This is a genomic window from Salinispora sp. CH2A1_6 (assembly GCF_056820975.1).
Window position 1 is genome coordinate 220,001 of record NZ_JBXEDG010000001.1, and the last position, 115,343, is coordinate 335,343.

Genomic DNA, 115,343 nt, shown 5'->3' on the forward strand with positions numbered 1-115,343 from the left:
TGTGCTAAGTGGAAAAGGATGTGGGGTCGCATAGACAACCAGGAGGTTGGCTTAGAAGCAGCCATCCTTGAAAGAGTGCGTAATAGCTCACTGGTCAAGTGGTTCCGCGCCGACAATGTAGCGGGGCTCAAGCACACCGCCGAAGCTGTGGCATTCACGCGTGTACTTCGCATGGCCTTTGGGTTGTGTGTAGGTGTGTGGATGGGTAGGGGAGCGTCGTGCCGGGGGTGAAGCAGCCGAGTGATCGAGTTGTGGACGCGGTGCGAGTGAGAATGCAGGCATGAGTAGCGAAAGAAGGGTGAGAAACCCTTCCGCCGGATGACCAAGGGTTCCAGGGCCAGGTTAATCCGCCCTGGGTGAGTCGGGGCCTAAGGCGAGGCCGAGAGGCGTAGTCGATGGATAACGGGTTGATATTCCCGTACCCGCGAAGGAGCGTCCCTGATGAACCTCGTTGTGCTAACCATCCGAGCTTGGTGTGGTCTTCGGACTGTGCTGGGGGAGCGTGGGAACCTGGCGGGTAGTAGTCAAGCGATGGGGTGACGCAGGAAGGTAGCTGAGCCCGGCCGGTGGTTGTGCCGGGGTAAGCGTGTAGGCTGTGTCGTAGGTAAATCCGCGGCGCGTGTGGCTGAGACGTGATGCCGAGCCGATTCAGGTGAAGTCAGTGATCCTATGCTGTCGAGAAAAGCCTCTAGCGAGTTCCGAGCGGCCCGTACCCTAAACCGACACAGGTGGTCAGGTAGAGAATACCAAGGCGATCGGGTGAACTGTGGTTAAGGAACTCGGCAAATTGCCCCCGTAACTTTGGGAGAAGGGGGGCCGGAGACGTGAAGGCACGTGCTGCTGGAGCGTTGTATGGCCGCAGAGAGCAGGGGGAAGCGACTGTTTACTAAAAACACAGGTCCATGCGAAGAAGTAATTCGATGTATATGGACTGACGCCTGCCCGGTGCTGGAACGTTAAGGGGACCTGTTAGTCTTTCGGGGCGAAGCGGAGAACTTAAGCGCCAGTAAACGGCGGTGGTAACTATAACCATCCTAAGGTAGCGAAATTCCTTGTCGGGTAAGTTCCGACCTGCACGAATGGCGTAACGACTTCCCCACTGTCTCAACCACAGGCCCGGCGAAATTGCATTACGAGTAAAGATGCTCGTTACGCGCGGCAGGACGGAAAGACCCCGGGACCTTTACTATAGCTTGACATTGGTATCCGAATTAGCTTGTGTAGGATAGGTGGGAGCCGGTGAAGTGTGCACGCCAGTGCATGTGGAGGCAATCTTGAAATACCACTCTGGTTGGTTTGGGTATCTAACTTCGGACCGTTATCCGGTTCAGGGACAGTGTCTGGTGGGTAGTTTAACTGGGGCGGTTGCCTCCTAAAGGGTAACGGAGGCGCCCAAAGGTTCCCTCAGCCTGGTTGGCAATCAGGTGTTGAGTGTAAGTGCACAAGGGAGCTTGACTGTGAGACTGACGGGTCGAGCAGGGACGAAAGTCGGGACTAGTGATCCGGCACTGGCGAATGGAAGCGGTGTCGCTCAACGGATAAAAGGTACCCCGGGGATAACAGGCTGATCTTCCCCAAGAGTCCATATCGACGGGATGGTTTGGCACCTCGATGTCGGCTCGTCGCATCCTGGGGCTGTAGCAGGTCCCAAGGGTTGGGCTGTTCGCCCATTAAAGCGGTACGCGAGCTGGGTTTAGAACGTCGTGAGACAGTTCGGTCCCTATCCGCCGTGCGCGTAGGATACTTGAGAAGGGCTGTCCCTAGTACGAGAGGACCGGGACGGACGAACCTCTGGTGTGCCAGTTGTCCCGCCAGGGGCACGGCTGGTTAGCTACGTTCGGAAGGGATAACCGCTGAAAGCATCTAAGCGGGAAGCCTGCTTCAAGATGAGGTATCCCATCCACCTTTGGTGGGGTAAGGCCCCCAGCTAGACGACTGGGTTGATAGGCCGGAAATGTAAGCTCGGTAACGGGTTCAGTTGACCGGTACTAATAGGCCGAGGACTTGATTACTAAGTTGCTGCGCGTCCACTGTGTAACTCTTGGCAAACAAACATTGCCTGTGGTGTTGGGTGTGTTTGATATGTCGATAAGTGTTACGGCGGTCATGGCGGAGGGGAAACGCCCGGTTACATTCCGAACCCGGAAGCTAAGCCCTCCAGCGCCGATGGTACTGCACTCGGGAGGGTGTGGGAGAGTAGGACACCGCCGGGCAAAACTTCAGTTGAGGGCCGACCCTACCCGGGTCGGCCCTCAACGCATTTCCAGCCCTTCGACACCACGCCCCCAAGTTTCCCTGCGCCGCCCGCTGTCCTCTTCCAGCCCGGGCCGGTGTTGACCAGTCCGGGCCGGTGTTGATCAGTGTGACGACGGTGCGGGGCTCCCCGTCAGCGGGTGACGGCATTGTTTCGTGAGCTGCGGCAGAGCCAATCACGCTGGCTTTTCCGTCCCTGCTCTGTCTTTCCCGTCCTCTGCACTATGAGTCTGGTCAGCCCGACCGCACTGACGTGTCGACTCCGCGCATGTGGCCGTCGTGGTACGCCGAATCACTGGCTGGACCGTGGGACTGGTCGTAGCGAAGCGTGGTAGCTGTTGGCTACGACAGCTGGACGGCTGCGGGCGTCGGTAGGCCCTGCGCTGCGGTCAGTGCCCCTGCGTTGCCCTACTGTGTGCCCTGCGCTGTGGCCGCCGCTGTCCCGGCTCTGACCGGGGCTGTGCTGCTCTGACCGGGCTGTGGTCGCCGCAGACAAGACGAGGGCCCTGCCGGCGCAATGCCGACAGGGCCCCCAGGTCAGTCCAGGTGCGGGGCGGGGTTCAGGAGGGCTCCGGGCCGCAGATGAAGCGTGGCTCCGCAGCGTAGCGCCAACTGAACTTCTCCCGCTTGGTCTCCTTACCGTCCTTGTAGAACACCCGGTAGGCGTTCTGGCTGAACCCGTCGCTGCCGTTGGCGGCGATGCAGTCCGGGCCTGGCTCCAGGTAGACCGTCTTCGGTTTGGTGATGTTGCTTCGGGGGCCGTACTCCGTCTTCACCTTGTCCCAGACCTTCGTACTCCAGATCGAGACGGTGATCTTGTTCGACGTGTACGAGGTGTCGATCAGGAGCCCGTACTCGGTGTTGTTGCGGAACTTGAAATCGAGCTCTGGGTAGAAGATCGTGGACTCGATGACCGCGGGGTAGCGGCTGAAATAGTACGAGTGGGGCTTGTGCTCGACATCCTCGAGCCCCGCGTAGTAGGTGGCGTTGAAGAGCGTCGTGGTGAACTGTGAGACGCCGCCCCCGACTCCCGGTACGAGCTTGCCGTTGAGGATGACCGGCGCGTCCTGGTAGCCCTTGGCGTAGTTCCGGTCGCCGGTATGCCCGTTCAGGGAGAACGTCTCGCCGGGCAACACCAGTGTGTTGTCCACGTCCTTCGCGGCGGTGATGATGTTCTGGCTGCGGGGCGAGGAGAGCCCACCGGGGAACTGGGTCGTGAAGGTCGACACCTTCTCCTTGATGCCCAGGCCGGCCAACTTCTCCGTGGTGAGCTCTGGCTCCTTTGTCTTGAGCCTGCCCGTCACCCGGCGGTCATCCGACTGCGGTAGGACCGCGAGCAGAGCCTCCCCAAGGTGACTGGTGTCCAGCTCCTTCCCGTCCCGACTCGCGGTGATCTTCGGCTTGCCGTCGGTGAGGGTCATCTGGGCGTTCTTCGGGGTCACCTCGACCTTGGCCAGGTCGTCATCGAGCGCGGTGCGGAGCCGTTCGCCATCGACCTTCGCCGACAACGTGCCAGCCTCGTCCGCGGTGAAGAGTAGGCTCTTCGCGATCGCCGCCGGCGGAATGCTCACCGAGCCCTCGTCCGTCGTCAGGGTCACCGGAGCCGCCACGGCCGGTTTCGCCAACTCGGTCACCATCCGGTCCACCTCCTCGGCCGTGGTAACCGGGTGGGTCTCGGCCAGCGGAATGGTGACCGGCTCGCCGCTCAACCAACCCTCCCGAACTGCCTGCGCGGAGTGCTCTGGGTTGAGCTCCAGGCTGGGCTTCGGATGGGTTGCCTTCGGGGTGAGGCCACTCCAGGTGATTGCGGGCATGGTCATCTCGCGGCTCTGCTCCCCCAAGACCTCGTTGAGCGCCGCGTCGAGCCGCTCCACGTCCACCGTCACCACCGGTGGCACGGCGCGGGAGCCGACGAGGCGCTCGAAGACGTGTGCCTCCACCTGCATGGCGGCTCGCACCGTGGCCTCCACGTCAACCTGGAGACCCACCTCGGCCGGCACCAGGTCCGCAGTCTGTTCGCCGACGACCACCGGCAGGGGAGCGTTCAGCTCGGCGGTCTGTCGTTCGACCGCCGCGCGCAGCTCCGCGGCCGCGGCTACCTGGCTCTGACCGCCGAGCTCCGCGCCGAGGACCGTCGTGCCACGGGGTACGTCACCGGCGTACGCGTAGGTGCCGATGCCGATTGCGGAGGCGAGCACCGCGGTGGTGACCCCGATGGCGACCAGCAGCGAGGTGCGGTGGGCCCACCCCCCGCGAGGCGGAAGGGACCACTTGCCGCCAGATAGTAAGGACCACTTCCCGCCCGGTTGACGGTTGGTGGGTTGCTCTGTCTCCTCAACGGGCCACTGCACCGCGGCCACCTGCACGGTGGGCCGGTCGTCCGCGGGCAGCTTCTTGTCGCCGTACAGGGTCACAGTCACCTCGATCAGGGCGTCGCACCCGGGCGGCTATCACACCCGGAAGGAAACTACGGTAACCAACATGTGCTCGTTGCGGCAGGGCGCATCCTCCGTCGCGTGTCGCGCCTCCCCCCGAACCTCGCGTGTCCGTCCGGGCATGCGACGGTGGAGTCCATGCGGGAGGACGAGGCAGCCCTGGCGTACGGCGGCGGTTGGGCGGACCGGGCTGGCGCCGTACGCACCGATCCGGATCGGCTGGCGACGTTGCTGGACGCGGCAGGGACCAGAGTGCTGCCGTTGTGGCAGGACCGCTGCCTGGCCAACGGGGCGGTGCCGGTTCGACTGAGCGGCGCAGCGGCGGCGCGGGTTCGCGCTGCCGGGGCGGCGCCGGTCTTCCTCGGGTTCGTGGCGGGGCAAGCGGTCTTCGCGGTCGACCTCTCCGAGCTCACCGAGGACGCCGCTGCGGCGGCTGCCGGGGCGACTCGGGTGGTAGATGTGCGCCGGCTCGTCGGGCAGCTCAGCCCAGCCGAGGCAGCCCTCCAGGCGTACGCGCGCGGTCTGCTGCACTGGCACCGGCAGCAGCGGTACTGCGGCACGTGCGGTGGGGCGACCAGCGTTCAGGAGGCCGGGCACGCCCGGCAATGTACGGAGCCGGACTGTGCCCGGCTGTACTTTCCGCGGATCGAGCCCGCCATCATCGTGTTGGTGCAGACAGCGGGATCGCCGGGCCGTTGCCTGCTGGCCCGGCACGCCGGGGCGGCTGAGAACGCGTTTTCGACCCTCGCCGGCTTCGTCGAGGTGGGGGAGACGCTGGAAGACGCGGTCCGGCGGGAGGTGGCCGAAGAGGCGGGCGTCGTGGTGACCGACGTGGCGTACCAGGGGTCGCAGGCCTGGCCCTTTCCGGCGGGGCTGATGGTGGGGTTCCGGGCCACCGCCGAGTCCGACGAGATCCGGGTGGACGGGGTCGAGCTGCTGGAGGCGCGCTGGTTCACCCGCGCCGAGCTGCATCAGCGGGCGGCGGTGGGCCATCGGCTGGGCCGGCCGGACTCGATCGGTCACCACCTGCTCAGCAGCTGGTTGGCCGAGGGCGAAGCCACGGCGTCAGCTTCCCGCTGACGCCCGCCGCGGTGCCGGCACCCGCGTGCCGGCTCGCGCTGGGGTCGACATCCATGTTCGGAGTGTCATGACCAGGGTCGTGACCACGGCGGCTCCCAGGGTGGGCCAGAGCAGACCGGCGACGGTTCGCGGCGTGGTCCACAACGCGACCGTCGTCAGCAGGATGCTGCCCACCCACAGCGGCGCGGCGGGCCAGCGGACGCCGGTCGCTACCGCCGCGTTCAGCAGGACGAAAACGACGGCGTAGAGCGCTCCGACCGCGGCGAAGAGTGGCGCGAACGGGCCCAGGTGGGTGTAGTCCGGGCCGCCGGCGAGTTGGAAGGCCAGGGTGCCGGCGAACGTCGAGCCGAGGACCAGTAGTACGCCGCAGCCGGCGGTTACGGCGAGGGCGACGGTCCGACTGAACCGGTCGTCGCGGGCCAGCCGGGGCAAGGCGAGTACGGTGGCGACCTGTGGCGCCCACAGCGCCCCCTTGGTCAGCACGGTCCCCACCGCGTACCCGCCGGAGTCGTCGGCCGGCAGGAGCTGACGGGCGAGGAAAAGGTCCACATACGAGACGATGAGCATGGCGAGCATCGCGGCGCAGCCGGTCAGGATCTGGCCGGCATTCAGCGGCGGCGCCGTGGCGGGGGTCCTCGCGGCAGCCGGCCGGGCCAGCGCGGCGAGCCCGACCGGAGTGAGCGCGGCGGTCCCGGCACCGAGCAGCAGGGATCCGGTAAGGCCGGCGTCCAGCAGCAGACCGACCAGCACCCCGCCGTACCGGCCGGCGGCCAACAGCCCCATGGCGACGGCCAGCCGGACGAACCGTTGCCCGCCCTGAAGTTCCCCCAACGTCCGGCAGGAGAGCACGATGGCGGCCGTGGTGATCGCGGAGAGGATGAGGGCCTCGACCGGAAGTCGCAAGCTCGGGACGAGTAGTGGGGTGGCGAGGATCAGGGCGGACGCGCAGAGCGCGGCGGTCAACAGGGCTGCCCGGCGGGTGTGGGTGGGGCCGTGCTTCGCGTGGTGCACGGCGACGGCGAGCTGAAGGCCGAATCCGGGCACGCTTGCGATGGCGATCAGGCCGAGCGTGGTGGCGAGCGCGCTGAGCTCGGCCGAGTCGAGCTGGCGGGCGGCCAGCACCGGGGCGAGGTAGGCGAGGCCGTTGCCCAGCAGCCCCGCGGCGGTCACCGCTAGGCCGGCGGTGCCGAGTGCCCGGGCGCCGGTGTTCGGGGAACGCGTCTCCGAGCTGTCCGCATCGTCGGTTCGCCGGCTCACACGATCCCCGATGGGTCGGAGTCTCGCCAGGAGGTGTTCCCGGCGATGCCGCCGCGGGACCGCGTGGGTGCCTCCACGGTCGATGGCGCCGTGGCGGGGCGCTGGGGAGCGCGGTGGACAGGGCGGCGTCGAAGGCAGGTGGACAGCCAGAGGCAGCCGAGCGCGAGCACCATGAGGAGCTGCGGAAGGGCGGCGGTGTGCCGCTGCGTGGCGTCCAGGTACGTCCAGCCGGCGAGAAGGACGAGGGCGGCGGGAAGCCAGGACTCGGCGAAGCGGGGGGCGAGCCGTACCCAGCGGGGGTCGGTCGGCCGCGGCTCGCGCAGCGAACCGGGGAGGGCCAGTAGGACTCCAACGGCGACGAGTGCCCCGCCGACGAGGCCGCCGAGCAGGATCAGGGCGGTCGCGCCGACCGCCAGCAGGGGCAGGGAACGGGTGGTCCGGCGTCGTGGTCGCCGGCCCGGCCGGGCCGGCCCGCTGCCGCGGCGTTCGGGCAGCAGCGCGAGGAGGGCGACGCCCAAAAGCAGGGCGCCTCCGGTCAGGAGCGCCACCTGGTACGGGCGGTCCGGGGTGAAGCGCAGGACGACCTCGCCCGCGGCGCCGGCGGGCAGCACCCAGCCCTGCTGCCAGCCGTCAACGACCACGGGGCGCAGCGGCTCGCCGGCGAGCGTGGCCTGCCAGCCCCGGTTGGTGTTCTCCCGCACCGCGAGCACCCGTTCGGCGGCGTGCTCAGCGACCTGTACCCGCCGCTCGGTCGCCGCCCACGCGGTGACGTCGAGGGCGCTCGGGCCCAGCACACCCGTGCGCTGCTGCGGTACGAGAGCGACCCGGGTGGGTGTGGCGAACTGGCTGGCGGCGGCGACGAGACGGTGTTCGGTGGCGCCGAGCGACAACTCGGGGTCGGTGCCGCACGGCTCGGCCGGGACCTCCCGCAACTCCAGGAGGTCTCGCATCGTGCCGCGTAGGGCGGTGGTTACCGTCTCTTCGCCGATCGTCAGCGTTGGGCCGGAGCCGCAGCCCAGCGTCAAGGGTGTGTCCAGGTCTGCTCGGCTGGTGGGGGCGCCCGGAAGCACGGTGATCTCTCCGACCGCGATCGGCAGGGGCTCGGGCAGCCGAAATCCGTACGGATCGATGCTGGCGGCGGAGGGCGGGTCGAGGAACTGGATGGTGATCTCGTTGGTTTCCGCCGGCGGATCCAGGGTCAGCACTCCGTCCTCGCCGAGTAGGCCGCCGCGGATGCCATCGTCGGCGATCACCCGTACGCTGCCGAGCCGGGTGGCTGCGACGGCCGGGTCAACGGCGAACCGAAGGCCGCTGATCACCTGCGGTCTGAGCCAGGTGAGGCGCAGGATCGGGGCGTCGTCGCTGATCGCTGGTGACCAGCTGGTGGCCGGGTCCCCGTCCAACACCGCGCCGGGGCGGCGGGTCGGATGCGGGACACCGGTTGACGAGGCGCTCACCTCGGGCGCGAGGCCCAGTGCCTGGGCGGCGGTGACCGACTGGTCCAGGGCCGCGTGTAGGGCGGAGCCGTCCATCGGGCGGGCCCACAGCTGCGGGTCGTAGGTCCCGGCAGCGGGCAGGGTGAGCGTACGGTCGATTGTGCGTCCATCCTCCGAGCCGCGGATCGCGTTGGTGGAACAGTGCGGCTTTCCGTCCACCATGAAGCAGGCGGGCGTGCGGGGGTCGGCGGAGACGACGACGGCCGGTGGTTGTTCGGTGGCGGGGGCGGCCGGCAGCCGGAGGGTGCGACTGGTCTGGATGCCGGGGATGCTGATTTCGGAGATCCCCACCACCCCGGCACCGAGTGGGCGGAGGGTGAAGGTGTCGTCGATGGAGATGCGGATTCGCTGGGTGGCATGGATGCCGTCCAGGTCGAGGGTCATCCGGTCGCCGAAGCTCTCCATGGTCCGGCTCTCGTATCCGGCGGTAACGGTCACCGTGGTCGGCAACACGTCCGCCGTCAGGTCGAAACTGAGCTCCACCTTGGTGATGTTGGTCGGGTTCTCCAGCGCCACCTCGATCCACTGTTGATCACCGTGGCTGAATGGGGCGGACTGCCAGGAGGTCGTCGGGTCGCCGTCCATCGCCGCGTACGGCTGATGCTCGGAGCGGTTCCCGCCGGGGGTGCTGACCTGTGAGCGTGCCGTTGCCGCGCGGATCGAGCTGATGCCCTCAAACTCAGCCACTGTGGACCAGGTTGCGGCCCAGTCGGGTAGGTAGTCGTGCGCGGGGGCGGACGACGCGAGGGGCTCGTCGGCGGTGTGGGTGTGCGAGACGTTGTCCTGGGAGCGCCCGAAGGAGACCTCACGGCGCCGAAGCCCGTCGGTCATTGCGACGGGACCGTAGCCGCCGGCTTCCGCGTCCCCGGCTTCCGCGCCGCCGGCTTCCGCGTCCCCGGCTTCCGCGTCCCCGGCCAGGACCGTGGGGGCCGGGCTCAACAGGCCCGCCGCGGCGAGGTCGAGCAGGGATTCCGGACCACCGACGACGGTGGCGACATCCGTCCGGTCGTAGGCGACGACTGGCTCCACCCGGCGGTTGACCCGGTAGACCTCGAGTGCCCGTCCCGGTACGTCGAGCCCCTGGTCGCGAAGCTCCACCCCCTCCGGCCCACCCCGGACCGGGCCGAAGGTGGCGACCCGGGTCAGCCCCGGTGAGCGCTGCAGGGCCTGGCGAACCACGGCGGGGCGGGTCGTGTCGGAGCGACCGTGGTCGAGATCGGCACGGAACAGGACGTGGCTGATCCCGGAGCGGGCGAGGAGGTCGGCGAGGCCCGCCGAGCCGGCGCCGGAGCTGAGCGTGGCCTCGATCGCGTCCAGGAGCCGAATGGTGGTGGGCGGGGTGAAGGGGATCGAGTTACGTACCGCCCAACTGCTCTCCAACAGGGGTTGGGTGATCTCGTCGGTGGTGCTGCCCCAGTCGTAGGCGGGGCGGCGGGCTCCGGGGACGACGAGCACCCGTCCCGGTCCGGTGTTCGCGTCCAGCCAGTCGGCGGCGTCGTGCCAGTATGGGGGCACTTCCCGCGCGCTTCCGGGGGTGGCGAGTCCGCCGACGATCGCCGGGCTGGCGACCGCCGCGACCGCTGCCATGGTCACGCCGGTGGTGACCCAGGCTCGCGCGAAGGCCGGCTTGCGGCGCGCGGCGGGCGCGGTACGCGCTGCCCGCACGACCAGGCTGACCAGGTGGGCCAGTCCGAGCGCCAGTGGTAGGCGGAGCAGGACGTCGAACTTGTGGGTGTTCCGCAGTGGTGCGCCGACCCCGTCGAGGAACTGCTGCTGTCCTCCGGCGAGGAGGTTGGGGAACTCGCTGAGGTGCCCGAGCCCGACCATCGCGGCGCCGAGTACCAGGCCGGTGACGAGGAAGCGGCGGTGCGGCATCCCGCGTCGGGAAAGGCCCAGCACACCCAGGGCGGCGACGGCGAGCGTGGCGAGGATCAGCGCAAGCTCGTTGGCCAACCGGGCGCCGCCGGGGATGGCCTGCTCAACCGGGGAGGCCAGGTACGCCACCCAGTAGGACGCGCCGCGGAGCGTCGTCACGGCGTCGGTCACGCTGGTGGTGCTCTGGGCGGTTTCGATGTAGTCGAGGAACGGTGGGCTGTACCGCCCGAGAATGAGCAGTGGAGCCAGCCACCAGGCGGTGGCCAGGGCGACCGCGCCGCACCAGGCGGCGATTGCGCTGATCCGGCGGCGGATCGGTGCGATTGTGGCGAGCCAGAGCAGGGCGAGCGGCACCACCGCGAACACGGCGGTCGCATTGACCCCGCCCGCACAGGCCACGGCGAGTGCCGACCCCGCGACCGCCCGACGTAGGGGCGCACCTCGGGCGAGGCCGACCAGGGGGATGAGCACCCACGGCGCCACCGCGCTGGGCCAGGATTCGACCGAGGACCAGCCGAGTTGGGTGAGGATCCGGGGCGACAGCGCGAAGGCGATGCCAGCGATCATGCGTCCGGTGGGTGAGCCGATGCCGAGCTTGCCGGCGAGCCGCACCACACCCAGGTAGGCGACGCAGAAGAGCAGCGCCCACCACAACCGTTGGACCACCCACGGTTGCAGGCCAAGCTCCGATCCCACGAGGAAGAACGGACCCATTGGCCAGAGGTACCCGTAGGCCTGGTTCTGTAGCTGGCCGAAGGTGCCGGCGGGGTCCCAGAGATGTAGGGAGCGGAGCAGCCATCCGGCGGGATTGACGTTCAGATCGACCTTGGTGTCGGGGACGATCAGCCCGGGTGCCTGCTGGAAGGCGAGGGCGGTGAGGACGACGCAGATGGCGAGGTGCCGGAATCTCTGGTCCAGCCGTCGAGCGCGATTCGGCCGTGCTCCGGCACCACTGGTCACCTCTGCACGCATGTCGCTCCTGTTCCGCCGGGGTACGGGTACCGGCAGCCGACGACGGTCGAGCGACGTGGCCGGGACCGGGGTGGGCCGGGAGGCGGCAACGAGTGGCATGACGAATGTGGATGGATGGCCACCCCCACGGCGTGTAAGCGTGTGGCAGGCTGCCGAGCATGTCAATGCCAGAGGCTGGGGCTGTGGCGCCTGCGGAGCCCGCTGCGTCGGAGTCCGGCGGCCCGCAAACGTTCGTTCGACGGCTTCGCCCGGACCAGGTCGGGGCGGTGGCGGTAGTCCTCATTGTGGTGTCAGTCGCCTGGCGGGCCGGCCTCGCCACGCGGGGCTGGTTCTCCCAGGACGAGTTCGTCATCGCCGCCCAGGCCCTCGATGCCCGGTTGGACGCGGACTTCCTGCTGCGAACCTTCAACAACCACCTGATGCCCGGCGGCCTGTTGACAGCTTGGCTGATGGTGCGGGTAGCCGGTTTCGTCAGCTGGCCCTGGGCGCTGATGCTGGCGGTGGGGCAGGCGGCCGTTGGCGTCGCCGTCTATCGGCTGCTGCGCGACCTGCTGCGGCCGGGCTGGGGTCTGCTGGTCCCGTTGGCCCTCTTCCTGTTCAGCCCGCTGACGCTGGAGGTGTCGTCGCTGTGGCTGGTCGGGCTACTCCTGTTGCCGGTGCAGCTTGCGCTGGTCCTGGCGGTGCGGGCTCAGGTCTGGTATGTGCGCACCGGCCGCCGCCGGCACCTCGTGACGGTCGCCCTGTGGCTGCTGTTCGGCCTGCTGTTCGACCCGAAGGCGCTGCTGATAGCGCCGTTGTTGTTTCTGCTGACCCTCTTCCTGTTTACCGACGGCTCGCCGTGGCGAAGCATGGTCACGGTGGTGCGTCGGCATTGGCCGGTCTGGCTGGTGCTCACCGTGCTCTCCGGGGCCTACCTGGCGTTCTACCTGACCCGACCGGCTCGTGCGCTGGACCAGGTGACCTCGCCCGGTCAGGCTTTCACCTTCCTCGGTGACCTGGTCGGTGCGACCGTTGTGCCGGGCCTGCTCGGGGGGCCGTGGCGGTGGACGTACGCCGGTGACGGGCCGCCGTTGGTGGATCCCTATCCGGTCGCGATGTGGCTGTCGTGGCTGGTGCTGGCGGCCCTGGTTGTGGTGACCGTCCGTCGGCGCCGGTCGGCGGCGCGGGCCTGGCTGCTGCTGGCCTGCTACCTCGGCCTGGTCGCGGTGCTCTTCGCGGTGACCCGCCTCGGTGGCGTGCTCGGCCCGATGGTGGGCACGGTCCCGCGTTTCGTGGCTGATCTGGTTCCGGTCGCCGCGATCTGCGTCGGGGTAGCCCTGTTCGGGCTCCGCGATGCCGGCGAGCAGGACCGGTACGTCTCCCGGCCGCTACCGGGGGTTCCGTGGGCGCTCGACTCCGTCGCGATCGGTCGGGTGGCGATCGCCGTCCTGGTCGCGGTCGGACTCGGTACGGTGTGGAGCACCGTTCGATTCGGGGAGAACTGGAGCACCAAGCACGGCCGGGAGTATCTCGCCACGACCCAGGCCGAGCTTGCCGCCGCGCCAGCGGACACCGTCTTTCTGGACACGATCGTCCCCGATCGGGTCGTCGCCGGCTACTTCTGGCCGGACAACCTTCAGTCGCACTTCTTCCGGCCAGCCGAGCGCCGGCCGGAGTTCGTCGAGGTGGCCGAGCTGCCGGTTACCTTCGACGCGGAGGGTCGAATCCGTCCGGTCCGGATCGAGGGAGTAAAGGTTCTGCCCGGCCAGGTGCCCGACTGCGGGCACCTGGTGGAGAGCGGACGAACGGCCCGGATTCCGTTGGCAGCACCGGTTGAAAAGTGGCCGTATGTGGTGGAGTTCGGCTACCTGAGCTCCGGTGACGCTACCGCGATCATCCGCCTTGGAGAGGCCACTCAAGAGATCACGTTACGGCGTGGGCTGCATCAGCTGTACTTTCCGTTGGCCGGAGCGGGGGAGGCCGTGGAGATCACCCTTCGCACTCCGGACACCGCCCTCTGCACCAGGTTGATCACTGTCGGGCGGGTGGTGCCGGCGCCGTGAGTGGGTGACCGACCGGCCGACCGGGCCCGGGTGGTTCGAGATCGGTTTCTGTTGTACGCCGTCGCGGTGGTGGTGACGGCGGTGGTGCTCGCTCCACTCGCGGCACCGGGCTACGTGTTGCTCTACGACATGGTGTTCGTGCCCCGGCAGCCGCTGAGCTGGGATCTCGTGGCGCCGGTGCAGGGCCTGCCGCGGGCGGTACCGATGGACGCCGTGGTCTCGGTGCTCACCCAGCTTCTCCCCGGCTGGGTGGTGCAGCGGATCGCGCTGGGCGGGGCGGTTCTGCTGGCGGCGGTTGGCGCCGGGCGCCTGGTGCCGACCGAACGGACCGGGGTTCGGCTGCTCGCCGCGGTCGGCTATGCCTGGACGCCGTACCTGGCCGAGCGGCTGTTGCTCGGGCAGTGGGGGCTGCTGGTCTGCTACGCCGCCCTGCCGTGGTTGGTGCGGGCCGTGCTGGAGTTGCGCACTGGGCGGGCCGGCGCGGTGGCCCGCGTGCTGCTCGCCGCGGCACCGGCGGTGATAACCCCGACCGGTGGCCTGATCGCGTGTGGCGTGGTGTCGCTGCTCGCACCGCAGCGGCGGCGGTGGCGGGGATCGACGGTCGCGGTGGCGGGGGTCGCCCTGCTCAACGCCCCGTGGGTCACCGCTGCCCTGGTGTCCCACGCGGGCGGCACCTCCGACCCGGCGGGAGTGGCCGTCTTCGCCGCCCGGGGCGAGAACTGGGCGGGTCCACTGGCGGCGCTCGCGGGCACCGGGGGCATCTGGAGCGCGCAAGCCACTCCGGCGAGCCGAGCCCTGCCCCTGGTGCCGCTGGTGACCCTGGTGCTGTTGGCCCTGGCCGCCGCCGGGTTCGGCCTACTGCGGCGGCGGATGTCATCGGATGCGCTGACCCGGTTGGTGGTGCTGGCGGGGGCCGGTTTCCTGCTCGCCGCGCTTGGTGTGGTGCCGGGGAGCGCCGACGTGCTGCGGTGGGCGGTGGCGCAGCTACCGGGGGCCGGGCTGCTTCGGGACGGGCAGAAGTTCCTGGCGCCGTACGCGTTGCTGTTGGTGGTCTGCGTGGCGCTGGGCGCCGAACGGCTCGTGACCCGGATGGAGCGGACGAACCGGGAGGTGGCGGGGGTGGTGCTGGGTGGTGTGTTGCTACTGCCGGTCGCGGCTATGCCGGATCTTGCGTTCGGCGGCGCGGGCCGGTTGTGGCCGGTCAGCTATCCGGCGGACTGGCAGGTGGTGGCGGGGCGACTGGCGGCCGACCCCGGTGGGGAGGTCTTGGCGCTGCCGTTGAGCGGCTACCGCGCGTACTCGTGGAATGCCGGGCGGACGGTTCTGGACCCGGCCCCGCGCTACCTACCGGCGACCGTCCTGATCGACGATACGCTCCGGGTCGGTGATGTCGCGGTGACCGGCGAGAACGCGCGCCTGCGGGAGATTCGGCAGCTGCTCGGGGCGGGGCGGCCGGTGGCGGAGACGGGGGTGCGCTGGGTGCTGGTGCAGCAACACCGTCCGGACCCGGTGGATCCGGCCATCCTCACCGGCCTCGAGCTCGTGCACGAGGGGGCGTTCCTGGCCCTCTATCGCAACCCAGCCGTACCGTCGAGCCCGGTGGTGGTGTCCCCGGTTCGGTGGGCGGTGGTGGTGGCGTTGGCTGTCGCCGTCGCGGTGGTGGTCGCCGCCATGTTTCGGCACTACGTCGGTGGGCTACTGCGTGGTAACCTCCGCTCCGAGGTCCAGACATTGGAGGATTGGCATGCGTAAAGCCCTGACCTTGGCCGTAACCGGCCTGGTGGCGGCGGTGCTCGGCTTCCTGTCTCTCGCCGGGCTGGCGGCCGCGACGACCGCCACCGAGGAGGAGGCGGTCGCCAAGGCTGAAGAGCTCATCGAGAAGGCCAAGCAGGCCAACGAGCCGGACCCCTATGCACCCGAGATCTACGGCAGCAGGTAAGACGGGGCGCCCCGTGTGCGCGTCTGGCGGGGCGACTCCGCGCTCTCCAGTAGAGTCGCGAAGCGGCTTCCGGCCGCCGGCCAGGTAAAGGCCGCCGCGTGCTCCCGCGCTGCCGCGCCCAGCTGCTGTCGTAGCTCGTGGTGGTGCAGCAGGGTCTGCACCTTCGCTACGTAGTCGTCAATGTCATCGGCGAGAAGCCCTGTTTGGCCGTCCACCACCGCCTCACCCACGCCGCCCGCGCTCCGGAAGGCGACCGTCGGAGTGCCCGCCGATCCCGCCTCCACGATGGTCAGACCCCAGCCTTCCTTCAGGGACGGGGTGAGCGCCACCCAGGCCGAGGCGAGGAGGGCTGCTTTCTCCTCCTCCGTCACGAACCCCCGGAACTCCACGCGGTCGGTGATGCCGAGCTCGTTGGCGACTTCGCGGAGTCGCCCTTCCCACCAGCCCTGGCCGGCGACGACCAGCCGCAGTTGGGGTAGTTCGTCGGCGAGGGTGGCGACCGCCTGCAACGCCACCTCGACGCGCTTGTGTGGGACCAGCCGGTTGAGCGTGACCAGCAGCGGGGAGGAGGTGCGTTCCGCGTCGGTGGGCGGGAGTGGCGGAGTGCCGTTGTGCACCACGGAAATCTGTTTCGCGGGTACGCCGAGCTGGATCAGCTCCTGACGGGTAGCGTCGGAGACGGTGATGTGCTGACAGTGCCGGTAGACGAATACGGCGTAAGATGACTCCACCCACCAGCCGAACCGGGCAGCCCATGCTGGAAGCACGACCCCCCATTGTTCTCGATGAATGTGGTGGACTAGCTTGACAATCGGCCGTCGAGCCCATAGTGGTGACATGAATGGCAGGCCGTTGCAGACATCCACGATCACGTGCGGTCGGCCGCCGTGGCGGCGAGACAGGGGGCCGACGCCGAGGGCGCCGGCGAGGTAGCAGAGGGCGGCCCACAGGTAGACGGTGTGGCGTCCACCGCGTCTGACCAGCCGAATCCCATCTTTGTTGACCTCATCGGGGGGGCCCTGGCGATGTGCGGCGCAGAACAGCGTGACCCGGAAGCCGCGGGCGACCAGCTCTGCGGCAATCCGCTCGACGTATACCTCGGATCCACCGCCTTCGGGGTTCCGGGTGTCCCGCCAGTTGAGGAACAGCACATGTCCGGCGGTGGCGGAAAAGTGCTCCACGTGATCCCTACTCTCGAGTAATTTAGCGCCACACTAAAGCTCGAGGGCCGGCTAGGCAATGCCTACGTGGACTATATTGGTCAATGTGGCAAATTGACCGTCGGCGCTCTCCTCTGGGGCTGAGAGGTGGTCGGTCGAGGGTGGCGGCGGTCGGCGAGCGCCTGGATCGGGCGTTCGACGCCGTAGTAGCTCAACGCCGCGAACGCCAGCCCACCCGCCATCGTCACGGTGAAGGTCTCGAGGAGTCCGCCGGTGAACAGCGGGCGGTCTCCCACGAGGTAGAAAATTTCGATCACCAGCGGATGCCAGAGGAACAGCCCGTACGAGACGAGGCCGAGCCAACGGGCGGAGGTGCTGCCGAAGGCCTGGTGGATCCGGGTCTTCCGCTCGCCGAATGCCACCGGAATCATGATCAGAATTCCGACCGCGAGATAGAGGGTGAGCTTCACGGCGAACTCCCCGGAGGTCGGCTCGGCGAGGTCAAGCGGGCCGGCGATGGGCGTCGTCGCGATCGCCAGCAGACCCGCGGCCGCGGCCCAGCAGGCGACCGGCGCCGCGGCGAGGTCGTCGAGGACGCGCAGGGCGTCCGGACCCGTCCTGGTTTGTAGGGCGACATGCGCCACCGCCAGGACCATGCCGCCGCAGAACCAGGCCGCGTACGAGGGGAGCCACATGGTGTGGACGGTGGTGTCGACCACGTCAAGTCCCATCAGGGTCAGCCACCCCGCAGTCACCAGGACGCCCCCGGCGGCGAGCACCAGGGTGCGGACCGGGCGCCAGGTACGGCCTACGGCGAACACCGCGACCAGTGGCAGGACCAGGTAGAACACGACCTCGGTGGCGAGGCTCCAGGTCTGACTGAGGCCGGCGCGAAGCTGATTGGGTTGATAGATCTGGGTAAAGGTCAGGTGGCGGAGCCAGTCGCCGGCCGAGGCGGGCCGATTCTGCGGCAGAACGATCAGACAGACCAGCACCGTCAGCCAGTAGGCCGGCAGGATCCGCAGGGCGCGCCGCCAGAGGTACCGGCGAACCCGGGGGCGGGGAAGCCCGGCGGCGGCACTCGATACCCAGGGCCGAAAGAGCAGGAATCCGGAGAGGACGAAGAAGATGGCGACACCGACGTCCATCCGCGCTAACCAGGCGCCCCACTGGCTGTTCAGGCTCACACCGGTGTGGAACCCGACGTGGTGGGCGACGACGGCTACCGAGCCGATCGCGCGGAGCGCATCCAGGGCGGGCAGGCGGCCGGTGATCGAAGGAGGTGCCGGGCTCGGGGTAACGGTTGCGGACATCTGGACATCCAGGGGGTTCGCTTTAATGTTGACTGGGGAGTAACCTCCCGCCATGTTATGGATCGATTGCCCTGGGCGACAGGCCGTGGGGCGGCAGGCGTTACAGGAGGAAGAGTGAAGCTTCGGGTTAGTGCCGCGCTCTTCGGGCTCGGTATCTTGCTGTTGGTCCTCGCGGTCGGGTTGCCGCTCTATGTCGCCCCCGCCGTAACCAAGCTCCCCTACGACCTGGAGCCGACGACGTCGGTCGCGGAGGCGACGAACGCCCGGTTCTTGCAGATCACGGCCGAGGCGGAAGTGGTCACGATCGAGGTCCCACGAGCGGATCTACGCTCCACCATCGAGGTTCTTCCCCAGCCCGGCCTCACCAGGGACGAGCTGCCGGAAAAGCTCAAGGGCGACGCGGTGGTCTGGGACGTCTACCAAACGGTGCGGCGGACCGACAACGACCGGGATATCACCGCGTACAGCACGCAACTGGCCCTCTTCCGGGTCTCCGGCACCGCCGCCCCCTGGGAAGGTCAGTGGCTCAAGCAGGACGACAGCGACGAGACCCCGCGGGGCAACGTCGAATACACGGGGCTGACCTACAAATTCCCGTTCGGTGCGGAGAAGAAGGACTATCCGCTCTTCGACCGCGACGTCAAGAAGGCGTTCCCGGCGGCCTTCGTCGGCACCGAGACCGTCGAGGGTATCGAGGTGTACCGCTACGAGCAGCGGATCGAGGAGGAGGAGCTGTACACGCCGGAGGAGAGCCTGCAGGCGCTGCTGGGCGCCTTCGCCCCGGAGGCCACCACCGGTAAGGTCATCTACAGCAACACCCGGACGTACTGGGTTGATCCGGTTACTGGCGTCTGGATTGACGCACGGGACCAGCCGCGCAAGGAGCTGCGTCCGGACGTCGGGCCCACCACCGTCCTGCTCGACGCTGACTTCAACTACACGGAAGACACCATCAGCAGCACTGTCGAGTCGGTTATGAAAAACCGGTTCCAGATCAGCCTGGTCGGCCTCTGGGCCCCGATCGCCGCGGCCGTCCTCGGCCTGATCGCCCTGGCCCTCGGCCTCCGGCTGTTCTTCCAGGCCGGGGGTGGCGCAGGTCGGCACTCCGCCCGCGCGTCCGTCGCCGGTGGTCCCGCAGCCACCACAGTGGATCAGGATCCGAGCTAGCGGCATGGATGGTCGGCCCCGGGGGTAGGGGCGGGTCGTACCCGCCCCTACCCGGGCTCCTGCCCCGCCGAGCCAGCCGTCCTATCCGGACTGATCGCCACCCTCGCACCGGCCGCTCGGTGGCACCGGATCGGGGCGGTCAGCGTCCGCCCTCAGATCCGGGCGAGCGCCCGACGTAGCGGGTCCAGGCCGAGGGAGCCCAGGTCGAGCGCCTGCCGATGGAACTCCCGAAGGTCGAAATCCGCCCCCTTGCGAGCCTTGGCATCGGCCCGAGCCTGCAGCCAGATTCGCTCACCAACCTTGTAGGACGGTGCCTGCCCGGGCCAGCCCAGGTAACGGTTCAGCTCGAACCGCAGGACCTCATCCGGAACCCGGCAGTGCGCCCGCATGAACTCCCAGCCCAACTCCGGCGTCCAGCGTTCGCCCGGGTGGAAGCCGAACGGGTTGTCGGCCGGGATCTCCAACTCCAGGTGCATCCCGATGTCGACGATCACCCGAGCGGCGCGGAGCGCCTGGCCGTCGAGCATGCCCAGCCGCTCGCCCGGGTCCTCGAGGTAGCCCAACTCCTCCATCAGTCGTTCGGCGTAGAGGGCCCACCCCTCGCCGTGCCCGGAAACCCAGCAGAGCAGGCGCTGCCAGCGGTTGAGGGTATCCGCCCGAAGCACGGTCTGGGCAACCTGAAGGTGGTGGCCCGGAACGCCCTCGTGGTAGACGGTGGTGACCTCGCGCCAGGTGGAGAAGTCGTCGATGCCCTGCGGCACGGCCCACCACATCCGGCCGGGACGGGAGAAGTCCTCACTGGGGCCGGTGTAGTAGATCGCGCCGTCACTCGTCGGTGCCAGGCAACACTCGATCTGGTGGACCTGTTCCGGGATGTCGAAGTGAGTGCCGTGCAGCTCGCTGACCGCCTCGTCGGCGAGGTTCTGCATCCAGTCCCGGAACGCCTCCTTGCCCCGGATAGTCCGCGCCGGGTCCGCGTCCAGCGCGGCCACCGCCTCGTCGACCGTGGCGCCGGGGCCGGCGATCCGCGCGGCGACCGCTTCCATCTCCCGCTCGAGTCGGGCCAGCTCCGCGAACCCCCAGGCGTACGTCTCGTCCAGATCGACCCGGGCGCCGAGAAAGTACTGCGAGGCCAGCTCGTAGTGCTCTCGGCCGGCGGCCTGTTTCGCCCTGCCCCGCGGGGCCAGTTCGGTCCGGAGGAAGCGGCCGAACTCGGCGGTCGCCGCAGTGGCGGTCGTGGCACCCCGGCGCAGCTCGGCACCGAGTGCGCCACCCGCGCCCAGCCGTTCGACGAGCCCGTGGAAGAAGTTGTCCCCGTCCGGGTCCACCCAGGTGTCACACTGTTTGGCTACCTCGAGCAGCTGGGCTCGCGCGCTGGAATGGCCGGCCGCGGCCTCCTCGCGCAGCGTGGTCTGGTACTGCTCGAGTGCTCCGGCGAAGTGGTGGAGCCGCGCGGCGATGTTGGCCTGGGCCTCCTCGCCATCGGTCGGCATCAGGTCGAACACGGAGCGGAGCTCGTGCAGCCCGCTGGTGATGACGTTGACTCCCCGGCCGACCTCTCCCGCCGCATGGCGGGCGAGCTCCAGGCCGAGCCGCTCCTGCATGGCCTCCTTCGCGGTCTGCTCCGGCAGCGACTGAGGCTCCACGCCGTCGAGGTCGGCGAGGACTCGGCGGGTCAGGTCGGCGCGGGCGGCGTAGCCGTCCGGCGAGAGGTCGTCGAGGCGGTCGTCGTGGCCGGTGATGCCGACGTAGGTGGCGCCGGTCGGGCTCAGCGCGGCCCACTCCGCCACGTACCGGTTCGCAATATCGTCGATTCGTCCCACGAGCTCGACCCTACGTGATCGTGCAGTCGGGGTGCGCCCGTGAGGTCGCCGGTTTCGGGGTGCCCCCGGGACCTGTGGTCACCGGCCGGACAGCTCTTGTGACGGCCAACACGGCGTCGGAAAATCACCAGACTTTCCCGTGTACGGCCGGCAGAGTGTCAGGGGTGACAGTCGAGTCCGCCCCTGACCGGGCTGCGCTGCGGAGCTGGCTGCCCGGGTACCTCGCGTTGGCCGCGATCTGGGGTTCCAGCTTTCTGTTCATCAAGATCGGGGTACGGGAGCTGCACCCGGTGCACCTGACCCTCTACCGGGTCGGTGCCGGCGCGGCGACGCTGCTGATCCTGCTCGCGGTGCTGCGCGACCGGCTGCCCCGCGAGCCGCGGGTCTGGGCCCACCTGGTCGTCACCGGGGGAATCGGTGTGGCGCTTCCGTTCACCCTGTTCGGCTACGGCGGGGAGCGGGTCGAGTCCATGCTCTCCGGGATCTGGAACGCCACCACGCCGCTGGTGGTGCTCCCCATGGCGGTGCTGGTCTTCCGCACCGAACGGCTGACCGTCGCCCGGGCCGTCGGACTCGGGCTGGGCTTCCTCGGCGTACTGGTGGTGCTCGGGGTGTGGCAGGGGGCTGGCGGTGCGCACTTCGTCGGCCAGCTGATGTGTTTCGGCGCCGCGGCCTGCTACGGGGTGACCATCCCGTACCAGAAGAAGTTCGTCGCGGGCCGCTCCCACTCCGGGCTGGCCCTGTCGGCGGCGCAGCTGTTGATGGCGCTGGCGCTGCTCACCGTCGTCACCCCGTTCGTGGCGGGCGCCCCGCCGGTGCCGACGGCCCTCTCCGGCTCGGTCCTGGCCAGCATGGTCGCGCTCGGCGCACTCGGTACCGGACTGGCCTTCCTGATTCACTTCCGTAACATCCGGGTCGCCGGCGCGAGTACCGCGGCGACGGTGACCTACGTGATCCCGGTCTTCGCGGTGCTGGCCGGTGCGCTGGTGCTCGACGAGCGGCTGACCTGGCACCAGCCGGTCGGTGCGGTGGTGGTCCTGCTCGGTGTCGCCGTTGCCCAGGGCCTGATCGGCCCCCGCCGCCGACCGCGCGACACCGCGCTACCGGCCGCCACAACCGGAACCTCGACCTCGGCGGGGGGAGCCTCAACCCCGGCGGCGGGAGCACCGGCCACCGTCGGTCAGGAGCTGCTTGCGGCCCACGCCACCAGCCGTTCCGCCGGCCAGGTGTTGACCACCCGGTCAGCGGGGACGCCGCAGCGGGCGGCGCGTTCGCAGCCGAACCGTTGCCAGTCGAGCTGACCTGGGGCGTGCGCGTCGGTATTGATCGCGAAGTGGCAGCCGGCCTCCAGCGCCCGCCGAATCAGCCGTTTCGGCGGGTCCTGCCGCTCCGGCCGGGAGTTGACCTCGACCGCGACGCCTCGCTCCGCGCAGGCCGCGAAGACGGCGTCCGCGTCGAAGTCGCTCTCCCCCCGGGTACGCCGCCGGTGCCCCCGGTCGCCCGGCCCGGTCACGCCCGCCGGTCGGCTGGAGACCATCCGGCCGGTGCAGTGCCCGAGGATGTCCAGGTGCGGGTTCGCGATCGCGGTGAGCATCCGGCGAGTCATCCGCCCCCGCTCGTCGGAGAGATTGCTGTGCACCGAGCCCACCACCACGTCGAGTTGGGCGAGCAGCTCCTCGTCCTGGTCCAGCGTGCCGTCGGCGAGGATGTCCACCTCGATGCCGGTGAGGATCCGGAACCCCGTCGGCAACGCCTCGTTCAACTGCCCCACCTGCTCCAGCTGGCGGCGCAGCCGGTCGGCGGTCAACCCGCGCGCCACCTTCAGCCGAGGTGAGTGGTCGGTGAGCACCAGGTACTCGTGGCCCAGCTCGACCGCCGCCAACGCCATCTCCTCGATTGAGGAGCCGCCGTCGGACCAGTCCGAATGGGTGTGGCAGTCGCCGCGTAACGCTGTCCGGAGCGCTGTCGCCTCAGCGTCCAGGTCGGTGCCCTCGGTCGCCGCCAACCGACGCAGGTAAACCGGCTCCTCGCCCGCCAGCGACTCGGCCACGCAGCGGGCGGTGACCGTGCCCACCCCGGACAGGTCGGTGAGCTTGCCGGCACGGGCCAGCTCGGCGACCTCCGCGGTCGGCAGGGCGGCCACGGCCTTCGCCGCCGACCGGAACGCGCGCACCCGATAGGTGGCTTCGTTGGCCCGTTCCAGCAGGAAAGCTATCCGGCGTAGGTCAGCGATGGGATCCCGGGCGGTCATTCCTGCAACCTAGCGGCTGCGGCCAGGACACTCACGGCTCCTTCGGGCAACCGTGTCGGCGCTGCCAGTCCGCCACCGCCACGGCGGGCGACCGGTTGACCCCACGCCGCCACGCGTCCAGGTAGGGCGCGGGCCACACCACCCCCCGCCGGATCCACCAGCCGTCCTTCCCCGGACACGGCGGTGAGATGCCGAAGTGCAGGTGACACACGTTGTTCGCGTTGCCGGTCCGGCCGACGGTGCCGAGTTGCTGCCCGGCGACGACGCGTACGCCCGGCTCGAGGCCCGCCGCGACCTCGGTCAGGTGTGAGCCGTAGTAGCGCACCCCGTCATCGCCCAGCACCGCCACCGACAGGCCGCCGTTGAACGGACCGCGGGGTCCGCCCGGGTCGAAGCGGTCCACGCGGCTCACCTCCAGCACCGAACCGTCCGTCACCGCCACCACCGGCGCACCGCAGTCGGCGAAGATGTCCGTGGCGGGGTACACCGAGTGCGTCGGATGGTAGGAGGCGTTGCTGGCCCGTACCGGGAAGACGTGCCGGAGCCCGGCGGGCGGTGCCTGCGGTGGGGTCGCCGACGGGGTGGCGGGGGCCGGCTCCGTGGCGGCCGGGCGAGTGGCTGTGCCGCTGTCCACCCCGGGGCGGGTGGTCGCGCAGCCTGCGGTGAGCATCGCGGCGAGCAGGAGCAGCAGGGGGTACGCCGGGCGGCGTCCGGCCAACGGCGCAGGCATCCGGCCATCCTGACAGACCAGTACGGTGGGAGGGAAAAGCCGGGGAGGAGGCGGTCGTGACCGACCCGTACGACGGGGGTCGTCCCCGAAACCCGTCGGGGCTCTTTCCCGCCGGGCCGCCGACGCGGCCCACCTACCGCGAGCCCCACCCGATCGATGGTGCCGCGGTGCTCCTCGGCGGTGTGGTCGCCACCACCTGGCTGATGCTCTTCGGGCTGCTCGGCGCCGGCGTACGGGGATACGTCTGGTGGACGGTGTTCGCCGGTGGCATCGCCTGGCTGGCGGCCCTGCTGTTGGTGCGTCACGGCGACCGGGGAGTCGCCACCGGGGTCGCGATCGTTGTCGGTGGTGGGTGGAGTATCGCGGCGGCAGTCGTTGCGAGTCGCTGGATGGTCAGCGGAGACTGGCCTCTCTGGTAGGCAAGCCGGCAACCGCTCCACCCGTGCCCGCGGCGGCTTCGATCAGCGTGGCGGCGTTGATTGACCGCGCGTCGGGGCGTTGGCCGGTCGCCCGCCGATCCCACCGGCTAACGTGCACGCGTAAGACCATCCGCGCGTCCTGGCGAGTGAGCAGGTGGAGCTGGTGGGCTGGTCACGCCGCAGATGAGCTGCGGTCGGTGGCCGGGTCAACCACCGACGGTTGCGAAGCCGCGGACGGTCGAAGGATTTCGGGCTACGTCGAGGAAGTTTTGGGGGAACCGTGTCGTACTTTGCTGCGGCCGTCGTGCGGGACGAGAGCGGCTGGACCGCCGCCGAGGTGAACCTCCGTGGTGCCGTTGACGTGGACGGGGTCGCCGACCGGTTGCGCGACGTCGACCCGGGTGCCGACCTGTCGCTGCTCTTCGTCGAGGCCGAGGAGGAGTACCTGGTGATCCTGCGTCTCGATGAGGGTGAGGATCTGCGGGTCTTCGGCTCGGATTCGGCGTACGCCGAGGAGACCCAGCTGGGCGCGCTGCTGGTCGGGGACCTCAAGGCGTCGGTACCGGGGTTCGACGAGCCCGAGGAACCCCGCGCCACCACCGGTGACCCGGAGAGCGAACAACCCGCCGCGGATCCGGAGGCGGACCCGGTCGGGGACGCGGACCTCCTCGCCGACCTGGGGGTGTCCGGGACAAAGCTGATCGCGCTCTGTGGTCACGAGGGGATGCTGCCGGCGGATGTCACCACCGAGGCGTGCACGGTGTTGGGCTGCGCCGACGAGGTCGAGGAACTGCGTGAGGTGTGAGCCCGTCGGCATGGTTGCGGGCCGGAGCGGCGTGGGCGGTGCCGACCGTCGGCGGCGCCACGAAGAGTGGATGCGCCGGGCGTTGGAGGTCGCGGTCGCCGGGGCGGTGACCACGGCCACCGCCCCTGACGACACTCCGATCCCCGCCGTGGATGACATTCCGGTCGGTGCGGTGCTACTCGGGCCGGACGGGGCCGAGTTGGCCACCGGCCGCAACGAGCGGGAGCTGACCGGGGACCCGACCGCGCACGCCGAGGTGCTGGCGCTACGCCGAGCAGCTGGCCGGCTCGGCCGCTGGCGGCTTGACGGGTGCACCCTGGTGGTAACCCTGGAGCCGTGCACGATGTGCGCCGGGGCGCTGGTGCTGGCCCGGGTTTCCACGGTGGTGTTCGGCGCGTGGGAGCCGAAGACCGGCGCGGCCGGCTCGCTCTGGGACGTGCTGCGCGACCGCCGACTGAACCACCGCCCCGAGGTCTACGGCGGTATCCTGGAAACGGAGACGGCGGCGGTCCTGCGCGCCTTCTTCCGGTAGGGTCGGCGTCCGGCTCGTCGCGGATCGCGGGCTCCGGGCGAGCGTGTGTCGATCAGGCGACGATGGTGTCCAGGGCGATCTCCACCATCTGGCTGAACGTCTGCTCCCGCTCCTGTGAGGTGGTCTTCTCCCCGGTGCGGATGTGGTCACTGACCGTCAGGATGGTCAGCGCGCGTGCCTTGAACCGGGCGGCGATGGTGTAGAGCGCGGCTGACTCCATCTCGACCGCCAGCACGCCGTAGTCGGCGAGCGAGTCGTAGAGGTCCGGCCGGTCGGTGTAGAAGGCGTCCGCCGCCAGAACCGGCCCGACCCGCATGGTGACGCCGCGCTGCTCGGCCACCTCCACCGAGGTACGCAGCAGCCCGAAGTCGGCGACTGGGGCGTAGTCGACCAGCCCGTCGAAGCGTACGCGGTTCATGTTCGAGTCGGTGGAGGAACCGATGGCGGCCACCACGTCGCGGAGCTGAAGGTCCTCGGTCAGGGCGCCGCAGGAGCCAACCCGGATCAGTGACCGGACACCGTACTCGTTGATCAGCTCATGCGCGTAGATCGAGGCGGACGGCATGCCCATGCCGGAGCCCTGGATCGACACGTCGACCCCGTTCCAACGGCCGGTGAAGCCGAACATCCCGCGGACGGTCGAGTAGCACTCCGCGCCCTCGAGGTAGGTCTCCGCGATCCACTTGGCCCGCAGCGGGTCACCTGGCATCAGGACCCGCTCGGCGATCTCTCCCGGCTTCGCGCCGATGTGCGTACTCATGGCAGGGATTCTGCCAGCCCACCCCTGGCGCCGTACCGGTTGGGCCTTCCGTCGGGGGGTCCTGTAGCCTACTCGGCGGTGGTGTGTCCGAGTGGCCTAAGGAGCACGCCTCGAAAGCGTGTGAGGGTTTACGCCCTCCGCGGGTTCAAATCCCGCCACCACCGCCACTGAACAGGCGAAACGCCCGGTCGGTCCGGTAGGACCAGCCGGGCGTTTCGTTATCTTGAGATCGCTGGGCTCGGTTGTGGTCTCAGTCAGGGCCGGCGAGCCACCACCGCGCCGTTCGCGCCGGGCGCGTCGAAGGCCACGACCCGGGCGTCCACGAAGCCGGCGTCGCCGAGCCAGGTGACGTATTCGGCGCCGGAGTAGTTCTTGCCGCCCTCGGTTTCGACGAGCATATTCATCCCCATCAGGGCGGCCTCCGGCGGGCCGGTGCGTTCGTCGTTGAGGAGCAGCTCGGAGATGATGATCGCGCCACCGGAGGGGAGCGCGGCGTGGCACCGGGCCAGCAGTGCCCGGTTGGTCGCTTCGTCCCAGTCGTGCAGGATCATGCTGAGCAGGATCACGTCGTGCCCGTCCGGCAGGGACGGGTCGGCGAGGAAGTCGCCGGGGACCGCGCCGATTCGACCGGTCAGGCCCGCTTCGGCGATCCGCTCCTCGGCCCGGGCGCAGACGTGCGGTAGGTCCAGGATCGTCGCCTGGAGCTGTGGCAGTCGCTGGCAGAGCTCGATTGGGAAGGCCCCGGCGCCGCCGCCGACGTCGAGCAGTCGGCGGTGGGTACCGAAGTCGTACGCGTCGGCCAGCGCCCGGGCGGTGAAGCGGGAGGTGGAGAACATGGCGTCCCAGAACTCCGCCAGCATTTTCGGGTCGGTGGTGTCGAACATGGACTCTTGCTGCTGCGGGTCCCAGGTCAGTGGGTGGTTGCCACGCAGTGCCTCGCCGATTCGGTGCCAGGGCAGGTAGGTGCGCAGGTCGGAGTAGCGGATCTGGGCGCCGAAGTAGTACGGCTGCCCCTCGACCAGGAACTGCTCGGCCAGCTCGGAGTTGCGGTAGCCGGCACCGGCTTTCTCCAGTAGCCCCAGGGAGGCGCTTGCGGCCAGTAACAGGTCGGCCGGGCGTTCGTCCATCCCGAACTCGGCGGCGGCCTCGGTAACGGTGATGGTCCGTCCGCCGGCCAGGCGGGTGAATAGTCCGAACTCGACACCAACGGCGAGGGTCTTGAAACCCCAGACGCCGGCTACGAGTTGCATCAGCGGAGTGGGAGTGATCATGAGTAGATAAGACCACGAAGTGGTTCATGGACCTGGGTCGGTGCCGAGGCGGTGCGCGCGGCTGGCGAGGTGGCGGACGTGCGTCACGCTGGGAGCATGATTCGATTCGTCCTGAACGTGCTGTGGCTCATCTTCGGCGGCGGACTCGTGCTGGCCTTCGGCTACTTCGTCGCCGCGTTGATCTGTTTCGTCCTCGTCATCACCATCCCGTTCGGGGTCGCCTCGCTGCGGCTGGCGTCATACTCGCTGTGGCCCTTCGGCCGCACCCTGGTCACCAAGCCGGGGGCTGGTGTCGCCTCCGGGCTGGCGAACGTGCTCTGGGTGCTGTTGGCCGGCTGGTGGTTGGCGCTGTCGCATCTGGTCGCCGGGGTGTCCCTCTGTGTCACGATCATCGGCATTCCGTTCGGCATCGCCAACGTCAAACTCGTACCGGCGGCATTCTGGCCACTCGGCCAGGAAGTCATCGAGGTCCGCTGAGCCGAAACCCGCCGGAATCGCTGAACCGAAGCCCGCCTGGCGCGGGGTGCTGGCTGGCCTCGGCTTCGCGCCGCTCCCACTCCTCGACCAACTCGTCCCAGTAGTCGGCTCCCAACCCCCGACGCCCGTGCGCCAGCCAGCCGGCGGTGTTCCGCTCCACGTGCAGGCCGAGCTCGGCGAAGAGATCAATCCACGGGCCCGGCTCCACCCCCACCTCGACCAGGGCGGCGTTGATTGGCCACTGCCCACGCGGCCCATCGAACACCGAGTCGAGGCGCGGCCCCCAGGACCGCTGACCCCCGAGCCACACCGCCGCTGCCTGGTGGCCGATGCCACCGGTGAACTCCGCCTCGAGGTAGGCCACCGGCCCGCGCCGCGACCAGTCGGCCAGGACTCCGGTCAGCGCGGTGGAGAGAACCAGCGTGAACGGGCGCTGCGGGGTGGGCTCCTCGACGGCGTAGTCCGGCGGCGTCCCGGTCAGCTCCTCGACCAGTTGCGAGGTCACCGGCAGTAGGGCGAAATCCTGACGTAGGTTGCCGAGGACCGCGTGATCCAGCCCGCGGGTCTCCCCGTGCAGCAACCCGACGTCCGCGATGATCGCGCTGAGCTGGTAACTCATGCGTCCACAGGCTGTGGATAAAACATGTGTACGAAGAGCCTCGTCAGCCTCGTCTCCGTTGGTTGCCCGCTCCGCTGCACGCCCTCAGTATCCCAGCTCGGGCGGGATGGCGACGAGTTCCACCTCGAAGCCGTCGATGTCCTCGAGGCAGGCGGCGTAGTGGTTGGGGCCCCCGGCGTAGGGGTGGCGGTCGGAGAGCAGGAGGCGCCAACCGTACTGGGTGGCCTCTTCGCAGAGCGTGTCGACGAGTTGGGTGCTTTCGACGTGAAAGGCAAGGTGATTGAGCGCCCGGCATCTACGCTCCCTTGCCGCGGCCGCCACCAACGGTGGGCTTGTGGGTCAGGGCCGGGACACGATCCACCAGGCGGTGGTTGCCAGGACCGCGACCAGGCCGCTGAAGGTGAAGGGTGCTTCGATCCCGATTGTCGCGGTGAGGATACCGCCGAGCAGCGCGCCCGCGGCGGCGGCGCTGAAGCTCAGGGTGCGACCGGCCGCAACCGTACGGCCGAGTAGTTCCCGTGGCACCAGCCGTTGCCGTAGCGACACGACCGTAACGTTGAGCACCGCGAACGATCCGCTCGTGACCACGATGACGAGGATCGCCGCCCACAACTGGGTGGTCACGGCGAGTGTCGCCGGGATGCCGGCGGTGATCGCGAGTGAGCAGGTGAGAATCAGGCGGTGCCGGCGGCCCGCGACGAGTCGGTCAACGATGAACGAGCCGAGCAGGCCACCGAGGGCGCCAGCGGCGAGCAGGATGCCGAAGCCGGTCGCGCCGATGCCGAGGGGGCCCTCCGCGTACAGGACCAGGATCGCAAACCAGGCGCTGTCGGCGGCGGCGACCGCGGCGGTGACCAACGCGAGTGTGCGCAGCACCCGCTGACCTGCCAGCCAGCGCAGACCCGCCATCACGCCCGGGCTGGCCTGCCTCGGCGCGTCGTGCGGTGGCCGGGCGGCGATGCTGATCGGCAGAGTCAGCAGGAGCATCACGGCCAGGGCGAGGGACGCCCCGTTCGCCGCGAAGGGCAGCGCGGCGCCGGCCACGAAGAGCGCGGCGCCGACCGGCGGGCCGACGAACTCGTTGCCGACGATCTCGCCGGCGACCAGTCTTCCGTTGGCGCGCTCGAGTAGCCGTTCGGGTACCAGGCCGGGAAGTGCCGTCTGCGCGGCCGTGTCGCGTACCGTCTCCCCGACCCCGAGCAGGAAGCTGGCCAGCAGGACCAGCGGCAGCGACGCCCAGCCCATCGCCACGGCCACCACCAGGACGCTCAGGACGACCACCCGGGCGATGTCCGCCTGGGCGAGCAGGGCGCGAGCGCCGCGGCGGTCGGCCAGCGACCCGGCGAGGAGGCCGGTCACCAGCCACGGCAGGGACTGGGCCGCGGTTACCGCGGCCACCGCGATCGGGTTGGCGGTCAGCGACGCGGCGAGTAGGGGGAAAGCTGCCAGTCGGATGCCGTCACCGACGTTGGCGAGGATCGAGGCGCTCCAGAACGTCCAGAAGGGCCGGCCCAACGGAACGGAACTGGTCACCATGACGGGCATCATTGCACTGTTAGCGCCTCCGTTGGGGGGCGCTGGATCGGCTCCGCCGTCCTCATCGTGGCGGTGAACTGCGCACCGCGGCGGTGAGGCGACGGAGGGCGGCGTGCGCGGGCGGACCCCAGGAGGGCTTGCCGCCGGGGCGGCCGTGGACGCCGTTGTCGCCGATGATGAGGCAACCGAGGGCGCGTGTCGCCGCCCAGCCGCGGGCGCGGCGCCGGGTGGCGGGGTCGGGGGCCGGCTCGTATGCCGCGTGGAAGTGGTCGATGCCCTCGGGCAGTAGCAGCCACCCGGCGGCGAGGTCATAGGCGGGATCACCGGTGCAGAGGTCGCCGAAGTCGATCACTCCGCAGAGGGTGCCGTCGGCGGTGAGAACGTTGGCCGGGTGCAGGTCGGCGTGGAGCCAGAGCGGTGGGCCGGTCCACGGCGGAGCGGCAACCGCGTCCTGCCAGATGGCGCGAAGCGCGTCCGGCTCGTCGATCAGCCCACGTTCGGTGGCGACGGCGAGCGCCTCGGCGAACTGCTCGGACTGGTCCACCAGCGGCCCGCCCCGGCCCCAGCCGGCAGGTGCCCCGCTGGGGGCGGGTTGGTGCAGCGCTGTCAGGAAGGTGGCCAGCGACCTGGCCGCGTCGAGGGGGCGCGTGACCGGGGCCTGGTCGGCGGGGGCGCCCGGAATCCAGGTGGTGATGAGCCACGACCGAGGAAACCGTTCGGAGGGTACGCCGAGTCGTTGTGGGACGGGAACCGGCAACGGTAGACGTGGGGCCAGGGTGGGTACATAGGCGTGTTCCTTGTGCAGCAGTGCGTCCGCGAACACCGTGGCCCACGGAAGCCGGACGGCCAGGTCGTCACCGAGCCGCCACAACTGGTTGTCCCACCCCCGCGCGCCGAGCCGGATCGGGCGTTCGGCGAGGTCGGGGTGCTGGTCGCGGACCAGCTCCCGGACCAGCTCCGCGGTGATCTCATGATCGACGGTGGTCATGCGGAGCAATGTATCCGCTGCCGGGCCCTCTCGCGGGCCCGGCAGTACTCGACTACTAACCGGCGCAGCCGGGAACCTCGACGCAGTTGTTCGGTCGATTCTTGACCACGACGGTGCCGGTGGCGGTGTTCAGGTTCACCGTGCCGCCCGCCTCGTTGTAGATGCCACCGCCATCCTCGCCGGCGATATTTTTGGTGACCTTGGTGGTGAAGAGGGTCACGGTTCCGATGTCTTCGTTGTAGATGCCACCGCCCTGGCTTCCGGCCTGGTTGCCGAAGACCTTCGTGTTTCGAAGTACCAGATCGGAGATGTTGTAGATACCGCCGCCTTCGACGCTGGCGTTGTTGTTCTTGATAACACTGTCGTCGACGACGACGGAGGCGCCGTCGTCCACCCCCAGGCCGCCGGCGATTGTGGTCAGGGACACATTGTCGGCGATGGTGACCGAACGGAGCGTTACCTCTGTGCGGAGGCCCGCGAGGATGCCGCCGACGACCATGGTGGAGCTATTGTTCAGAACGCTACTTTCCGTGACTGTGGCGGTGCCGCTTTCGACAAAAAGACCCCCGCTGGATTCCTGGGCGCGATTTTTGGAGATGCTGCTGTGTGCGATCAGAACAGTTCCCGTACTGGTGGCTCCGGCTCCCACCGGAGCGGTATTGGCGTGGATGCCGGACTTGCTGATATTGAGTAGGCCGGAATTCAGGATGCCTCCCCCAGTGGAGCCGGCGGTATTGCGGCTGACCTTGGAGGACTGGAGGTGGGTGGTGCCGTTGTTGGCGATGCCGCCACCCGCGTCGCTGGCGATGTTGCGGGTGATGGTGCTGTGTTTGGTGGTCAACGCCCCACCCGCGTCCACCAGGATGCCAGCGCCATCAGCACCAGCGCCGGTGGTCTGGCCGCCGGTGATCGTCAGCTGGTTGAGGGTGAGGTCACCGCCGGTGCCGACGTTGAGAATGCGGAACTGGTCGGCAGCGGCGGCACGTTCGATGGTGGTGCTCTTACTCCCGTTGAGGGTGATCGGGCTGGTGATGGCGGGCAGGCCAGCGCCGTCGATGTTCGCCGTCAGCAGGTAGGTGCAGTCCCGGGCCAGATCGAGCGCACCCCCACCGCGGGCGTTGGCCAGGGTGATCGCAGCGATCAGGGCATCCGCGTCGCAGGGGACCGGCACGCCCGGTGACTTCCCGCCTTTCTTTCCCGGGTCGCCCCTGCCGTGGTCGTTGGGTTTGCCGCCGTCGACTTCGCCGCGGTGTTCGTCGGTGGCGGGCCGGTCGGCGACAGTGGTGCGGGTGCGTCCGACCGCATCGGCGGCCGGGGTGGCGGTGACACCGACGGTGGTGAGGGCCAGGCCGGTCACTCCGGCAGCCCACCACCGAGACCTCGCCCGGCATCCACCAGATCGAGCCGGGTCGGGCTTGTGGGTGTGCTCCTGAAGGCTCATCGTGATCTCGGCGTCCTTCCCCGTCATGGACGAGAAGCCACCACACCCGGGGGCTGGCCGGGGTGACGCTCCTCGGCTACCAGGCCGGCGGTAGCAGCCACCTCTGAGTTAAACCCGGCGCGGACCCCATGAGGACATGAATGCGAAAAATATGTCCAAACTACCCAAAAGCGCCATGGTGTAGCGCGTCGCCGAGTGTCCCCGCGGGGCGGGTGGCGCCGGCTGGGGGCGCTACCGCCCCGGGGTAGCTCTTCGCAGGTCCGCTCCAGCGGGGCCAGCCAATGGCGCACCTGCCAGCCCTTACTCCAGGTCTTGTCGACAACGCGCACGTCGAAGTAGCTGCCACCGTGCCGAAGCCAGTCACCGGTGGGGTGCAGCCGGGACAGCACGAGCGCGCCGTCCGGCCGCAACACCCGCCGCAACTCCCGCAGCGTCGAGGTCCGGTCATCGACATACTCCAGCCCGAGCGCGAACAGGACCAGGTCCACCGAGGCGTCCGGCAGCCAGTGCAGCCGGTCAGCAAGATCGTGTACGTGGAAGACGCCGGCGGGGACGCGCTCTCGACACAGCTCGACCATGCGCGGACTCTGGTCCAGCCCGATCACCCGGGCACCCCGGGCGGCCAGTTCCTCGGCGTAGAGCCCGGGACCGCAGGCCACCCAGCACCGTGCTCCCCGCGACCGCACCGAGCAGCCGCAGGCAGGTTGGCCGGTCGTAGTGAGCGTTGTAGAGGCCCTCGCGTGCGTGCTCCAAGAACTCGTCGGCAAACGCGTCGTACTGCGGTCCCGGTCCCACGGCGTCGGTCATGTCGCCGGTTCTACGCGCAGCAGCGCCGGGCTGGCTATGGGGTTTCACCGCTCATAGGCGAGGTTGATGGTGAGCGCGGCGAGAGAGAGCGCGAAGAAGAGTGCCCAGGCGCCGAGCCGAAAGTTGCCGGCCCGCACGTGTACGCCCAGCGCACCGAGGAAGTACAGGACCAGACCGGCCGCCGCGAGGGTGCCCAGGACTGGCACGACGATCCCGGCCAGCAGGCCAAGCGCACCGGCGCCGAGGAGCACCCCCAGGGGCCGTACCCACGACCGGGGAACCCGGTTGCGGTCCGCCTCCATCCTCGGATACTCGTGCCCGATCAGGTTGGCGACGGCGGCCGAGCCGGTGAGGGTCGAGGCGAGCAGGGTCACGACAAGATGGATTGCGAACATCTTCGCCTCCGGTGCGGGACAGGGATGTTGGTCAGTCGTTCACGGACGAGACGGCGACCCGAGTTGTGACGTGGCCCCGAGTGAGCTGGGTCACCCGGTTGTCCCGGTCAGCTTCTGCGGGTTGCTGACCGCCTGGATGGTCTGGACCAGGCCCCCCGCCAGGTGCAGGGTCATCACGAGCACGGTCTCTCCGTCGCAGCGGACCACCACCCCGGGGCCGCCGTTGACGGGTAGCACCCCGACCGTCGAACCGACCGGCTGTTGCCGGGAGAGCACGACGATGGCGCGGGCCACGCGGTCCGAACCGTGAATCGGCTTGCGCGGCGCACCCGTGAAGCCGCCGCCGTCGCTGACCATCGTCACGTCTGGGGCCAGCACGCCGATCAGCGCGGTGATGTCACCACCGGAACAGGCGGCCAGGAAGCGCTCGGTCACCTGCTGCCGGGTCGCCGGGTCGCTGTCATAGCGGCGATGGCGGTTCTCCACCGCCTTTCGGGCCCGGTGCGCAAGCTGGCGTACCGCCGGCTCGCCGCGTCCCAGAAACCGCGCGATCTCGGCGTACGGGTATCCGAAGGCCTCCTTCAACACAAACACCGCACGTTCCAGCGGGGACAGCGCCTCCAGGACGAGTAGCAGTGCGGTGGAGACGGAATCGGCGAGGACCACGTCATCCGCGATGTCCGGTCGAGTGAGGACGGGCTCCGGCAGCCACGGACCGACGTACGCCTCCCGCCGTACCCGGGCGCTGCGTAGTTCGTCGATCGCCAGCCGGATGGTCACCCGAACCAGGAACGCCTCGGGGTCCACGACGGTGGCCGGATCGACCCGACTCCACCGCAGCCAGGTCTCCTGCACCACGTCCTCGGCCTCCTTGGTGCTGCCGAGCGTGCGGTACGCGACCGCGTACAACAGGCCACGGTGCTGCACGAAGGACGACTCGTGCGGCGCTCCTGCCACTTCCTCAGCCACCCGACCAATGGTCGGTTGTTGGCCCGAATCTCGCCAGCGCGGTCTCCTCGTTCGGAGGAGGGCCTCCTTCCTCCGAACGCCTCTACTCCTTTCACCCCACGCCCGGAAGACCGAGGCACCAGCCCCGGCGTACGGGAAGCAGAAGAGTCGGAGTGCGCCGGACTCGTCCGGCCGGGAATCGGCCGGATACAGCTCTGGGCGGTCTGTGGCGGCGCCGAGTGCATGGGTTCCGCTCCTACTGTCGAAGGGGTCAAAGGCGATGGGGCGCGCCTCAAGCGCCGTGCCAGGACTTCCACAGTGCGGCATAGCCTCCGCCGGCCGCCAACAGCTCCTGGTGGGTGCCGAGTTCGGTCACCTGGCCGTTTTCCATGACCACCACCCGGTCAGCGTCGTGGGCTGTCTGCAGGCGGTGGGCGATGGCGATGACGGTGCGTCCCGTGAGCACGGCCGCCAGCGCGCGCTCAGTGTGCCGGGCCCTGGTGGGATCGAGCAGCGATGTCGCCTCGTCCAGGATCAGCGTGTGCGGATCAGCTAAGACAACCCGAGCCAGAGCAAGTTGCTGGGCCTGCTGGGCGTTCAAGCGATGCCCCCCTGGGCCGAGCTCGGTATCCAGCCCGTCCGGCAGCTCGTCCACCCAGTCGATGTCAACGGCGGCCAGTACCGCGAGCAAACTCTGGTCAATCGCGTCGGGCGCGGCGATCAGGAGGTTGTCCCTGACGGTGCCGAGAAAGACGTGATGCTCCTGTGAGACGAGGACGACGTGCCGACGGAGCTGCGCCGGGGCGAGCTCGGTGACGGGCACCTGTCCCACGGTCACCCGTCCCGTGCGGGGGGGCTCCGCCCCGGCCAGCAGCCGGCCCAGGGTGGACTTTCCGGCTCCGGATGGGCCGACGACCGCCAGCCGCTCGCCCGGGCGGACGGTGAGGTCGACACCGTGCAGGACATCCCGCTCGCCTTGGTAGGCGTACCGGACATCGACCACGTCGATCCGGTCGTCTTCGGGCTGCCCGCCGCCGGTCACGGCCCGGGCATCCACCTGACCGATGCCCTCGACACGGGCAAAGGAGGCGTTGCTGCGCTGGAGTTGGTCGAGCCAGAGCAGAACTTTATCCAGCGGTTCGGACAGCTTCCAGAAGTAGAGAGCGCAGGCGACCACCGACCCGGTGGTGACCGCGCCGGTGTCCCGCAGGGCGGTCCCGAGCAGCAGGATGCCGGCGACCGGGGCGATGTACGAGAACTCGACTATAGGAAAGAGCACCGTGCGCAGGTTGAGGGTGTGGGTACGGGTGGCCCGGCAGTGCTCGACCGCCTCAGCGGTGGCGGTGATCCGGCGTTCCTGGAGGCCCAGTGCCTCGACGGTGCGGGCCCCCGCCGCGGTGGAGGTGAGGATCTCGACAAGCGCGGAGTGGGCGGCGCCCTCGGCGAGGTAGCCCGCGTGGGCACGACGAAGGTACCAGCGGGTGGCAAACCAGATTCCGGCGAGGCAGAGCACCCCGCAGATGCCAAGGAACGGGTTGACCGCGAGCATGGCGACAAGGATCAGGAAGACCTGGACGAGCGCCACGGAGACCTCCGGCCCAGCGTCGCGCAGAGTGGTGCCGACTGCGGCGACATCGGCTGTGCCGCGTGTCAGCAGGTCGCCAGCTCCCGCGCGTTCGACTACCGCGGCCGGCAGGGCAAGAGAGCGATCGACGAACCGCTCGCGAACCCGCGCAAGGGTTCGCTCGCCGAAGCGGTGGGTAGCGTAGCGGGCGAAGCGGCCGAGGATCAGCTGCGCGACCGCGAAGCAGAGGATCCCGAGGGCGAGCCGGTCCACGTGCCCGACCGCGGCACCACCCCGGACGTCGTCGATGATTCGGCCGACCAGCCAGGGACCGCCCAGGCCAGCGGCCGCGGCCAGTCCGCTGAGGGTCAGCATCATGGCGAACGCACGGCCGTCCTGTCCAATCAGGCGTACGACAGCTCTGCGGACCTCGGCGGGACCAGCGATCGGGAGATGCCCAAGGACGGTCTCGTTCTGAACGGTCATCGGAAAGCCTCCTCGGCGGGCGTGGAATCGGTGACGGATTCGTGGATCCCGCGGGCCACCAGGGCGCGGTAGCCGGGTGCCGAGGCGAGCAACTCCCGGTGTGGGCCAGCCGCCACCAGACGGCCGTTGACGAGGTAGCAGACGGTGTCGGCTTGTTCAAGCAGGACGGGAGAGGTCGACGTGACGATGGTGGTGCGCCCAGCCCGCGCCCGGCCCAGTCCGGCGGCCATGGCAGCCTCGGTGTGGGCGTCCACAGCGGAGGTGGGCTCAACCAGCAGGAGTACCTCCGGGTCCGCCAGCAGGGCACGGACCAGCCGCAGCCGTTGGCGTTGGCCGCCGGAGAGATTGCTGCCCTGTGCCTGGATCGGGGTGTCGAGACCGTCGGGCAGGGCCCGCACGATGTCCTCCGCCGCGGCGTCCTGGAGGGCCTGTGCCACGGACCGACCGGTGTGCTCGGACCGGCCCCCGACCACAGTACGAAGCGTGCCGGAGAAGAAGTCGGCGTCATTGTCCGCCACCATGATCCGGCTGCGGATCTCGGCCAGGGCAATCTCGGCGAGCGGCACGCCGCCCCAGGTGGCTGCGGATGCGCTATACCGGCCGAGCCGGTCGACCATGGCCGCGGACTCGGCCGGGCGGACGCTCACGATCGCGGTCAGCCGACCTGGGGACAGCTCCACGCCGGTGTCGACGTCGTGCAGGGTTGCCGGTGCGGCAGGGGCCGGCCGGAGCTTCGTGACATCCTCGACTGAGGGCTTCAGGCCGAGTACCCGGACCACCCGTCGGGCGGCCACCAGGCCCCTGGTGAGGTCGTATCCACCCTCGATGAAGTAGGAAACCGGTACCACCAGCACGGCCACATAGCCGTAGACAGCGACCAGTGTGCCGATGGTGATGGTGCCCTCGGCGGCCATCCGGGCGGCCAGCCAGGTCACCAGCGCGAGGAACAGGGCGGGCAGGCCGACCGAGAGCGACTGTATCCAGCTGGTCACGGCACCGACCCGGTAACCCTCGGCCTGCAGGGCCTTCGATCCACGTAGGTAACGGCCGGCCAGCATCTCCTTGCCGCCGATGCCGTTGAGCACGCGGATGCCGCCGACGATGTCCCCGAGCTGGGCGGTCAGCGCACCCTGCTGCCCACGGTACTTGTTCTCCGCGCCCTGCAGGCGCCCCAGCAACGGCCCCACCACCGCCACAAGCAACGGCACCCCCAGCAGGACCACCACTGCGAGCGGGACAGAAACCGACAGCAGCACCGCAGCCGCCACCAGGTACGCAACAACCGAGCCGACGCCGGGGCCAGTGATCGTCAGCGTCTGGCTCATCTGCGCGACATCGCCCGCCCCGATATTGGCGACCTCGCCGACCGACACCTTCCTGGGCAGTTCCGCCCCCAGTCGAGTGGAGTGCACGACCACGACCTCGATGGTCCGGAAGGTCGCGTCCATCCGGACCCGGGTCATGATGCGGTGGCGCATGATGCCCAGCCACGCGTTGAGCAGCGCGACGCCGACGAGTGCGCCCACCCATGCGACCAGAACTCCGGTTTCCCCCGGCTGGAGCCCGTCGTCGATCGCGCGCTGCATGAGGTACGGCGGCAGCATCAGGCAGACCATCCAGAGAGTGCCGATGACCGCGCCGCCCGCCACCCGCCGACGCTGACTAATGGTCAGCCACCATAGGTAATGCGCGGCACTCCGGTGGTCCGGAGTTTCCGGGCCGGAATACGAATCCGTCATGAGCGACACCCTGACCCTCTTTCCTGGTCCATACCAAGATCTTGCCACCTGCCGGCCTCGGGTGGCTATGGTCACCCACGAACTAAGGAGGCGTTATCATGAAGTGTTATCATGAGGAAGCGGCTTCGTGGAAGCTGCGCAGGCTTCTGGAAACTGACCTCGACCCAATTGGGAACAGACGGCGTGTGGGGGAGGGGGAAGCACTTCCCCCACATTCTGCTGCCCCCTCAAAAAAGCCGCCCCAGGCTATGCAGCGAAACCTCGGCTAGGAACTCTCGAAGCCCTGGGAGATATTAATCAGACCGGCCTCGAACGAGGCCGCGAGAACAGCCGGGAGATTCCCTTCGAGGTGGTCACGGCTGGCACCCACACCAATGAGAAGACCTTCCCGGTAGTCACTGCCAGGTGAAGGTTCGGTCCCGACCTCTGGGTGGACAGGCGCCACTCGATCCCGGTGCGCAGGGCGGACGTGGGTGCTGGCTCGGCATCCACCTCGCCGGGGAAAATGTGGTACGGAACCGCATCAGGGGTTGTCGGCGTTACCTGGGCGAAGGCCGTCGATCAGCTCGCTGAAGCGGCAGGTGAAGCGTTCCGTCAGCCTCCCGACCACGCGATCATCACCAGCGTCCCCGGCTGTCGGATGTGACCGGCGCCCGCGTCCTGGCCGAGATCGGCGACGATCGCAGCAGGTTCGCCGATGCCCGCGCGTCGCCCGGCGCTCTCCGAGCGTCGACACCACGGCCCGGTAAAGTGCAGCGGTCGTGCTCGAGCCGTCCCCGGCTGGTCCGTCGGCGGTGTCCGTCACGAGGCAGTTGACCAAGAGAATCATACCTGTGTATATGAAAATGTATTCTCGTTGCTGCGACATTCGTCCGCGGCGAGAGTGGTGACTGGTGCATGAAGTCGCCGATCGGGGTGAAGGCCGCACCCTCGCGCACCGCCGGCTTCGCCCGCACCTGGGGAGCGGCGGGCTTGGCCAGCAAGAGCGCCCTCGGTGCGGGATCCACCCGTTCAACAAGGTGGCATGGCCAGTTCGGACCTCAAGGGGCGGCCGGCCGTCCCCCTCCAAATCAGTAGCGGCGAGGAGTTGGCACACTGTAGAGACGCCCCGAAAAGTTACCCTCTACCCGTATTGATCAATGAGAGCTGTAGTGGTGTTACCGCCAGTGTTATGCCAGTTGGACTATAGGTGGCAAAGATGCTAGTTGCATTAGCCCCGGCTGGGTGCTGGTTGCCCCCAGGGGGAAGGCTGGCTCTGCTTTCGGAGTGCGTTCGAGAGCGGGGATGGATATCGCGACTTGAGATGTGGGCTGATTGTGTGGAACTATGTCGGCACTAGCTACGACGGGGGCGGGCGGGTAGATTCGCCCCCCAATTGGGGGAAGTTCGCGTGAAGAGTGTGACCAGATCACCGGGTCGTATGCTGTTGGCGGCTAGTTCGGCTTTCGCTGTCGCTCTGGGTTTCCCGGGCGCTGCCCAAGCCGATGTCGTTGCCCAGCAAAATCAAAATGACGTCAGCGTCCAGTCGCAGGATGTGTGGGTGGAGTACTGGGAAGGCGCCAACCTGATCGGCATCGGTAAATTCAATTCGGATCCGGTCGGCGAGGTTACGGGGGATTCGATCCAGGCGTGCGACTACTTCCCTGACGGCTGGGGGGTGGAGGTTCGAATGGACGTCAATCCTACCGAAACCTGGGAGACTGATCGGGCTTCTACGACCTATGGTAAACCTGCTCCCTACTGCACTCCGTGGAATTTCGAAGACTTGGCGGAGGGGACTCCGGTCTCGGTGAAGGTCTGTAAGGTTAAAGGTGTCGAGGAGGATTGCAAGGATCCTGTCCTTGGTGCGGCGTAGAAGGCCCATGGAAGGTATTCCCTTCATTTGATAGCGCCTGCTGCGGTGACCTTCGCTACCGGGGTCGCCGCAGTATCGGCGTGCATCGTTTAGATTAGGGAAGAGTTCTTTCCAGCCCTTTGCCGCGCAGGAACCGCACCCATGGCAACACGGTGAGCAGCGTCTCTCGAGTCGATTCGGAGTCCTGACGTGCCAGCAGTCGAGCGGTCCGGTCGACCGCCTCACCTAGTGCCTCGTCTTTGAGCGTTGGTCGGGTAATGCGTCGGTTCTGAGGATGGATCAGGCAAGCTGTCTCCCAGTGTTCGTGTGGGAGGTGGTGGCCGGTGGGTAGAAGGCCGGAAGTGTTCGTCCGGCAGGTGTCGATGGCCGAGGGCCACCGGCGCCGGACATCGCTGACCTGCTCAGGGCCAGTGAGGACTACGTCCGTGAGGTGATCCACGGGTTCGACGAACGGGGGTTGCCCGCGCTGAGCCCACAATGTGGCGGGGGCGCACCGAAACGGATCGATGAGCAGACCCGCGATTGGATCTGCGTCATCGTCACCGGCTACGTCACCACGATCAGTGTCGAGACCGTGCGCCGTGTCCTGCACGAACGTGGTGTGTCATGGCAGGCCACCACGACCCGCTGGGCGGGCGTGTGCTGTGCGTAGACGAGTTCGGGCCGCTGAAGCTGCAACCCCGCCCCGGCCGGGCCTGGCGACCCCCGGGCTGGTGTTCCTACCGACGTACGCGTCCTGGCTGAACTGGACCGAAGCCGAGTTCGCCGCCGTGCGCTACTTCGCCCTGGGCGGCATCGACCACCGCACCCACACCGAGCAGGACACCGCGATCGGCGCCTACATCCGCTGGCGCAACCAACACGCGAAGCCGAAAACCTCATTCGCCACCGGCTCCAAAATCCGCCACTCCGACTACCTGTTCAAGGCCGCATGACGAGGCACTAGCCGCTCATCGTCCACACACTTACTCCTAAATCTTGTCCACTCTCAATCCCGTCTTGCAGGGTCGTGCAGCAAACCGGGATTGGGCCGCTGCACACTCCACCCAGGATCAATTCCTTAGGATGAGTGATTACGGTTCACAAAGTAATGCTGATGGTCAGGTCGGGAGTAGGGGCGCGTGGTTGCGGCGTCGCAGGAAATCCCTCGTTGTCCGCCCGTTGTCACCGCACCACCGCATACTGACAGTAAGTGAAGCGATCCATCAACCTGATCGATTTCGCAGTTCCATGCAGGATGGTGTGGCCAGTTGGTGATCATGGTGTTGCGAAGACAACCGTGATCGAGAGCAGGACCGCACCCGCTGATGTCATCAGCACTGACCGAGATCGTGCCGCCGCAGCGCACCCGGACGTGCCGGGCCCGAGTGCGGTCACCGGTGGTGATCGCCTGAGCCCTGTTCATGGCGTTGGAAGCGGTGCAGGATCCGCGGTATCCGCTGGTTAGCATCCCGGCGGCGGTGTGCGCGGTGACTGCCGGAGCGTGAACCTTCGCCGCGGTCACGGACTGGGTGCGTTTTTCGGACCGCACGGTGTGGCAGCGACTCGGTTCACCGGCCGGGTGCCCGCCGCGACGACGGTGCGGCGACTGTTGATCCGTATCGTGCCGAGGTGTTGTCGCAGCTCCTGGCCTGTCGGTTACGGGGGCGGGCGAATCCGGGGGTCTATGCAGGAGTGGATCCAGGAAGCAGTTAAGAATCCAGCCATCTGGCTCCGCCCCCAGAGATATCGTCGTTACTCATTCGTTATCAGGGCTTCCGGTGCCCTTAAGCTCCCCCGGACCAGACTCTGTTCGATCCAGAAAAAGAACGGAATTTTGGAGGGCGAAAACACCCGTGAAGCATGCAAAGAAACGCAAAAACACGCGAAGAAAGACCCTGATCGCTGGCGTTATCGTGACGGTGCAGGCTGCTGCGGCAATCACTGCCCTCGGGTACACGTCTGCTAGCGAGCCGCCGGAGCTGGACGCGATCGAACGCCTGGCGGTCAGCACTGCCGCCGCCGATCAACATGTCTCCGGTACCTCCACCGGGTTTGTGAAAGGTGAGGACGAGAAGTACAGCCGTCAGCAGGCGACCCCAGCCTCTCGCGGCCTGACGTACGTCACCTATTCCCGGGCCTACAAGGGCCTGCCGGTATTCGTCGGGGGCGAGGCCGTGGTGGTGACCGACAGCAAAGGCACCGTCCGGAGCAGCACCGCTGGCTCCGGGCCGCTGCAGGTCTCCACGTCGGCAAAGGTGAGCGCCAAGAAGGCCGAGGCGGTGGCGTTGGGCAAGCACCCGGGCACCGTACGGGGCGAGCCGAAGCTGGGTGTGATCGCCGAAGGTGATGGCCAGCTCGTCTGGGAGGTCGTCGTGAGCGGCGACGGCGAGCACGGGCCGAGTGTGGCCCACGCATTCGTGGATGGGCAGACCGGCGCCTACGTTGGCTCCTGGGACGAGGTCGCGGGAGGAACGGGCAACGGACACTACAGCGGGCAGGTTCACCTCGACACCACCGGCAGCACCGGTCGGTTCGAACTGCGTGATCCGACCCGTGGCAATATGCGAACGCTGAACGACGCCGCGTCCGGCAGTCCTTTCACTGACGCCGACGACGTGTGGGGCAACGGTGTCGGCTCTGACCTGGTCACCGGGGCGGTCGACACGCAGTACGCGGGCGCGGCAGTGTGGGACATGCTCGAGGAGAAGTTCTCCCGCAATGGCATCGACGCCGCGGGAAGGACCGCGACCATGTTCGTCGGCCTTCCTGCTGCCAACGCCTACTACGCCTGTGCCGGTACCGGCGATGCCAGTCGCGACCAGACCAAGTACGGCCGCACCAGCGACCGTGCCCGACAGGTCAACTCAGTAGACGTGGTCGCGCACGAGCTGGGCCACGGCATCTTCTGCCACACGCCCGGCGGTAGCCGTGGCATCACGAACGAGACCGGCGGGCTCAACGAGGGTACGGGTGACATCTTCGGCGCGCTCGCCGAGCACTTCGTTGCCAACCCGAACGACCCAGCCGACTACCTGGTCGGTGAGGAAGTCAAGCTCAACGGGCGTGGCCCAATTCGCACAATGTACGATCCGTCCAAGAACGGCCACCCGAACTGTTGGTCGACCGCCATTCCACAAACTCAGGTGCACGCGGCGGCTGGACCGCTCAACCACTGGTTCTACCTTGCGGCAGAGGGCTCCAAGCCCTCGGGCAAGCCGGCCAGCCCCACCTGCAACGGCACTGATGTTACTGGCATCGGGCTGTGGCAGGCCGGTGAGATCTACTACCACGCGCTGCTGCGCAAGACCTCGGGCTGGACGTACACGCAGGCACGGAAGGCGACCCTGGACGCCACTCGAGAGCTGTACCCGAACAGCTGCACCGAGTTTGACGCGATCACAGCAGCGTGGAACGCGGTGAGCGTCCCGGCGCAGGGTGACCCCACCTGCACCATCGGCACGCCTACACCGACGGCCTCGCCGTCTACGCCCGTCCCCTCATCTTCGCCGACATCGCCGCCTACCGGAGAACCGGCGGAAGTGCCGGACATTGATGGCGCCAAGGTCGAGGCACACCTCGAAGAGTTCAGCCGAATCGCCGCGGCGAATGGCGGTAGTCGGGCACACGGCACCGCGGGGTACCGGGCTTCGCTCGACTACGTGAAGGGCGAACTAGACGCCGCGGGCTACGACACCCGGATCCAGCAGTTCCTGATCAACGGCAAAACCGGGTTCAACCTGATCGCCGACCTACCCGACCGAGGAGACCAAGACGAGGTGGTCATGCTCGGCGCGCACCTGGACAGCGTCGACAATGGGCCGGGCATCAACGACAACGGCAGCGGCTCTGCCGGCATCCTCGAGGTCGCGCTAACCTATGCCGCCAGCGGTGCGAAGGGTGACAAGGCGATTCGCTTCGGCTGGTGGGGGGCAGAGGAGGACGGCCTGGTCGGGTCCATAGAGTACGTGAGGTCGTTGTCAGCCGCCGAAAAAAAGTCGATCAAAGCATATTTGAACTTCGACATGATTGGTTCACCGAATCCGGGGTACTTTGTCTACAACGACGACGCCAAGGGTGACTTCATCACCGAGGTGCTCGAGGAGGGCTTTGCTGCCGAGAATGTCCCGTCGGAGGGCGTCAGCCTTCGCGGCCGCTCGGATCATGCCCCCTTTATGGCGGCGGGCATCCCCAGTGGCGGCACCGCCACGCTGAGCCTCGCGCCGGTAATGAGCCAAGCCCAGGCCGCGAAGTGGAACGGCAAGGCCGGGCAGCCGTTTGACCCCTGCTACCACAAAAACTGTGACACAGTGGAGAATATCAGCACCGTTGCCCTGGATAGGCACACAGATGTGGCTGCGTACGCCGCGTGGAAGTTGGCCGGCGTGCAAGCGGCTGGCGAATCAGGGGGCTCCACGGAGGCCGCCAACAATACCCACTTCCCCATCCGGGACCGGTCGGTTATCGAGTCCCCCATTACGGTGCAGAGCGATGAACCTGCACGCGCCGTTCGTGAGGTGAAAGTCGACATTGAGCACTCCTACCGCGGCAACCTGGAGATCCATCTGCTGGCACCTGACGGCACCGAATACCTCATTAAGCGTCCGAGTCGTTCCGACCGGGCGGATGATGTCAAGCTGACAAAGTCGATCGACCCGTCGGCGGAGATAACCGATGGAACCTGGAGGCTACGGGTACGCGACCTGCACAATGGCGGCACTGGCGCCCTTCGTTCCTGGAGCCTGATTTTCTAGGTCCGGATAGAGAAGGTTGGCTCGATGGGGGCGGTTCCGGACGGAACCGCCCCCATCATTAACAGCCCCTGTGCGGGGTTGTTCTAGACGTGGACCAGCCAGTGGATAGGGGGCCGCTATGTTGATCGAGGTTGGCCGGGGGGGTGTCCCTATGGGTTTGGTCAAGCCGGGATGGGGCTTGTTGGCCGTGGTTGGTAGGGGATCTTGTCGCGGAGCATGGCGAACAGGACGTCGCAGCGGCGTCGGGCGAGGCAGATGAGGGCGGCGTTGTGGCGTTTGCCTTCGGCGCGTTTGCGGTCGTAGTAGGCGCGGCTGACGGGGTCGGTGAGGGCTGCGAACGCGGCGAGGAAGAATGCTCGTTTGAGGTGTTTGTTGCCGCGTCGGGGTGGGTGTTCGCCGCGGATGCTGCTGCCGGAGCGTCGGGTGACGGGGGCGAGGCCGGCGTAGGCGGCGAGGTGCCCGGGGGTGGCGAAGGCGGTGCCGTCGCCGACTTCGAGCAGGATCCGGGCGGCGGTCCTGACACCGATGCCGGGCATCGAGGTCAGGACCGGGGCAAGAGGGTGCGCATCAAGCATCCCTTCGACCTGTGTGGCGACCTGGTCGCGCTGGCGTAGGACGTCGCGGAGGCTGTCGGCGAGACGAGGCAGGATCGTCTCCGCGGCCTGGGTGCCGGGAACGGTGACGCTCTGTTCGTCGAGGGCGGTCATGATCTGGGCGACGAGCCGTTGGCCCATGCGGGGCGCGTGGGCGACGGCGATGGACAGCAGTTTGCGGCGGCCGGCCTTGCGCAGACCGGCCGGTCCACCGCAGCGCGACAGCAGTTCCAATACGGCCTTGTGGTGCACTTTCGGGCCGAGGACCCGTTCCAGCGCAGGGTGAATCTGTGTCAGCAGACCCCGGATCCGGTTGGACACGCGAGTGGCCTCGCCAGCGAGGTCGTCGTCGAAGCCGACCAGGACTTCCAACTCGGCGAGGGCCTCGTCGCCGGTGTCGACCCGCCGCAGGGTGTGGGGCAGAGTGCGGGCGGCGTCGGCGATGACGTAGGCGTCGCGGGCGTCGGTCTTCGCGCTACCGGGGTGTAGGTCAGCGATACGTCGCATGGCCAGGCCGGGCAGGTAGGCCACCTGATGGCCGCACGCCCGGGCGACCGCGACCGGCAGGGCGCCGATCGAGGCGGGCTGGTCAACCACGACCAGCACCTGACCGTGGCGGGCCAGCTTGTCGAACAGCTGCCGCAGCCGGGCCTCGGTGTTCGGCAACGCCGCGTCATGCAGCCGTCTGCCGTCCGGGGCCAACCCGACCGCGTGATGATCACCCTTACCGACGTCCAAGCCCAGGTAGACGCCGTATCCGTCGTTCACCGCACCCGCCTCCACGTATCGGATCGTGGCCTCGGCCGCAGTCAGGGCGTCGGACTGCCGGCAGCCACGTTACGAAGAGACCTACCCCAACACGGGTGGCCGTGTCCCTATCAGCGGTCCACCGACGCCACCCGACCCGGCGACAACACCCCCCGGATCATCCAAACGACAGGGGCAGAAAGTCATACCGGGCCGGGCAACCGAGGGTCCCCGGCTGGGGACGATCAACAAGGTAACGGGGGGGGGGTATATCTCCATCTCCAGCCGCGATGAGGCAGCCTTGACTGTCGCCCACTCCCACGGGTAGTCCTGCTCCCAGAGCAGTCGGGATGGTTCGGTTTTGACTACAGCCAGTGCGATGACGAGCGAGTAGGTCGCGACACCGTGACCGGTGAGGGCGCGCGGGCCCCGCACGGTGGGCGGTAACTCAACCGGCGTCCCCCGGTGCGCCGAGGCGGATTCCCACTCCACGCACCGTGTGTAGATAGCGTGGCCTCGACGCACTTTCGCCGAGCTTGCGACGGAGCCATGTGACGTGCACGTCGACGGTTTCGAGTGAGCGGCCCTCCGAGCGCCAGACGTGGTCGAAGAGTTGGCGCCGGGTGACCACCTTCCCTGCCCGTTGCGCGAGGTACGTGAGCAGGTCGAACTCGAGGCGGGAGAGCTGCAGACGTACCCCGTCGAGCGATGCGATCCGCGCCTCAGCGTCGAGGTGAAGACCGCCGATCGTCAGTACGGTTGCAGCTTGCCCGGCTCCACGGCGTAGCACCGCTGCGATCCGCGCCTCCAACTGCTCGACGGAGTACGGCTTGACCACGTAGTCGTCGGCACCTGCGCGCAGCAGGCGGATGATCTCGCTCTCGGTATCGCAAGCAGTTGCGACGACAACCGGCACCGCGGAATCGGCCCGGATGAGGCTCAGTACCGTCGCACCATCAAGGTCTGGCAGGTGGAGGTCCAAGATCACGACATCGGACTGCCTGCTCGCCAGTTCCCGAAGCCCGTCAAGAGCGGTCCCACACGGTCGCACGACGTGGCCTGTTGCCGAAAGTGAGTCGTCGATCGCCTCTCGGATATGCCGATCGTCCTCGATTACCAGCACGTGAGCCACTAATGTAACATCCATCGCTACGAAAGATTATGATTAAAGGCTTGTTTTGAAGTGTGTCGTGACATCGACTTCGATAGTCGATCATCACTTGGCAAAGCAACGTAATGATAGCTCAAGGGGTGGGGTCGGCCAAGCGTCCAGCGTAGCAGGGTCGGGAGTGGACTCGTCCGGGTATGATGCGTGAGCCTTAGGCTTCAATCACTACGTAGACCGGCTCCTGAGAATGCCGGCAGCGCGCACGGTAACCACACCATCGCGATGGGATTAGGGCGTGTGGCGCCCGAGGATCCGCGGTGGAAGGGTATCCCATTTGCCGCTGAGCAGGGGTGGGGTGTGCGGCTTAACCGGGTGTCTGGGTCCACCTCAGCTCCTCGGGAGGATGGCTGTGGTGGCTCCTACGAGGATGTCTCCTGGGTCCGAGCGGCTAGTGCCTCGTCATGCGGCCTTGAACGGGTAGTCGGAGTGGCGGATTTTGGAGCCGGTGGCGAATGAGGTTTTCGGCTTCGCGTGTTGGTTGCGCCAGCGGATGTAGGCGCCGATCGCGGTGTCCTGCTCGGTGTGGGTGCGGTGGTCGATGCCGCCCAGGGCGAAGTAGCGCACGGCGGCGAACTCGGCTTCGGTCCAGTTCAGCCAGGACGCGTACGTCGGTAGGAACACCAGCCCGGGGGTCGCCAGGCCCGGCCGGGGCGGGGTTGCAGCTTCAGCGGCCCGAACTCGTCTACGCACAGCACACGCCCGCCCAGCGGGTCGTGGTGGCCTGCCATGACACACCACGTTCGTGCAGGACACGGCGCACGGTCTCGACACTGATCGTGGTGACGTAGCCGGTGACGATGACGCAGATCCAATCGCGGGTCTGCTCATCGATCCGTTTCGGTGCGCCCCCGCCACATTGTGGGCTCAGCGCGGGCAACCCCCGTTCGTCGAACCCGTGGATCACCTCACGGACGTAGTCCTCACTGGCCCTGAGCAGGTCAGCGATGTCCGGCGCCGGTGGCCCTCGGCCATCGACACCTGCCGGACGAACACTTCCGGCCTTCTACCCACCGGCCACTACCTCCCACACGAACACTGGGAGACAGCTTGCCTGATCCATCCTCAGAACCGACGCATTACCCGACCAACGCTCAAAGACGAGGCACTAGCCCGTGGTCAGTTCGGGACTGCGGCGGCAAACTCCGCGGGGGCCGCAGCGTTGAGGCTGGCGACCGCCCACCGGTCGCCCTCCACAACTATGGCTCCGAGCTCGGTCATCGACTCCACCCATCCGGATTGGGCGGCACCCGGGGCGAATACGGCAACTGTCACCTCATCCCCGCCCATCGTGCAGGTGCCCATCTCCCAGGTGCCCCACTCAGCCGCAAACTTTTGTCCGTCTCTGCATCCGGCGGACCACATGAGCGCTACCACACCAAACACTGTGGTCTGTGCTGCCGGGGTCGGCTCCTGAGGACCCCAGGTAACGGGGTCCGGAGTCCGGTTGGCGCCCTGGGCGGTGGCTAGGATTAGCCAACTGAGCGCCAGACCGACAAGGACACCAATCAAGGATGCAGCTAGGTCCCGGCGCACCCTCGCTCCCCTCATCGGTGGGCTACCGCCACAGCAGTGATCACGATCGGTGTGCGTTCACCACCGCACCGTACGCCCGGCCGTCAAACCAGGCCGTCGTGACACGCGCTGACCGGGCCCGCAGCCCGGCTCACGGCTGCCGCAGTATCCGCCGGAGGGGTCAAGCTGGTCACGCTGCCCAGACGATCTCCTCGGGGGCCCTGTACCCCTCGGATACGGTCACTCGACCGGGGTTGATCCACATGTATGTCCGCATCGGCAAGTCCCACATGCTCACCAGCAGCCCGGACCGCCACGCGGCTTCGGCGAGCAATGGGTGCAGTCTGTAGTCGCAGTCAATCGTGAGGGCGGAGCCCTGCTGAGGCGCCTCCCTACCGAGGCGCTGATCGATCAGCTCGGCAAGAGCGGCGGCGAACCGGTGGGCCTGGTCGGGGGTGAAGCGTCGCCGCAGCATCGCCCTGCCGTTGGTCAGTTTGTTGGCCCACCAACGGGCGGCAGCACTGGCCTCGGGACTCGGGGCAACAGAAAGTGTCATGGCCTGACTCGGGAACGCCGCAGCCAGCCGAGACTGTCGAAAACGCCGTCCGGCTCGTATGGTCGCCAGCGTGCCTGTGCGGGCGGCACCACCCAGCCGACCGTCAGCCCATCAGGGGCGAGCCCTGGCGGCGCCGGCACCCAGGCATCCGGTCCACGATGCAGCCGCCCACCGTCCCGGGCGACCTGGTCAGGGTCCAGAAAGCCCGGGGCGAACAAGAACATCCACCGCATCCGGTCCCCAGGGCCCAGCAGCATTGACCACCACGGCGGGCGGATGGTGGCGGTAGGTACGCGGGTGAGCAGCCGGTGGTGGATTATCGCCCCGATCGGCGAGGCGATCTCCAACGCATCGAACCGTAGCGCCTGCAACGCAACCCCCCACGGGCGCGGTTGTGCTGGCCAGCCGTGGGCGGTGTACTCGGTGATAGCACGAGCCACCCTGGCGGTCATCATGCGCCTGCCTGCGGAACCCGGCTGACCGCCAGCAGGTTAGCGCTGGCGTGGATCAGCTCGGGACAGTGGTCGCCCATCCGGGCGCCCAGTAGCGCGGCGTCAAACATGCCGCCTCCCATGTCATCCAGGTCGTACCTGTCGGCTGCGACCGCCAGCCACCCACCCGGCCCGCCGACTCCATGTACGGAGAGCACCTGCAGCCCTGCCCCGGTCAGCTCATCGCGCAACTCGTCGATGGTGTGGTAGTACGTTGTTGCTGGCCATCGGTCGTTCCTGGAGCTCCATCCCTGGAGCTGGATGTCCTCCACGATAGCCCGACGTTGGACCAGTTGCCCGGCGATGGCCGCGCCGAACAGGTTGGCGTGCCGTCCCAGTGCCACCACCGCCACCAGGCCGCCGGGACGGGTCACCCGCACCGCTTCGGCCAACGCCACCCGCCGCTCCCGCGACTCCGTCAGGTGGTACAAGGGCCCCGCCAGAAGTACGGCGTCGAACGAATTGTCATCCCAGGGCAGGCTTCGAGCATCCCCGACAACCCCCACCACCCCGGCCCTGCGGGCTTGCTCGACGTGATGGGTTACTGGGTCGAGCAGCTCGACCGCGTGCCCCCGCTCTCGCATCCACGCTGCGTGCGCACCCGGCCCGCCCCCGATGTCGGCGATTCGACAGGGTGCCGATGGCAGGTAGCGGTCCAGCAGCTCACGCAACCGGGCTGCCTCCAGCCGACCCCGGATAGTCGCCCCTAGGCGACCGGCTTCGTCATAGCTGTGCACGTAATGATCAATCAGGTCCTGACCTTCACCCATCGCATCCTCCAAGGTTGACGAAAAGTTGCCGCTTCCGGACCGCTTTACAGTTCGGTCCGTCCAACTCGTAGCCCTCCACCCACGCCCACCCGGGGTAGGTCGGCCGATTGAGTACCCGGATCACCCGGACCGTGATCGGGCGAACGAACTGCGGAGAGGAACGTCGATCCAGGGTCAGAGTCGCCCCCGCACTCAGCCCGGTGGTAGCGGACCGGGCAATCACCTCAACTGCCCGATCACCACAGCGGCAACAACGATCACCAACACCACCGCTGTAATGAGCTTCTCCCTAGCCGTCGGTGGTTCGGGGGGTTCAGGCGCTGGCATCGGATTCCCATCGGGCCGAGGCCGATTCCACCGCCGGCCCCGCGTGCGTTGCGGGCGCCCAGTTGCCCTGCCCGACCGTGGCGAGGTAGTCGTATGCGGTCTCGGTGGGCGGGCACGGCCATTCGCATCCGCACACGGGGCACCGGTCTACCCGGGGCCAGTGCCCGGTGATGATCCGCCGGGCGGACAGGATCATTCGGGCGCGTAGCTGCGCCGCCGACAGGCCGGCCGGACTGGGCCGGGCGTGGGTGGCCATCACCGGCGGCGGTTGGCCCGTAGCCGGGCCAGCGGGGTCAGCAACGGCCGCGTATCGAGGAGCACCGTCGGATGGTTGTGCAGCGAAGAGTAGGCGCCGGCCCGCGCCTCGTACCGAGTAGCGGGACCGACCGCGTCCAACCGTGCGGAACGGCGTCGTTTGCGGAAAAGCCGGAACATGCGCGTGCTCCCTGTCGTCACGGTGAGCGTCGGCACGGGGTTGATCCCCGGTGCAACGGTGCATGGACAGACCAAGATTCGCCGTTAGGCTGCGCGTAGTGGTAGGCGTGCGCTGTGTGCACACGGATTGCCCACACTTCCAGCGCAGGAGGCGAGATGACCTCGTTTGGTGAGATCCTTCGACGGCATCGCCGGCAGCGACATCTGTCTCTCCGTAATCTGCAACGCAAGATCCAGTTTGACTACAGTTACATTTCTCAGATCGAGCGAGGCGCTCGTCGTCCCACACTCCAGTTCGCCCAGGCATGCGAAGACGCCCTAGACACCGGTGGGATTCTTGTAGATACCTACCGACAGGATCAGACGGGCGATGCCACTATGCGTAGACGATCCCTGCTACATGCCATGGGCGCGCTCGCCGCTACCCCGGCGGCGGAGAGCCTTGCCGAGTTGGAGGCGCTGCGTCATGGCCTAGCCGCTGCGACTGGCTACAGCGAGTGGGAGCAGGTAGTAGCCGACTACGGTCACGACTTCTACGTTGCTTCCCCTGCCCAGTTGGTCGAGCAGTTGCGGGGCGACCTGACTGTGCTACAACACCAACTCGCCGCCGCCCCGGCCGATCGAACGTTGCTTCGCGCAGCCGGCAGCCTGTCGGTGGTCATGACCATGGCCCTCTCCGCAACGGGGCAGAACACGATGGCTCGACGCTGGTGGCGCACCGCACGCACACACGCCGACCAGTCAGGCTGCACGGACACGCGAGTATGGGTGCGGAACTGGGAAGTCGTCAACGGCACCTACGAGCGCCGGCCCATCAGGGAGATCCTTGATCGCGCGGATGAGGCCACCGCTATCGCGGGCGACCGGGCGTGTGTCGGGCATGCGGGTGTGTTGGCTGGGCGCGCGCAGGCTCTAGCCGTGGCTGGGCAAACAGAGTCGGCACTCAAGGCGGTGCAAGCCACTGCCGTCATGACCGACCGCATGCCTGCCGAAGCGATGCGAGACACGGCCAGTATGTTCGGTTGGCCCGAGGTCAGACTGCGGCACACCGAGTCGTACGTCTACACCCACCTCGGCCACACCCAGCAGGCGCTAGCAGCACAGGACCGGGCGCTGGAGCTGTACCCCGCCGACCTCGGCCGGGAGCGTGCGCAGATGCTGATGCACCGAGCGTCATGCCTCATCCAGGACGGGCATATCGGTGACGGCCTCAGGTACGCAGCCGATGTCCTCGACGCCTTACCGCAGTCTGATCACAACGCGCTGCTCTACGAGGTGGCTACCGCAGTCGTCACTCAGGTGCCAGAGCAAGATCTGCGCCGGGTTGAGGTAGTAGAGCTGCGACAACGGCTCGCCGAGCTGCCATCGGGCTAGGCTGTTGCGGCATGAATGGGCTGACGTACACGACTACCGACGCTGTCGGCGCCCGTCAACGCACCGATGACGTGAGGAACCTGTACGCCGCCGTCTATGTCGAGCCCCCCTACAACGAGGGGCCAGAGCATGTCCGGCAGTTCCGCCGCTGGTGGTCGAACCATCTCCGGCAGCCTGGATTTACCCTCGTCTACGCCGCCGATGCCGGTCGAGTGGCAGGGGTGGCCTATGGGCACACCCTGCCGGGCGGTCAGTGGATCGAACCGGGCGCGGACGAGCCACCCGCGCGCTTGCGGGCCGCCGACAAAGTTCTCGTACCGGAATGGATGGTAGACCGCACATACCGCGGCCGGGGTGTGGGCCGACGGCTGCTGTCGATGTTGCTCGATGCGCGGCCCGAACCATACGCAGTGCTGGCCGCAAACCCACAGGCGCCAGCGCGACGCCTGTACGAGCGGATGGGCTGGCGACAGTACGGGCAGATCAGACCCAAAATGATCCCGGACATGGACGTGCTGGTGTTGCGGCTATCAAGCGAGGACCCGCTTTAGCTGGAGAGGCGCACTGCCCTGACGCCGGCGACCGGACAACACATGCCGAACCGCCGGCCTCTACCCCGGCGGGCGCCGCCATGACGGTACTCCCCGCCCGCACGTCACGCCGTCACCTGTCCGTATGGATGTTCCGGCGCGTCGCGGCGTACGCCCTACCACGGAATGGTGGTTCCGAACAGGTTCGAGCTGTCCGCTACTTCGTAGCGGACATTCACAACGTCACTGGGACGACCAAAACCATTCGCCGATATCACTTGTCGACTATGGATAGGCTACTAAAATTGTTCCGGCTGATCAGTGATCACGAGCAACGGTGACGGGGGACCTTCGTACGGGGTCGTGGCCCTCGGTCGCGCACCATCGCCGTCCTTAACCGGGCGAAGATCCATCGACACACCTACGAGAAGTCTTCCCATCACCTCGTACGTGTGTTCGACTAGCACGCTCCTGTCAGCACTCAATGGAGGTCTTCGACAGCGCATGAACTATCCCTCCCACCCCCACCCCCACCCCCACCGTCGCCCCGCCATGCCACTGGTCGCCCGCGTGACCAACGCCGCCACCGCCGCCTACCAGCGCGCCATGACCGGCAGGCGCGAACGCCTGTACCAGCAGGAAAACCGGCGCCTCCGGCAGGAGAACGCGTGGCTCCGGAACGAAGTCCGGCATTGCTGGGATGCTATCGACGTGATGGACCGTCTTGCTGGGCTGGCCTCGGAATTTCCCGATCGATCCGTGGGACGCACGGTGGTTGTCGATCAGCGGCGCCTGCTGGAGGTGCACCTCCGCGAACAGTTCGCTGCCGAACTGGAGGAGGCCCGGCGTGGGGGCTATGCGAAGGGATATGTAGCGGGGGTATTGAAGCGGTTGTCGCAGAGGCCTGGGAAGCCTGCGGAGTGACCCTGCCCCCGCCATGCCCCCTAAAGATCGTCAGGCCCCGGCGTAAACCGGGGCCTGACCTGCGCTTTTGCGCGCTTACCGCGAGCGGAGGATACGAGATTCGAACTCGTGAGGGTGTGAACCCAACACGCTTTCCAAGTTTGTCGCTTGCCGTTCAAAGGGATTCGTAGCCATGCGGACCAGGAGGTCAAGGCCCCATCTGGGCAGGCCCGCACCTTCCTGAACCGTGGCGAACGAGACGGGAAGTGAGACGGTCCGGTTGAGTGGCAGCCGCGGCTGATGCTGAGGGCAGGCTCATAAGAAGCCTTCCGGGACCGAATCCGCCGTTTGTCGGACTACTGGCACCGGGGCGCGACACGTAGCCTGAGGGAGTGAACGAGTTCGTGACTACAGCAAAGAACACCGCAGAGAGGCTGCTCGCGCAGCAACTACCACGTCGTTGGCGTCACGTTCAATCGGTCGCCGCAAAGGCTGCTCGTGTCGCCGAAACTCTTCCGATGCCAGAGCGACCGATCTTGGTAGCGGCGGCTTGGCTGCATGACATCGGCTACTCACCGGGCCTCAAATATTCGGGAATGCATGCTTTGGATGGTGCCCGGTGGCTGCGCGCAAACGGCTACGATCCACGCGTCGCGTCACTCGTCGCCCATCATTCATGCGCACTATACGAGGCTGAAGAACGGGGACTCGCCGACACTCTTCGAGGCGAGTTCTTCCTCGAAGAAACGCCGACGTCCGACGCCCTCTGGTACTCAGATATGACGACCGGCCCGGATGGGCGTGACCTTACAGTAAACGAACGGCTGACCGAGATTCGACAGCGGTACGGTCCTGACCACATCGTCACCCGGTTCTGGGCACGAGCAGAACCAGCACTACTCGCCGCGGTAGCCAGGGTCGAGGCACGTCAACCAATGTAGGGCTTCGGTCGTTGCTCGTATCCGTGTTCAATACGGAGTCGCATAGACGGATGAATTGAAAACTGATCCAGCTCGGCGCGCGACACCCAGCGAACCTCGGATGACTCGCTGCTAGGCGTAGGGCTACCACCTAGATACTCCCCATGGAAGCAAATAGAGAACTGCTGTCGGACCTCGCCGTCACTATAGGACATTACGTGCTTCGGATCGGTATAGATCCCGACTACGCCGACAACGCGGATGTCTACTCCCGACTCCTCCTTTGTCTCGCGAACGGCGGTCTCGGCGATGTATTCACCGAAATCTTGAGCCCCGCCGGGGATGGCCCAGAGCCCGTTATCCGTACGTCTGATCAAAAGTACCCGACCCATGCTATCGGTAACGAAGACCGTAACCGCCACTACGATACTGTTTGGCTTGGGGGCCGCTGGATCGTTGTAGTACTCTGTGCGCGCCATGCGATCACGTTACCATCTTTGGCTCCCACACCGGAGTTGACGATGACCACACCCGATCGAAACTGTCGGCATAGGTGTCGAACAAGTCGCCTCCGGAAATCCGCCGAAGATGCATTACCGGTGTGTGTGCGGCAGGGAAGCCGAACACATGGGCGTTTACGAGCATTTCGTCATCAAAGCGATAGATAGAGTTGTAGAGCGTTGTGCGATGAAAATGAATGGCAACGCCGGGCACCTTTCGCAAACGCTGATAGAAGGCAAGCACGTTGCGCACCTTCCCCGCCATAGAGTCTCCGATGCCTTCCTCTGCTCCCCGCTTCGACACTTCGGGGCTCTCGGGGTCACCGAGGAGAATTTCGACTCGTGCGCCTGATTGGGCCTTCTCGCGCAACGCCGCAATGAGCTGCGGTTGCTGTTCGGGGAGAAATAGCCCGGCGTACACCAGCACGCCAACACGCCTCGACGCGTCGTTGATGAGACGACGCCAGAGTTCGTCAGGGACCGCCCCGCGACGCGGGTACACCCGCACACACTCGGACTCGGCAATGCGTTGTACCCGTTCCGCCGGCGCGGCGTCCGGCCACAAGTAGGATTCGCCCTCCTTCACCAAGGCTGCAATTGCGTGTCGGTACTTCGGGTATGGAGCCCGGCCCTGCGTAATCCATCGCTCTGCTGTCTTCGGGTCGACGCCCACATATTCAGCGACGGCTGCGGGGGTCAAGCCGTTGCGAAGGAGGGCGTCACGCAATCGGTCGTTCGGCATCGCTTACCACCCCTTAGATCGACGGACTTCTAGGGACGCCCTAACCGTACGAAGGACGTCCCTAGAAGTCCAGCTATGCAGTGAAGTCGTACCCCTCCGCTTCTGCACAGTGGAGCCAGCTTCGATCGGAACGGAAGGGAAGAGATGTACACCAACGAGATCAGCAGCAAGCGGACGGCGGGCTGATACGCGCTGCTACGACACGGCCCGCTTCGGACCTGGCGGCGCTGGTGGGATCGCGTGCTCCCGGGCGAGCTTTCGAATGTAGGCGCCACTGAAGGGTGCTAGCCGCTCGACGTCAGTGGGGCTGAGGCCGTCTCTCAGGGCCGCAACAACCGCCATGATGACCGCCTCACGGGCAGTCTCGTGCGCCGCCTCAGTACGGCGGTACCGCTTCGTAGCTGCTGAAAGTTGCTCACGGGCGTCAGTCACGCCCACAAGGTTACCGCCACCTACTTGCGCAACAGACCCTCGCTTCGCTACCTTGATGCGCAACGCGGTTGCGCTACCGAGTAGCGCGACGGCGAGGGAAGTGAAGGCCCCGAGTTTGGGGCATGAGGCCCCAGATATCTGGGGGCGAGGGACCCCGGCCCCTTGGCAGTTCGGGAGGGCTTGAGACACGTCTCCATGTGCCTGTACGGGAGCACGCTCCCGAAGGAGACAGTTCGCTGAGTGGCCAGTAGACCCCTGGCACCCCTGTATCCGTCGGCATCGGCGGAGGGGGCGCATTGCACGAGCGCACCGTGGCGAGCGCAAGCCCCTGGTCGATGAGGCAACACCGACCAGGGGCACGTCGGCTCCATCAGGGCCGACCCGGCGGGTTGCGGTGGTAACGCATCGCCCCGCCCTTCGGTGATCACACCTTTTCCGACATGACCTGGCCCGAGGGTACGCCCCGTGGGTTGAGTCGCTGACCTGCGAAGCGAGGACACCATGCCGTCTCTTACCGATTCCGTGCGTCTGACGATCTCCGGTTCTGCCTGTTGGCGGGAGTGCAGCAGCTGCGGCGAGATCGCTCCTCTGGCGCCGGATCAGACCCGCTGCCGGCAGTGCCGGCCGTCTACCTGTGTTCCCCGCCGCCGGAGTGCGGCGGGCAAGCGTCGGAGGAACCGTACGTGACTGATCTGGATGCCCTGGATGGGCCTACCTCGACCGACCTGGCCGAGCTCTCGGCGGAGATGCCGCTGATTGAGGCCGAGGTGCTGCTGTTGGACGCGCAGATTGCGGTGCTGCGTGCCGGGCTGACTGATGTGACTCGGCAGCAGGTACGCCGGGCGCGACGGCGGGTGCTGCGTGAGGCCCGCGATCTGCTGGCCGCTCGTGCCGCCAGGGCGAGCTGTGACGCCGCCTGATTCCTGTTCTCTTTTCCTTAGTGAGGTTTCGATGCGTAAGGTTTTTGGCTGGCTGGCGCTGGCCTTTGTGGTGTTTTTCGCGGTTTCCAACCCGACGCTGGCTGCGGAGGCGGTGAGGTCGATCGCTTCCGGGGTCGGTGCGTTCGCCGATGCCCTTGCTGGGGGTGGCCAGTGAGGACGCCGAGCATCCACGTCATTTTGGCCACGGTCGCGTCTGTGATGGCTCGTCACCGTCTTCCTCTGCCTACCAGGGTGGAGGCGTCTCCTGCTTGGGGTGTTGAGCTGGATGTGGCCACGCACGTTGAACTGCGGCGGTGGGTTCGGTTCCTGCGTTTGCCGGTCGGGCATCAGCTCAGTCAGCCCTACAGTTCGGCTGGTGGCGGGCCGATGGTGTTGACGAACACGTGGGGTGACTGGCGAGGTATTCGAGTACGGCTGCGGTGCTGCGAGCTGGTCGGTGACGTACCTGCGGAGTTTCTGCCGCGGGCAGTACCGGTCGTTCGAGTGATCGGGGTTGGTGGGGGTGAGTGGCTCGGAGCAGTCCGTTGACTTGGAGGCGCTGCGTCGTACGGCGAAGGTTGTTTCTGTACTGGCGTGGGGTGTTGCTGGCACGATCATGATCTATGGGATTCCGATCGTGTACCGGTTCCTTGTTCACCACGGGGTTCCGGGAGAGACCGCCTGGTTGTTATCGCTCGCGGTGGACGGCGCGCTTGCGGTCGGGCTGATTGCTACCCCCATTCTGGCCCGGTACGGCATTAAGGGCGGTTGGGTCGGTGTTCTGCGCTGGGTGGCTGGGTTCGCGACGTGGGCGTTGAACACGGCCGAGGCGTGGTTAAAGCCGACCGGCCCGGACTTCGGTGGAGTTTTTAGCCATACCTGGGGTCCACTCATGATGTTTTTCGCCGTGGAGGCCGCCGCCTATTTCCAGCGCAAGATCGCCGATGTGATTAGCCGGGCCGAGGCGAGAGGCAGAACCGAAGACGAGACGGCTCGGCAGGCAGATTTGCGCCGGGCGGAAGAGGTTCGTCGGTTGGTTGCCGAGGCGGAAGAAGCTGACCGGAAACGCGCTACTGCGGAGGCGGAGAAGCAGGCGGAGCAGGTGGCGCGTCGGAAGGCGGAAGAGCGGGCTGCGGAGGCGGAAGCGCGAGCGGAAGAGCACGTGGCCGAGAGTCGGAAGTCCGCGGAGGCACTGGAGCGGAAGACGGATGATGCTGAGCAGAGCGCTCAGCGGTACCGCGCCGCGTTGGAGGAGGTGAAGGCGTCTGCTCGTGACGCCCGTACCCAGGCCGCGGAGGCTTCGGAGTTGGCCGCTAGAAACGCAGGTCAGTTGGACGAGGCGCGGTCGGTTGCGGAGTGTGCGACGCGCGGCAAGCTGCTCGCTGAGCAGGAACTGGCGGCGGTGACGGAAGCCCGTAAGGCCGTCGCTGCCGAGTTGGAGCGGGTGTCGGCCGCGCTCGCCCGGATGCAGCAGCGGGCGGAAGGGCCGGCCCGCCCGGGCGGTCGGAGGGACGCCGGTTCTTCCGCCTCGGCGGACCGGAAGAACGCGTTGGCTCTTCCGGCTTCTCCTCCGGCGGGCGTTCCGCCCGTGGATGGTGTGACACCGAGTACGGTGTTCGCGGTGTTGACGGCGTACCAGGCCGAGCCGAGCGCTAATCGCGCTCGGCTTGCAGAGTTGGCTGGCACGTCTGACCGAACCGTCCGAATGGTGCTGAACAATCTTCCAGCCGGGTTCGATCTGACGTCGGTCGAGAACGGTTAGTCCAGCCGATTCGTACACGCTGTTCGTTGATCGTTTTGCCGTAGTGCCCCTGAATCGGTGTTGCGGCGTGTCAACTTATTCCTTTGTTGAGAAAGGGCCGCTGTTGTGGCGAACGAGACTGTGGTGACTGTTGTCGGTAACTTGACCGCCGATCCGGAGCTGAGGCATACCTCGGGTGGTGTGGCGGTTGCGAACTTCCGGATTGCGTCTACGCCGCGGGTGTTTGATCGGGAGTCTGGTGGGTGGCGGGATGCCGATCCGCTGTTTTTGGGCTGCACTGTCTGGCGTGACGTTGCTACGCACGTGGTGGGGTCGCTGGCGCGGGGTAGCCGTGTGATCGTGCAGGGCCGGTTGCGGCAGCGGTCCTATGAGACCCGCGAGGGTGAGAAGCGCACCGTCGTGGAGCTGGACGTTGACGAGATCGGCGCGTCGCTGCGCTACGCCACTGCCACGGTGCAGAAGGCCGTCGCTGGCGCTGGTGCGGCCGACCTGGCAGTTGTTGAGGATGCGCCGCCGTTCTGACTGTCCATCCCACTGTCCTTGGGGCCGCCGCGGTAGCGCGGCGGCCTTGTTTATCCCCTGAAAGGACGGCATGATGCCGCGCTTGTTTCCTGACCTGGACATCAAAGACGACGCTGATCTCCTGAACCTGCTCGAAGGTATCCGCAACGTCGGGATCGCTGGTCACGACGAGATTGACGAGTTGGCCGGTTTGATCCGTATGAAGATCGAACGCTACGGGCGGCGGCAGGGCCTGTCTCGGATGCGCGCGAAGTTTTGGGGCCGGCAGGTTGCTCGGCCGCTGGTGCGGTCCGCGGATGAGATGTTGGCGGTCGCCGCGTACGCGCGGGTGTGCCGGAACCGGTTCGAGGCGTTCCTGATCGCCTTGGACGATGAGCAGCCCGGCGCGGCCGACTTCACCGTTCGCGACCGCCGCCGGAAGGCCGCCTGATGGCGCGGCGGGTGCGATACCACGGGGGTATGGACGCTGCGCGGGGGGCCTCGTACGAGGTGCGCGGTAACCCGTTGCCGTACGTGGTTCCGCCGGCCGCGGCGGTGGTGAACCTGATCCTCGCCGGGATCTTGTCGCGGATGTGGGGCGCGTACGCCAACCCGACCGTGTGGGAGGCCGCCTGGCGGGCGGGTTTGATCCTGATCTGCTCGGCGCTGATCGTGTGGTGTACCTGGGGTGTCGGGCGCGCGCGCAAGCTTGAGCTGCGGATCGCGTCGTTGCTGATGTCGGTCTGCTCCTGTGGTGGTCTGTTCGTGCTGACCTTCCGCCCGTGGTCGTTCAACGCGGTGGCGGTCTACCTGATTGTCATGGCCACGTTGTCGGTGGTGCTGGCGATCACCAAGTTGCTGCGTGGTGACGGTAGCGACGCCCGTGCCAGCGTGTTCGGTGAACTCGGTGAGCGGGTGCGGGAGTTGCAGGACATCGGTAAGACCGGCAAACCGAAGATGGCGGACGGGCGGATTGTCACGCACACCGAGATGCTGCCTGGCGCCGCGTTTGGGGATCTGCAGAAGACGGAGGTGCGGACCGCTATCGCGTCCGCGCTTGACGTGCCGGTCGGCGGTGTGCGGATGGTGCCGGACCGTACGACACCGCGGGTCGGCCGGATGGAGGTGTCTCCGGTGGATGCGTTGGAAACCCCACCGGCCTGGGCGGGGCTGTCGGCGCCGGGTGGTTCGATCGCTGACCCGATCCGGTTCGCCGTGTATCAGACCGGTTCTGTCGTGCCGCTGATTCTGCCGGGTGACCCGAGGGCGGAGCGTAACGCGATTGGGGTGATGGTCCTGCTCGGCGCGTCCGGCTCGGGCAAGACCGCGTTGCAGCTCATGCTGGCCGCGGAGGCTCGCTCACGGCAGGACACCGAAGTGGTCTACATTGATGGCCGTAAGGGCATGCAGCTACCGCAGGCGTTCCGGGACGCGATGCACGTCATGATCCACGATCAGGCCGATGGTGAGCGCTACCTGGACGGCATGATCGCTGAGGTCGCGCGGCGGGCCGCGCAGATCGGCGGTCACGGTCATGACCAGTGGATCGCCGGGTGTGCTCGGTGCCCGAAGTTCCGGGTGGTGATCGTGGATGAGGCATCCAGGTTTATCGAGTCTGAGGACACGATGGTGGAGCTGGCCGAGTCGGTGCGGTCCGTGGGAATTTTCGTACTCCTCGGTCAGCAGCGTGCGACCGGTGACCGGCTACCCACGTCGGTGCGCTCCACCATTGGCGGGGTCATCGTGATGGGGGTGCGGGACATCGCCGAGGCCAGCCGGCTGTTGTCTGAGGAAACCATCGACGCTGGTGCTGACCCGTCGTGGAAAAACCGCAAGCCCGGTGCCCTGTACGCAGAGCTGCCGGGCACCGACCCGGAGGACTGGTCACTACCGGGCCGCACATACAAGATCGACCGGGAGGCGTTGGTCGGTGAGCTCGTTACCTACCTCGCGTCAACCGGCGACACCACCAGCGGGTCTACCGCGGCAGTGCAGGACGCCGCGCAAACCAGCACGGCCACGCCTGAGGTGGTCTCCGGCGAGGCCGACAACGATGACCCAGACGCGGACAAGGACATCGAGTGCGCGCCGCCGTCGCGTGACCCGGAGTGCCTGCCCGACGAGGGCGGTGACCCGTACGAGCCGATCGGGGTACCGAACCGGACCCGGGTTCCCCTGGACTTGGAGGCGGAGACCGGACGGCAGTACACCCCATCGGAGATCCGCGCGATGGTGCGGCAAACGATCCTGTCCGCCTACGAGCAGGGGCACCGAACGTGCCGGCATTCGCAGTTCGCCCCGCTGGTCGGCCGGGTCGGTGAGACCGGGCTTAAACCGCCGACTCTGAGCAAGATCCTCAAGGAGTTCTGCCAGGGACCGACCCCGCTACTGAGCCGGACCGGCGACAAGGGCGTCTACGACATCATCGCGCCCACACAGGACAGCGAGCCCGTACTCGCCGCCGTCTAACCTCGGCACTACCGCCTCTGCACACACCCACACCCGTCACACAACGTAACGGGTGTGGGTGTGTGCGTCACGCACTTCACGCATGTCACGGACTTTACGTGAACGCCCGTCAGGTGCGTCTATGCGCGCGTGCGCGCGCGCAAGCCTCCGTGAAGTGCGTGACATGCAATCCGTGAATTCCTCGGATCTCTACAGAAAGTGACCTCACGCCATGTCATGGTTTCGTCTCGCTCGCCGCGGCGCGGCCTACGAATTCGGCCGGCGGCTCTGGCGCTGGTTCGCCGCTTTCGAGATTATCCGTTGCGTTGCCGCCCGAGTCCTACCCGTCCTCGCCATCCTCATCGCCGTCGCGGCAGCTGTCTGGGTCGCGGCCCGGACCGCCGTCTGGTGGCTACCCCGACTGACCCTGCTCGCTACCTTGGCTGTCGTGCTCAGCGCCGCGGTGTGGTTGGCGGGCCGCTACCGGTGGGAGCTACGCGCCAGCCTGCCCCGCGCCTTCGCCGCTGCGAGCATGCTCGCTCTGGCTGGGGTGCTTGGCAGCGTCGTCTACTGGCTGCGCTGATGAACAGGCCAACCGTTGCTGGTGTCGAGGTTCTGGCGCTGTTCGAACTACCCGACGAGGCCGAGCCACGACCGCCCGAGGACGCGGTGGTCGCCGTACTGCGCGACCCCGCGCCGGTCAACGATGCCGCCAGCGGCGGCATGGGCTGGCTACGTGACCTGTTCACCCCGGCGCCGCCGCCGCTATGCGTGCGGTGCGGCACCGTCCACGTGTATCGAGCGCCGGCCGGATTCGTGCTGGCCTGCCCGACCTGCTTCCCAAGCGAGGTAACAGCATGACTGTCTACCACCGCGACGTATGTGGACGACCCGTGCGGATCGTGGCCGACCCGGAGCCCGCCGACGTTGCCCGGTTCACCGCCTCGGAAACGCTGTTCGGCCTGGATGTGGAGACCACACCAATAGACGAGGGCGGGCCGCGGTTCTTCGGGCAGGGTTTCGGGGTTCGGCTCGTGCAGGTCGCCACCGCCGACCAGGCAATCGTGCTGCGCGCCGCTGACCCCACACAACGCCGAATGATCGAAGACCTGCTCAGCAATCCGCGGTACCGGTTCGTTTCGCACACCAATTTCGACGTGCTCGCGGTGTGGGCGGCGTTCGGGGTGCCGCTTGGCCTCCGCGCGATCGATACCCACATTCTGGCGTCCCTGCTCGAACCGGGGGTGACCGCTGATCACGGCCTCAAGTCGCTGGCCGGGCGGTACCTCGACAGTGGCCTCAAACAGGCCGAAGACGAGCTGTACGCCCTGTTCCGTACGCTCGCCCCAACCGGACAACGCGCCGGGCGGCGACCGGCCGTCTATGGGTGGTCCCACGTGCCCATCGACGCCGAGCCATACATTGTGTACGCCGGCCTCGACGCGATCTACGTACGCCGCCTACTCGACGTACTACTCCACCAACTCGGAGACCTCGGCTACCTACCCGCAATCGAGCTGTGGTTGGCCGCGCAGACCACCGCGCTACAGATCCGCGGAATCCGCCTCGACCTCGACTACACCCACACCCTCCGCCGCGAATTCGAACAGGCCAACTCGACGGCGCGGTCCGACCTCGAAGCACTGATGGGGTGCAAGGCGACCAGCCCGAAACGCCTGGACTGGCTCGCCGCGCGTGGTGTGCAGTTCCGGCACTACACCGACGCGGGCCGGCCATCACTGTCCAGCAAAGACGCCCTACCTGACCTGCTCGGCCGCTATCCGGCCGGTGAGGTCGGCCGGATGCTCGCGCTGACTACTCAGGTGGCCGAGACGGGGAACTTCGCCGCGAACCTGACCCGGTTCTCCGACTTCACTGACGCCAACGGCCGGGTACACCCGGACTACCGCACCCTCGCCGCGCACACCGGCCGAATGAGCGTGAAATGGCCGGCAATGCAGACCTTCAAGAAGGACGACCCGCGGCTACGCGGCTGCTTCGTCGCCGAACCCGGCATGGTCCTGGTCGGCTGCGACTTCAAAGCCGTCGAAGTCCGCGTCGCCGCGGCCCTGGCCAACGAACCACGACTGATCGACGTCATCCGCGCCGGCACCGACATCCACGACAACACCGCACAGCTGATGTTCGGCAACGGGTGGACCAGGGCCCAACGCACACTCGGCAAACGGGCTACGTTCGGCACGATCTACGGCGGCGGCGCACCCGGGCTGGCCAAACAAACCGGTGTCACCGTCGAAACCGCCCGCGATGTCGTACACCGATTCAAACGCGCATACCCGCGCATCACCGCGTTCGGCACCGCCATGGCCGCACGCAACCCCGTACGAAACGCCGCCCGGCGACGCATCCCCGCCGACCCGGCCCGCACGTACGCCAACAGCAACTACGCCATCCAATCCACCGCCCGGGACCTACTTGTCGAGTCTCTGTACCGGCTGTGCCTCGACGGCTGGCACCCACACCTATGGGCGATCATCCACGACGAAATCGTGCTGCAAGTCCCCGCAGACGCGGCCGATGACGCCCGGCACGCCCTCACCGCCGCAATGACCACCTCATTTCGAGGCGTCCCCATCGAAGCCGACGCCGAGATCATCGGCCCCCGCTGGGGTGGACAAACCGCTGAGGTCACTCCGCTCTACCCCGGCAGCACACTGCCCGCAGCCGCCTAACCATCACCCAAGCGAAACCCGGCGCACTGCTACCCGCCGGGTCAAACAAGCACGCCCGAAAGGACCCACACCTTGCCCGCCAGCATGCTGCACGCCGCCTTGGAGCTAGCCGACCAGGGCTTCGCTGTCTTCTTCCTGGGGCGCACCAAACGCCCCGTGGCCAACTGCCCCGACTGTTCCACCAACGATCCCCACCACGACCGGGCCGCGTGCGGCCACCTAACCTGCCACGGCTTCTACGCCGCCACCACCGACCCGGCACGCATCCGCGCCATGCATGACGCCGTTCCCGGTGGACTGCTAGCCATCCGCACCGGCAATGTCTCCGATCTCGCGGTGATCGACATCGACCCCCGCAACGGCGGACGCCCCATACCGGCTCTGATGCCACCCACCCGATGTGTGGCCACCGGCTCCGGCGGCTGGCACCTGTACTACCGCAACCCCGAAGGACCGCTCGCCAAAAGCCTCGACCACCGGGGACACCCCGGCATCGACATCAAAGCCAACGGCGGATACGTCATCGCCCCACCCTCGATCCACCCCAGCACCCGACGCCCCTACCAGTGGCTAGGACACCGGCCAGTCAATGAGATGAGCCCGCCGCTGATCGCTGCGTGCCGGCCCGCCAAGCCACTCACGGTCCGCCGCGCTCGACCTTTCCGTGTCCTGCTCACCGGCTCACGGACATGGACCGACGCTACCGCCATCACCACCGTGCTTGACCAGCTCTACAGTCACCACACAACCGCGCTCACCGTCGTGCACGGCGCCTGCCCACGCGGCGCAGACGCCATCGCTGACGCGTGGTGCCACCGCCGCCGGGTGACCGCCGAGCGCCACCCGGCCGACTGGAGCACCGGCCGACGCGCCGGTCCGGCCCGTAACGCCGCCATGGTGGCCACCCGACCGGACTTGTGCCTCGCATTCATCCGCGACCGCTCTTCCGGCGCCAGCGGATGCGCCCGCCTTGCCGAACAGGCCGGGATTACCACCCTACGAAATCCCGAACCAACCGACTTGCCGGTCGTAAGCCGCCCGACAACACCGACCACAACCAACAACAGCGGGCTCATCTCCAACCCCACAGCCCTACTCGCCGCGCACCTTCGCGCCGTCGACCGCGCCCCACAAGGTCGGCGGCGCGTCACCCTCTACGGCGCTGCCCGCGGCGTCGCACGAATGATTACCGCCGGTGTCGTTACCCAAGCCGACGCGTACGCCTCCCTCTACGCCGCAGGCCAACGCGCCGAGCAATCCCACTACAACATCACCGCCGCCATCACTGGCGGCTTCCGCGCCGAGGGACTCGACACATAAACCGACCACCAACACCCGACCATCAGAGCGGATGAACCTATGACCAACCCGAACCCACCCACAGCCGGCGCGGCGATCCTCGACCAACTTCACGTCAGCCTCACCAAATACGTCATCTTGCCCAACCCCGAGACCATCGACGCCGCTGTTCTGTGGATCGCCGCCACCCACGCCCAAGACTCCTGGACCCACGCACCCCGCCTGGTCATCAAAGCACCGGAAAAACGTTGCGGAAAATCCAGGTTTCTCGACGTTGTGGCCGGAACCTGCCACCGCCCACTGATTACGGTCAACGCCTCCACTGCGGCGATTTTCCGCTCAATCAGTGACACCGACCCACCCACGATCCTGCTTGACGAAGCAGACACGATCTTCGGGGGGAAACAGGCCGAGGCCAACGAGGACTTGCGCGGCCTACTCAACGCAGGCCATCAACGCGGCCGACCGACAATCCGATGGAACCACCAAAGCCGCGAGCTAGAGAAGATTCCTACCTTCGCCATGGCAGCCCTAGCCGGCATCGGATCAATGCCTGACACGATTGAAGACCGCGCCGTCATCGTAAAGATGCGCCGCCGCACCGCCGCTGAGAAAGTCGCCCCGTTCCGATCCAGACGCGACGGACCAGTCCTACGGCAACTCGCATCCGACCTGACCACCTGGCTACAACCGAACCTGACCGAGCTGGAAAACGCCGAACCCGAAATGCCACTGGAAGACCGCGCAGCCGACACATGGGAACCACTGATCGCCGTCGCTGACCTAGCCGGTGGGACCTGGCCCGACCGCGCCCGCCACGCTGCCCACGCACTCAACGCCGCCCGCGAAGGCGACGCCGAGTACTCCGACCGACTCCGAGTACTGATCGACTGCCGCACCGTATTTGCCACCTACGACGCCATACCCTCCACAGCCCTGCTCGACCGGCTGAAAGCCCTACCCGAGGCACCATGGGCCGAGTACAACAACGGCGCCGGACTCACCGCAATGAAACTCGGCATCCTCCTCAAGGAGTACGAGATCACCTCAGAAAACATCACCTTCGACCCACCCACCGGCCGAGTCAAGGGCTACCACCGCACCAGCTTCGACGACGCCTGGCGCCGCTACTGCCCACCCGAGGAAAACCCCACGCCCGAGCCATACAAGCCGTACGCAGACCCCCCAAACCCCAGCTCAGACAACGTACGACTTCTCCAGACGCGTACGGCTTAGCCGTACACCAACACGGTCGCGTACGGCTTGTACGGCTTACACCCCCACCAGCAACCCACCAAGCCGTACGCAGGCCCCAAGCCGTACAAGCCGTACGCAGACCACAAAACCCCAGGTCAGACTGCGTACGGCTTGTACGGCTTACACCCCCCACCAGCACCCCACCAAGCCGTACGCCCACCAAGCGCACCCCAGAACCCCGGCCCGCTGAGAGCCACACAGCAACATTGACGCACCCAACTTCCCGGGGCGTGGTCAGATCTTGGCCCTACGACGCTCTCAGCGGGCCGTTCTACGCGCCCCTACCGCGACACTGCTCGCGCTCTCTCCTAACGACAAATGTCGACCGAAAGGCTTTCACCGTGCGAATCAGACTCCACGGCACCGCCGCTGAACTTACTGCCACCCTCACCGCACTCACCCACGTGCTCAACATTTACCGAATAAGTCAGCCCTACCTCGACCGACCGCCATCCACTTACCACCGCATCTACCTCCACGCCACCCCGAGGGAGGACCCCCGCCCATGACCCCCACCTCCGACCACTACCTGGTTCTGACTATCGAGCAGGCCGCAAAGTGTCTCGGTGTAGGCCGTACCACGATGTACGCCCTGATCAGAACGGGTCAGATTCGCACCGTCACCATCGGCCGCCTGCGTCGAGTGCCCACCGTCTGCCTTGACGAGTACGTGCAGAACCTCCTGTCCAACCCGACACAACTCGACCACGCTGCCTAACGAAAGGAGCCCGACGAATGGGAAGAAAGCCGAACGGCGCATCCAGCATCTACAAGGGCGGTGACGGCTACTGGCACGGCCGGGTAACGGTTGGCGTCAAGGACGATGGCAGGCCCGACCGGCGGCACGTTCAGGCGAGAACCGAGGCCGAGGTAATTCGCAAGGTTCGTGCCCTGGAACGGGAGCGCGACAACGGCACGGTTCGGAAGCCGGGTAGCCGCTGGACGGTCGAGAAGTGGCTAACGCATTGGGTCGAGAACATCGCCGGCCCGGTGGTCCGGACGAACACGCTCGACGGCTACCGGGTCGCCGTTCGTCGGCACCTAATTCCCGGTGTCGGTGCTCATCGCCTTGACCGCCTGGAGCCGGAACACCTGGAGCGGCTTTACGTCCGAATGATGGCCAACGGCAGCGCGGCCGGCACCGCCCACCAGGCGCACCGGACCATCCGTACGGCGCTCGGCGAGGCGGTCCGCCGTGGCCATCTCGCCCGGAATCCTGCCGCGCTGGCCAAGCCGCCCCGCCTGCCGGATTCCGAGGTGCAGCCGTACTCCGTTCCGGAGGTGCAGGCGATCCTGCATGCGGCAGCGTCCCGGCGGAACAGCGCGCGATGGGCGGTGGCCCTGGCGCTCGGCCTGCGTCAGGGTGAAGCGCTCGGCCTGAAATGGCCGGACGTGGATTTGGGCAACGGATCGTTGACCGTCCGCCGGGCATTGCTTCGGCCGAAGTGGCGTCACGGCTGCGATGGGAAGTGCGAACAGGAGTTGCCTGGTCAATGTCCCGAGCGGGTGAACGAACGCCCGGTTGCGGCGGACACGAAGTCCCGTGCCGGCCGCCGCTCCATCGGTCTGCCGGATGCCCTGGTTAACCTGCTACGGCGACACTGGAAAGAACAGGACGCCGAGCGCGAAACCGCTGCGCAACTCTGGCAGGACGAAGGATGGGTATTCGCCTCGCCGACCGGTGAGGCGATTCACCAGGCGACGGACTACGACGAGTGGAAGCGGCTTCTTAGGCTCGCCGGAGTGCGGGATGGCCGGCTGCACGACGCTCGGCACACTGCCGCCACTGTGCTCCTGGTTCTCGGCGTCTCCGGCCGCGCCGTGATGGGCATCATGGGTTGGTCCAACTCGGCGATGGCTGTTCGGTACCAGCACATGACCGACCAGGTACGCCGGGACATCGCGCAGCAACTCGGCGGACTGCTCTGGGGTGACGTGCCGAGAGGGCCGGGGGAGAAGGCCACGGAGCCGCCGCCCGACCAGCCGGAACAGGGCAAGTGAGACGACAACTGAGACGAGAGCGACCGTAGACACGACTCAGGGCCGGTCCCTTCGGGGGCCGGCCCTGTCGTTTTACCTGCTCAAGCGAGCGGAGGATACGAGATTCGAACTCGTGAGGGTGTGAACCCAACACGCTTTCCAAGCGTGCGCCCTAGGCCTCTAGGCGAATCCTCCGCCGAACAGGATACAGGTCCCGCCGGGGGCGCCCACCCCACCACCCCCCGTTGATCGACATTCGGTCGGGTAGGCTGTCTGCACCCCCCGTGCGGCGTGCATCTCGTGAACCTCCCCAGGGCCGGAAGGCAGCAAGGATAAGCGGGCTCTGGCGGGTGCACGGGGGGCCTTTCGGTGCCGCCTCGGCACCTGCCGCTGAGCTGCCTTGTCACCAAGGGCTCCTTCTGTTAACGCGGGCGTCAATCTGGTTCCTTCCTTGCCCCGGAGTCAGCGGGGCGGGTGGTCACCCGGGCCGGACCGGCGCAGAATGGCTCGGTCGAGAGGAGGCGGGACGCTGTGGCGCTGGCGCTCTACCGCAAGTACCGGCCACGTACCTTCGCCGAGGTTATCGGGCAGGAGCACGTCACCGAGCCGTTGTCGCAGGCGTTGCGCAGCGGGCGGCTCAATCACGCGTACCTCTTCTCTGGGCCGCGTGGCTGTGGCAAGACCTCCAGTGCCCGGATCCTGGCCCGGTCGCTCAACTGCGAGCACGGCCCGACCCCGGAGCCCTGTGGGACCTGTGCCTCCTGCCGGGCGTTGGCCACCGATGGTGCCGGTTCGATCGATGTCATCGAGATCGACGCGGCCAGCCACGGCGGCGTTGACGACGCGCGCGAGCTGCGGGAGAAGGCGTTCTTCGCGCCGGCGCAGAGCCGCTTCAAGATCTACGTCATCGACGAGGCGCACATGGTCTCGTCGGCCGGCTTCAACGCGCTACTCAAGCTGGTCGAGGAGCCCCCGGAGTACGTCAAGTTCATCTTCGCCACCACCGAGCCGGAGAAGGTCCTCGGCACGATCAAGTCGCGGACCCACCACTACCCGTTCCGGCTGATCCCGCCGAAGGTGCTCCGGCCCTACCTGGAACAGCTCTGCCAGGCCGAGGGGGTCCAGGTCGAGCCGGCGGTCTTCCCTCTCGTGGTGCGGGCCGGCGGCGGCAGCGCCCGGGACAGTCTCTCGGTGCTCGACCAGCTCATCGCCGGGGCAGGTTCGGAGGGCGTCACCTACGCCCGGGCGGCCGCGCTGCTCGGTGTCACCGACTCGGCGCTGATCGACGAGATGTGCGACGCGCTCGCCGCGGGGGACGGTGCGGCGGCGTACGCCACCGTTGACCGGATCGTCGGCGCCGGGCACGACCCACGTCGGTTCGCCGCTGACCTGCTGGAGCGCCTGCGTGACCTGATCATCCTCCAGCGGGTGCCGGACGCCGCGCCGAAGGGCCTGGTGGATGGCCCGGACGACCAGATCGAGCGAATGACCGCCCAGGCGCAGCGGCTTGGGCCGGGCACCCTGTCCCGGTGTGCTGACATCGTGCACGACGGCTTGGTCGAGATGCGGGGTGCCACCGCGCCCCGGCTGCTGCTGGAACTGATCTGCGCCCGGCTGTTGCTGCCCGGTGCCGACGACTCGGCCGTTGGCCTCCTGCAACGCCTCGAAACTCTGGAGCGTCGGCTCACGCTCGCCGGTGCCGGTGCCGGTGCCGGTGCCGACACCCCGCCGGCTGCTCCTCAGCCGGCTGTCCCCGCCGCGCCGGCGGCCGGCCCGTCTCCCGCGCCGGCCGCTGCTACGCCTGCCGCGCCGGCTGCCCCTGCGCCGGCCGCTGCTACGCCTTCCGTGCCAGCGGCCGACTCCCCGCCCCGCCCGGCGGTTACCGCGACATCCGCGAGCGTGGAGAGCCCGGCTGGTCCGGACGCATCTGACAGTGCGCGCCGCGCCTCCCCCCGGCCGGCGGTTATGCCCGATCCGGCCACCCCCGAGCCGCCCCGGCCGGGTACGAACGGCCCGGGCCCGCTCGACGCGGCCGCGGTACGGCGGCGCTGGTCGGAGGTGGTCGGCCTGGTGGGTCGCAAGAGCAAGAAGGCCGCTGCCTGGGCGCGGGAGGCGACGGTCCACGAGGTTGATGGTCAGACCCTCGTGCTGGCCTTCCGCTATCCGTTCCACGCCCAGGCCCTCGCCAACGAACCGGATCTGCTCATCGAGTCCCTTCATGAGGAGCTGGGCGAGCGCTGGCAGATCAGGTGTGAGGTGGCCGGTGAGCGGGTCGGCGGACCCGCTGCCGGTCCCCGCGCCAGCGGCCCGGCTCGGCCTGCGCCCGCCCCGGCCCGGCCGGAGTCGGCGGCGACTCCCGCCGCGCTGCCCCGTCCGTCGGCGGGTGGTGGGGCGGCCGATGGTGCGGCCCGGCGCTCCGCTGGGCCCGCCGAGGAGCAGGAGTGGCCGGAGCCGGCGCGCCCCGGTGGGGCTGCCCCGCCCGCGCCGGCGGGTGCAGCCGAGGAGTGGCCCGCGACGGCCCGCCCAGGTGGGCTGGGGGTGGCCGCCCCGGCTCCGTCAGCAGCGGCGTCGGCGGGGCCAGCAGCGCCACCGGCGGGCGCGACCGCCGGTGGCGGCCGGGCCTCCGGCGCGGGAGCGGCGCCTGCCGCTGCGGTCGCATCCCGGCCGTCAGCGTCGAGTGGTACCCCCGCGAGTAGTGGGATCGCTGCCGCCCGGGCAGCGGCTGCCGGTGGGGGCCGGGGGCAGCGTTCCGCCACCTCGCCGCGGCGGATAGCGGAGCCGGACTGGGCCGGCGAGCCGCCGTACGATCCGGACTACGACGGTGTGCCGCGTGGTGGTACGGCTGCCGCGGTGGTGCACGAGGGGTTCGATCCGGGAGACGAGCCGCTGGACGAGGTGATCGATGAGCGGACCGCCCGCCAGTCCAGTGAGGAGCAGGCGGTGCGGCTGCTCCGCGAGGCGTTCGGCGCGGAGCGGATCGACGAGGTGGAGTCCCGTTAGGGCGGCGGTGCTGCCGGCGGGATGCAACACCAATAAGCAACACCAGTGAGCAGTAGCAGAGTTCGCAGCAGGTCGAGTGATTAAGGAGCCGTTCGTGCGCCCAGGTGGACAGCCGAACATGCAGCAGATGCTGAAGCAGGCGCAGAAGATGCAGCAGCAGATCGCCAAGGCGCAGGCCGAGTTGGCCGAGGCGGAGCTGACCGGTGCCGCGGGCGGTGGCCTGGTCACCGCGACCGTCGCCGGCACCGGCGAGCTCAAGTCGGTCACGATCGACCCCAAGGCGGTCGATCCGGAGGATGTCGAGACCCTGGAGGATCTGGTGGTCGCGGCCGTGCGGAACGCCGCCGAGGCGGCTCGGGAGCTGACCGACCAGAAGATGGGGCCGGTGGCCGGCGGCATGGGCGGCCTCGGCCTGCCCGGTTTCTGAGCCGACGATGTACGAGGGCGCCATCCAGGACCTGATTGACGAGCTGGGCCGGCTGCCGGGCGTTGGCCCGAAGAGCGCTCAGCGGATCGCCTTTCACGTCCTGTCCGCGGATCCGGCTGACATCAACCGGCTGGCCGGCGCGTTGCGCAAGGTCAAGGAGCTGGTCCGCTTCTGCACCAGCTGCTACAACGTGGCCGAGTCCGAGCAGTGTCGGATCTGTCGGGATCCGCGCCGTACCGATGAGGTGCTCTGCGTGGTGGAGGAGCCGAAGGATGTGGTGGCGATCGAGCGGACCGGGGAGTTCCGCGGCCGCTACCACGTCCTCGGTGGCGCGATCAACCCGCTGGAGGGCGTCGGGCCGGACAATCTGCGCGTCCGGGAGTTGCTGACCCGGCTGGGCGGCGGCGCGGTGCGGGAGCTGATCCTGGCCACCGACCCGAACACCGAGGGCGAGGCGACCGCCACCTACCTGGCGCTGATGGTGAAGCCGATGGGCATCGCGGTGACCCGGCTGGCCAGTGGTCTGCCGGTCGGCGGTGACCTGGAGTACGCCGACGAGATCACTCTCGGTCGTGCCTTCGAGGGGCGCCGAACGGTCTGAGCTCCGGCTGGCAAGCGCGGACCAACGGCCTGGGCGCCACTGGCACCCCGCAGGGGCGACAGGCCTGGCCCCGCTGGTGCCCGGGCCAACGGTCTGGGCCCTGCTGGCATCGCATCAACGGGGGTCGTATTGATCTAACACCTGAGGTCTTCCAGGGCTGGGATGACGTAACAGTTTCGCATCGCGGCCACCGATCATTCGGGCAGATCGTCTTTTTTCCTTCGATCCTTCGGTCTGGGCGGGGGAAAGCCACGATCCGACATCGACTGTCCACCTAGCAGTTTCCGCACCGTTGGCCGGACGGCTATGGTTCCCGCCATCGGTGACCCCGGTCACCGCGTTGTCCGTATCCACAAGGACGAGGTGAAGCACCCATGCGTGCATCCAGGCCGAAGGCTGCTGTCGCGGCCGTCGCGGTCGCGGCCCTCGCGGTAGCCGGCTGCGCCGAGAGCGACCGCGAGGATTCCGGCGGTAGTAACAACGACACCCTTGTCTTCGGTGTCGCCTCTGACCCGAAGGTGCTCGACCCGAGCTTCGCCAGCGACGGTGAGTCGTGGCGGGTGGCCCGTCAGGTCTTCGAGACCCTGGTCCGCCCCGAGGAGGGCGGCACCAAGGTGAGCCCGGGCCTGGCTGAGTCCTGGACTCCGGACGAGGCGGGCACCACCTGGACCTTCAAGCTCCGCTCGGGCGTGAAGTTCCACGATGGCACCGACTTCAACGCCGAGGCCGTCTGCGTCAACTTCAATCGCTGGTACAACGCCACGGGCCTCATGCAGAGCCCGGACGTGACCGCGTACTGGCAGGACGTGATGCAGGGCTTCGCCCAGAACGAGGACGAAGGGCTCTCGGAGAGCCTCTTCAAGTCCTGCACCGCCAAGGACGCCACCACGGTCGACCTGACCTTCAGCCGGGTTTCCAGCAAGATCCCGGCCGCCCTGATGTTGCCGTCGTTCTCCATCCACAGCCCGACGGCGCTGGAGAAGTACGACGCGAGCAACGTCGGCGGCACCGCGACGGACGTCCAGTACCCCGAGTACGCGACCAAGTACCCGACCGGCACCGGGCCCTTCAAGTTCAAGTCCTGGGACATCGCCAACAAGTCGCTCACCATCGAGCGCAACGATGACTACTGGGGCGAGAAGGCCAAACTGAAGAACATCATCTTCAAGACCATCGCGGATGAGAACGCGCGCAAGCAGGCGCTGAGCTCCGGCGACATCGACGGCTACGACCTGGTCGGGCCGGCTGATGTCGAGCCGTTGAAGAGCGAGGGGTTCAATCTCCTGACCCGGCCGGCGTTCAACATCCTCTACCTGGCCATGAACCAGGAGGGGAACCCGAAGCTGGCCGACCTCAAGGTCCGGCAGGCGATCGCCCACGCGATCAACCGGCAGGCCCTGGTCGACTCGAAACTGCCTCCGGGCGCGAAGGTCGCGACGAACTTCTTCCCGGACACGGTCGAGGGTTGGAACGGCGACGTCACCACCTACGACTACGACGTCGACAAGGCCAAGCAGCTGCTGGCCGAGGCCGGTGCGGCGGACCTGACGCTGCGGTTCCACTACCCGACCGAGGTCACCCGTCCGTACATGCCGAACCCGAAGGATCTCTTCGAGCTGGTCTCGGCGGACCTCCAGGCGGCGGGCATCACGGTCGAGCCGATCCCGCTGAAGTGGACCCCGGACTACATCAACGCCACCACCTCCGGTAGCGAGCACGACCTGCACTTCCTCGGCTGGACCGGCGACTACGGCGACGCCTACAACTTCATCGGCACCTTCTTCGACCGGCAGAAGGACGAGTGGGGCTTCGACAACCCGGCCCTCTTCGCGCAGTTCCAGGACGCCGACTCCACCGCCGACATGGTGGAACGGGTGGAGAAGTACAAGGGTCTGAACAAGACCATCATGGACTTCCTGCCCGGGGTGCCGATCTCGCACTCACCGCCGGCGCTCGTGTTCGGCAAGGACGTGACCGGCGTCACGGCCAGCCCGCTCACCGACGAGCGGTTCGCCAACGCTGAGTTCAAGTCCTGATCTAACGCAAGAAACCGGGCGGGCGCTGTGCTGCACAGCGCCCGCCCGCGCCCCTCCGCACCCTTCTGAGGCATCGTGTTCCGGTTTATCGTCAGACGCCTGCTCCAGCTGATACCAACGCTGTTCGGGCTTTCGCTTCTGCTCTTCATCTGGGTCCGCCGCCTACCGGGCGGCCCCGAGGACGCCATCCTCGGCGAGCGGGCCACCCCCGAGATGCGCGCGGCGATTCGCCGCAGTATGGGTCTCGACGAGCCGATCCTGGTCCAGTACGGCCGTTTCGTGCAGCGGCTCCTTCGCCTGGACCTGGGCACCTCGTCGTCGACCAAGCGCCCGGTGGTCGAGGAGTTCCTGGAGCGTTTCCCCGGCACCGTCGAGTTGACCATCACCGCCCTGGTGATCGCGATCGGGGTCGGCATTCCCCTCGGCTACCTGGCCGCCCGTCGTCGGGGCCGGCTACTCGACCATCTCTCAGTCGGCGGATCTCTGGTCGGGATCTGCGTCCCCATCTTCTTCCTGGCCTACGTCCTGAAGGCGATCTTCTCGGAGAACCTGGGCTGGTTCCCGTCCAGCGGCCGGCAGGACCCGACCATCGACGCGACCCGGATCACGAACTTCTTCGTCCTCGACGGGCTGATGACCCGGGAGTGGGATGCCGTCGCGGACGCACTCTGGCATCTGGTGCTGCCGGGGATCGCGCTGGCCAGCATCCCGCTGGCGATCATCGTTCGGATCACCCGGGCGAGCGTGTTGGAGGTGCTCAACGAGGACTTCGTCCGGACCGCCGAGGCGAAGGGGCTGACCGAGCGGACCGTGCGGGGCCGGCATGTGCTGCGCAACTCGCTGCTGCCGGTGGTCACCTCGATCGGCCTGCTCACCGGGGGACTGCTCTCCGGCGCCGTGCTGACCGAGACCGTCTTCGCGTTCACCGGCATCGGGGCCTTCATCTACGAGGCGATCGGCCAGCGTGACTACCCGGTGCTGCTGGGCTTCATCATGATCATATCGGTGGTGTACGTGCTGGTGAACCTCCTGGTTGACCTCTCCTACAGCCTGATCGACCCGAGGGTGAGGGTCCGATGACGATGACAGGTAAGAAGGAGCGGTTGGACCGGCTCGCCGAGTTGATGAACCGGGACGACGAGCGGGGGGTCAGCCTCTGGCAGGAGGCGTTCCGGCGGCTGCGGCGCAACCCCGCCGCCATCATCGGCGCGGTCATTCTGACGGCCTTCGTCCTGGTGGCGCTGGTCGGCCCGTTCTTCGTCCCCTACGAGCCGAAGGACACCATCGGGATTCGCGAGGGCCTGGTGAAGTCGGGGCAGGGCATCATCCCCGGCGCCTCCGCCGAGCACTGGTTCGGCTACGACCACCAGGGCCGGGACGTCTTCAGCCGGATGATCGTCGGGGCCCGGCAGACGCTGCTGGTCGGGGTGGTCGCCACCCTGATCGGACTGGCCGTGGGTGCCCTGATCGGCGGGGTCGCCGGCGCGGCCGCCGGTCTGGGTGGCCGCTGGGGGCGCGCGGTCGACAACGCGCTCATGCGCATCATCGACATGATGTTGGCGCTGCCCAGCCTTCTGCTCGCGGTCAGCATCGCCGCCCTGCTCGGGGCGAGCCTCAGCACCGTCATGATCGCGGTCGGCGTGGTGTCGGTGCCGGTCTTCGCCCGGCTGCTGCGGGTTTCGATGATCGCGCAGGCCAACAGCGACTACGTGCTCGCGGCCACCTCGCTCGGCGTTCGGAAGCCGAAGATCGCGCTGACGCACATCGTGCCGAACTCGCTGGCTCCGGTCATCGTGCAGGCCACGCTGACCCTGGCCACCGCGATCATCGAGGCCGCCGCGCTCTCGTTCCTCGGCCTCGGCAACCCGGACACGGCGCAGCCCGAGTGGGGCGTCATGCTCGCCGACGCACAGCCGTACCTCGGTATTCGACCCGCACTGGCGATCTTCCCAGCGGTGGCGATCATCATCACCGCGCTCGGCTTCACCCTGCTCGGTGAGGCGATGCGCGAGGCCCTCGACCCGAAGCTGCGGAAGTAGGTCCCGCCATGTGTGTAGCCCGAGAAACGGGTTCGCGAGCCCCGCAGGTGCGAACGGAGGGCCGATAATGGCACTGCTCGAAGTGGATGACCTGAGCGTCACGTTCGCCCGGCGTGGGCAGCGTACGGTGCACGCGGTGGACGGGGTCTCCTTCTCGGTCGACGCCGGTGAGGTCGTCGGTCTGGTCGGTGAGTCCGGCTGCGGCAAGAGCGTCACCTCAATGGCGATCATGGGGCTGCTGCCTCGGCAGGCCGGCACCCGGATCGGCGGTAGGGCGGTCTTCGACGGAACCGACCTGCTCGGATTGGACGACCGCGCCCGGCGGGACATCCGCGGTCGCGACGTGGCGATGATCTTCCAGGATCCGCTCTCCTCGCTGAATCCGGTGATCCCGATTGGGTTGCAGGTGACCGAGGTGCTGGCCCGTCACCGGGGAATGCAGGGTGACGCGGCGCGCAGGGAAGCGGTCGGGCTGCTGGACCGGGTCGGCATTCCGGATCCGAACCGGCGGCTCAAGGAGTATCCGCACCAGCTCTCCGGTGGGATGCGGCAACGGGCGTTGATCGCGATGGCGGTCGCCTGCCGTCCCCGGCTACTGATCGCCGACGAGCCGACCACCGCGCTGGATGTCACCATCCAGGCGCAGATCCTGGAACTGCTCAAGGAGTTGGTCCACGACTCCGGTACCGCGCTTGTCATGATCACCCACGATCTGGGGGTGGTCGCCGGGATGTGTGACAGCATCAACGTGCTGTACGCGGGTCGGGTGGTCGAGACCGCCCGTCGGCGTCCCCTGTTCAGGGAGCCACGGCACCCGTACACCGCGGGTCTGCTCGGTTCGGTGCCCCGCCTGGACAGCGGTCGCGGCGAGCCGCTGAACCCGATCCCCGGCTCGGTACGGGACGTGCTGTCCTGGTCGGAGGGCTGTGCGTTCGCTCCGCGCTGCTCCCGGCGGGTGGACGCCTGCCTCGACGAGACGCCGCCGGTGGTGCGCACCCACGACGGCCGTAGCTACCGCTGTGTCGACCCGGTGCCGCTGCCCGGCGCCGTCCCGGCCCAGGCCGGTCCGGCCGACCAGCCCGAGGCGTCGAGCCCGGAGCCCAACGAGGAGAAGACCCGTGACTGACAACGACATCCTCGTTGAGGTCCGTGACCTGAAGGTGCACTTTCCGATCAAGCGGGGGGTGCTCTTCGATCGCACGATCGGCCACGTGAAGGCGGTCGACGGGGTCGACCTACGGATCCCGCGCGGTCAGACGTACGGCCTGGTGGGCGAGTCCGGATGCGGGAAGTCGACGCTCGGCCGGGCGCTGCTCCAGCTGACCCCGCCCACCGGTGGCGAGGTCGTCTTCGACGATGTCGAGCTGACCACGCTGCCGCCGGCCCGGCTGCGCGCCATGCGCCGTCGGATGCAGATGATCTTCCAGGACCCGATGTCCAGCCTGGATCCACGGCAGAACGTCGAGTCGATCCTCACCGAGGGTTTGCAGACCCACGGCATCGGCGGCAACCGCGACGAGCGACGGGCGATCATCGGGGAGGCGCTCGACAAGGTGGGACTGCCCCGGTGGGCGCTGTCCCGCTACCCGCACGAGTTCTCCGGCGGGCAGCGGCAGCGGATCGGTATCGCCCGGGCGGTGGTCCTCGGTCCGGAGCTGATCGTCGCCGACGAGCCGGTGTCCGCCCTGGACGTGTCGATCCAGGCGCAGGTGGTCAACCTCCTCGACGAACTGCAGGAGAGCCTGGGCCTCACCTACCTGGTGATCGCGCACGACCTGGCCGTCGTCCGGCACATCTCCGACATCGTCGGCGTCATGTACCTCGGCGCCCTGGTGGAGGAGGCGCCGAGCGACCGGCTCTACACCGAGCCGCTGCACCCGTACACCCGGGCGCTCATGTCGGCGGTGCCGGTGCCGGACCCGGATGTGGAGGACCGCCGGGAGCGGATCCTGCTCGCCGGTGACCTGCCGTCGCCGGCCAATCCGCCGGCGGGCTGCCGGTTCCACACCCGCTGCCCATGGGCCCAGCCGACGCGCTGCGCCGACGAACGGCCGGTGCTGCGTGAGATCGGCGGCAGCCGGGTGGCCTGCCACTGGGCTGAGCGGATCGCCAGCGGGGAACTTCGTCCGAACCAGGAGGGGGCGGGAGTCGCCCACGCGTCCGACTGAGGCGCAGCCCCGGCCTAGCCGTCGGGGCGGTCGAGGAGGGCGACGGCGATCGCGTGTACCGCATCGAGGCCGGCTGGGTCGGGCAGCGTCGCCCGCCCGCCGGTGACGACGTACCACTCGTCGGCCTCGCGGTACTGCACCCGCAGGGTGACCTGGCCGTCGAGGTACTCGGTGCGGAGCGTCAGCTCGCCGGTGACCACGCCGACCTCGTCGGTCATCACCCCGCCTGGCCCGGGGACGATCTCCGCGGTACGGACCCCGGACCCGCCGTCAGCTCGCATCCCGGCGCCGGGAGTGCCGCCGGCTGGGGCGCCGGTGGTCTCCGCGCTCATTCCGGCGCCGGGTACCGCGGCACTGGCGGCGCCGTCGGCCGTCATCCCGGCGCTGCCCGGGATGGGTCCGTCGGTGGCGGCAGTCGCGTCGCGCCCGGCTCCCGGGAGTCGGTTCGGGGCCGGGTCCGTCCCGGTGCCGGTCATGATTGGCTCCCCCCGGTGCAGCCCGCCAACATGTCGGCCAGCGCGGTCTTCTCGTCGGTGTTCACCGACAACTGCCAGTGATGCTTCACCGTGACCCAGCTTTCGGCGTAGCGGCACCAGTACGACCGGTTCGCCGGTCGCCACTGGGATGGATCCTGATCGCCCTTCGACCGGTTGGCGGTCCGGGAAACCGCGAAGAGGTGTGGCAGCCGGGTGTCGTTGGCGAAGTCCCCCCGCTTCGCGTCGGTCCACCGGTCGGCCCCGGATCGCCAGGCGTTAGCCAGCGGCACCATGTGGTCCACATCCACCTCGGAGGGGTCGGTGAGAACCTTCCCGTCGTAGACGCTCTCCCAGCGCCCACCGACCACGTTGCAGCCGGAGAGCTTGATGCCCTCCCCGTCTCGCGCGAGCACGGTGTCCCGGACATCGCAGTTCTTGCCGGTGCCCCGCCAGTGGGGGAAGCGGTCGCGGCTGTAGCCCTTCATCGATCCGGCACTGGCCACCGTCAGCTCGGCCAGCTTCTCCATGACATTCCCGCCGTCGCTGGTGGGCGACGGGTCGGGCGTGGTGGCCGGGACGCAGCCGGCCAGGCCGAGCGCCAGCACTGTCGCGAGCAGCGGTCCGGATCTGGTGCGAAGAGACGACACCTCTTTAGCTTGGCGCTTTCCGGCGGTCTCGCCCAGTATCTCGCTGGGCAGTTTCGGCGTTTCGTAGCTGCTTCGAGATCGAGTCGCGGCAACCTTGGGGCCATGACATCACCCTCCCTTCGGCTGGGTACTCCGGCGGGGGCCGGTACGCTGCTCGCCGCGGTACTCGCCTCCGGCATGGTCTTCCTCGACGGCACCGTGGTCAACGTGGCGCTTCCCCGTCTCGGTGAGGACCTGGACGCCACCGTGTCCGATCTGCAGTGGACGGTCAATGGCTACCTGCTGATGCTCGCCGCGTTCGTGCTGCTCGGTGGCGCACTCGGGGATCGCTTCGGCCGGCGGCGGGTCTTCCTGCTCGGGGTGGTCTGGTTCACCGTGGCCTCGGTGCTGTGTGGGTTGGCCCAGGACACCGGGCAGCTCATCGCGGCCCGGCTCCTGCAGGGTGCCGGGGCGGCCCTGCTCACCCCCGGGTCCCTCTCGGTCCTGCAGGCCAGCTTCCACCCGGACGACCGGGGGCGGGCCATCGGCGCCTGGGCCGGTTTCTCCGGCGTCTCCACCGCGCTCGGCCCCTTCGTCGGCGGCTGGCTGATCGACGAGTTCTCCTGGCGGTGGATCTTTTTCCTCAATGTGCCGCTGGCCGTGGTGGTGCTGCTGGCCGCCCTGCGCTGGGTACCGGAGAGCCGGGACGAGAACGTCTCGCGTACCAGAACCGCGGGGTCGGGTCGGCGGCGGTTCGACGTGCTCGGCACGGTGCTGGGGGCAGTAGCCCTGGCCGGGATCACGTTTGCGCTGATCGACGCCCCGGCTCGGGGTGCGACGTCGGTGGCGGTCTTGCTCGCCGCCGCGGCCGGGGTGCTCGGTGCGGTGGCCTTCGTGCTGGTCGAACGGCGTCGGGGGGACACCGCGATGCTGCCGACCGGGCTGTTCACCAGCCGGATCTTCTCCGTGCTGAACGTCTTCACCGTGGTGATCTACGCGGCGCTCAGTGGGTTCACCTTCTTCGTCGCCGTCTTTCTCCAGAACGTGGCGGGCTGGTCGGCGCTGGCCACCGGGGTCGCACTGCTGCCGGTGACCGTGCTGCTGCTGGTCGGCTCACCGGTCGCCGGTGACCTGGCGACCCGGATCGGGCCACGGCTGCCGTTGACCGTGGGGCCGGTGGTGTCCGCGGCCGGACTGCTCCTGCTCCGTGGCGTCGGCGCGGAGGCGTCGTACTGGCGGGACGTGCTGCCGGGGGTGTTTCTCTTCGGGCTTGGCCTGACCCTGGTGGTGGCGCCGTTGACGGCCTCGGTGTTGGCCGCCGTCGCGGACCGCTTCGCCGGAGTGGCGAGTGGCTTCAACAATGCTGCCTCGCGCGCCGGGGGGCTGCTCGCCGTGGCCGCCCTGCCGCTGCTGGTCGGCCTCTCCGGCACCGACTACGAACGGCCGGACGAGTTGACCGCCGCCTACCGGGGGGCGCTGGCCTGGTGTGCCGCGCTGCTGGTGGTGGGGGCGGTGCTGGCTGTGGTCTTCGTACGCCGTCCGCGTCAGGCGCCGCCACCGTCGCAGCCCTGTCATTCGCTGCCGGCCGCGACCGGGCCGCAGCGGGGTACGGGGACCGCTTCCTGACGGCCCCCGGGGCGGCCGATCGAGGTCGGCCAGTACGGCCGGCAGCCGGTAGGCGTCCGGGTTGACCTCGGGTGGAGGCCAACCCGGACCGGCCCCGCTGCCTCAGTGGGCGCGGTTGACGGCGCTGGTCACCGCGCTGATGGTGGCGGTGACGATGTTGGCGTCCACACCGACGCCCCAGACCGTACGGCCATCCACCGCGCACTCCACGTATGCGGCCGCCTGGGCGTCGCCGCCGGAGGAGAGGGCATGTTCGTGGTAGTCGAGGACGCGTACGTTGACGCCGAGGGACTGCAGCGCGTTGACGTACGCGTCCACCGGGCCGTTGCCGATGGCGCTCACGGCGCGTTGCCCGTCGCCGTGCTCGACCAGCGCCTCGAACTCGACCTTGCCGTCCACCGTGCCGAGCGTGTAGTCGCTCAGGGTGACCGTGGGGTTCGCCTGGTGGTCGAGCAGGTACTGCCCGGCGAAGATCTCCCACATGGTCTGCGGGTCGACCTCGCCGCCGTTGTCGTCGGTGACCTGCTGGACCACGCCGGAGAACTCGATCTGGAGCCGGCGGGGTAGGTCGAGCTGGTGCTCGGTCTTCATGATGTATGCGACGCCGCCCTTGCCGGACTGCGAGTTGACCCGGATGACGGCCTCGTAGGTGCGCCCCAGGTCTTTCGGGTCGATCGGCAGGTACGGTACCGCCCACGGGTGCTGCTCGACCGGGATGCCGGCGGTGTCGGCGGAGGCCGCGAGGGCGTCGAATCCCTTGTTGATCGCGTCTTGGTGGGAGCCGGAGAAGGCGGTGTAGACCAGGTCGCCGGCGTACGGGTGGCGCTCGTGCACGGGTAGCTGGTTGCAGTACTCGACGGCGCGTTTGATCTCGTCGATGTTCGAAAAGTCGATCATAGGATCGATACCCTGGGAGAAGAGGTTCAGGCCCAGGGTGACCAGGTCCACGTTGCCGGTGCGCTCGCCGTTACCGAAGAGGCAGCCCTCGATTCGGTCCGCGCCGGCCAGCAGGCCCAGCTCGGCGGCGGCCACTCCGGTGCCCCGGTCGTTGTGCGGGTGCAGGCTGAGCACCAGACTGTCCCGCCGGGGCAGGTGTCGGTGCATCCATTCGATCGAGTCGGCGTAGACGTTCGGCATCGCCATCTCGACGGTGGCCGGCAGGTTGACGATCAGCCGGTGGTTCGGGGTCGGGTCGAGCACCTCGATCACCTTCGCGCAGATCTCCACGGCGTAGTCCAGCTCCGTGCCGGTGTACGACTCGGGGGAGTACTCGTAGTGGATGTCGGTGTCCGGGGTGTGGATCTCCGCGTACTTCTGGCAGAGCCGGGCGCCGGTGGTGGCGATGTCGGTGATGCCGTTGCGGTCCAGCCCGAAGACGACCTGGCGTTGCAGCGTTGAGGTCGAGTTGTAGAAGTGCACGATCGCCCGCTTCGCGCCGCGCAGCGCCGTAAAGGTGCGGTCGATCAGGTGTTCCCGGCACTGCGTCAGCACCTGGATGGTGACATCGTCGGGGATCAGGTCCTGCTCGATGAGTTGCCGGACGAAGTCGTAGTCGGACTGACTGGCCGAGGGGAAGCCGACCTCGATCTCTTTGTAGCCCAGCTGTACCAGGAGCTGGAACATCCGGCGCTTGCGCTCGGGGGACATCGGGTCGATCAGGGCCTGGTTACCGTCTCGCAGGTCGACGGCGCACCAGCGCGGCGCGGTCTCGACGTGCCGGGTGGGCCAGCGGCGGTCCGGTAGGTCGGTGCGGAACTGACGTTGGTAGGGCTGGTAGCGGTGGTGCGGCATCCGGCTGGGGCGTTGCCGGGCGATGGGGTCGGCCGCAGCGGCGGGGGTGCCGGCAGGGTTGGTCATGCGGAGTGCCTCCGTGGTCATGTGACGTCAGCAGTCGAGGTCGGCGAGGCGCCGAGGAACGGGTCGGAGCGGGCGGCGCGGTTCGACCCCGCGGCGAGGTGCCGGCCGTCAGGCCTCGCCGCGGCGACCAAGGAGAAGCAATGCCTGCCACATGACCACGTCACCCTACGTGGCGGGGGACGGATCTGGGAAGGATCGCCCGGACTGTGAGATGGGGGTCGCAGCCGGGGCGACCAGCAGCAGGTCGGCGACGGGGTGACGTCGTCGGAGGCTGGTCTCTGCCGCGATCAGGTCGGCGGGGAGGTCGAGGGGGTTGCCGAGCCGGCCGATCGCGACCACCACGGCGGGCCGGAGGTCGGCGGGGAGTTCGAGCTCACTGGTGAGGCCGGCCCGGTCCAGCTCGCGTAGCTGGCGGACGTGCAGCCCGAGCGCGGTCGCCTGCGTGGTCAGCTGCGCCACGGCCTGCCCCAGGTCGTAGGCGGGCTCCGCGGCCGGTTCGGTGGCGGGCGCGAGGTGCGCGGCGAGTAGGAGCAGCGCGGCGCGCCCCGCCCACCGCTGGTCCCGCTCCGGCAGGTTGACCATGATCCGCTTCCACGTCTCGTCGTCCCGGTGGCCGAGAGCGAAGCGCCATGGTTGCCGGTTCGCCGCAGAGGGCGCCCACCGGGCTGCCTCCAGGAGGAGGTCGAGCTCAGCCGGGTCGAGCTCGGCGTCGGGGTCGAAGGACCGGGGGCTCCACCGGAAGGCGATCAGCGGGGTGAGGTCGGTCATAGGAAGAACCATCCTCTATAAGGCTTTTGTCCACTTGGTTGGGGGCAGGCAATGTGGGAAAAGGCACCCGTAACGGTTCGCTGTGCAGAGCGTTGCGGTGCGCGGGGCCGGATGCTGGGATCACCCGATCCGATCGAGTGGTCCGCCGGATACCCTGAGGGCGTCTTGACATGACGCCGCCGGCTCCGTCGGCGGCGTCGGCACGCTCAGGGTCACTGGGAGGGAGTGCGCCGTCGTGGCACTCGTGGTGCAGAAGTACGGCGGGTCCTCCGTCGACAACGCCGAGCGGATCAAGCGGGTGGCCGAGCGGATCGTCGCCGCCCGCAAGGCCGGTGACGACGTGGTGGTGGTGGTCTCCGCCATGGGTGACACCACCGACGAGTTGACTGATCTCGCCAACCAGGTCAGTCCGCTGCCGCCCGGTCGGGAGCTGGACATGCTGCTCACCGCCGGGGAGCGCATCTCGATGGCGCTGCTCGCGATGGCGATCCACAACCTGGGGTACGAAGCGCGGTCGTTCACCGGCTCGCAGGCCGGGGTCATCACCACCTCGGTGCACGGTCGGGCGCGGATCATCGACGTCACGCCGGGGCGGCTCAAGGGCGCGCTTGACGAGGGCGCGGTGGCCATCGTCGCCGGCTTCCAGGGCGTGTCGCAGGACACCAAGGACGTCACCACCCTGGGGCGGGGTGGCTCGGACACCACCGCCGTGGCGCTCGCCGCCGCGCTCAACGCCGATGTGTGCGAGATCTACAGCGACGTTGACGGCGTCTTCAGCGCCGATCCGCGGATCGTGCCGGACGCCCGGCACATCCGACAGATCACCTACGAGGAGATGCTGGAGCTCGCGGCCTGCGGCGCCAAGATTCTGGCTCTGCGCGCCGTGGAGTACGCCCGCCGGGCGGAGTTGCCGGTCCACGTCCGTTCGTCATACTCGACCAGCACCGGCACGATGGTCACCGGATCGATGGAGGACCTTCCCGTGGAACAGGCGTTGATCACCGGAGTCGCCCACGACCGCAGCGAAGCCAAGATCACGATAGTCGGGGTGCCCGACGAGCCGGGTGCGGCTGCGCGGATCTTCGACACCGTCGCCGGTGCGGAGATCAACATAGACATGATCGTGCAGAACGTCTCCACCGAGGGCACCGGCCGGACGGACATCTCGTTCACCCTGCCCAAGACCGACGGCCCCACCGCCATGGCCGCCCTCAGCAAGATCCAGGACAGCGTCAAGTTCAAGGGGCTGCTCTATGACGACCACGTCGGCAAGGTCTCGCTGATCGGTGCCGGGATGCGTTCCCACCCGGGCGTGGCGGCCGGCTTCTTCGCCGCCCTCGGTCAGGCCGGCGTGAATATTGAGATGATCTCCACGTCGGAGATCCGGGTGTCCGTGGTGTGCCGCGACACCGACCTGGACAACGCCGTGCGCGCCATCCACGACGCCTTCGAGCTCGGTGGTGACACCGAGGCGGTCGTGTACGCGGGGACGGGGCGGTAGCCCGTGGCGTCGCAGCCCACCCTGGCTGTGGTCGGGGCGACGGGCGCGGTCGGCGCCATCCTGTGCGAGCTGCTCACCGGCCGCCGGAACGTCTGGGGCGAGATCCGACTCGTCGCCTCCGCCCGGTCGGTCGGGCAGACGGTGGGTTGCCGGGGCGAGGAGCTGACCGTGCAGGCGCTCACCCCGGAGGTCTTCGACGGCGTTGACGTCGCGATATTCGACGTTCCGGACGCGGTCTCGGTCCAGTGGGCGCCGACCGCGGTCGACCGGGGCGCCGTCGTGGTGGACAACACCGCCGCGTTCCGCACCGAACGCGACGTTCCGCTGGTCGTCCCCGAGATCAACCCGGAGCAGGTCCGGAACCGGCCGAGGGGCATCGTCGCCAACGCGACCTGCACGACCCTCGCCATGATCGTCGCGGTGGCGCCGCTGCACCGCGAGTACGGTCTGCGGGAGCTGGTGCTCTCGTCCTACCAGGCGGTCTCCGATGTCGGGCCGGCCGGAGTGGACACCCTGTACCGCCAGCTCGTCAAGATCGTCGGAGACCGAGGGCTCGGGTCCCGCCCCGGAGATGTCCGGCAGGCGGTCGGGGACGATCTTGGCCCCTTCCCCGCACCCCTCGCGCTGAACGTGGTGCCCTGGGCCGGGGTGCCCACCGATGGCGGCTGGTCCTCCGAAGAGGTGACCCTGCGTAATGACTCGCGCAAGATCCTCGACCTGCCCGATCTGAAGGTCACCGCCACCTGCGTCCGGGTACCCGTCGTCACCGGGCACTCGGTGGCGGTGCACGCCGTCTTCGGCACCGAGGTGGATGCCGAGGGGGCCGGTGAGGTGCTGCGCAACGCGCCCGGTGTGATCCTCGTCGACGAACCGGCGGCCGGTGAGTTCCCGATGCCGATCGACGCCGTCGGCACCGACCCGTCCTGGGTCGGCCGCCTCCGCCGGGCCCTGGACGACCCCCGCGCGCTCGACTTCTTCGTGACCGGGGACAACCTCCGCAAGGGCGCCGCCCTGAACGCGGCGCAGATCGCCGAACTCCTGGCCGGCGAGCTGACGCGGCGTTGACGTTCAGGCGGCGGCCAGGCGTACGCCGTCGCGGCCCTCCCGTTTCACTCGGTAGAGCGCCTGGTCGGCGCGGTGCAGGGCGTGGCCGGCGGGCTCGTCCGGGTACGGGAGGGCGACGCCCACGCTGATGGTGCGGCCGATCCGGCGCGCCGCCGCGGTCAGGCGTTCGGCGACCCGAACTGCCTCCTCGGGACGGTTCACCTCGATCACCGCTGCGAATTCGTCGCCACCGGTCCGGTACAGCTCGTCGCCCTGGCGCAACGCGCCCTCCAACGCCCGTGCCAGCCCCACCAGCAGCTGGTCACCGGCCTGGTGGCCGTACGTGTCGTTGACGGTCTTGAAGCCGTCCACGTCGATCGCGAGCAGGGCGGTGCGCCCAGGGGTGGCCGCCGCGATCCGCTCCCCGAACGGCCCGGTGTGCCGCAACCCGGTCAACGGGTCGGAGCTGGCCCGCTCGCGGAGCCGAGCCACGGTTCGGAGCCGGTTCAGGGCGCTCCCGGTTTGGCCGGCGAGCAATTCCAGCAGGTTGACGGTGGTCGGGTCGGGACGGAGCCGCCGCGCGTCGGCGGCCAGCAGGAGCCCGGCGTCGTCGGGTGTGCCGACCGGCACCGCCACCAGCGTGCGCACCCCGGCCCGGGTCAGTGGAGCGTGGTCGTCGGTCGCCGACGGTTCGGTCTCACCGAGGGTGTAACCGGCGCCGTAGCGGTGGGCCAGGTCGACCATCCGCGCCAGCGCCGCCGGGCCGGCCGCGGAGAGCGCGGAGCGGACCCGGGCCTCCAACTCGTCGCGGCGGGTGCTCGGCCCGCACAGCCGGGGCCCCCGCTGCCCGGCGAGCACCAGAACGGCGGTGGAGAGCCTCGACACGTCCCGCGCTGCCGTGGTGGCCGCGTGTCGCAGCTCCCGCTCGGTGTCGGCGGCGGCCAGCGCGCCGGCGTGGCGCAACAGCTTCTCGCTTCGGGTCTCCGCCGGTGGACCGCCGAGTGCCACGATCCGTGCGCCGAGCTGTTCCGCGAGGTGTCCGGCGGTGTCCCGCCACGCCGTCAGGTCCGCTGGTTGGCTCCAGAGCAGGTCGAGGACGCCGACCGGCCGGCCTGTCGGGCCCGGCACCGGTACGCAGACCTCGCCGGTGGCGTCGGGGCGGACCGGGAGGCGATCCGGCTCCGCGCCGAGGTCGGTGATGACCGCGGGGTGACCGGTGGTGTGCACCCGACCGACGACGCCGGTAGCCGGCGGGACGGTCGAGAAGACCTGCCACGACCCGGTGGCCGCGAGGCAGCGGAGCCGGTCGTGGACCTCCAACAGCACCGAGATCGTGGCCGGGGTGGACCGGGCCAGGGCGGCGATCGTCGCCTGGCACGCCTCGGTGACGGTCGTCGCCGTTGCCAGGCGGGCCGTGCCGTCACTGATGACTCGATCGTGATCCACTCGTGTGTTGTCCCGGGTCGGAGGTGACCGGCTGCTGCCGGTGCCGCGTTCCAGGGTAGCCAGCCGGTCACGGTGCCCCGATGCCCTCGGTCCGCCGTACCGGCGGGCTACCCACTGTTGCCGAAGCTGTGGTGCACCGCCCGGTCGACTGGTGGCGAGAGCGATGAGAGGCTGTCATCGGTGCTGGTGGCGGTACCCGTCGCCGCCGGTTCCCGAATCCTGTCGATGGCGCGAAATGGTGGGCGTGCCTAGCCCGGATGTTCCGCGCCGGTTCCCACGAGGAGTTCCTTTTGTCCATCCCTGGGATGCGTCGGGCCGCGATCGGCCTGACCGCACTCGCTGTGGCCGCCTTCGGCGCGGTCGCGACCACCCCCGAAGCGGCGGACGCCGGGCGGAAGCCGGTCGACGTCACGCTGCTCGCGCTGAACGACTTCCACGGCAATCTGGAGCCGCCCGGTGGCTCCAGCGGCACGATCGAGGACCAGCCGGCCGGCGGAGTCGAGTACCTGGCGACCCACCTGGCCGAGCTGCGGAAGGCCAGCAAGAAGAAGAACACCATCACGGTCGCCGCCGGGGACCTGATCGGTGCCTCCCCGCTGCTGTCGGCGGCCTTCCACGACGAGCCGACCATTGAGGCGTTGTCGCTGGCCGGGCTCGACTACGCGAGCGTCGGCAACCACGAGTTCGACGAGGGCTCCGACGAGCTGCTGCGGATTCAGCACGGCGGCTGCCACCCGGTGGACGGCTGCGCTGACGGCACCCCGTACCGGGGCGCTGACTTCCAGTACCTCGCCGCGAACTCCTTCGTGACCGAGACCGGCAAGCCGCTGCTGCCCCCGTACGCCATCCACCGGGTGCAGGGCGTCAAGATCGGTTTCATCGGAATGACCCTCGAGGGCACGCCGGACATCGTCAGCCCGGACGGCGTCGCCGGCCTGACCTTCGCCGACGAGGCCCGGACCGCCAACCGGTACGCGCGGGAACTGCGCCGCAAGGGCGTGGAGACCATCGTGGTGCTGCTGCACGAGGGCGGTAACCAGGCCGGCGCCGGTGGCATCAACGACTGTGTCGACTTCACCGGCCCGGTGGTCGACATCGTCAACCGGATGGACCGGTCCATCGACGTCGTCGTCAGCGGGCACACCCACCAGGCGTACAACTGCGAGGTCAACAACAAGCTGGTGACCAGCGCCAGCTCGTACGGCCGGCTGATCACCGACATCGACCTGAAGATCGACCGGCGGACCGGGGACGTGCTGCGGGCCTCCGCCGAGAACCTGGTGGTCACCCGGGATGTCGCCGAGGACCCGGCCCAGACCGCGCTGATCGACCGCTACCAGACCGTCCTCGGCCCGGTCGCCGGCCGGGAGGTGGGCGAGACCACCGAGGCGATCACCCGGACCCAGGAGACCCTCTTCGACACGGTTCGCGGGGAGTCCCCGCTCGGGAACCTGATCGCCGACGCCCAGCTCCGGGCCACTGCGGGGGACCAGAACTCCGTCGCCGCGTTCATGAACCCGGGCGGTGTCCGGGCCGACCTCGACGCCGGCCCGGTCACCTACGAGGAGGCGTTCACCACGCAGCCGTTCACCAACAACCTGGTGGCCCTCGACCTCACCGGCGAGCAGCTCTACTGCCTGCTGGAGCAGCAGTTCGTCACCGAGCGGGTGCTCTACCCGTCGGCCACGGTCCGGTACGTCGTCGATCCGGCTGGCAGCACCGCCCCGGCGGATGACCCCTGCGCCGGTACGCGCGTGGTCCGCGGCAGCCTGACCTTCGCCGACGTGCCGGTGCAGACCGACGGCACCTACCGGGTCACGGTGAACAACTTCCTGGCCGGCGGGGGGGACGGCTTCTCCGTCCTCACCGATGGCACCAACCCGGTCACCGGCCAGATCGACCTGGACGCGCTGGTGGCGTACCTGACCGAGACCTCGCCGGTCTCCGCCCCGGCACTGGACCGGATCCGTACCACTGGGGAGCCCGGCCGCTGACGCCCCGCCTTCCCGCGCGGACGGGCCCCGGCAACACCGGGGCCCGTTCCCGTCTCTGCCCTTCGGGTCACGCCGGTCAGGGAGTTGTGGCGGCGAGCCGGTGGTGGAGGGCGGTGTGCCGGCGGCCGGCGCCGACGGTGCGGACCGCGGCGGCGAGGGCCCGGCGGGAGCCGACCAGGACGACGAGCTGTTTGGCGCGGGTGACCGCGGTGTAGAGCAGGTTGCGTTGCAGCATCATCCAGGCACTGGTGGTCAGCGGGATGACGACCGCCGGGTATTCGGAGCCCTGCGAACGGTGGATGGTCATGGCGTAGGCGTGGGCCAGCTCGTCGAGTTCGTCGAAGTCGTAGTCGATGCTCTCGTCCTCGTCGGTGCGGACCGTCAGGGTCTGCTCCTCGGCCGAGAGCTGGGTGACGATGCCGAGAGTGCCGTTGAAGACCCCCGCCTTCCCCTTGTCGTAGTTGTTGCGGATTTGGGTCACTTTGTCGCCGATGCGGAACACCCGCCCGCCGGCACGCCGCTCCGGCTGCCCCTCCCGATGCGGGGTGAGTTGTTGCTGGAGCAGGGTGTTCAGCGCGCCCGACCCGGCGGGGCCGCGGTGCATGGGGGTGAGGACCTGCACGTCCCGGCGGGGGTCGAGGCGGAACTTGGCGGGGATGCGGGAGCAGGCGACATCGACGGTACGGTCGGCGGTGGCCTCCGTGTCGTCGCAGGCGAAGAGGAAGAAGTCCGGCAGGCCCTGGAGCAGGGGCGGGCGGCCGGCGTTGATCCGGTGCGCGTTGGTGACGACGCCGGACTGGGTGGCCTGGCGGAAGATCTGGGTCAACCGCACCCGCGGGATGGCCGCGGCGGCGAGCAGATCGCGCAACACCTCGCCGGCGCCGACCGAGGGGAGCTGGTCGACGTCGCCGACCAGCAGCAGGTGCGCGCCGGGCGGGACGGCCTTGACGAGTTTGTTGGCCAGGATGAGGTCGAGCATGGAGGCCTCGTCCACGACGAGCAGGTCAACGTCGAGGGGGTTGTCCCGGTCGTAGGAGGCGTCCCCGCCCGGGCGTAGCTGCAGCAGGCGATGCACCGTGGCGGCGGGATGCCCGGTCAGCTCGGAGAGGCGCTTGGCAGCCCGCCCGGTCGGGGCCACCAGGGTGACCTTGGCTTTCTTGGCGGCGGCCAGCTCGACGATCGAACGGACAGTGAAGCTCTTGCCGCACCCCGGCCCGCCGGTCAGCACCGCGACCTTCGAGGTCAGCGCGAGCCGGACCGCCTGCTCCTGCTCGGCGGCGAGGTCGTTGCCGGTACGCGCCTTCAGCCAGGTCAGGGCCTTGTCCCAGGTGACGTCCGCGAAGTGGGGCAGTCGATCGGCCCCATCGCCGAGCAGACGGAGCAGGCTGGTGGCGAGAGACCGCTCCGCCCGGTGGAACGGCACCAGATACACCGCCCGCACCGGCTCCGCGTCGCCGCCCGGTAGTGACTCACGAACGACACCCTCCTCGGCGACCAGGTCGTCCAGGCAGCGGGTGACGAGGTCGGCCGGCACGTCGAGGATCTTCGTCGCGTCCGCGACCAGCTCCGGTTCGGGCAGGTAACAGTGGCCGTTGTCGGTGGCCTCGGAGAGCGTGTACTGCAAGCCGGCCATGACCCGCTGCGGGCTGTCGTGCGGGATGCCGACCGACTGGGCGATGGTGTCGGCGGTCTTGAAGCCGATCCCCCACACGTCGGCCGCCAGCCGGTACGGCTCCTTCGTGACCACGTCGGTGGCGGCGTCGCCGTACTGCTTGTAGATCCGTACCGCCAGCGAGGTCGAGACACCGACGCCCTGGAGGAAGACCATGACCTCCTTGATCGCCTTCTGTTCCTCCCACGCCGCGGTGATCTTCGCCGTGCGCTTCGGGCCCAGCCCCGGCACCTCCACCAGCCGGGCCGGCTCCTCCTCGATGATCCGCAGCGTCTCCAGGCCGAAGTGGGCGACGATCCGTTCGGCGAACACCGGTCCGATGCCCTTCACCAAGCCCGAGCCGAGGTAGCGCTGAATGCCCTGGATCGTGGCCGGCAAGACCGTGGTGTAGGAGTCGGCCTCGAACTGTCGACCGTACTTGGGGTGGGAGGACCAGCGCCCGTGTAGCCGTAGGCTCTCCCCCGGCTGCGCGCCCAGCAGGGCACCCACCACCGTCAACAGATCACCGCTGCGGTCGGTGGCGACCCGGGCCACGGTGTAGCCGGTTTCCTCGTTGACATACGTGAGCCGCTCCAGCACCGCCTCGAGCGTCGCCAGGGCGGGACGGGGAGCAGCGGTCACGTCGGCCATCCTGCCGTACCCCAGCGGCAGCGCGGCGCTCCGGTCCGGACTGGTTTTTGCTATGCGAGGAGTTCCAGGCGCAGGGTGGTGACGTCACCGGCCTCGATGCGCTCCGCCTCGCGGACGGCGCGTTTGACGGGCAGGACATAGCAGCTCCGCTGCTTGTCCGGAAAGATGGATGTCGCCCAGGTGCTGTCACCGATCGTGACCCGGACCCGCAGCGAGCCGAAGCCACGACGCGGCGGTCCGGACAACTCCCGGATCTCCTCCGACAGGTCGACGGGGAGGCTGACGAAGGTCCAACTGTCCGCACGCCGGGCACTCCAGCCCCACAGCTCGGCCTCGAAGGTGACGATCACGGGCCCAGCCTGACACGACGGCCCGACACCGGTCGTCGCTACTGTCGAGCCATGCCGCTGAGTTCGCACGAGGTCGAGCTGTTCGAGCACTCCAGGCCTCGGTTGGAGGCGATCGCCTACCGACTGCTCGGTTCGGCGAGCGATGCCGAGGACATGGTCCAGGAGACGTTTCTCCGGTGGCAGACCGCCGACCGGACCGTGGTCCGGACGCCCGAGGCGTGGCTGACGAAGGTGCTCACCAACCTCTGTCTCCACCAGCTCACCTCGGCGCGCGCCCGGCGCGAGAGGTATGTGGGCACCTGGCTGCCCGAGCCGTTGCTCCCCGGAGACCCGATGCTCGGCCCGGTCGACACCGTCGAGCAGCGGGAGTCGGTCTCGATGGCGGTGCTGGTCCTGTTGGAGCGGCTCTCGGCCAACGAGCGGGTCGTGTACGTGCTCCGTGCGGCGTTCGGCTACTCGCACGGTGAGATCGCCGAGTTCCTCGACCTCACCGAGTCGAACTGCCAACAGATCTACCGGCGGGCGAAGCAGCACATCAGCACCGACCGGGTCCGCGCGGAGGTGGACGCGACCAGCACGCGGAAGATCGTCGAAGAGTTCCTCGTGGCCGCCACCAGTGGGCAGGTGCGGCGGCTCGTCGAGCTCCTGACCGCGGACGCGACGAGCGTCGGCGACGGTGGTGGCAAGGTTCCGGCCCGGACCACGCCGGTCGTCGGTGCGCTGGCGGTGGCGAGGTTCCTGCGCGGTCTCTTCGTTCCCACCACCGCCAAACGCGACCGGATGGGTGGCCGACCTGCCGTCCATGCCGGCGTTGTCAACGGTGGGCCCGCGGTGGTGGTCGTGCTCGACGACCGGGTCGTCGCCGTCATGTCCCTGCACCTGACCGGGGAGGGCATCGCGGCCATCCATTCCCAGATCAACCCCGACAAGCTTGCCCGCGCCACCCACCGCTGGTCCGCGGTGGAGCCCGGCGCGCCGCTCATCGACGCCTGGTGACCCAGCTCACGGTGAGCTCCTGTCAGCAACCGCGTCGCTGTCCGGTTCAGGAAGCGGACGCATCGAGACAGGAGTGAGATCATGAAGCACCGCATCGTCGTCCTCGGGGCCGGATACGCCGGAGCCGCCGCCGCCGGACGCCTCGCCCGGCGGCTGCACCCCGACAGCGTCGAGATTACTGTCGTCAACGCCGAGGCCGAGTTCGTCGAGCGGGTCCGGCTGCACCAGCTCGCGGCCGGACAGCGCCTTGCCCGCCGCCGACTGCGCGACATCTACGCGGGTACGGACGTCCGGCTGCTCCTGGGCCGAGTCACCGCCGTTGACCTCGACCACAAAGTCGTCACGCTGGTGGATCAGCAGGGCGCGGACGAGATCGGCTACGACACCCTCGTCTACGCCCTCGGTAGCGCCGGTACCGACCACGGGGTTCCCGGTGTCGCCGCGCACGCCTACGACATCGCCGGAAGGGAGTCCGCCCTGCGGCTGCGCGATCGTCTGGTCCGTCTCGACGCCGGCGGCAACGTTCTGGTCGTTGGAGGTGGGCTGACCGGCCTCGAAGCCGCCACCGAGTTCGCCGAGGCGCGGCCGGACCTCGCCGTCGCGATCGCTGCCCGTGGCGGGTTCGGTGACTGGCTGGACGTCGGGGCGCGGCGTCACCTGCGACGCGTCTGCGACCGGCTCGGCATCACCGTGCACGAGCACACGAACATCGTCGGGGTCGACGCGGCCAGCGCGGTTACCGGCGACGCCCGAACCGTTCCGGCTCAGGTGACTGTCTGGACGGCGGGCTTCGCCGTTCACCCCATCGCCGCGGCCACGCCCCTTGAGCTCGCCGACACTGGACAGATTCGGGTGGATGCCACCATGCGGGCGGTCTCGCACCCCGAGGTGTATGCGATCGGGGATGCCGCGTTCGCCGAGGGGCCCGGGGGCAAGCCGCTCCGGATGTCCTGCGCTACCGGGATCCCGATGGGCTGGCAGGCCGCCGACGCGATCGCCGCGCGGCTGACCGGCCGGGAGGTGCCGAAACTCGCGTTCCGCTACTACAACCAGTGCGTCAGTCTCGGCCGGCGGGACGGGCTCATCCAGTTCGTGACCGCCGATGACCGCGCCACGTCGTCTTTCCTCGCCGGAAGGATGGCAGCCCGGTACAAGGAGGCGGTCTGCAGGGGTGCGGCCTGGAGCGTCCGCCACCCCACGCTGCTGCTGCCGACCCGCCGCTACCGCACCAGCCCGAGCGGGCAGGACGCGTTGCGGTGAGGCGCGGGGAGCAGACGACCGAAGCCCGGTCGCCCGACTCCCGGTGCGGCACGTACGGCGTGATGGGGCGCCGCCGGGCTCGTGGCGTGTGATTACCGGTGCGTCTGCCCGTGGACGTGCGGCATCCCCGTAGCCGTGGGATGGTCCGGTATGGCGGTTTGCTCGGGTACGGGGGGGGGTCCCTATGGGTTTGGTCAAGCCGGGATGGGGCTTGTTGGCCGTGGTTGGTAGGGGATCTTGTCGCGGAGCATGGCGAACAGGACGTCGCAGCGGCGTCGGGCGAGGCAGATGAGGGCGGCGTTGTGGCGTTTGCCTTCGGCGCGTTTGCGGTCGTAGTAGGCGCGGCTGACGGGGTCGGTGAGGGCTGCGAACGCGGCGAGGAAGAATGCTCGTTTGAGGTGTTTGTTGCCGCGTCGGGGTGGGTGTTCGCCGCGGATGCTGCTGCCGGAGCGTCGGGTGACGGGGGCGAGGCCGGCGTAGGCGGCGAGGTGCCCGGGGGTGGCGAAGGCGGTGCCGTCGCCGACTTCGAGCAGGATCCGGGCGGCGGTCCTGACACCGATGCCGGGCATCGAGGTCAGGACCGGGGCAAGAGGGTGCGCATCAAGCATCCCTTCGACCTGTGTGGCGACCTGGTCGCGCTGGCGTAGGACGTCGCGGAGGCTGTCGGCGAGACGAGGCAGGATCGTCTCCGCGGCCTGGGTGCCGGGAACGGTGACGCTCTGTTCGTCGAGGGCGGTCATGATCTGGGCGACGAGCCGTTGGCCCATGCGGGGCGCGTGGGCGACGGCGATGGACAGCAGTTTGCGGCGGCCGGCCTTGCGCAGACCGGCCGGTCCACCGCAGCGCGACAGCAGTTCCAATACGGCCTTGTGGTGCACTTTCGGGCCGAGGACCCGTTCCAGCGCAGGGTGAATCTGTGTCAGCAGACCCCGGATCCGGTTGGACACGCGAGTGGCCTCGCCAGCGAGGTCGTCGTCGAAGCCGACCAGGACTTCCAACTCGGCGAGGGCCTCGTCGCCGGTGTCGACCCGCCGCAGGGTGTGGGGCAGAGTGCGGGCGGCGTCGGCGATGACGTAGGCGTCGCGGGCGTCGGTCTTCGCGCTACCGGGGTGTAGGTCAGCGATACGTCGCATGGCCAGGCCGGGCAGGTAGGCCACCTGATGGCCGCACGCCCGGGCGACCGCGACCGGCAGGGCGCCGATCGAGGCGGGCTGGTCAACCACGACCAGCACCTGACCGTGGCGGGCCAGCTTGTCGAACAGCTGCCGCAGCCGGGCCTCGGTGTTCGGCAACGCCGCGTCATGCAGCCGTCTGCCGTCCGGGGCCAACCCGACCGCGTGATGATCACCCTTACCGACGTCCAAGCCCAGGTAGACGCCGTATCCGTCGTTCACCGCACCCGCCTCCACGTATCGGATCGTGGCCTCGGCCGCAGTCAGGGCGTCGGACTGCCGGCAGCCACGTTACGAAGAGACCTACCCCAACACGGGTGGCCGTGTCCCTATCAGCGGTCCACCGACGCCACCCGACCCGGCGACAACACCCCCCGGATCATCCAAACGACAGGGGCAGAAAGTCATACCGGGCCGGGCAACCGAGGGTCCCCGGCTGGGGACGATCAACAAGGTAACGGGCCGACCAGCTTGGTCAGCTCGGCGCCGAAGGCGTCGCCCACCGCGCGAATCTGGGCGCTGGCACCATCGAGTTGGCTGGTGGCGCCCGCGACCGCGGCGAGGATGTTCCGCGAGATGGCGGCGAGGCGCTCGACCTGCTCCCGGTCGGCGGAGTACTGCTGCCCGGCGCGGACGCGGTAGGCGTGGGCGGCTGCCTCCGCCTCGCGACGTGCCTCGACGACGACGCGTTCGGCCTGGCTACGCGCGTCGGTCTGCATGCTGCGGGCGTGGGCCTTGGCGTCGGCGACGAGTTGGTCGGCCTGTTGCTGGGCGGTGGCCAGTATGTGGATCGCCTCGCCGGAGTAGGTGCGTTGGCGGGCGGGCTCGGTGTCGATGTTCTGGTTGCGGAAGAAGCCGCGTAGCCGGTTGATTTCCGCGAGGTCGCGGGCATGGATGCTGGTCCACCGCTGCACCTCCTCCGCCAGCCGGGCGAGAAAGGCATCGACCTCGTCCGGGCGGTAGCCACGGCGGCCGAGTGCGGTCTCGCGGAACCGCTGTCCCCGGATGTGCTCCGGGGACACCGGTCGCCATCCCCGGAGCGGGGTGTGTTGGCGGCCGAGGTCAGGCTCGTCGCCGGGAAGGTTGGCGGTGTTCATCGTGCGTACACCTCGGCGCGGTCGGCCACCGCGACGGTGGCTACGGAGTCGGGGCGGTAGGGGTCGTTGGTGCCGTCCTCGCTCCGAATCTGCTGCGGGGCGATACCGGCTTCGGCGAGGCGTTCGCGGCTGGTGGCGACCATCTCGGTTGGACCGCAAACGTAGATGTCGTGCGCGTCCCAGCGGCCCAGGCGCAGCGCGACATCAACGACGTTGCCACGGTGAACGCCAACGGCATGGGCATCGTGGGACAGGGTGGGGACGATGGTCAACCAGGGCATCTGCTGCGCCATGGACTCCAGGGCCGGCAGGTCGTAGAGGTCGCCGCCCGTGCGACCACCGACGACGAGCGTGACTCGTCGCCGGCCACCCTCGGCGGCGAGCTGTTCGGTCAGTGCCTTCAGCGGAGCCAGGCCGGTCCCGCCAGCGAGCAGCAAGAGGTCCCGGCCGGAGTCCGGGTCCAGGGTCAGGCTGTGCCCGATGGGCGCGCCGACGCGGATCTCGTCACCGTTGCGCAGCGACTGCACGATGGCGGTGGAGACCTCACCCCCTGGTACTGCCTTCACATGTAGCTCGACCAGCCCATCACGGCGCGGGATGTTCGCGGGCGAGTAGTACCGCCAGAGGCGAAGCCGGGTCGGCACCTCGATCGCACAGGACTGGCCCGGCAGGTACCAGTAGGGCACGGGCTGGTCCACCTGCAGTCGGACCACGGCCACGTCCAGGCCCCGGCGTTCATGTTCGACAACCAGCGCTTTCCAGTACGGAGGCTCGGCGCGGGTGGCCTCCGCCGCGGCATCACACATGACCTGTGCGACCAGGCCGTACGCCTCAGTCCACCCGGACGCCAGGTCGGCGTCCCATTCGGGACCGAGGAACTGGCTGAGGGTGGCCAGTAGCGCCTCCCCAACGGGCGCGTAGTGCTCGGGCACAACGTCGAAGCGTCGGTGGTCGCGGCCGAGCCCACGGGCGAAGGGCAGCATCAGGTCCGGCTCGCCCACCCCGGCGACGATGCGTCCAAGTGCGGCGACCAGTCGATCCCGCTGGCCCGCCATAGAGGCCGGGAAGAGCTGTCGCAGCTGGGGGTTACGCGCGAACAGGGCTGCGTAGAAGTAGGCCGGCACCGCGTCGCCGTGTGCGAGGACCCGTGCCCACGACGCCTGTAGTCGGTCGGGCTCCACGGTCACGTTGACGAGTCGGCTGGTGCGAGAGCGGCGTGGGCGTTTGACGCGCCGCCGGTACGGTCGTGCATCGACTTCACTCGGCCCCCTGGGTCTGGTCCGTGGAGTGACTGGCACAACGGTTGGGTGTAACCGCTGCATCGGTTGCCGTGACTTAACCGGTTTAGTTACCGGCACATAGGATACCAACTCGGCTCGAAAGGGTGCCTACTGCCCTGAGCCCGGCGGTACCTACGGGTGTCCGTCAGCCGCGGCGGGCAGCGTCGATCAGCTCGGTGACGGCGGCGGCCGCGGCGTCTGGCCGGCCGTGGCGGCGGGCGGCCTCCGCCAGGGCGTGCCGACGCTGCGCGTCGTCGAGCAACATCAAGAGTTCGGCGCGGAGCGCGGCACCGGTAGCGTCGCCGCCGGTGAGCATCCGCGCCGCGCCGGCCGCGGCGAGATGCCGGGCGGTCTGCCGCTGCTCGTCGCCGGAGGTCGGCACCAGTGGGATCAGGATCGCCGGTCGGCCCAACGCGGTCAGCTCGGCTACTGTGCCGGCGCCACTACGCGCGACCACGATGTCGGCGGCAGCGAGCACATCGGGCAGTTGTCCATGGATGTAGTCCACGACGCGGTAGCGGGCCTGTAGGTGCGGCGGTAGCTGGGCGGCGATCTGTTGCATGTGGCCCAAGCTGTACTCCCCGCACTGGTGCAGCACCTGGCAGCGCTGCAGGACATCGGGGAGGACCTCGGCGACCATCTGGTTCACCTGCACCGCGCCCTGCGCCCCGCCGGTGACGAAGACCAGTGGCAGGTGCGGCTCCAGCTGGTAGGCGGCTCGGCCGGCAATCGGGTCTCCGGCGAGCATGTCGGGGCGGACCGGGTTGCCGGTGACCACCGCCCTGGCCTGCGCCCGCTTCGACAGGTTCGGCAACGAGGAGGTGTGGCTCAGCAGCACCCGGCTGGCGACGAGGGCGAGAATCCGGTTGGCCAGGCCCAGGTTGAGGGTTTGCTCGTGCATGACCAGGGGCCGCCGGGCCAGCCAGGCGGCCAGACCGATCGGGACGGAGACGTAGCCGCCGGTGGAGAGGACCACGTGCGGCCGGACCCGCAGTACGGTCGCCATGGCCTGCAGCACGCCGATCGGAATCCGGAACGCGTCGGTGATGTTGCGCCACAGCTCCTGGCGATTCGGGGATCGCCGTAACTTTCCGGTGGTGATAGCGCGGAAGGGTAGGCCCTCCTGCCGGGCGATCTTCGCCTCCAGGCCCTGCTCGACCCCGACCCAGAGGATGTCGGGCGCGGCGCCGGTCTCAGCGAGGCGAGCGCGGAGTGTCTGGATGGTCGTCAGTGCCGGGTAGGTGTGCCCTCCGGTGCCGCCGCCGGTGACGATGATCCGTAAGCCGTGGAGCTGCTGAGCACTGTAGACGGCCACGCGTTCCCCTGTGCCGGGTCCGTCCGGCTGGCATCCTTGCCGGCGAGCCGGATGGACTGAGCGAGCGTTCTGACGTTGTTCTAGATCGACTATAAACGTCAGCGAACGCCGTCGCCTCGTCGCCCGCCGCCGCGCCGGGCGACGCCGCTTGGTGGCGGTGTTCGACGCAGGACCGTCCCGGTTCGGCGGGGCGACCACGCCGCCGGAGGATTGTCGGGTGCGGCGGCGGGTAGGTAGCCAGGATGCAGACGTTCCTTCCGTACCCGGACTTCCTGGCCAGCGCGGCCGCGCTGGACCAACGTCGGCTCGGTAAGCAGCGGGTGGAGGCGATTCAGGTGCTGCGAGGGCTGACCCGGCCCGGGTACGGCTGGCGGCACCATCCGGCGGTGAAGATGTGGGCCGGCTACGAGGAGGCGCTGACCCGGTACGGGCTGGACGTGTGCGCGGTCTGGTGCGAGGCGGGTCGAGCCGACACCTGCGCAGCGACACTGATCACCGACTTCACCGCCGCCCGGGGCGTGCGCACCGTTCGCACCCAGGCCGAGTTGGCTGACGCCGGTGAGCTACCACCCTGGCTGGGCCGCGACGACCTGCACCGGAGCCACCGTTCGTCGCTGCTGCGCAAGGACCCGGAGCACTATCGTCCGCAGTTCGGTGACATCCCGACCGATCTGGAATACGTCTGGCCCCGATCTGATCGCGCCTCCGGTTAGGAACGGCCACCGGACCGTGACCGCCGTCACCCGGACGGGGCGGGGCGGCGGCCGCGTCGATATCGTCACCGCGGCGGAGTGGACCGGAGGGAGAGTTTCGGTGGCGGACGCGGAACTGCTTGTCGAGGTGGCCGCTCCGGTGGCGACCGTGGTGATCCACAATCCGGCTCGCCGAAACGCGATGACCGCGGCGATGTGGCGACGCCTGCCGGCGTTGCTCGATCAGCTGGAGGCCGACCCGGCGGTACGGGCCCTGGTGCTCACCGGAGCCGACGGAACCTTCTGCGCCGGCGCTGACCTCGGTGACCTGGACGAGCTGCTGGACGCCGGTGACGCGAGTATCGCCGTCCTGGCCGAGGAGCGGCTCGCCGCCTTCGCCAAGCCGACAGTCGCGGCGATTCGGGGTGCCTGCGTCGGCGGTGGGTGCCAACTCGCCGTCGCCTGCGACCTACGGCTCGCCGCCGACGACGCGCGCTTCGGGGTACCTCCGGCCCGACTCGGCCTGGTCTATCCGGCGCCCACCACCCGCCGGCTGGCCGGGCTGGTCGGGCCGTCCACCGCGAAGGCCCTGCTCTTCACGGCGGAGCTGATCGACGCCGGGCGGGCGCTCCGGGTTGGCCTGGTTGACGAGGTGCTGCCCGCCGCCGCGCTCTCGGCCCGGGTCGGTGCGGTTACCGCCGCGGTCACCGCACAGTCTCGACTCAGCGTGATGGCGGCCAAGGAGATCGTTGACGGGCGGGCAGACGACGCCCGGATCGCCTGGTGGCATGGGCAGGTGCGGGCCAGCGGGGAGGCCCGGGAGGGTGTCGCGGCGGCCACCGAGCGCCGAGCGGCCCGCTTCCCGTGGTCCCCGTCCGCGGCGGGGCCGGCCGAAACGGGCAGCACCGGGTAGCGGCTGGGTCGCGACCGCTCCCGATCAGTGCGGTCGGGCGAGTAGGCCCCGGGGGCGGATCGAGCGGATTGGCTCGGTCGCGCCGCCCTCGTCCCGCAGGATGTGGTTGGCCGCGAGGATTCCGGTGGCGGCGGAGCGCTCCATCAACGCGCTGGGGAAGTCGGTGCGGATGCCGTCGCCGGCCAGGTAGAGCCGGGCGGCGTCGGTGCGGACGCCGGGCCGCCCCGCGTGGCTGCCGGGCGGGAACGCGGGCGCCCGGGCCTCCACCCGGGCCCGTAGCTCGCGGACCCGCAGCCGCCCCGCCTCCGGCCAGAGGGGCCTCAGCTCGCGCCACATCCGTTCGGCCAACTCCTCGGCGGGAACGTCCGGTTCGCAGGCGTACGCGTGCAACTCGACCACCGCGCCGCCGCTGCGCGTAGCCCAGCGGCGGGACTCCTCCTCCAGTCGGTGGTAGAGCGTCACCGAGTCCAGGGTGGGCTGCCGGGAGACCCCGCTGAAGACCGCCCGCCCGGGATCCACGTCCCCGGCACACCAGTAGCGGGCGACCGCGTACGGCGGACCGGGTCGGCCGAACGCGGGCATTCGCGCCACCAGGTCGGGGGCGGCCTCGGCGAGGACGGGGGAGGCCGCGACCAGCGCGGCGAGAGCCGGTGGGTCGACGGCGAGCACGACGTGTCGGGCCTCGTACGCGCCGGCGGTGCTCACCACCTGCCAGCCGGCGCTGTCGCGGTGCAGCCCGGTTGCCGCGGCCTCGGTGACGATCCGGCCGCCGTGCTGCTCGAGGTGCCGGGTGAGGGGCTGCCAGATCGACGCCGCGTAGTCCGCCGTGGGGCAGTCGAAGGCCAGCCCTTCCGGGTTGCCCAGCAGGTAGAAGTGGAACTGGGCGATCATTTCCGCGGCGGACATCTCCGCTTCGTGGTTAAAGAACGAGTGGGAGAAGACCTCGAAGAGCATCGCTCGGGCTCGGTCCGGCAGCCGGAGCGAAGTGAGCAGGGCGTCGGCGGTGGTGTCGTCGAACTCGGCGTACGTCTGGATCGGGTCGTAGCTGAGCAACGGCAGCGCGGCGTCCCGGTTCATCGCGCGTAGGTCCCGCAGGCGCAGGCTGGGGCTGCGGAGCAGGAGGGCGAGCAGGTTCGCTGGCGCCGCTGGCGGCAGCTTGCCGAACTCCTCGGTCGGCCACCGCGCGGACAGCACCGGGTAGCGCGGGATCTGTCGGAGGAAGCCCAGCGTCGGGTCGATCCGGCGCAGGATGTTCCGCCAGTTGTAGTACTGGCGGAAGAAGGCGTGAAACCCGTGTTCGTTGGTGCGGATGCCGTCGGGCGCGGCCTCCGGCCACGCGCCGAGCCGTCCGCCGATGGTGGGGGCGGCTTCCAGGACGGTGACCGGAACTCCCCGTTCGGCCAGTACCACCGCGGCCGACATGCCGGCTATTCCGGCACCGACGACCACGGTCGGCGTCGGGTGCGGTACGCGCGGCAGGCCTCCACCGCCCGGCTCCACCACATGCTCACGTACGCCGACGAGTCGACCCACCACCTTCGACAGCGCCATCGCCCCAGTTTGCCGGAGAAATATCGGTGTGGAGAGTGGGCTCGCGCTACCGTCGTGTTCGCGATTCACGGTCGCGGGGCTGCGGGAGCGAAACCAACTGCTTACCATGCGTCGCATGACGGGCCCCTTCGATCGTGCATGGTGGTCCGGGGGTCGGTTCCGCGGCAACAGCGACCCCTGGGTCCACTACGTGGTCTGTGGCCACGACGCCCTGGCGTACTGGGTGGTGAGGTCACTGCTCGGCACCGAGCCGCAGCTGACCCGGATCCGGATCACGTTGGTGGTGCCCAAGCGGCAGCGGACGGACAGCCCGGACGGTCGAGATCTCGACGGCATTGAGGTCATCCAGGCGGACCGGCTCGACGAGGTGACATTTCGCCGAGCCCGGTTGGACCGGGCCGAGGGTCTGGCGCTGCTGCACCAAGACGATGTGGGCAACATGCACGCCGCGCTCTGCGCCCAGGAGGTCCAGCCGAGCCTGCGGTTGGTGGTGCGGATGTTCAACACCAGCCTGGCCAACGGGGTGCGAGAGATCTTCCCCGACTCGGCGGTGCTCTCCGATGCCGCGATGGCGGCCCCTGCCTTCGTCGCCGCCGCCCTGGGTGAGGTCGCACCGGCTCACTTCCGGCACGGCGGGCGGACGCTCTACGTGGCCCGCCGCGTCGACCTTCGCGATGAGGACGTCGTCTGCCCGGTGGCGGATACCCGCGATCCGCGGGAGGTCCGGGTCCTGCCCACGGACGAGAGCGCCGCCGACGTGGTGCTCGCCGAGGCGGCCGGTACGCCACCGGGAACCGAGGTGGCGGCACGCCGACTGCGTCGGGCCCGGCGGTGGCGCCGGCCGGTCACGATGCTGCTCCGGGCGGTCCGCGGCTTCGCCACCCGCAGGATCGGCATCGCCGTGTTGGTGCTGCTGGCGGTGATCGTCGTGCTCGGTGGCCTCTACGCCAGCACCGCCGAGGTGAGCTGGGCGGAGGCGCTCTATCTGACCCTGGTCACCGCCCTGAGCGGGCAGGACCCGGACGCCGCCAAGCCGGTCGGCGAACAGGTCCTCCAGGTGGTGCTGAATCTCTCCGGGCTGGCGCTGATCCCGTTGATCACCGCCGTGGTGGTGGACGGCCTCGTCAACGCCCGGCTGGCGCTCCACTCCGGGCGACCCCTGACCGACCGTTCCGGGCACGTGGTCGTGGTCGGCCTCGGCAACATCGGTATGCGGGTGACCGCCCAACTTCGCGATTTCGGTGTCGAGGTGGTCGCCATCGACAAGAACCCGGATGCGCGGGGTGCCGCGCTGGCCCGGCGGCTCGGCGTCCCACTGGTGGTGGGGGACGCCTCCGCCGAGGAGATCCTGCGGGCGGCCTCGGTCGCTACCTGCCAGGCTCTCGTCGTGGTCTCCACCGACGACGGGGTGAACCTGCGAGCCGCGCTGACCGCCCGATCTCTCAACGACGATGTTCAGGTGGTGCTGCGGCTCTTTGACGGGCACTTCGCCGAGCGCGTCCAGCGGTCCTTCGGTATCGGCGTCTCGCGCAGCGTGTCGTACCTGGCGGCGCCGTCGTTCGCCGGCGCCCTGCTGGACCGTGCCGTCATCGCCACCATCTCGGTTGGCCGGCACGCCCTGTTGGTCACCGAGGTCCCGGTCGCCGCTGGCTCCTCGCTCGAAGGCCAGCCGCTGGCCGCCGTCGGCCGCGCGGGGAGCGTCCGGCTCCTCGCCCACGCCCGCTCCGGCCAGCGGTACGAGTGGGAGCTCGACCACCGGCTAGTGATCATGGCCGGGGACCGGTTGACGGTGGTTGCCCGCCGGGCCGGGCTGAACGCCCTGCTCCGTGCGACCGGCCCGCTCGATTCAGAGGTTTCCGAGCCCCCGGCCGGCTCGTCCCCGGAGGCCGCAACGCCCCCGGCCGGCTCGTCCCCGGAGGCCGCAACGCCCCCGGCCGGCTCGTCCCCGGGGACCGCAACGCCCTCGGGGGGCCCGCCACTGCCCCGGGCAGGGGAGCAGGACGGCGCGGTTGGTCAACAACCCGACTCTTCCGACTAGCCCCGGGTCTCGGGAGGCTCCGGCACCTGGGGACAGGCCCCGGAGTCCATACCCATGCCGCTGGGCCGGGACCGGTGTGGTCCGGTCACCGTTCGGCTGGTGGGGAGGGTACGCCGCTGAGGACCTCGACCGCACCGGTGTCGAGGGAGTAGTAGGCGCTGACAATGGCAAGTTGCTGCTTTTCCACGAGCGGGGCGAGTTCCGGGTTGGAGCGCAGGTCGTTCGCGGCCAGCTCGACCTGGGCTCGGACCATGGCATCGATCGGGTCGTTACCCCCCGCTGCGGCTACCTGTTCGTACGCCGGCTGCAGGGCCGTGACGATCTCCGGTAGGTGGCCGGGCAGCGTCTCGCCGTCATTAAGGGAGGCGTACGCCGCCTTGATGGCGCCGCAACGTTGATGACCGAGGACCACGATGAGCGGAGTGGCGTTGGCCAGCGGCCCGTATTCGAGAGATGCGGTGACCACCGGCCCAACCGCCTCCCCGCCGGTGCGCGTCACGAAGAGGTCGCCCAGGCCAACGTCGAAGATGAGCTCCGGTGGCACCCGCGAGTCGATGCAGGAGAGGACCGCCGCGAAGGGCTTCTGCTCCTGGGCTACGGCCTGCCGCCGGGCCGGGTCCCGGTGGGGGGCCTGCGGGTCGCCCTTCACCCACCGTTGGTTGCCCTCCATCAGCCGCTCGAGTGCTGCCTTGGGCGTGGTGGGTGGTGCTTGGGGGGAGGCGCTGGTCGTTGGCGACTGCGCCTCTGTCGAGGAGCAGCCTGCGAGCGTGGCCACGGTGCCGACAAGCGCACCGGAGAGCAACGCCCGCCGATTCGGGCGTACCACTCTATTCATTGATTTCCCCTGAACTAGTCTATAACCATAGTCTCACCTTGAACAGGGAAATTATACGTCTCAACTCCCAGAGACGGACAAGCAGGCGTATTCTTGGTGATCCGCTGGCGGTAGCGGGTGGGTTCGGCGCGCAGGTCCGAGTCAGTCCGTGTGCGCGGGGGTCCAGCTCCGACGGTCCTGGTCGATTCGCCGGGGCAGTGGAACATCGTCCCAGGGCACCCGGTGCAGCACCCGGTCCAGCAGGAGGCCCAGTAGCAGCCCGGCGATCGAGTCGGTCAGCCAGTGCCAGCCCAGGTACAGGGTCGTGGCGAACACCACCAGGGGCGGGACGACCCGCATCGCGACGGCGAGCCGGGGTGGCAACGTGTGCCCGTAGGTCTTCAGCAACTGGGCGAGAAGCAGGACGATCACGCCCCACCAGATGATCGTGTTGACGACGTGCCCGGACGGGTAGGAGCGGGTGTACTGCAGCGCCAACTCGTGCTGGAAGAGTGGCAGGGTCTGCTCCGGCGTGAGGAAGGGTTCGCGCGTGCTGGCGCTGGGCGCGGGCCGGGCCGTCGCCACCTTGAGCGCGCCGACGACGACGTTGATCAGCACGAGCCCGGCGACCGGCGGCAGCAGTGGGCGGGCGGAGCGGAGTCGTACGGCGAGCAGAAGGCCGAGCCCGACGGCGGTCAGGGTCAGCGGGCCGCCCTGGCCGAGGTAGTTGAGGATCCGCGCGACCCAGTACGCGGCGGCGGGGCGATGCGCGTCCGACCAGTCGGCCACCGTCCGGTCGAGGCCGAAGAGGTAGCCGGCGGCGAGGGCGGCGGTCAGGGCCGCCAGGCCGGCGAGGAGTAGCCCGTCGAACCACCAGCCAGCCGGGCGGACCGGCCGGAGCCGTACCGCTCGCCACCCGGTTGTCGCCTGCCCCATCTCGGCCACGCTACCGGCCGGCACGGCCCCCGGCCCGGTCCGGGTGGCTGTGTGCCGAACCACGCGGGGAGGCGTTCCGGCGGGGGAGGGCGCAAACTGGAGTGCGTGCGGATCACCTCGGCTCTCGTTGACCCGGCGCTGCTCGACCTGCCCTGGTCGACCCCGCTGGTGGAGTGGCCGGCGCAGCACCTGGTGGCGCTGCCGCAGGGCATCTCCCGACATGTTGTCCGTTTTGTCCGGCTTGGCGGCTACGTGTACGCGGTCAAGGAGACCGGCGAGCGGGTGGCCGAGCGGGAGTACGACCTGCTGCGGGCCTTGGAACGGATCGACTTCCCAACGGTGGAGGCGGTGGCGATCGTCGCCGACCGGCAGACCGAGGCCGGCGAACCACTGGACCCGGTGCTGATCACCCGGCACCTCCAGTTCTCCCTGCCCTACCGGGCGCTCTTCTCGCACACGCTGCGGCCGGAGACGATGGAGCGCCTCCTCGACGCGTTGGCCGCGTTGCTGGTCCGGATGCATCTGACCGGCTTCTTCTGGGGCGACTGCTCGCTGTCGAACACGCTCTTCCGTCGGGACGCGGGTGCGTTCGCGGCCTACCTGGTGGACGCGGAGACCGGGGTGCTGCACCGCTCGTTGTCGAACGGGCAGCGCGGTGAGGACCTGGAGATCGCCCGGGTGAACATCTTCGGTGAGGCGTTGGATCTACAGGCGGCCGGGCTGCTGCACGAGTCGATCGACCCGGCCGTGGTGTGCGAGGAGGTCGTGCAGCGGTACGAGCGGCTGTGGCATGAGATCACCTATGAACAGCAGATCGAGCGGGAGGCTCGGCACGACATCGAGGGCCGGATCCGCGGGCTCAACGAGCTGGGCTTCGACGTGGCCGAGATCGCCGTCTCCACGATCGACGACGGGCGGTATTTGGTGCGGCCGAAGGTGGTGGACGCCGGCTACCACACCCGGCGGCTGCTTCGCCTCACCGGTCTGGACGCGGAGGAGAACCAGGCCCGTCGGCTCCTCAACGACCTGGACGCCTACCGGGCCGAGAGCGACCTGGCCGACGAGCAGCAGGCGGCACACCGCTGGCTGACCGAGGTCTTCGAGCCGGTGGTCCGCGCCGTGCCGGCGCACCTACGCCGCAAGCTGGAACCCCAGGAGATCTTCGCGCAGATCATCGAGCACAAGTGGCTGCTCTCCCAGCGGGCCGGCCGGGATGTCGGCATGGCCCCGGCGGTGCAGTCGTACCTTGGGGACGTGCTGGCGCACCGCCCCGACGAGCAGGCGGTGCTCGGGGTGGAGATCCCACCCCCAGGCTGACCAACGGTCCGGGTGGTCCCGCCGAGGTCGCCCGGCTGGCCCGCGTCGCGCCCCGGCGGTCAGTCCAGCCAGGTGCCCGCGCGCATCACCCGGACCACGTTCAGGTCGTCGTCGAGCACCACCAGGTCCGCGCGGAGACCGGGCTGGAGGGCGCCGACCCGATCGCCGAGACCGATCGCACGGGCGGGCGTGGTGGCCACCATCCGGGCGGCCTCCGGGACGGCGACCCCGGTGGCGACCGCGTTCCGGAACGCGGTATCCATCGTCAGCGTGCTGCCGGCGACCGCCCCGTCGCTGGCGAGCCGGGCCACGCCGGCGGTCACGGTGACCCGCTGCCCGCCCAGCTCGTAGTCGCCGTCGGGCTGGCCGGCGGCGGCCATCGCGTCGGTGACCAGGGCGGTCCGCTCCACGCCGGCGGCGGTGGTGGCGAAGGCGAGCATGCCGTCGTGCAGGTGCACCCCGTCGGCGACCAGCTCGCAGACCACGGAGGGAGCCTCCAGCAGGGCGATCACCGGCCCCGGCTCCCGGTGGTGCACGGGGCGCATCGCGTTGAACAGGTGGGTGGCGACGCTCGCGCCGGCGGCGATGGCGGCCTGGGTCTGCTCGTACGTGGCATCGGTGTGGCCGATCGCCGCGACCACGCCGTGGGCGGTGAGTAGCTTGATCGCCGCGGTCGCTCCCTCGCGCTCCGGGGCAAGGGTGACCATTCGGATCGTCCCGTGGCCCAGCTTCAGTAGCTCGGTCAGCTCCTCGGTGGAGGGGTCGCGCAGGTACGCCGGGTTCTGCGCTCCGCAGCGGGCCGCGGAGAGGTACGGGCCCTCGAAGTGAATCCCGGCGAGCACCCCTTCGGCCACCAGCGGTCGGTAGGCGGTGGTGGCGGCGCGCATCAGCGCGAACGGCGAACTCACCAGGCTGGCCAGCAGGGTGGTGGTGCCGTGCCGGAGGTGGAAGCCGCTGGCGGCACGGGCCGCGTCGGCGTCTCCGGTGGTGAAGGTGTGCCCACCGCCGCCGTGGGTGTGGATGTCCACGAATCCGGGAAGGATCCAGCGCCCGTCCCGCCCGGACGGGTACTCGGCGACCGCGGTGATCTGCTCGTTGTTGATCTCTACGCAGCCCTGGCGGATGACCCCGGCCGGGGTCACCACCCTGCCGGTCACCCGTACCGTCATTGCTTCTCCAGGCTGTCGAGGGCGAGTAGGGCAGCGCCGAGGCAGCCCGCCTCGGCGCCGAGGGCCGCCGGGACCAGCCGCGGTTCGCGGTGGAAGGTCATCCGGTCGTGTAGCGCGGCCCGCAGCGGGTCGAGGAGCTGGGCACCGGCGCGCGTCAGCCCCCCGCCGAGCACGATCGTCTCCACGTCGAAGAGGGCCTGACCCGTGGCGAGGCCGTCGGCGAGGGCCTCGACCGCCTCCGTCCAGACCCGCTGGGCCAGCGGGTCGCCGGCGAGGGCGCGAGCGGCCACCTCGGCCGCGCTCGTCTCCGGTGTGCTGTCGGCCAGCTCCGTGTAGCGGCGGGCGACCGCCGAGGCGGACGCGACCGCCTCCAGACAGCCCGCCTGCCCGCAGCCACAGCGCGGTCCACCGGGACGGACCAGAATGTGACCCAGCTCCCCGGCGGCGCCGTGCGCACCGGTGGCGGCCGTTCCGTCGATCACATGGGCGGCGGCGATGCCGGTGCCGATGGCGACGAAGAGGACGTGCCGGTCGGTCCGACCGGCACCGAGCCGGGCTTCGGCGAGGCCGCCGACGCGGACATCGTGGCCGAGTGCCGCCGGCATCCCGAGTCGCGTGGTGGCCAGGGCCCGCAGGGGTACGTCGCGGAAGCCGATGTTGGCGGACCAGATCGCCACCCCTGCTGCTTCGTCGATGACGCCCGGGACGGCGAGGCCGAGCGCCACCGGGGTGAGCCCTTCGTCGCGGGCGGTGTCCGCCAGGCCGTCCGCCACGTCGAGGATGGTGTCGACCACGGCTGCCGGACCGCGGGCGGCCTGGGTCGGGTGGTGCGCGGTGCGCGCGACGGTGCCGTCTCGGTGGACCAGGGCGCACTTCATTCCGCTGCCGCCGACATCGATCGCGACCACGACCTGCCGTCGGTCGGGTGCGCCGTCCGGCGCGCTCGGCGCCTCGCCCGGCTCTGCGCTGCTCATGCCAGCACCACGGAGCGGGCGAGGTGCCGTGGCGCGTCGGGGTCGAGGCCACGGCTGGTGGCGAGCGTGACAGCGAAGCGCTGCGCCAGGATCAGGTCGGCCATCGGGTCCAGCGGTGTGCGACCGGCGGCCCAGTTTCCGATCACGCTGCGGCACCCGTGGGTGCGGCTGTGTACGAAGGCGGCACCGGTGGCCGCCACATCCTCCGCAAGCCCCTCGGGCAGGTCCCCGAAGGCCCAGACCAGCCGTCCCGGTGCGGCGACGGAGATCGGGCCGTGCCGGTAGTCCATGGCCGGATACGCCTCGGCCCAGAAGGTGGCGGCCTCGCGGCACTTCAGTGCCGCCTCGTGGGCCAGCCCGACAGTCCAGCCCCGGCCCAGGAAGGTGACCTGTGCGATCTGGGCGGGGTCGATCGGTAGGGGGGCGCGCACCGCTACCTCGGCGTCGGCGGAGAGCGCGGGGATGTTGTCGCCCAGGTGGGCGCGGAGCAGGGCCAGCGCGGTCGTCGCGAACCGGGTCTGCACCACCGCGCGTTCGTCGGCGAAGGCCAACGGCACCGTGACGTCGGCCAGATCGGCGGCCGGGGCGGCGGGGTCACCGACCAGGACGGCGGTGGGCAGCACTCCGCGGAGTGCGGCGAGCAGCTCGGTCACTTCGGTGGTGGTGCCGGAGCGGGTGATCGCGATCAACCGGTCGTAGCGGCGGCCGGTGGGAAACTCGCTGGCCTGGAAGGCGTCGGTCTCGCCGTGACCGGCGTGCTCGCGGCGGGCGGCGTAGGCCATCGCCATGAACCAGGAGGTGCCGCATCCCACGACGGCGACTCGCTCGCCGGGCTGGGGCAGCTGGTCGGCCACCGAGGTGGCCAGCCGTGCCGCGGTCCGCCAGCAGTCGGGTTGACTCGCGATCTCCATGTCGACGTACGACATCAGGCTTCTCCAGAAACGTGCGCAATTTGGATCGTTAGGCCCGGCTTTCGCGCGCTATTGTGCGCCGGTTGGGGTGGTGGTGGCAACCAGGCCGGGGATCGAGCAGAAGCGGCGTTGCCTATACGTAGTTTCGCGCACTAGTGTGCACGCACAATCACCGATCGTGCAGCCGCTGGAGGGCTCGGGGTGGACCGGTACGCCAGATGGAACGCCCTGCTCGAGATGCTGACCGACAGCGGGCGGGTCAGTGTCGAGGGGGCCGCCGAGCGCCTGGCCGTCTCGCAGGCCACCATCCGCCGGGACTTCGACCAGCTCGCCCAGCAGCAGATGATCACGCGTACCCGGGGTGGGGCGGTCGCCAACGGCGTCTCGTACGACCTGCCGCTGCGGTACAAGTCCGCGAAGCACTCGGCCGAGAAGCAGCGGATCGGCGCGGCGGCCGCGGCGCTGGTGTCCCCGGGCACGGTGGTCGGCCTCAACGGCGGCACCACCAGCACCGAGGTGGCGCGAGCGCTGGCCGTACGGCCGGATCTGAACACCAGCGCCGAGGGCGCCCAGCTCACCGTGGTCACCAACGCCCTCAACATCGCCAACGAGCTGCTGGTCCGGTCCCGGATGAAGGTCGTGGTGGCCGGCGGGGTGGTGCGACCCAAGTCCTTCGAGCTGGTCGGCCCGCTGGGCGGGGCCCTGCTGCGCGAGGTCACCCTGGATGTGGCCCTGCTCGGGGTGGACGCGGTTGACCCGCAGCTCGGCGCCGCCGCCCATCATGAGGGGGAGGCGGCGATGAACAGCCTGATGGTGGCGCGGGCGAAGCGGGTGGTGGTGATCGCCGACTCCTCCAAGCTGGGGGGTCACGCCTTTGCCCGGATCTGCCCGGCGGACCGGATGGAGACCCTGGTCACTGACTCCGGTGCGGCGCCCGACGTGGTTGCCGCCTTCCGCGCCGCTGGCGTGCGGGTGGTCTGCGCCTGACTCGCACGACCGGCCCTCCTATCGCCGCTTTCCGCCGCGATGCACGGATTGGGTATTGCGCAAAGGGTAGTACCACGTATTGTGTCGTGAGTGCCGCCAACGGGGGAGGTGCAGCTTGACGGCTGTCCTGGAAATAGAAGGTCTCCAAAAGTCCTATCGAAGCCGAAGGCGCGGCACCCGCAACGCGCTCGACGGCTTCGACATGCGGGTGGAGGCGGGCCAGGTGCACGGCTTCCTCGGCCCGAACGGTTCGGGTAAGACGACCACCCTCCGGACGCTGCTCGGGCTCATCCGGCCTGATGGCGGTCGGATGAGACTGCTCGGCCACGAGGTCCCGGCCGACCTGTCCGCGGTCGCCGGTCAGGTCGGCGCGATCGTGGAGAGCCCGCAGTTCTTCCCACACTTCACCGCCCGGGACACCCTGTCCCTGCTGGCCACCGCGGGCCAGGTCCGCTCCACCCGGATCGACGAGGTGCTGGAGCTGGTGGGGCTGCGAGACCGGTCCCGGGAGCGGGTGAAGACCTACTCGCTCGGCATGAAGCAGCGGCTGGCCGTCGCCTCCGCCCTGTTGAAGGACCCACGACTGCTGATCCTGGATGAGCCGGCAAACGGGCTCGACCCGGGTGGCATCCGGGAGATGCGGGCGTTGATGCGGAACCTGGCCGAGGGGGGCACCACGGTGCTGCTCTCCAGCCACATCCTCGCCGAGATCCAACTGATCTGTGACTCGGTCACGATCATCTCGTTGGGGCGCCGGGTCGCGTTCGGCCCGGTGGAGAAGGTGCTGGCGGCCCACTCGGCGGGCACCGTCCGGGTGCGCCTGGAAGCGGTGGCCGACCTGCCGGAGGCGAGTGAGGCGCTGACCCGGGCTGGGTTCCGCGTCACCCGGGAACCGGACCACCTGCTGCTCGCCGGGGTGGAGGAAGCCGCCATGGTGACCCGCCTCCTCGCCGGTCAGGGCCTGTACGTCAGCGAGCTGGTCTGGGTCGATGCCGATCTGGAGAGTGTCTTCCTCGAGCTGACCGCCACCGCGCCGGCCCCCGGCCAGAGCCGGCAGGTCGACCAGTCGGCGCGACCTGCCACGGTGGGTCAGCGCAGCGCAGGAGGGTGGGGCGCGTGAGTCTCTATCGTGCGGAACTACGCCGGCTGGTGCTGCGGCGCCTCACCCGCTGGGCGACGGTGCTGGGCCTGGCGGTGTTGGCAACCGTGGCCGTCGGGGTCTTTCTGTCGAACCAGAAGATCGACGACGCGGCCCGGGCCAAGGCCCAGGTGGCCGCCGAGCAGTACTGGCAGCAGGAGGTGCGGCAGACCGAAGAGTTGCGGGCCGAGTGCGAGCAGGCGGCGGCCCGGGGCGACCAGTCGGGTCGCTTCCCCCCGGACTGCTCCCCGATCTCGCCCCCACCCCGGGACGTCTACTCGGCGGAACAGTACCTACCGACCACCTTCGACTTTCGGGCCAGCTTCGGCCAGACGCTGATGGCGCTCGCGGGGATCCTGGCCCTGGTCGGTTTCGTGGTGGGCTCCTCCTTCGTGGGCGCCGAGTGGAACACCGGCGGCATGATGACCATGCTGTTGTGGCGGCCGAAGCGGGTGACCGTCCTGCTCACCAAGCTGGCCGCCCTGCTCACCGGG

At 68.7% G+C, this 115,343-nt stretch carries 96 protein-coding genes, 2 tRNA genes, 2 rRNA genes, 1 other RNA gene and 6 pseudogenes (2 of these 107 running past the window's edge); 58 read left to right on the top strand and 49 right to left on the bottom strand.

The window, feature by feature from the left end; all coding sequences use genetic code 11:
• Positions 1–2,012: ribosomal RNA gene (locus AC1UKG_RS01055) — 23S ribosomal RNA — on the top strand; it begins 1,099 nt to the left of the window's first position.
• Positions 2,013–2,096: 84 nt separating this feature from the next.
• Positions 2,097–2,213: ribosomal RNA gene (gene rrf / locus AC1UKG_RS01060) — 5S ribosomal RNA — on the top strand.
• A 600-nt stretch (positions 2,214–2,813) separates the two neighbouring features.
• Here the strand turns inward: rrf and AC1UKG_RS01065 are convergent.
• Complete coding sequence (locus AC1UKG_RS01065) at positions 2,814–4,673, bottom strand: VanW family protein (protein ID WP_018746002.1); 1,860 nt, start codon at positions 4,671–4,673, stop codon at positions 2,814–2,816.
• A gap of 153 nt (positions 4,674–4,826) precedes the next feature.
• Between AC1UKG_RS01065 and nudC the strand changes: the two genes are divergently transcribed.
• The gene (nudC, locus tag AC1UKG_RS01070) at positions 4,827–5,768 is read left to right on the top strand and encodes an NAD(+) diphosphatase (RefSeq protein ID WP_018746001.1); all 942 of its coding nucleotides are present in this window, start codon (positions 4,827–4,829) and stop codon (positions 5,766–5,768) included.
• Here the strand turns inward: nudC and AC1UKG_RS01075 are convergent.
• Together AC1UKG_RS01075 and AC1UKG_RS01080 are read right to left on the bottom strand one after the other, a co-directional pair.
• Positions 5,754–7,025: a polysaccharide biosynthesis protein gene (locus AC1UKG_RS01075; RefSeq protein WP_475889903.1), complete on the bottom strand. Its 1,272-nt coding sequence runs from the start codon at positions 7,023–7,025 to the stop codon at positions 5,754–5,756. The two genes, nudC and AC1UKG_RS01075, sit on opposite strands and share 15 nt — an antisense overlap.
• Positions 7,022–11,368 carry an alpha-(1->3)-arabinofuranosyltransferase domain-containing protein gene (locus AC1UKG_RS01080; RefSeq protein ID WP_482642897.1) on the bottom strand — a complete coding sequence of 1,449 codons (4,347 nt, stop codon included), beginning with the start codon at positions 11,366–11,368 and terminating at the stop codon, positions 7,022–7,024. Before AC1UKG_RS01080 ends, AC1UKG_RS01075 begins: the two co-directional genes overlap by 4 nt.
• A gap of 164 nt (positions 11,369–11,532) precedes the next feature.
• Here AC1UKG_RS01080 and AC1UKG_RS01085 point away from each other — a divergent pair, with 164 nt between their 5' ends.
• Genes AC1UKG_RS01085 through AC1UKG_RS01095 form a run of 3 tightly spaced genes read left to right on the top strand, consistent with a single transcriptional unit; the run spans position 11,533 to position 15,349 of the window.
• A complete protein-coding gene (locus tag AC1UKG_RS01085; RefSeq protein WP_482642903.1) occupies positions 11,533–13,410 on the top strand; it encodes a hypothetical protein in 1,878 nt (625 codons plus the stop codon).
• Positions 13,411–15,162 carry an MmpA family trehalose lipid delivery protein gene (locus AC1UKG_RS01090; protein ID WP_482642898.1) on the top strand — a complete coding sequence of 584 codons (1,752 nt, stop codon included), beginning with the start codon at positions 13,411–13,413 and terminating at the stop codon, positions 15,160–15,162.
• The gene (locus AC1UKG_RS01095) at positions 15,155–15,349 is read left to right on the top strand and encodes a hypothetical protein (protein WP_018730388.1); all 195 of its coding nucleotides are present in this window, start codon (positions 15,155–15,157) and stop codon (positions 15,347–15,349) included. Before AC1UKG_RS01090 ends, AC1UKG_RS01095 begins: the two co-directional genes overlap by 8 nt.
• Here the strand turns inward: AC1UKG_RS01095 and AC1UKG_RS01100 are convergent.
• Both AC1UKG_RS01100 and AC1UKG_RS01105 read right to left on the bottom strand, forming a co-directional pair.
• Positions 15,334–16,530 carry a glycosyltransferase family 4 protein gene (locus AC1UKG_RS01100; protein WP_482642899.1) on the bottom strand — a complete coding sequence of 399 codons (1,197 nt, stop codon included), beginning with the start codon at positions 16,528–16,530 and terminating at the stop codon, positions 15,334–15,336. The genes AC1UKG_RS01095 and AC1UKG_RS01100 overlap by 16 nt on opposite strands.
• A gap of 80 nt (positions 16,531–16,610) precedes the next feature.
• On the bottom strand, positions 16,611–17,822 hold the full coding sequence (locus AC1UKG_RS01105; protein ID WP_018745995.1) for an acyltransferase family protein: 1,212 nt from the start codon (positions 17,820–17,822) through the stop codon (positions 16,611–16,613).
• Positions 17,823–17,936: 114 nt separating this feature from the next.
• On the opposite strand from AC1UKG_RS01105, the gene pgfA reads away from it, so the two are divergent.
• On the top strand, positions 17,937–18,989 hold the full coding sequence (gene pgfA, locus AC1UKG_RS01110; protein ID WP_018815495.1) for a cell envelope lipid trafficking protein PgfA: 1,053 nt from the start codon (positions 17,937–17,939) through the stop codon (positions 18,987–18,989).
• A 152-nt stretch (positions 18,990–19,141) separates the two neighbouring features.
• Here the strand turns inward: pgfA and AC1UKG_RS01115 are convergent, their stop codons facing one another.
• On the bottom strand, positions 19,142–20,812 hold the full coding sequence (locus AC1UKG_RS01115; RefSeq protein ID WP_482642900.1) for a DUF885 domain-containing protein: 1,671 nt from the start codon (positions 20,810–20,812) through the stop codon (positions 19,142–19,144).
• 164 nt (positions 20,813–20,976) lie between these two features.
• Here AC1UKG_RS01115 and AC1UKG_RS01120 point away from each other — a divergent pair, with 164 nt between their 5' ends.
• The gene (locus AC1UKG_RS01120; RefSeq protein ID WP_018815496.1) at positions 20,977–22,113 is read left to right on the top strand and encodes an EamA family transporter; all 1,137 of its coding nucleotides are present in this window, start codon (positions 20,977–20,979) and stop codon (positions 22,111–22,113) included.
• Here the strand turns inward: AC1UKG_RS01120 and AC1UKG_RS01125 are convergent.
• Both AC1UKG_RS01125 and AC1UKG_RS01130 read right to left on the bottom strand, forming a co-directional pair.
• Positions 22,062–23,063, bottom strand: a pseudogene (locus AC1UKG_RS01125) (PHP domain-containing protein); the annotation flags it as partial. The gene AC1UKG_RS01120 and the pseudogene AC1UKG_RS01125 overlap by 52 nt on opposite strands.
• A 31-nt stretch (positions 23,064–23,094) precedes the next feature.
• On the bottom strand, positions 23,095–23,793 hold the full coding sequence (locus tag AC1UKG_RS01130; protein ID WP_029125036.1) for a peptidoglycan DD-metalloendopeptidase family protein: 699 nt from the start codon (positions 23,791–23,793) through the stop codon (positions 23,095–23,097).
• 56 nt (positions 23,794–23,849) lie between these two features.
• Between AC1UKG_RS01130 and AC1UKG_RS01135 the strand changes: the two genes are divergently transcribed.
• From AC1UKG_RS01135 to AC1UKG_RS01145, 3 genes are all read left to right on the top strand, one after another.
• Entirely contained in the window at positions 23,850–24,212 is a 363-nt protein-coding gene (locus AC1UKG_RS01135; protein ID WP_018745989.1) for a hypothetical protein, read from the top strand.
• Positions 24,213–24,492: 280 nt separating this feature from the next.
• The gene (locus AC1UKG_RS01140) at positions 24,493–25,017 is read left to right on the top strand and encodes a tRNA adenosine deaminase-associated protein (protein WP_018745988.1); all 525 of its coding nucleotides are present in this window, start codon (positions 24,493–24,495) and stop codon (positions 25,015–25,017) included.
• A gap of 10 nt (positions 25,018–25,027) precedes the next feature.
• Entirely contained in the window at positions 25,028–25,549 is a 522-nt protein-coding gene (locus AC1UKG_RS01145; protein ID WP_482642901.1) for a nucleoside deaminase, read from the top strand.
• A 52-nt stretch (positions 25,550–25,601) separates the two neighbouring features.
• Here AC1UKG_RS01145 and deoD read toward each other — a convergent pair whose 3' ends face one another.
• Positions 25,602–26,309, bottom strand: coding sequence for a purine-nucleoside phosphorylase (gene deoD / locus AC1UKG_RS01150; RefSeq protein ID WP_018745986.1), 708 nt, complete (start codon positions 26,307–26,309; stop codon positions 25,602–25,604).
• A gap of 77 nt (positions 26,310–26,386) precedes the next feature.
• On the opposite strand from deoD, the gene AC1UKG_RS01155 reads away from it, so the two are divergent.
• Positions 26,387–26,476: transfer RNA gene (locus tag AC1UKG_RS01155), tRNA-Ser, on the top strand.
• Between the two features lie 87 nt (positions 26,477–26,563).
• Here AC1UKG_RS01155 and AC1UKG_RS01160 read toward each other — a convergent pair.
• Positions 26,564–27,580, bottom strand: a complete 1,017-nt coding sequence (locus AC1UKG_RS01160) for a methyltransferase (protein WP_018745981.1) — start codon at positions 27,578–27,580, stop codon at positions 26,564–26,566.
• Between the two features lie 96 nt (positions 27,581–27,676).
• On the opposite strand from AC1UKG_RS01160, the gene AC1UKG_RS01165 reads away from it, so the two are divergent.
• The gene (locus AC1UKG_RS01165) at positions 27,677–28,057 is read left to right on the top strand and encodes a YccF domain-containing protein (RefSeq protein WP_018745980.1); all 381 of its coding nucleotides are present in this window, start codon (positions 27,677–27,679) and stop codon (positions 28,055–28,057) included.
• Here the strand turns inward: AC1UKG_RS01165 and AC1UKG_RS01170 are convergent.
• The 10 genes and pseudogenes from AC1UKG_RS01170 to AC1UKG_RS01215 form a co-directional block, all read right to left on the bottom strand.
• Positions 28,041–28,676, bottom strand: a complete 636-nt coding sequence (locus AC1UKG_RS01170; RefSeq protein WP_475889885.1) for a hypothetical protein — start codon at positions 28,674–28,676, stop codon at positions 28,041–28,043. The genes AC1UKG_RS01165 and AC1UKG_RS01170 overlap by 17 nt on opposite strands.
• Before the next feature lie 84 nt (positions 28,677–28,760).
• A complete protein-coding gene (locus AC1UKG_RS01175) occupies positions 28,761–28,997 on the bottom strand; it encodes a hypothetical protein (protein WP_018745978.1) in 237 nt (78 codons plus the stop codon).
• 18 nt (positions 28,998–29,015) lie between these two features.
• On the bottom strand, positions 29,016–30,224 hold the full coding sequence (locus AC1UKG_RS01180; protein ID WP_482642902.1) for an MFS transporter: 1,209 nt from the start codon (positions 30,222–30,224) through the stop codon (positions 29,016–29,018).
• 49 nt (positions 30,225–30,273) lie between these two features.
• On the bottom strand, positions 30,274–31,200 hold the full coding sequence (locus AC1UKG_RS01185) for an aminoglycoside phosphotransferase family protein (protein WP_018745976.1): 927 nt from the start codon (positions 31,198–31,200) through the stop codon (positions 30,274–30,276).
• Between the two features lie 55 nt (positions 31,201–31,255).
• Positions 31,256–32,557: a right-handed parallel beta-helix repeat-containing protein gene (locus AC1UKG_RS01190; RefSeq protein WP_482642904.1), complete on the bottom strand. Its 1,302-nt coding sequence runs from the start codon at positions 32,555–32,557 to the stop codon at positions 31,256–31,258.
• Between the two features lie 287 nt (positions 32,558–32,844).
• Positions 32,845–33,448 (bottom strand): annotated as a pseudogene (locus AC1UKG_RS01195) (class I SAM-dependent methyltransferase); the annotation flags it as partial.
• A gap of 44 nt (positions 33,449–33,492) precedes the next feature.
• The gene (locus AC1UKG_RS01200; protein WP_018745973.1) at positions 33,493–33,843 is read right to left on the bottom strand and encodes a DoxX family protein; all 351 of its coding nucleotides are present in this window, start codon (positions 33,841–33,843) and stop codon (positions 33,493–33,495) included.
• Positions 33,844–33,933: 90 nt separating this feature from the next.
• Positions 33,934–34,821, bottom strand: coding sequence for an RNA polymerase sigma-70 factor (locus AC1UKG_RS01205; protein ID WP_026271805.1), 888 nt, complete (start codon positions 34,819–34,821; stop codon positions 33,934–33,936).
• A 262-nt stretch (positions 34,822–35,083) separates the two neighbouring features.
• On the bottom strand, positions 35,084–36,841 hold the full coding sequence (locus AC1UKG_RS01210; protein ID WP_018815639.1) for an ABC transporter ATP-binding protein: 1,758 nt from the start codon (positions 36,839–36,841) through the stop codon (positions 35,084–35,086).
• Complete coding sequence (locus AC1UKG_RS01215) at positions 36,838–38,490, bottom strand: ABC transporter ATP-binding protein (RefSeq protein ID WP_018745970.1); 1,653 nt, start codon at positions 38,488–38,490, stop codon at positions 36,838–36,840. The genes AC1UKG_RS01210 and AC1UKG_RS01215 overlap by 4 nt, the downstream gene beginning before the upstream one ends.
• A 643-nt stretch (positions 38,491–39,133) precedes the next feature.
• Between AC1UKG_RS01215 and AC1UKG_RS01220 the strand changes: the two are divergent.
• From AC1UKG_RS01220 to AC1UKG_RS01240, 5 genes and pseudogenes are all read left to right on the top strand, one after another.
• Positions 39,134–39,288: pseudogene (locus AC1UKG_RS01220) on the top strand (transposase); the annotation flags it as partial.
• A gap of 682 nt (positions 39,289–39,970) precedes the next feature.
• Entirely contained in the window at positions 39,971–40,435 is a 465-nt protein-coding gene (locus AC1UKG_RS01225; protein ID WP_475889876.1) for a hypothetical protein, read from the top strand.
• A 430-nt stretch (positions 40,436–40,865) separates the two neighbouring features.
• Positions 40,866–41,087 carry a hypothetical protein gene (locus AC1UKG_RS01230; RefSeq protein ID WP_482643175.1) on the top strand — a complete coding sequence of 74 codons (222 nt, stop codon included), beginning with the start codon at positions 40,866–40,868 and terminating at the stop codon, positions 41,085–41,087.
• A gap of 61 nt (positions 41,088–41,148) precedes the next feature.
• Positions 41,149–41,370, top strand: a complete 222-nt coding sequence (locus tag AC1UKG_RS01235; protein WP_482643176.1) for a transposase — start codon at positions 41,149–41,151, stop codon at positions 41,368–41,370.
• A 942-nt stretch (positions 41,371–42,312) separates the two neighbouring features.
• A complete protein-coding gene (locus tag AC1UKG_RS01240; RefSeq protein WP_482643173.1) occupies positions 42,313–45,168 on the top strand; it encodes a M28 family peptidase in 2,856 nt (951 codons plus the stop codon).
• Between the two features lie 161 nt (positions 45,169–45,329).
• On the opposite strand, the gene AC1UKG_RS01245 is transcribed toward AC1UKG_RS01240, so the two are convergent.
• The 9 genes from AC1UKG_RS01245 to AC1UKG_RS01285 form a co-directional block, all read right to left on the bottom strand.
• Entirely contained in the window at positions 45,330–46,529 is a 1,200-nt protein-coding gene (locus AC1UKG_RS01245) for an IS110 family RNA-guided transposase (protein WP_482642128.1), read from the bottom strand.
• Positions 46,530–46,956: 427 nt separating this feature from the next.
• Positions 46,957–47,631 (bottom strand): response regulator transcription factor, encoded by a 675-nt coding sequence (locus tag AC1UKG_RS01250; protein WP_018746147.1) that lies wholly within the window; start codon positions 47,629–47,631, stop codon positions 46,957–46,959.
• A 444-nt stretch (positions 47,632–48,075) separates the two neighbouring features.
• Positions 48,076–48,297 carry a transposase gene (locus tag AC1UKG_RS01255; RefSeq protein WP_482643177.1) on the bottom strand — a complete coding sequence of 74 codons (222 nt, stop codon included), beginning with the start codon at positions 48,295–48,297 and terminating at the stop codon, positions 48,076–48,078.
• 61 nt (positions 48,298–48,358) lie between these two features.
• The gene (locus AC1UKG_RS01260) at positions 48,359–48,580 is read right to left on the bottom strand and encodes a hypothetical protein (RefSeq protein ID WP_482643175.1); all 222 of its coding nucleotides are present in this window, start codon (positions 48,578–48,580) and stop codon (positions 48,359–48,361) included.
• Positions 48,581–48,792: 212 nt separating this feature from the next.
• A complete protein-coding gene (locus AC1UKG_RS01265; RefSeq protein ID WP_482642146.1) occupies positions 48,793–49,224 on the bottom strand; it encodes a hypothetical protein in 432 nt (143 codons plus the stop codon).
• A 154-nt stretch (positions 49,225–49,378) separates the two neighbouring features.
• The gene (locus tag AC1UKG_RS01270; RefSeq protein ID WP_482642145.1) at positions 49,379–49,744 is read right to left on the bottom strand and encodes a hypothetical protein; all 366 of its coding nucleotides are present in this window, start codon (positions 49,742–49,744) and stop codon (positions 49,379–49,381) included.
• The gene (locus tag AC1UKG_RS01275) at positions 49,741–50,196 is read right to left on the bottom strand and encodes a hypothetical protein (RefSeq protein WP_018746157.1); all 456 of its coding nucleotides are present in this window, start codon (positions 50,194–50,196) and stop codon (positions 49,741–49,743) included. The genes AC1UKG_RS01270 and AC1UKG_RS01275 overlap by 4 nt, the downstream gene beginning before the upstream one ends.
• Complete coding sequence (locus tag AC1UKG_RS01280) at positions 50,196–51,005, bottom strand: class I SAM-dependent methyltransferase (protein WP_482642144.1); 810 nt, start codon at positions 51,003–51,005, stop codon at positions 50,196–50,198. The genes AC1UKG_RS01275 and AC1UKG_RS01280 overlap by 1 nt, the downstream gene beginning before the upstream one ends.
• Before the next feature lie 582 nt (positions 51,006–51,587).
• The gene (locus AC1UKG_RS01285) at positions 51,588–51,767 is read right to left on the bottom strand and encodes a hypothetical protein (RefSeq protein WP_482642143.1); all 180 of its coding nucleotides are present in this window, start codon (positions 51,765–51,767) and stop codon (positions 51,588–51,590) included.
• Positions 51,768–51,923: 156 nt separating this feature from the next.
• Here AC1UKG_RS01285 and AC1UKG_RS01290 point away from each other — a divergent pair.
• The 5 genes and pseudogenes from AC1UKG_RS01290 to AC1UKG_RS01310 all read left to right on the top strand — a co-directional run.
• Positions 51,924–52,100 (top strand): annotated as a pseudogene (locus AC1UKG_RS01290) (helix-turn-helix domain-containing protein); the annotation flags it as partial.
• 72 nt (positions 52,101–52,172) lie between these two features.
• Positions 52,173–53,141, top strand: a complete 969-nt coding sequence (locus tag AC1UKG_RS01295; protein ID WP_482642149.1) for a hypothetical protein — start codon at positions 52,173–52,175, stop codon at positions 53,139–53,141.
• A gap of 11 nt (positions 53,142–53,152) precedes the next feature.
• Positions 53,153–53,692 (top strand): GNAT family N-acetyltransferase, encoded by a 540-nt coding sequence (locus AC1UKG_RS01300; RefSeq protein ID WP_018815743.1) that lies wholly within the window; start codon positions 53,153–53,155, stop codon positions 53,690–53,692.
• Between the two features lie 531 nt (positions 53,693–54,223).
• Positions 54,224–54,595: a hypothetical protein gene (locus tag AC1UKG_RS01305; RefSeq protein ID WP_482642142.1), complete on the top strand. Its 372-nt coding sequence runs from the start codon at positions 54,224–54,226 to the stop codon at positions 54,593–54,595.
• A 371-nt stretch (positions 54,596–54,966) separates the two neighbouring features.
• Entirely contained in the window at positions 54,967–55,515 is a 549-nt protein-coding gene (locus AC1UKG_RS01310) for an HD domain-containing protein (protein ID WP_482642141.1), read from the top strand.
• Here AC1UKG_RS01310 and AC1UKG_RS01315 read toward each other — a convergent pair.
• Complete coding sequence (locus tag AC1UKG_RS01315) at positions 55,503–55,973, bottom strand: NUDIX hydrolase (protein WP_482642140.1); 471 nt, start codon at positions 55,971–55,973, stop codon at positions 55,503–55,505. The two genes, AC1UKG_RS01310 and AC1UKG_RS01315, sit on opposite strands and share 13 nt — an antisense overlap.
• Positions 55,974–55,977: 4 nt before the next feature.
• Entirely contained in the window at positions 55,978–56,736 is a 759-nt protein-coding gene (locus AC1UKG_RS01320; protein ID WP_482642139.1) for an XRE family transcriptional regulator, read from the bottom strand.
• 1,115 nt (positions 56,737–57,851) lie between these two features.
• Between AC1UKG_RS01320 and AC1UKG_RS01325 the strand changes: the two genes are divergently transcribed.
• The 13 genes and pseudogenes from AC1UKG_RS01325 (at position 57,852) to AC1UKG_RS01385 (ending at position 70,049) form a co-directional block, all read left to right on the top strand.
• Complete coding sequence (locus AC1UKG_RS01325) at positions 57,852–58,088, top strand: DUF6284 family protein (protein ID WP_482641694.1); 237 nt, start codon at positions 57,852–57,854, stop codon at positions 58,086–58,088.
• 31 nt (positions 58,089–58,119) lie between these two features.
• A complete protein-coding gene (locus tag AC1UKG_RS01330) occupies positions 58,120–58,263 on the top strand; it encodes a hypothetical protein (protein ID WP_482641693.1) in 144 nt (47 codons plus the stop codon).
• A 348-nt stretch (positions 58,264–58,611) separates the two neighbouring features.
• Positions 58,612–59,850 carry a hypothetical protein gene (locus tag AC1UKG_RS01335; RefSeq protein ID WP_482641692.1) on the top strand — a complete coding sequence of 413 codons (1,239 nt, stop codon included), beginning with the start codon at positions 58,612–58,614 and terminating at the stop codon, positions 59,848–59,850.
• 105 nt (positions 59,851–59,955) lie between these two features.
• Positions 59,956–60,330: pseudogene (locus AC1UKG_RS01340) on the top strand (single-stranded DNA-binding protein); the annotation flags it as partial.
• 115 nt (positions 60,331–60,445) lie between these two features.
• Entirely contained in the window at positions 60,446–60,802 is a 357-nt protein-coding gene (locus tag AC1UKG_RS01345) for a hypothetical protein (RefSeq protein ID WP_482641691.1), read from the top strand.
• A gap of 29 nt (positions 60,803–60,831) precedes the next feature.
• Entirely contained in the window at positions 60,832–62,820 is a 1,989-nt protein-coding gene (locus AC1UKG_RS01350) for an ATP-binding protein (protein ID WP_482641690.1), read from the top strand.
• 211 nt (positions 62,821–63,031) lie between these two features.
• Entirely contained in the window at positions 63,032–63,382 is a 351-nt protein-coding gene (locus AC1UKG_RS01355; RefSeq protein ID WP_482642138.1) for a hypothetical protein, read from the top strand.
• Positions 63,382–63,660 (top strand): hypothetical protein, encoded by a 279-nt coding sequence (locus AC1UKG_RS01360; protein ID WP_482642137.1) that lies wholly within the window; start codon positions 63,382–63,384, stop codon positions 63,658–63,660. The genes AC1UKG_RS01355 and AC1UKG_RS01360 overlap by 1 nt, the downstream gene beginning before the upstream one ends.
• Complete coding sequence (locus tag AC1UKG_RS01365) at positions 63,657–65,492, top strand: DNA polymerase (RefSeq protein ID WP_482642136.1); 1,836 nt, start codon at positions 63,657–63,659, stop codon at positions 65,490–65,492. Before AC1UKG_RS01360 ends, AC1UKG_RS01365 begins: the two co-directional genes overlap by 4 nt.
• A 72-nt stretch (positions 65,493–65,564) precedes the next feature.
• The gene (locus AC1UKG_RS01370; RefSeq protein WP_482642135.1) at positions 65,565–66,812 is read left to right on the top strand and encodes a bifunctional DNA primase/polymerase; all 1,248 of its coding nucleotides are present in this window, start codon (positions 65,565–65,567) and stop codon (positions 66,810–66,812) included.
• A gap of 39 nt (positions 66,813–66,851) precedes the next feature.
• Complete coding sequence (locus AC1UKG_RS01375) at positions 66,852–68,027, top strand: DUF3631 domain-containing protein (protein ID WP_482642134.1); 1,176 nt, start codon at positions 66,852–66,854, stop codon at positions 68,025–68,027.
• 526 nt (positions 68,028–68,553) lie between these two features.
• The gene (locus AC1UKG_RS01380) at positions 68,554–68,766 is read left to right on the top strand and encodes a helix-turn-helix domain-containing protein (protein ID WP_482642133.1); all 213 of its coding nucleotides are present in this window, start codon (positions 68,554–68,556) and stop codon (positions 68,764–68,766) included.
• A gap of 17 nt (positions 68,767–68,783) precedes the next feature.
• Positions 68,784–70,049, top strand: coding sequence for a tyrosine-type recombinase/integrase (locus tag AC1UKG_RS01385; RefSeq protein WP_482642132.1), 1,266 nt, complete (start codon positions 68,784–68,786; stop codon positions 70,047–70,049).
• A gap of 89 nt (positions 70,050–70,138) precedes the next feature.
• Here the strand turns inward: AC1UKG_RS01385 and AC1UKG_RS01390 are convergent.
• A tRNA-Ser gene (locus AC1UKG_RS01390) sits at positions 70,139–70,223 on the bottom strand.
• A gap of 81 nt (positions 70,224–70,304) precedes the next feature.
• Between AC1UKG_RS01390 and ffs the strand changes: the two genes are divergently transcribed.
• The 9 genes from ffs to AC1UKG_RS01435 all read left to right on the top strand — a co-directional run bounded on the left by ffs (position 70,305) and on the right by AC1UKG_RS01435 (position 80,299).
• An RNA gene (ffs, locus tag AC1UKG_RS01395) (signal recognition particle sRNA small type) lies at positions 70,305–70,395 on the top strand.
• Positions 70,396–70,559: 164 nt separating this feature from the next.
• Complete coding sequence (locus AC1UKG_RS01400; protein ID WP_482642131.1) at positions 70,560–73,028, top strand: DNA polymerase III subunit gamma and tau; 2,469 nt, start codon at positions 70,560–70,562, stop codon at positions 73,026–73,028.
• Between the two features lie 118 nt (positions 73,029–73,146).
• A complete protein-coding gene (locus tag AC1UKG_RS01405) occupies positions 73,147–73,455 on the top strand; it encodes a YbaB/EbfC family nucleoid-associated protein (RefSeq protein WP_018744822.1) in 309 nt (102 codons plus the stop codon).
• A gap of 7 nt (positions 73,456–73,462) precedes the next feature.
• Positions 73,463–74,056 carry a recombination mediator RecR gene (gene recR / locus AC1UKG_RS01410; RefSeq protein WP_018723861.1) on the top strand — a complete coding sequence of 198 codons (594 nt, stop codon included), beginning with the start codon at positions 73,463–73,465 and terminating at the stop codon, positions 74,054–74,056.
• A gap of 374 nt (positions 74,057–74,430) precedes the next feature.
• Positions 74,431–76,092: an ABC transporter substrate-binding protein gene (locus tag AC1UKG_RS01415; RefSeq protein ID WP_018744824.1), complete on the top strand. Its 1,662-nt coding sequence runs from the start codon at positions 74,431–74,433 to the stop codon at positions 76,090–76,092.
• Positions 76,093–76,167: 75 nt separating this feature from the next.
• Positions 76,168–77,172, top strand: a complete 1,005-nt coding sequence (locus AC1UKG_RS01420) for an ABC transporter permease (RefSeq protein ID WP_018744825.1) — start codon at positions 76,168–76,170, stop codon at positions 77,170–77,172.
• On the top strand, positions 77,169–78,131 hold the full coding sequence (locus tag AC1UKG_RS01425) for an ABC transporter permease (RefSeq protein ID WP_018744826.1): 963 nt from the start codon (positions 77,169–77,171) through the stop codon (positions 78,129–78,131). Before AC1UKG_RS01420 ends, AC1UKG_RS01425 begins: the two co-directional genes overlap by 4 nt.
• A gap of 67 nt (positions 78,132–78,198) precedes the next feature.
• Positions 78,199–79,257 carry an ABC transporter ATP-binding protein gene (locus AC1UKG_RS01430; RefSeq protein WP_018744827.1) on the top strand — a complete coding sequence of 353 codons (1,059 nt, stop codon included), beginning with the start codon at positions 78,199–78,201 and terminating at the stop codon, positions 79,255–79,257.
• Entirely contained in the window at positions 79,250–80,299 is a 1,050-nt protein-coding gene (locus tag AC1UKG_RS01435) for an ABC transporter ATP-binding protein (protein ID WP_482642130.1), read from the top strand. The genes AC1UKG_RS01430 and AC1UKG_RS01435 overlap by 8 nt, the downstream gene beginning before the upstream one ends.
• A 14-nt stretch (positions 80,300–80,313) precedes the next feature.
• Here the strand turns inward: AC1UKG_RS01435 and AC1UKG_RS01440 are convergent, their stop codons facing one another.
• Positions 80,314–80,775, bottom strand: a complete 462-nt coding sequence (locus AC1UKG_RS01440) for a hypothetical protein (RefSeq protein WP_018744829.1) — start codon at positions 80,773–80,775, stop codon at positions 80,314–80,316.
• Complete coding sequence (locus tag AC1UKG_RS01445) at positions 80,772–81,380, bottom strand: HNH endonuclease family protein (protein WP_018744830.1); 609 nt, start codon at positions 81,378–81,380, stop codon at positions 80,772–80,774. Before AC1UKG_RS01445 ends, AC1UKG_RS01440 begins: the two co-directional genes overlap by 4 nt.
• Positions 81,381–81,524: 144 nt before the next feature.
• Here AC1UKG_RS01445 and AC1UKG_RS01450 point away from each other — a divergent pair, with 144 nt between their 5' ends.
• Entirely contained in the window at positions 81,525–83,027 is a 1,503-nt protein-coding gene (locus tag AC1UKG_RS01450; RefSeq protein WP_018744831.1) for an MFS transporter, read from the top strand.
• Positions 83,028–83,129: 102 nt separating this feature from the next.
• Here the strand turns inward: AC1UKG_RS01450 and leuA are convergent, their stop codons facing one another.
• Both leuA and AC1UKG_RS01460 read right to left on the bottom strand, forming a co-directional pair.
• Complete coding sequence (gene leuA, locus AC1UKG_RS01455; RefSeq protein WP_026271556.1) at positions 83,130–84,905, bottom strand: 2-isopropylmalate synthase; 1,776 nt, start codon at positions 84,903–84,905, stop codon at positions 83,130–83,132.
• Positions 84,906–85,049: 144 nt separating this feature from the next.
• Positions 85,050–85,652 carry a nitroreductase family protein gene (locus tag AC1UKG_RS01460; protein WP_482642129.1) on the bottom strand — a complete coding sequence of 201 codons (603 nt, stop codon included), beginning with the start codon at positions 85,650–85,652 and terminating at the stop codon, positions 85,050–85,052.
• Between the two features lie 235 nt (positions 85,653–85,887).
• Between AC1UKG_RS01460 and AC1UKG_RS01465 the strand changes: the two genes are divergently transcribed.
• The gene (locus AC1UKG_RS01465; protein WP_018744834.1) at positions 85,888–87,153 is read left to right on the top strand and encodes an aspartate kinase; all 1,266 of its coding nucleotides are present in this window, start codon (positions 85,888–85,890) and stop codon (positions 87,151–87,153) included.
• Positions 87,154–87,156: 3 nt separating this feature from the next.
• The gene (locus AC1UKG_RS01470) at positions 87,157–88,218 is read left to right on the top strand and encodes an aspartate-semialdehyde dehydrogenase (protein WP_018744835.1); all 1,062 of its coding nucleotides are present in this window, start codon (positions 87,157–87,159) and stop codon (positions 88,216–88,218) included.
• Positions 88,219–88,221: 3 nt separating this feature from the next.
• Here the strand turns inward: AC1UKG_RS01470 and AC1UKG_RS01475 are convergent, their stop codons facing one another.
• Positions 88,222–89,643, bottom strand: a complete 1,422-nt coding sequence (locus AC1UKG_RS01475) for a diguanylate cyclase (protein ID WP_018744836.1) — start codon at positions 89,641–89,643, stop codon at positions 88,222–88,224.
• 305 nt (positions 89,644–89,948) lie between these two features.
• On the opposite strand from AC1UKG_RS01475, the gene AC1UKG_RS01480 reads away from it, so the two are divergent.
• Positions 89,949–91,637, top strand: coding sequence for a bifunctional metallophosphatase/5'-nucleotidase (locus AC1UKG_RS01480; protein WP_018814704.1), 1,689 nt, complete (start codon positions 89,949–89,951; stop codon positions 91,635–91,637).
• A gap of 76 nt (positions 91,638–91,713) precedes the next feature.
• Here the strand turns inward: AC1UKG_RS01480 and recD2 are convergent, their stop codons facing one another.
• Together recD2 and AC1UKG_RS01490 are read right to left on the bottom strand one after the other, a co-directional pair.
• Entirely contained in the window at positions 91,714–93,939 is a 2,226-nt protein-coding gene (gene recD2 / locus AC1UKG_RS01485; protein ID WP_018744839.1) for an SF1B family DNA helicase RecD2, read from the bottom strand.
• Between the two features lie 50 nt (positions 93,940–93,989).
• On the bottom strand, positions 93,990–94,289 hold the full coding sequence (locus AC1UKG_RS01490; RefSeq protein WP_018744840.1) for a DUF1905 domain-containing protein: 300 nt from the start codon (positions 94,287–94,289) through the stop codon (positions 93,990–93,992).
• Positions 94,290–94,340: 51 nt separating this feature from the next.
• Between AC1UKG_RS01490 and AC1UKG_RS01495 the strand changes: the two genes are divergently transcribed.
• Positions 94,341–95,285 carry an RNA polymerase sigma-70 factor gene (locus AC1UKG_RS01495; RefSeq protein WP_018744841.1) on the top strand — a complete coding sequence of 315 codons (945 nt, stop codon included), beginning with the start codon at positions 94,341–94,343 and terminating at the stop codon, positions 95,283–95,285.
• Positions 95,286–95,366: 81 nt separating this feature from the next.
• Positions 95,367–96,545, top strand: coding sequence for an FAD-dependent oxidoreductase (locus tag AC1UKG_RS01500; protein WP_018744842.1), 1,179 nt, complete (start codon positions 95,367–95,369; stop codon positions 96,543–96,545).
• Positions 96,546–96,739: 194 nt separating this feature from the next.
• Here the strand turns inward: AC1UKG_RS01500 and AC1UKG_RS01505 are convergent, their stop codons facing one another.
• From AC1UKG_RS01505 to AC1UKG_RS01520, 4 genes and pseudogenes are all read right to left on the bottom strand, one after another.
• Entirely contained in the window at positions 96,740–97,939 is a 1,200-nt protein-coding gene (locus AC1UKG_RS01505) for an IS110 family RNA-guided transposase (RefSeq protein ID WP_482642128.1), read from the bottom strand.
• Positions 97,940–98,175: 236 nt separating this feature from the next.
• Positions 98,176–98,814: pseudogene (locus AC1UKG_RS01510) on the bottom strand (DivIVA domain-containing protein); the annotation flags it as partial.
• Complete coding sequence (locus AC1UKG_RS01515; protein ID WP_018744844.1) at positions 98,811–100,001, bottom strand: FAD-binding oxidoreductase; 1,191 nt, start codon at positions 99,999–100,001, stop codon at positions 98,811–98,813. The gene AC1UKG_RS01515 and the pseudogene AC1UKG_RS01510, both read right to left, overlap by 4 nt.
• Positions 100,002–100,239: 238 nt before the next feature.
• Positions 100,240–101,409, bottom strand: a complete 1,170-nt coding sequence (locus AC1UKG_RS01520; protein ID WP_482642127.1) for a UDP-N-acetylglucosamine--N-acetylmuramyl-(pentapeptide) pyrophosphoryl-undecaprenol N-acetylglucosamine transferase — start codon at positions 101,407–101,409, stop codon at positions 100,240–100,242.
• 242 nt (positions 101,410–101,651) lie between these two features.
• Between AC1UKG_RS01520 and AC1UKG_RS01525 the strand changes: the two genes are divergently transcribed.
• Together AC1UKG_RS01525 and AC1UKG_RS01530 are read left to right on the top strand one after the other, a co-directional pair.
• Positions 101,652–102,122, top strand: a complete 471-nt coding sequence (locus AC1UKG_RS01525; RefSeq protein WP_018730343.1) for an MSMEG_6728 family protein — start codon at positions 101,652–101,654, stop codon at positions 102,120–102,122.
• Positions 102,123–102,183: 61 nt separating this feature from the next.
• Positions 102,184–103,014, top strand: coding sequence for an enoyl-CoA hydratase/isomerase family protein (locus AC1UKG_RS01530; protein WP_050564270.1), 831 nt, complete (start codon positions 102,184–102,186; stop codon positions 103,012–103,014).
• A gap of 24 nt (positions 103,015–103,038) precedes the next feature.
• On the opposite strand, the gene AC1UKG_RS01535 is transcribed toward AC1UKG_RS01530, so the two are convergent.
• Positions 103,039–104,565, bottom strand: coding sequence for an FAD-dependent oxidoreductase (locus AC1UKG_RS01535; protein WP_482642126.1), 1,527 nt, complete (start codon positions 104,563–104,565; stop codon positions 103,039–103,041).
• 115 nt (positions 104,566–104,680) lie between these two features.
• Here AC1UKG_RS01535 and AC1UKG_RS01540 point away from each other — a divergent pair, with 115 nt between their 5' ends.
• Positions 104,681–106,603, top strand: coding sequence for an NAD-binding protein (locus AC1UKG_RS01540; RefSeq protein ID WP_482642125.1), 1,923 nt, complete (start codon positions 104,681–104,683; stop codon positions 106,601–106,603).
• 85 nt (positions 106,604–106,688) lie between these two features.
• Here AC1UKG_RS01540 and AC1UKG_RS01545 read toward each other — a convergent pair whose 3' ends face one another.
• Positions 106,689–107,273, bottom strand: coding sequence for a carbonic anhydrase (locus tag AC1UKG_RS01545; RefSeq protein WP_482642148.1), 585 nt, complete (start codon positions 107,271–107,273; stop codon positions 106,689–106,691).
• Positions 107,274–107,579: 306 nt separating this feature from the next.
• Positions 107,580–108,416, bottom strand: a complete 837-nt coding sequence (locus tag AC1UKG_RS01550) for a phosphatase PAP2 family protein (protein ID WP_482642124.1) — start codon at positions 108,414–108,416, stop codon at positions 107,580–107,582.
• Between the two features lie 42 nt (positions 108,417–108,458).
• On the opposite strand from AC1UKG_RS01550, the gene AC1UKG_RS01555 reads away from it, so the two are divergent.
• Positions 108,459–109,670 (top strand): DUF4032 domain-containing protein, encoded by a 1,212-nt coding sequence (locus tag AC1UKG_RS01555; protein ID WP_018744851.1) that lies wholly within the window; start codon positions 108,459–108,461, stop codon positions 109,668–109,670.
• Between the two features lie 59 nt (positions 109,671–109,729).
• Here the strand turns inward: AC1UKG_RS01555 and nagA are convergent, their stop codons facing one another.
• From nagA to AC1UKG_RS01570, 3 genes are read right to left on the bottom strand one after another with little or no spacing between them, the layout of a single operon-like run.
• Positions 109,730–110,839: an N-acetylglucosamine-6-phosphate deacetylase gene (gene nagA, locus AC1UKG_RS01560; RefSeq protein ID WP_018744852.1), complete on the bottom strand. Its 1,110-nt coding sequence runs from the start codon at positions 110,837–110,839 to the stop codon at positions 109,730–109,732.
• On the bottom strand, positions 110,836–111,813 hold the full coding sequence (locus tag AC1UKG_RS01565) for an ROK family protein (RefSeq protein WP_018744853.1): 978 nt from the start codon (positions 111,811–111,813) through the stop codon (positions 110,836–110,838). Before AC1UKG_RS01565 ends, nagA begins: the two co-directional genes overlap by 4 nt.
• Positions 111,810–112,739 (bottom strand): sugar isomerase, encoded by a 930-nt coding sequence (locus AC1UKG_RS01570; protein ID WP_018744854.1) that lies wholly within the window; start codon positions 112,737–112,739, stop codon positions 111,810–111,812. The genes AC1UKG_RS01565 and AC1UKG_RS01570 overlap by 4 nt, the downstream gene beginning before the upstream one ends.
• Before the next feature lie 186 nt (positions 112,740–112,925).
• Between AC1UKG_RS01570 and AC1UKG_RS01575 the strand changes: the two genes are divergently transcribed.
• From AC1UKG_RS01575 to AC1UKG_RS01585, 3 genes are all read left to right on the top strand, one after another.
• Positions 112,926–113,711 (top strand): DeoR/GlpR family DNA-binding transcription regulator, encoded by a 786-nt coding sequence (locus tag AC1UKG_RS01575; protein ID WP_018744855.1) that lies wholly within the window; start codon positions 112,926–112,928, stop codon positions 113,709–113,711.
• Positions 113,712–113,826: 115 nt separating this feature from the next.
• On the top strand, positions 113,827–114,831 hold the full coding sequence (locus AC1UKG_RS01580) for an ATP-binding cassette domain-containing protein (RefSeq protein WP_033662870.1): 1,005 nt from the start codon (positions 113,827–113,829) through the stop codon (positions 114,829–114,831).
• A protein-coding gene (locus AC1UKG_RS01585; protein WP_482642123.1) for an ABC transporter permease subunit crosses the window boundary here: on the top strand, positions 114,828–115,343 show its 5' portion. It continues 498 nt past the right edge of the window; 516 of the gene's 1,014 nt are visible here — the first part of the coding sequence; it begins with the start codon at positions 114,828–114,830; the stop codon falls past the right edge of the window. The genes AC1UKG_RS01580 and AC1UKG_RS01585 overlap by 4 nt, the downstream gene beginning before the upstream one ends.

Excerpts from the sequence above, each read along its gene's own strand:
- AC1UKG_RS01085 (WP_482642903.1), top strand. The coding sequence starts at position 11,533 with ATGCCAGAGGCTGGGGCTGTGGCGCCTGCGGAGCCCGCTGCGTCGGAG.
- AC1UKG_RS01405 (WP_018744822.1), top strand. The coding sequence starts at position 73,147 with ATGCAGCAGATGCTGAAGCAGGCGCAGAAGATGCAGCAGCAGATCGCC.
- AC1UKG_RS01180 (WP_482642902.1), bottom strand. The coding sequence starts at position 30,224 with ATGATGCCCGTCATGGTGACCAGTTCCGTTCCGTTGGGCCGGCCCTTC.
- AC1UKG_RS01545 (WP_482642148.1), bottom strand. The coding sequence starts at position 107,273 with ATGGAGGGCAACCAACGGTGGGTGAAGGGCGACCCGCAGGCCCCCCAC.
- recD2 (WP_018744839.1), bottom strand. The coding sequence starts at position 93,939 with ATGGCCGACGTGACCGCTGCTCCCCGTCCCGCCCTGGCGACGCTCGAG.
- AC1UKG_RS01080 (WP_482642897.1), bottom strand. The coding sequence starts at position 11,368 with ATGCGTGCAGAGGTGACCAGTGGTGCCGGAGCACGGCCGAATCGCGCT.
- AC1UKG_RS01365 (WP_482642136.1), top strand. The coding sequence starts at position 63,657 with ATGACTGTCTACCACCGCGACGTATGTGGACGACCCGTGCGGATCGTG.
- AC1UKG_RS01265 (WP_482642146.1), bottom strand. The coding sequence starts at position 49,224 with ATGAGGGGAGCGAGGGTGCGCCGGGACCTAGCTGCATCCTTGATTGGT.
- AC1UKG_RS01210 (WP_018815639.1), bottom strand. The coding sequence starts at position 36,841 with ATGACCGTTCAGAACGAGACCGTCCTTGGGCATCTCCCGATCGCTGGT.
- AC1UKG_RS01105 (WP_018745995.1), bottom strand. The coding sequence starts at position 17,822 with ATGTCCGCAACCGTTACCCCGAGCCCGGCACCTCCTTCGATCACCGGC.
- AC1UKG_RS01355 (WP_482642138.1), top strand. The coding sequence starts at position 63,032 with ATGTCATGGTTTCGTCTCGCTCGCCGCGGCGCGGCCTACGAATTCGGC.
- AC1UKG_RS01375 (WP_482642134.1), top strand. The coding sequence starts at position 66,852 with ATGACCAACCCGAACCCACCCACAGCCGGCGCGGCGATCCTCGACCAA.
- AC1UKG_RS01270 (WP_482642145.1), bottom strand. The coding sequence starts at position 49,744 with ATGACACTTTCTGTTGCCCCGAGTCCCGAGGCCAGTGCTGCCGCCCGT.
- AC1UKG_RS01345 (WP_482641691.1), top strand. The coding sequence starts at position 60,446 with ATGCCGCGCTTGTTTCCTGACCTGGACATCAAAGACGACGCTGATCTC.
- AC1UKG_RS01480 (WP_018814704.1), top strand. The coding sequence starts at position 89,949 with ATGCGTCGGGCCGCGATCGGCCTGACCGCACTCGCTGTGGCCGCCTTC.
- AC1UKG_RS01360 (WP_482642137.1), top strand. The coding sequence starts at position 63,382 with ATGAACAGGCCAACCGTTGCTGGTGTCGAGGTTCTGGCGCTGTTCGAA.
- AC1UKG_RS01540 (WP_482642125.1), top strand. The coding sequence starts at position 104,681 with ATGACGGGCCCCTTCGATCGTGCATGGTGGTCCGGGGGTCGGTTCCGC.
- AC1UKG_RS01145 (WP_482642901.1), top strand. The coding sequence starts at position 25,028 with ATGGTTGCGGGCCGGAGCGGCGTGGGCGGTGCCGACCGTCGGCGGCGC.
- AC1UKG_RS01450 (WP_018744831.1), top strand. The coding sequence starts at position 81,525 with ATGACATCACCCTCCCTTCGGCTGGGTACTCCGGCGGGGGCCGGTACG.
- AC1UKG_RS01460 (WP_482642129.1), bottom strand. The coding sequence starts at position 85,652 with ATGACCGACCTCACCCCGCTGATCGCCTTCCGGTGGAGCCCCCGGTCC.
- AC1UKG_RS01130 (WP_029125036.1), bottom strand. The coding sequence starts at position 23,793 with ATGCCTGCGCCGTTGGCCGGACGCCGCCCGGCGTACCCCCTGCTGCTC.
- AC1UKG_RS01495 (WP_018744841.1), top strand. The coding sequence starts at position 94,341 with ATGCCGCTGAGTTCGCACGAGGTCGAGCTGTTCGAGCACTCCAGGCCT.
- leuA (WP_026271556.1), bottom strand. The coding sequence starts at position 84,905 with ATGACCACGGAGGCACTCCGCATGACCAACCCTGCCGGCACCCCCGCC.
- recR (WP_018723861.1), top strand. The coding sequence starts at position 73,463 with ATGTACGAGGGCGCCATCCAGGACCTGATTGACGAGCTGGGCCGGCTG.
- AC1UKG_RS01280 (WP_482642144.1), bottom strand. The coding sequence starts at position 51,005 with ATGGGTGAAGGTCAGGACCTGATTGATCATTACGTGCACAGCTATGAC.
- AC1UKG_RS01430 (WP_018744827.1), top strand. The coding sequence starts at position 78,199 with ATGGCACTGCTCGAAGTGGATGACCTGAGCGTCACGTTCGCCCGGCGT.
- AC1UKG_RS01570 (WP_018744854.1), bottom strand. The coding sequence starts at position 112,739 with ATGTCGTACGTCGACATGGAGATCGCGAGTCAACCCGACTGCTGGCGG.
- AC1UKG_RS01565 (WP_018744853.1), bottom strand. The coding sequence starts at position 111,813 with ATGAGCAGCGCAGAGCCGGGCGAGGCGCCGAGCGCGCCGGACGGCGCA.
- AC1UKG_RS01385 (WP_482642132.1), top strand. The coding sequence starts at position 68,784 with ATGGGAAGAAAGCCGAACGGCGCATCCAGCATCTACAAGGGCGGTGAC.
- nudC (WP_018746001.1), top strand. The coding sequence starts at position 4,827 with ATGCGGGAGGACGAGGCAGCCCTGGCGTACGGCGGCGGTTGGGCGGAC.
- AC1UKG_RS01350 (WP_482641690.1), top strand. The coding sequence starts at position 60,832 with ATGGACGCTGCGCGGGGGGCCTCGTACGAGGTGCGCGGTAACCCGTTG.
- AC1UKG_RS01275 (WP_018746157.1), bottom strand. The coding sequence starts at position 50,196 with ATGACCGCCAGGGTGGCTCGTGCTATCACCGAGTACACCGCCCACGGC.
- AC1UKG_RS01320 (WP_482642139.1), bottom strand. The coding sequence starts at position 56,736 with ATGCCGAACGACCGATTGCGTGACGCCCTCCTTCGCAACGGCTTGACC.
- AC1UKG_RS01330 (WP_482641693.1), top strand. The coding sequence starts at position 58,120 with ATGCGTAAGGTTTTTGGCTGGCTGGCGCTGGCCTTTGTGGTGTTTTTC.
- AC1UKG_RS01295 (WP_482642149.1), top strand. The coding sequence starts at position 52,173 with ATGGGCGCGCTCGCCGCTACCCCGGCGGCGGAGAGCCTTGCCGAGTTG.
- AC1UKG_RS01300 (WP_018815743.1), top strand. The coding sequence starts at position 53,153 with ATGAATGGGCTGACGTACACGACTACCGACGCTGTCGGCGCCCGTCAA.
- AC1UKG_RS01305 (WP_482642142.1), top strand. The coding sequence starts at position 54,224 with ATGCCACTGGTCGCCCGCGTGACCAACGCCGCCACCGCCGCCTACCAG.
- AC1UKG_RS01425 (WP_018744826.1), top strand. The coding sequence starts at position 77,169 with ATGACGATGACAGGTAAGAAGGAGCGGTTGGACCGGCTCGCCGAGTTG.
- AC1UKG_RS01095 (WP_018730388.1), top strand. The coding sequence starts at position 15,155 with ATGCGTAAAGCCCTGACCTTGGCCGTAACCGGCCTGGTGGCGGCGGTG.
- AC1UKG_RS01170 (WP_475889885.1), bottom strand. The coding sequence starts at position 28,676 with ATGAGTTACCAGCTCAGCGCGATCATCGCGGACGTCGGGTTGCTGCAC.
- AC1UKG_RS01185 (WP_018745976.1), bottom strand. The coding sequence starts at position 31,200 with ATGACCACCGTCGATCATGAGATCACCGCGGAGCTGGTCCGGGAGCTG.
- AC1UKG_RS01500 (WP_018744842.1), top strand. The coding sequence starts at position 95,367 with ATGAAGCACCGCATCGTCGTCCTCGGGGCCGGATACGCCGGAGCCGCC.
- AC1UKG_RS01200 (WP_018745973.1), bottom strand. The coding sequence starts at position 33,843 with ATGTTCGCAATCCATCTTGTCGTGACCCTGCTCGCCTCGACCCTCACC.
- AC1UKG_RS01525 (WP_018730343.1), top strand. The coding sequence starts at position 101,652 with ATGCAGACGTTCCTTCCGTACCCGGACTTCCTGGCCAGCGCGGCCGCG.
- AC1UKG_RS01165 (WP_018745980.1), top strand. The coding sequence starts at position 27,677 with ATGATTCGATTCGTCCTGAACGTGCTGTGGCTCATCTTCGGCGGCGGA.
- AC1UKG_RS01415 (WP_018744824.1), top strand. The coding sequence starts at position 74,431 with ATGCGTGCATCCAGGCCGAAGGCTGCTGTCGCGGCCGTCGCGGTCGCG.
- AC1UKG_RS01285 (WP_482642143.1), bottom strand. The coding sequence starts at position 51,767 with ATGTTCCGGCTTTTCCGCAAACGACGCCGTTCCGCACGGTTGGACGCG.
- AC1UKG_RS01440 (WP_018744829.1), bottom strand. The coding sequence starts at position 80,775 with ATGACCGGCACCGGGACGGACCCGGCCCCGAACCGACTCCCGGGAGCC.
- AC1UKG_RS01160 (WP_018745981.1), bottom strand. The coding sequence starts at position 27,580 with ATGATCACTCCCACTCCGCTGATGCAACTCGTAGCCGGCGTCTGGGGT.
- nagA (WP_018744852.1), bottom strand. The coding sequence starts at position 110,839 with ATGACGGTACGGGTGACCGGCAGGGTGGTGACCCCGGCCGGGGTCATC.
- deoD (WP_018745986.1), bottom strand. The coding sequence starts at position 26,309 with ATGAGTACGCACATCGGCGCGAAGCCGGGAGAGATCGCCGAGCGGGTC.
- AC1UKG_RS01315 (WP_482642140.1), bottom strand. The coding sequence starts at position 55,973 with ATGGCGCGCACAGAGTACTACAACGATCCAGCGGCCCCCAAGCCAAAC.
- AC1UKG_RS01535 (WP_482642126.1), bottom strand. The coding sequence starts at position 104,565 with ATGGCGCTGTCGAAGGTGGTGGGTCGACTCGTCGGCGTACGTGAGCAT.
- AC1UKG_RS01380 (WP_482642133.1), top strand. The coding sequence starts at position 68,554 with ATGACCCCCACCTCCGACCACTACCTGGTTCTGACTATCGAGCAGGCC.